The following is a 111,570-nucleotide window of genomic DNA, read 5'->3' on the forward strand; positions in this document are numbered from 1 at the left end:
GGCCTCTCCCGGAGTTGGTTCGCCACCGCCGAACGCCTCGGCATCGAGGTGCGCTATGGCTCCGCCGCCGTGGAGCTGCTGGTGGGAGAGGATGGCCGCATCAGCGGAGTGAAGGTCAAGGACGACGAGGGCATCTCGACCTTGAATGCCCGAGCCGTCGTTCTCGGTTGCGGCGGTTTTGAAGCCAACGTTCAGATGCGCACGCAACATATCGGTCCGCTTGTGGGCGCGGCCAAAGTTCGCGGCACACCGCACAATCAAGGCGACGGTTTGCGCATGGCAATGAATATCGGCGCCATGCCGTGGGGTCAATGGAGCGGCTGCCACGCGACGCCGATCAGCGCGGATTGGGGCGATTTTGCGCCCCGCGAAATGACCGATCGCAGCAATCGCCTGAGTTACGTCTACGCCGTCATGCTCAACCGCAAGGGTCTCCGCTTCGTCGACGAGGGCGAGGACGGTGCGCTGTTCACCTATGCGAAATTTGGCCGGGCGATCCTCGCAGAACCGGGCGCCAAGGCATGGCAGATTTTTGACTCCAAGGTGGTGCACCTTCTGGAGCCACGATATCAGACCAGCAAGCCGATCGTCGCCGACACGCTGGAGGATCTCGTCGATCAACTCGATTTCGACAACAAGGTACAAGCCCTGAAGACGCTGCGGGAATACAACGCCGCGGCGCGGGCACCGGAAGACGGTTACGATCCGACCGTAAAGGACGGCCTTTCCACCCAGGGGCTGGCGCTGGAGAAAACCAACTGGGGCCTCCGGATCGATAAGGCGCCTTACTACGCCTACAGCGCCACAGGCGGGATTACATTTACGTTCGGCGGACTGAAAGTGAATGAGAACGCACAGGTCGTCGGCACCGATTGGCGTCCGATCAAAGGGCTGTTCTGTTGCGGCGAGATGGTTGGCGGTTTGTTTTACGACAACTATCCGGCGGGAACGGGACTGGTATCGGGCGCCACGTTCGGCCGGATCGCAGGCCGCAATGCGGCCACGATGAATTGATCGTCAAAGATCTAGGAGAAGCGAGATGACCCTGTCATCGACGGCCGGCACCATCGTCCAGCTTTTGGCGGAAAAGATCTGCGCGTTCGACGCGCGCAGCCTCACGAAACGATCGATCGCGCAGGCGAGAACGTGCATACTTGATACGGTCGGCGTGACGCTCGCGGGAATTCCCGAACCGTGCACGCAGATCCTGCTGAAAACGCCAGGGATTGCGGCGGCCCCTGGCTCGTCGCTGATCTTCGGAAGCGCGCGTCGCACAAGCGCCCTCGATGCGACGCTGATCAATGGGACCGCTTCGCACGCGCTTGATTTCGACGACTTCAGCGGCGCGCTTGGCGGCCATCACTCGGTGCCGCTTGTGGCCATGCTGTTTGCTCTCGCCGAAGAAAGAGGGTCCACGGGCGAGGCGTTCATCTGTGCCTACGTGGTCGGGGTCGAAACCGAGATCAGGCTAGCGCGGGCGGTGAACTTTCACCATTACGACAAGGGTTGGCACCCCACTGCGACGCTCGGCACATTCGGCGCCGCTGCGGCGGCCGCCCGACTGCTCGATCTCGATCCGAGCAAGACCGCCATGGCGCTGTCGATCGCAGCGTCTCTGGCTAGCGGCATCAAGGCCAATTTCGGCACCATGACAAAGCCGCTGCATATCGGCCACAGCGCGCGCAACGGATTGCTCGCCGCATTGTTGGCCGAGGGCGGCTTCGAAGCAGCTGATGACGTGTTCGAGCACCATCAAGGTTTCCTGAATGTGTTCAACGGTCCCGGCACGTTCGATATCGAGAAGCTCTTCACGAACTGGGGCGAACCGTGGGAGATCGAGGCGACCTCCATCGGGCTCAAGCAGTTCCCCTGCTGCGGAAGCACGCATCCGGCGATCATGATGGCTCTTCAACTCCGACGTGAGGAGACGATCAACACCGAACAGATTGCACGCATCGAAATCCTGCCGCATGGCCGGCGCCTGCGCCACACCGATACGCCTCAGCCGCAGACGTCGCTCGATGCCAAGTTCAGCGTTCAATACGTGGTCGCGCGCGCGCTCAAGGACGGCGCCGTCCGGCTCAAGGATTTCGAGGGAGACGCCCATTTCGATCCGGTGATCCGGCGCCTTCTCGACCTGACCGAGGCGAAACCTCATCCCGACATGGCGGACGATGCAGAAGAGCAATGGGGCGCCGAAGTCATCGTGACGCTCACGGACGGCCGCCGCGTCTCTCGACGTGTCGACAATCTTGTCGGGCGTGGCGGCGACAATCCAATGACCACCGACGAATTGTGGGAGAAGTTCAGCGATTGCGCGTCCCGTTCGCTTCCGCGGGAACAGATTGCCCCGCTGTTCGAACGTCTCGAGACCCTTGAATCCGTCAGTTCGATCGCGCAGGTAACCCGATTGCTTGAGGTCAGCGTATTGCACGAGGCGCCGGCAAAAAAAGTCGTGTTCGCGCCGCGAGGCGAACAGGAAGCGCCTGAAACAACCTGGGTTCCTTAAGGCCGGTGCGGATCGACGAAAAGATCGCGTGCGAGGATGTAACCCCGCCGCCACAGCACCTGGAGGAATGGAAATGCGTCTCGCCGTGCTCGACGACTATCAGGCCGCCACGACACAGATTGTCGATTGGTCGCCACTCGGTGACGTGACGGTGGTTCCGTTCACGGATCACGTTCATGATGAGGACGGACTTGTCGCGCGCCTGAGCGATTTCGACGTCGTCATGCGAATTCGCGAACGCACCGAATTTCCCCGCTCTGTTCTTGAACGATTGCCGCGGCTGAAGCTCCTTCTCGCCACCGGCATGCGCAATGCCAGATCGATCGACATGGCGGCAGCGAAGGAACTCGGCATCACCGTGTGCGGGACCGAGGTGCACCCGCATACGACGGTGGAGCTTGTCTGGGGGATGATCCTTTCGCTTTTCCGGCGCATTCCACAGGAGGCTGGCTCCTTGCGCGCCGGCGGATGGCAGGTCGGTCTGGGAACCGGTCTTCAGGGCAAGAGGCTGGGAATCGTCGGTCTTGGTTCGATGGGAGTGCCGGTCTCTCGGGTCGGGCACGCGCTTGGCATGAAGGTCGCGGCGTGGAGCCCCAATCTCACACCAGAGCGGACCGCCGGACACCAGGTCGCATGCGTGTCGAAGGCGGATCTCTTCGCAGGGTCCGATGTGGTGACGCTCCACATGCCGGACACGGATGCAACCCAGGGGATCGTCGGCGCGACCGAGATCGCCGCCATGCGAAGCTCCGCCTATTTCATCAACACGTCGCGGCCGAACCTCGTCGATCAGAATGCGTTGATCGACGCATTGCTTCACGGCCGCATTGCCGGCGCCGGGGTCGATGTGTTCGATATTGAGCCGCTGCCGCAGAACCACCCGTACCGCTGGCTGCCGAACGTCCTCGCGACGCCGCATATAGGTTTCGTCACAAGCGAGAATTATCGCGTCTTTTTCGAGCAATCGCTGGAGAACGCTGCCGCGTACCTGCGAGGAGCGCCCATTCGGGTGATCGGGTAGAACGTCTCGTCCCCGCGTGCGCAAGTGGCATGAGCAAGTGCCAGAAAGGCTCTAGTCTCCCGAGATAAAATCGGTAGGATCCGGCCATGAACGCTCATACCGCCTCACTTCGCGCTTATGCGCGGCTTGCGCCTGTCATTCCTGTCGTCACGATCGAGGATGCCCGTCTGAGCATCGACCTCGCCCACACCCTTGTGGCGGCCGGGCTGCCTGTAATCGAAATCACGCTTCGGACCCCGGCGGCACTTGACGCGATCGCTGCCATCGCCAAAGCTGTGCCCGATGCGGTGGTGGCCGCCGGGACGGTGTTGCACAAGAGCCAGATCACTGAAGTCATCGACGCGGGGGCGAAGTTCATTGTGACGCCGGGCACGCCGGTGCAACTGGCCGAAGATCTTGCGGCTGCGTCGATTCCGGTGATGCCCGGGTGCTCGACAGTGTCGGAAGCCCTGACGCTTGCGGCGATGGGGTTCGAGATCCTCAAGTTCTTTCCGGCCGCGATATCCGGCGGCGCAGCTTGGCTGAAATCCGTCCATGGGCCGCTGCAGACAATTTCATTCTGTCCGACGGGCGGGATCGATCTGGCGAGCGCCCCATCCTATCTGACGCTCGCGAATGTTGTTTGCGTCGGCGGAACCTGGATCACGCCGATGGATGCGTTACGCGCGGCGGACTTTGTGCGGATCGGAAAGCTCGCCTCCGAAGCAGCGACCCTGCGCCCTCAAAGCTGAACCATTCGCCGTTCCTCTCGTTGTGTTCAGGAAGCCGCGCACGGGTCTGAACGGGAGGGCAGGATGGTCAATTATAAGAAACTTCTGGATGCGGTGCTGGGCTCGATCGGCCGGACCGATCCTTCCGGATCCATCGGCGATGCGGCAGCCGGCTTTGGCAAACAGGTCGATCAGGCGGTTGATCGCGTCAAGGGACAGTCTCCCGACCAGCTTCTCCAGAAGGCCAAGAACCTCGTCGCGCAGCACCCGGGCTTGACGCAGGCGGCTCTTGTGGGTCTCGCGGGCCTCATGTTCAAGAACCGCAAGGGCGGTTTGTCGAGCGGGCTTGTGAAGCTCGGCGGTCTCGCGGTGATTGGTGCGCTTGCTTACAAGGCGATCCAGAGCCGCACGGCGCCGGTGACAGCCGGTGGTGCGCCATCCCAAGGGTTGGACGCCGACGATTTCGAGGCCGCCGCCGGCACGCGTTTCCATCCGGTGTCGCAGACCGAGGATGATGCGCTTCTTCTCCTGCGCACAATGATCGCGGCCGCCTCGGCGGACGGCAAGATTGACGAACTGGAGCGCGCACGGATCGTCAAGGGAATGGCCGAGGCGGGAATCGATCCTCAGTCGAGTCAGTGGCTTGAGGACGAGATGGCATCCCCGGCCGATGTCGACACCCTTGCGGAACCGGTAAACGATCGCGAGACAGCCTCGCAGGTCTATGCGGCGGCGCGCATTACCATCGATCCGGACACGCTCCAGGAACGTGAATTCCTACGGCGGCTGGCGGAGGCGCTCGACCTCGACGAGCCTCTGCTGAGGGAGATCGATGCCGCGGTGGCGGCACTTCGAAAGCATTGACGACGCGCTCCGCCGATTGACCAGCAGAGCGAGGCGCTTCGTCGCGCACGAATTAACGGGCCTCGTCGCCGCCCATCGATTTGATCCTCTCGTAGAGGATGGTGGTCTGTCCCCCGTCGCGCTCATCGTATCGCTTTCCGAGCAGGAACCCAAGCTCGGGGGAGTAGAGGTCGGTGTCCTGATCGGTGACGCGCCCTTCCGCATTCATGAAGCGATTGCGAATGACCAGAACCTCATACGAACACGATCCGATCCGGATGTGCTCCTGCCCCGTGACGGTGAGCTCGAGGGAAACGGAAGCGCCCACCCTTTCCGGGTTGAGAGGGAGCGTAGGTCAGCGCCCGACGCGTTTTGACGGCGAGCGGGAAGATCGTGCGAAGGTCCGACAGCGGGATATTGATGCTTCGTGCGCTGTCGTCGAACCGGCTGACGGGAAAGAGGCCGCGAAAATAGATCACATCCTGCTTTTTCCCGCCCGGATAGACATTTGTCACGTGCACGAAATGGTCAGAAGCCGGTCGGACCTCCGCCTTGGTGCCTTTCCGTTCCAGCACGAAACCGGCCCTGGCTGCCCGTGCGTCGGGGCAATCGGCGGCAAGCGCGGGCTGCAGGATGCCGCAGCTGACAGATAGGAGAAGAGAAAAGCGGAGCATTCTGCGAGGCCGTTCATCAAAGTTTTTATCTAAGCGTTCATCATAATCGAACTGAATTACAAAAGCAACTTTATTGCCTTTGCGATCGGCACGCCTCTATCTTCCAGCAACACGGTTGATTTACGCGGCCTGAGCGAGTGAAATCGACAGGACTCCACGAGCGGCGAATTGAAAGGAACGACGAATGGCTGACAGGCTCCTCAAACGTACGCCAGATCAGCTTCGTTCCCGACTCTGGTTCGACAACCCGGACAATCCGGGCATGACGGCCCTCTACCTTGAGCGCTATCTGAATTACGGCCTCACCAGCAAGGAACTGCAGGGCAAGAAGCCGATCATCGGCATCGCTCAAACCGGCTCCGACCTTGCCCCTTGCAATCGTCACCATCTCGAACTGGCCAAGCGCGTTCGGGAGGGAATTACGGCTGCGGGTGGTGTGGCGTTCGAGTTCCCGTGCCATCCGATCCAGGAAACCGGAAAGCGGCCGACGGCAGCGCTCGACCGGAACCTCGCCTATCTGTCTCTGGTGGAGGTCCTCTACGGTTATCCGCTCGATGGCGTGGTCCTTCTGACCGGTTGCGACAAGACCATGCCGGCGTGTCTGATGGCCGCCGCGACCGTGAACATTCCGGCGATCTCCCTCAATGTCGGGCCGATGCTGAACGGATGGCATCACGGGGAACGCACGGGCTCGGGCACAGTCGTCTGGAAAGCGCGCGAGCGGCACGCGGCGGGCGATATCGACTATCAGCAATTCATCGATATCGTCGGATCCTCCGCCCCGTCCGTCGGGCATTGCAATACCATGGGCACCGCATCGACCATGAACGCGCTGGCGGAGGCGCTCGGGATGGCTTTGACGGGTTCCGCGGCCATTCCAGCGCCTTACCGCGAACGTGGACAGATGGCCTATGAGACAGGCAAGCGCATCGTCGATATGGTGTGGGAGGACCTGAAGCCCTCCGACCTTCTCACGCGGGAGGCCTTCGAGAACGCCATCGTGGTGAATGCGGCCATCGGCGGATCGACCAACGCACCGGTCCACATCAATGCCATCGCCAAGCATGTCGGCGTCGAACTGGATTGCGACGATTGGGAGCGGATCGGTTTCGAGATCCCGCTGCTTGTGAATATGCAGCCAGCCGGTGCCTATCTCGGCGAGGAATATTTCAGGGCGGGTGGTCTGCCGGCCGTGCTTGCCGAACTGATTGGCGCCGGCAAGATCCACGAAGATGCGTTGACCTGCACGGGCCGCACGATCGGCGAGGATTGCCGCGGCAAGTTCACGTGGGATCACGATGTGATTCGATCCTACGACAACCCGTTGAAGGAGAAAGCCGGCTTCCTGAATCTGAAGGGCACGCTGTTCGATTCCGCGATCATGAAGACAAGTGTGATCAGCCCGGAATTTCAGGAGCGCTATCTCAACAACCCGAAAGATCCCAATGCTTTCGAGGGTCGCGTCGTGGTGTTCGATGGGCCCGAGGATTACCACCACCGCATCGACGACCCGTCCCTTGAGATCGACGACCAGACGGTCCTGATCATGCGCGGAGCAGGACCCATCGGCTATCCGGGCGCGGCGGAGGTCGTCAACATGCAGCCCCCAGCCGCCCTGATCCGCAAGGGCGTGCTCTCGCTTCCCTGCATCGGCGACGGACGGCAATCCGGCACCTCGGCAACGCCCTCTATTCTCAACGCATCGCCGGAGGCCGCTCTCGGTGGAGGTCTCGCCCTGTTGCAGACAGGCGACCGCATCCGCGTCGATCTCAATAAGCGGCGAGCCGATATCCTGCTGCCCGAAGAGGAATTGCAGCGCAGGCGCGAGGAGCTCAAGGCGAAGGGCGGATATCCCTATCCGGCAAGCCAGACTCCCTGGCAGGAGATCCAGCGCAGCATGGTCGATCAGCTTTCCGAAGGCATGGTTTTGAAGCCGGCGGTCAAATACCAGAAAGTCGCGCAAGGCTCCATGCCCCGCGACAACCATTAGAGTCGGATTCAGTTTCTTCGAATCTGATCCGGCTCTATCTCTTTGTTTTGGCGCATGATCTTTCGGCGAACCGATATCCACTTCGCCGGATCAGGCGCTAGAGGACGTGAACGGACAGGCCCCGTTGCGACATGGCGTGGATCTTGAGATCGGCGGCTCTCGCCGCCTGATCGGAATATGGAATCCGATCAGGACGAATGTGCAAAGAAATGGAATCGGGATTTTTTTGTGAGGCGCTCGCGGGCGGCTTCCGCGCGGCCGATCCAGATCGTGGCTTCCTCGTCACGCCAGTTCAAACGCAAGGCTGTCCGAAAATCGGCTAGCGCCTTGTGATAATGACCGAGTTCAAAAAACGCGATACCGCGCTCCAGATAGAACGGAAAGAGATCAGGCGAGGCGGCAATCATTGGCTGGACACCGGAGACAGCGCGGTCAGCGCTCCGTCCCGGGAAGATGCGTGACAGGATTTGCGAGACAATAGAAAGGGTTGGACGTTGAGCCGGTCCACCAGCACCCAGTGGCGCAAAGCCGGGCTCCCGGCTGCCGCGCCGGCGGATGTCGCTCTGGGAGAGGGTTTGCGGCATGAATGTCATACGTCATTTGACATCGAGCGCCCTGTTGCCGAAATCGGAATACCGCAAGACTTGTCGAAATTGCGCAGGAATAGCGCAACCGCCCAGCTTACAGAGAAGTCCCTGGCGCCGTACCAGTCAGTCGGCGCGACATTGAGTTCGACCTCGCAGGCCCAAACTCCCGCTCCTTCAGGTTTCCCCGGCGGGGCGCCACGGTGTTTCCGCGACGGGTGAGAGCGGGCCTTTGCCGTCGAACCATGCGATGAGGTTGTCGACCAGAAGCTGCCCCATCGCCTTGCGCGTGTGAACCGACGCGGAGGCGATGTGTGGCAGGAGCACCGCGTTGTCGAGTTCGATAAGCTCCTGTGGAACCCGGGGTTCGTCCTCGAAGACGTCGAGGCCGGCGGCGAGAATCGTCCCGTTCCGCAGAGCCTCGATCAGCGCCTGCTCGTCGACCACGCTGCCGCGGGCCACATTGATCAATACGCCATCGGGTCCCAATGCTTTCATGACGGCCGCATCGATCAGGTGCTTCGTTCCGGCGCCGCCGGGAGTGATGGCGATCAGGACGTCGGATGCCTCCGCCAAGCCGATAAGCGTCGGGTAATAGGGGTAGGCGACGTCATGCTGCCGGCTTCGCCCATGATAGGCGATATCCACGCCGAAGCCTTCGAGACGTTTGGCGATCGCCTTGCCGATGCGTCCGAGACCGACGATGCCGATACGCCTTCCGCGCAAAGTCGGGGAAAGCGGGAAAGGGGCCGCAGGCCAACGGCCTTCCCGGAGATACCGATCCGCCTGCGGGATTTGGCGCAACGTCGCAATGAGAAGCCCGAGGGTGAGGTCCGCGACCTCGTCGTTCAGCACGCCGGGCGTGTTGGTTACGACGATGCCGCGGCGTGCCGCATCGGTGACGTCGACATTGTCGTAGCCCACGCCGTATGTGGCGATGATCTCCATATTCGGCAGGCGATCGAGCAGCGCCGCTCCGGTTCCACCATGGCTCGCACCGGTCGCAAGGCCGCGGATGCGCGGGCCGATTTCACGAAGGTAGGCGTCCGGATCTTTAGCCTCCCACAGGCGATGCAGCGTGAAATGGGCGTCGAGCGCGTCCGCGATGCTCGGCAGCATCGGCTTCGTCATGAGGATGTCAGTCATGGAAATTCGTACCTGTTCGTTATCCTACGCACCGCCTGTTCACGCGACGCGCTTCGGTTCCTGCCGTGCGACTTGTCCACGATAGAGCAGATAAAGACCGGATGCGATCACCACCGCGGCGCCGATGAAGGTCAAGGTGTCCGGCCAGTCGCCGAACAGGACATAGCCGAGGGCGAGCATCCAGATAATCTGCGAATACATGAATGGCGACAGAGTGGCGGCGGGAACGCGCGCATGCGCGATTACCAGGAGCCAGTGGCCCAGCGCCGCGAACGTCCCCATCAGGAGGAGCAGAGCCACAGTCGTCAGCGACGGAGTCTCGGTCCAGATCCAGGGCAGGATCGCCGTCATCCCGACAAGGCCCACGAGGCCCGAATAGAAGGTGGTGGTTGCGGATGAATCGTGCCCGGCCAGGAGGCGCGTGATGATGCCGAAGAACGAGTAGCCGATGGTGCCCGCCAGCGTCAGCAGGGCTGCCGGGTGCATGATGCCGAGACCCGGGCGGGTGATGATCAGAACGCCCACGAGACCGATCCCGATGGCAATCAGCCGTCGCGGCCCCACCCACTCACCGAGCATCGGGCCGGCGAGCAGCGCCACGATCAGAGGCGTGGCGAATTGAATCGACATGTTCTCGACGAGCTGAAGGTATTTCAGCGCGGTGAACGAACAGATCGTGGTGAAGAGCATGAGGGCGGAACGGACGAGTTGCAGCCCCGGACGTTGGGTGCGCATGACGCCGGACTGCGTCCACGGGTTGATGATCAGAAACGTGAGAGACACGCTGACCACATAGCGCGCCCAGACGGCGACGAGCGGGTCGACGGATTGGCTTACATATTTGGCTGTGGCGTCAAGGCAGGAGAAGCAGGCGACCGCCAGGAACATCAATCCGATGCCGATGGCGCGCTCGCGCTGAGGGTTGGATGCGATCGCAATGGTGGGTTCGGAGAGAGCCATGCACCGACGTTACAAGGCCACCGGGCGGAAGACGACCGCCGATCGCGCACAGCCCTCGTGCGTGAGAGGCAGGGGTCGCCTCACGCGAGGATCAGGCGCTTGCCGCCAGAGGCTCTTCGAGCGCGCTTGCTTCTTCGAGATCGTCATCGGCAAAGCCCGATTGATCGGCGCCGGTCAGGCCGGCCAGGTTCTTGGCGGCCTTCCGCAGCAATTTCCGGAGCCGCTTGCGGTCCTTGTTGTCGAAGTCGGCGAGCAATTCGGCCTCGACCTCGTCCCAAAGCGCATTGATGGCCTCCGCCTTGCGCTTCCCTTCTTTGGTCAGCTTCACGCGCACGATCCGGGCATCGCCGGGTTCGGTGTGCCGCTCGACCAGTTTGAGCGTGGAGAGGCGGGAGATTGTCTTCGAGGCGGTGGGAGGGCGAACGCGGAGCATCGTCGCAAGGTCGCCCATCGTCATGGGGCCGGAAGTCGCCAGTGCTTGCAGCACCTGCTCCTGGCCGGCGAACAGACCGAGATCAGACAGCTTGTCGCCGGTGCGGCTGCGATGGAGGCGGGCCGCCTGAACCAGCGCCCAACCGACGCTCTTGGTGCCCGGGTGCCTGATCTCGTTGTCCATCGCGTCCCCACCTTTGCTATTCTTCGTGCAGACACCATCAGCACGGACTCATGACGGTTCGATGACAGAGCGACATAAACTGGTCGGCAGTTACCTCTCGCGGCCGGATTCGCTTTCGTGCCAGCGCCTCAATGCCAGATGCGAGATAGCGGCCATGACCAGGAACAATATAACGCCGACGATGGCCAGCAGGACCAGCGCCGCAAACAGACGCGGGATGTTGAGGCGATATTGGCTCTCGATCATGCGATAGGCGAGTCCCGACCCGGCGCCGGCAGAACCCGCCGCCATTTCAGCCACGACCGCGCCGATCAACGAAAGGCCGGTAGCGATCCTGAGACCTGCCATGAAAGCGGGCAGCGCCGCCGGACGGCGCAGAATCCAGAGTGCCCGCGCGCGGGAGCGCAGCTGGGCGAAAGCGCCGGGCGCGGGAGTGGTTCCATAGAGCTCGAAGAGTCCGAGCAAGTTCCGGTCGACGGATTGCAACCCCAGCATCGTGTTCGACAAGACAGGAAAAAACGCGACGATCCAGGCGCAGGCGAGCACTGCCACATCCTGCGGCAGGTAGATCAGCAACAGAGGCGCAATGGCGATCACCGGCGTAACCTGCAGGACGACCGCAAGCGGATAGAGCGAGTACTCGACCACGCGCGACAGGCTGAAAAGGATCGCGAGCGCAACCCCTCCGATGACCGCGAGGCAGAGGCCGAGGATCGTGGTCTCCAATGTGACGAGCAAGGAGGCCCAAAGGAGCGGCCAATCCGCCATCATGGTTCGGGCGACCAGGACCGGTGCCGGGAGAATGTAGGGCGGCACGGCTGCTATCTGCACATAGGCTTCCCAGCCCGCGATAGCGAGCAACAGGATGCCGAGCGGCATGGCAATCCGAAGCACCGTCTGGCCACGCGAGCGCGACGACGCGAGCTTGCTCGGCTGCGCGCTCATCATCACAACGGTTCCATTGCGTCGCTGCCCGCCAGAAGGCGGGAGACGTCGCGGCACAATTGAGCATAGAGCGCGCTGGTGCGAAAATTGACGTCCCGGTCGCCGGTCTCCTCGATCCTGACTTCCGCGACGATGCAGCCGGGGCGTGCGGACATGACGGCGATCCGGTCGGACAAATAGACGCTTTCGAACACCGAATGGGTGACGAACACCACCGTGCAACCGAGCTGCCGCCGAAGTTTCTGCAGGTCGTCGTTGAGGCGGAAGCGCGTCAGTTCGTCGAGCGCCGCGAAGGGTTCGTCCATGAGAAGCAGTCTGGGTCGCAGGGTCAGCGCACGCGCGATCGAGACGCGCATTTTCATCCCGCCGGAGAGCTCATGCGGATAGGCGCGCGCGAAGTCGGACATGCCGACGAGGGCGAGGCTTTCGGCAATGCGATCCCGGGCGTCGCGTTTAGTCAGCCCGCGAAGCCGCAACGGCAGCCACACATTTTCGGCGACGGTGGCCCAGGGCATGAGCGTCGGCTCCTGAAACACGAAGCCGATCTGGCTGCGGTGATCGGCATCCGTTGAATCCGCCCATGTGACCCGGCCCGCCGTGGGCTCGATCAATCCCGCGATGATGCGCAGGGCTGTCGACTTGCCGCATCCGGAAGGCCCGAGCAGGGACAGGAATTCACCGCTGGCTATTCCGATCGACACGTTCGCAAGCGCCGTCACGCCATTGGCGAAAGTCTTGCCGACGCTGTCGAGCGCCACGAGGATGGGAGAGGGCGTGAAGGGTGTCACGATCTGCAACCCCGCATGAGACGCCGCCATCCGCTATTTTTTGAGGTTGAGCCCAACGCCCTTGTTCACGAACCGGAGCGTATAGGCCTTGCGATAATCGAGATCCGTCTTGAACAACCCCGACTTCACCATCTTGTCGAAGAAGTCCTTCATGCGAGCATCCGTCATGGCGCCGATGCCAAGCGTTGCGGCGTCGCCGGAATCGACGATGCCGTATTGCTTCATCTTGACCACCGAATAAGCGAGCAACTCGTCGGTCATCTCAGGATTATCGCGTTTGATCAACACGTTGGCCGCGGCATTGTCGCCATAGAGATAATTGTGCCAGCCGACGGTCGATGCATCGACGAAGCGCTGCACAAGATCGGGCGTCTTCTCGACGACGTCGCGACGCGTCTCGACCGTGGTGGAATAAGTGCTGAATCCGTAATCCGCGAGAAGGAACACATTCGGCTTGAAGCCCGCGGCTTTCTCGATCGTCAGAGGCTCCGCGGTCACGTATCCCTGCTGAACGGACTTCTTGTTGGCGATGAACGGCGCCGGGTTGAACCCGAACGGTTTCACCTGCTCGTCGCGAAACCCGTACTCAGCCTTCATCCACTGGAAGAAGGTCGCCACGCCATCTTTCGACAGCAGAATGTCGTTGGATTTCTTGAGATCCTCGAAACGATCCAGTCCCTGGCCCGGATGGCTCATCAGGATCTGCGGTTCTTTCTGGAAATGGGCTGCCACGACGATCGTCGGAATGTCCTTTTCAACCGCCGAGAACGCCTGAATCATGCTGCCGCCCATATAGAAGTCGAGCTTTCCGACCGTCATCAGCATGCGGTTGGCGGCTCGCGGCCCCCCTGGGACGATGGTGACCTTGAGCCCGTATTTCTCGAACGTCCCGTCGGCGACGGCCTGGTAGTAGCCGCCGTGTTCGGCCTGCGCGATCCAATTGGTGCCGAACGTGACCTCCGTCAGAGGCGCGGCTGAAGCCATGCCTCCGATGCCGGTGCCAATGCCGGCCAGCAGCCAGATCAGACGTGCGTATCGCTTCATCGGCAGGTCCTCCGTCACCGATGCGCCACGCTCCGGATCAAACCCGCTTCTGAGGGTTCCGGCCCAGCTTGGCAAGCTCCAGCGTGAGACCTCATGGCATCATTCCACGGACCAGGGATATGTCCATGTCTCGGTCAGCGTGCGATTGCCCGCGCGCAAAAACGCCCGCAAGTCCGTCGATTGCCCGGGTTCGAGCTTGACGTCCATAGCGACGCGAAAGCCGTCCGTGTGCTCGTTCGGCATGATGAAGCTGTGGGTGATCTTGCCGTTCGAGAGACTGGGGACAAGCTGAACCTGATCGGGGTCGGCCTGGTAATAGCCAAGATCGCCGCCTGCGAAATCGATGATGAAGCGGCGATGGGTGGGGTCGCTCGGCGCGTTCGAGCCACTGGCCCGGGGAGGCGCCTGATACGTGTTGATGACCTTGCCGCCCGGGTGCATGCCGCTGATCGCCGCGACGGAGCGCAGCCGGTACGAGACGTTGATCTCCTGACCCGCCTCGAAGGCGCGGTTGGGCTCCCAATAGGCCACGATGTTGTCGTGGGTCTCGTCCTTGGTGGGGATTTCCGCAAGCTCGATCCGCCCCTCGCCCCAATCGCCGATTGGCTCGACCCAATAGCCGGGCCGCTGGTGATAATGGGCCTCCAAATCCTGGTAGTTCTCGAAAACCCGGTCCCGCTGCATCAGCCCGAAGCCGCGCGGATTGTTGTCGCTGAAGGACGAGATCGTCTTCTTCGTCGGGTTGCGCAAGGGCCGCCAGATCCACTCGCCCGCGCCCGAATGCATGAGCAGGCCGTCCGAATCGTGCAATTCGGGCCTGAAGTCGTCGGTCCGCTTCTGATCGTTCTCGCCCTGGTAGAACATGGATGTGAGCGGGGCGAGGCCCAGACTGGCGATGGTCTGGCGCGGAAACAACGTGGCGGTCACCTCCAGGGTGGTCTCCCTGGAGGGATAGAGGACGAACCGGTAGGCGCCCGCCACCGAAGGACTGTCCAGCAAGGCGTAGATGGTGACCCGGTCCGCTCCTGCGGTGGGCATCTGGATCCAGAATTCCCGGAAATTGGGAAATTCCTCGGCATCGCCGCCTTCCACGTTGATCGCGAGGCCCCGCGCCGAGAGGCCGTATTTCTGATCGGAGCCAAGGAACCGGAAATAGCTCGCGCCGAGAAAAGCGATGATCTCGTCGAAGACCTTGGGCGAATTGATCGGGTAGTGCAGGCGGAAGCCCGCGAAACCGAGATTGACCGGCAGGGGCCTCTCGATCTTGTTGCGACCGTAATTGAACAATTCGCGCTGATACGGCACCGGGGTCGGCACCCCGTCGCGCAGGATGTTCACCGTTACGGGGCGCTGATAGAGAAAGCCGAGGTGGAACAACTGCATCCGGTACTGGCCTCCGCCGGACCCGAGAAGGGCTCGTTCGGGGCGGAACCGGATGTCCCGGTAATCGTCGAAGCTCAGTGTGTTGAGCGGCTCGGGGAGCTGACCGGGTGCTACCTCATAGGGGGCGCCTGCCAATTCCCGTGCGCGGCGAACCACCTCCTCGAATCGAAAGGGATTTGGCGCAGGAACTCCGTTCTGCGACGGCTGCGCCCAAGCGGTGGTGGCGACGCTGGCCAGCAGGCCTTGCAGGATGATTCGGCGGGACAGGGTCATCATGGAGGCGGAGTTGCTCTTTTCACGGCTGAAACAAGGAATCGGGCGATCTCAGGAAATGGGATCAGCCTGCTTCTCCGTCTACCGGTCCCGCTTAATAAAGGCTGAATAGGCGGCCTTGCGGCGACAGGCGGGGACAATCCGCAAAAAATTCTCCCGGAGGGTCAAAAAAGGCTTGTGATCTGAGGGCGAGGCGCCTATCTCCCGTTCTGCCCAATTTCGCACGTGCCCGTGGTCGCGTGCCGGTTGGTGGGCATCCGGACAAGAGGCCGGACAGCCGCCCGAGAGCGTCCTAGTTCTCGATACCCCTAACCGGCAGCCGGAGGCGAAACCGGCGTACCTCGTTCTCAACGGGGGACGTGACTTAAAGCAACGACGAACGGGCTTTTTTGGTCTCGTTGGCCCTCCAAAGGTCAACACCGAAGAGGCTTGTTTATCATTGCCGCGCGTGCGGACAGGGAATTTCCCTCTCCAAACCAAGGCAGCATCGTCGGGTGAAGAGCCCATTGCACCCTCGTGTCTCCATCGCACGATCGCGCAATGCCATCTTTTCCCGCTGACGCCGGACGTCCAGGGCTCTTCAAGCCCCGCGCCGTCTGAACTTCAATCCGGAGGCTGCGAGCCTCCATTGAGCCTTTGTGGGGAGAACGCCGGTGACACAGCGTATTCGCGAATTTTTGCGCAACCGACGCGAGGACGGACCTTGCGTCGTCGTCGACCTCGATGTCGTGCGCGACAACTACTCCAAATTTTCCCGTGCTCTCCCCGACACGCGCGTGTTCTACGCCGTGAAGGCGAACCCGGATCCGGCGGTCCTCAAGCTGCTGGCCGATCTCGGCTCGTGCTTCGACACCGCTTCGGTGGTGGAGATCGAGCTGGCACTGGCCGCTGGCGCGACGCCTGAGCGGATCTCGTTCGGCAACACGATCAAGAAGGAACGCGACATCGTCCGCGGCCTTGCGCTGGGCGTGCGCCTCTTCGCGGTCGATTGCGAAGCCGAGGTCGAGAAGGTCTCGCGCGCTGCGGCTGTCGTCGGCGTGGCTGCTTCCGACGTGAAGGTGTTCTGCCGCATCCTGTGCGACGGCGCCGGCGCGGAATGGCCTTTGTCGCGCAAGTTCGGCTGCGTGCCCGAAATGGCAGTCGATGTGCTCGAGCACGCCTTCCGTCAGGGACTTGAGGCCTATGGCGTCTCGTTCCACGTGGGTTCGCAGCAGCGCAACACGGAAGCCTGGGACCAGGCGCTTGCCTCGGCCTCCGCGATCTTCCGCGAATGCGCCACGCGCGGCATCCACCTGTCGATGGTCAATCTCGGCGGCGGGTTCCCGACCAAGTACCTGAAGTCGGTTCCGGCCGTGAAGCTCTACGGCGAGTCGATCTTCCGGGCGCTCTCGAAGCATTTCGGCAACCGGCTTCCCGAGACGATCATCGAGCCGGGTCGCGGCATGGTCGGCAATGCGGGCATCATCGAGGCCGAGGTCGTTCTCGTCTCGAAGAAGAGCCAGGACGAGGACGAGGTGCGTTGGGTCTATCTCGACATCGGCAAATTCGGCGGTCTCGCCGAGACGATGGACGAGTCGATCCGCTACCCGATCCGGACCGAGCACGATCACGACCGCAAGGTGCCGTGCGTGCTTGCCGGCCCGACCTGCGATTCGGCGGACGTTCTCTACGAGAAGGAGCCTTATCCGCTCCCCGTCTCGCTGGAGATCGGCGACAAGGTGCTGATCGAAGGCACGGGCGCCTACACGACCACCTACTCGGCGGTCGCGTTCAACGGCTTCCCGCCCTTGAAGTCCTACGTGATCTAGATCACGTCCCGCCTGCCTCAGGACATGAGGCAGGCACCAACTTCACCAAGTTTGTCCCGGACGGCCTGCTCGAATCGAGCAGGTGCGAGGGCTGTCGCTCACCCCAACCCGGGAGGCCACGGCCATGATCAAGATCCGCCACGAAACGATGCGCGATGTCGAGGCGCGCGAGGCATTGCTCGATTCATGCTTCGGTGCAGGCAGGTTCCAGAAGACCTGCGAACGCCTGCGCGAGGGTCGCGTTCCGGCGCGAGATTTGTCGCTCCTGATCGAGCGCGACGGTGCGGTTCTCGGAACCGTGCGCCTGTGGCATGTCTCCGCCGGTGCAAACCGCCCCGCGCTGATGCTGGGCCCGATCGCCATTGATCCGTCATGTCAGGGCCTCGGCCTCGGCGCGAAGCTGATGCGCGAGGCGCTCGCCCGCAGCGAGGCGCTTGGTCATCAGGCGGTCGTGCTGGTGGGGGATGCTCCATATTACGAGCGCTTCGGTTTCTCGGCGGAAAGCACCCGCGGATTGTGGATGCCGGGTCCGTTCGAGCGCGAGCGTTTTCTCGGCCTGGCACTCAAGGCTGGTGCGCTCGACGGCGCACGGGGCCTTGTGTCGGCGACCGGCGAAATCGAACCGAAGCCTGATCTGGCAGCCCTTGTTGCGGCGGCCTCGCAGGGCAAGCTTGGCGCATTTTCACGCGCGGCCTGATAATTTTTCGACAATTGACGCGGGCCGCACCGGAACCGATGGTGCGGCCCGTATGCGTTTTAAGACCCCGAAGCCATACGAAGGAGACTTGACGATGACCAACCCGCCCATCCATGGCCGCATCACCGGCCCGATCGTCATGATCGGATTTGGTTCGATCGGCAAAGGCATGCTGCCGTTGATCGAGCGTCACTTCGAGTTCGACCGGAGCCGGCTCGTGGTCATCGATCCTGACGACAAGGATCGCCGTCTTCTCGACGAGCGCGGCATTCGTTTCATTCACAAAGGCCTGACGCCGGACAATTATCGCGAGATCCTGAAGCCGCTGCTCACCGAGGGCGGCGGGCAGGGCTTCTGCGTGAACCTGTCGGTCGATACGTCCTCGCGCGACATCCTCGAATTGTCACGCGAACTCGGCGCGCTGTACATCGACACGGTGGCGGAGCCCTGGCTCGGATTCTATTTCGACAAGAATGCCGGCCCGGAAGCGCGCACCAATTATGCATTGCGTGAAATCATTCTCGACGCACGCCGGCGCAATCCCGGCGGCCCGACGGCGGTCAATTGCTGCGGCGCCAATCCCGGCATGGTGTCGTGGCTCGTCAAGCAGGCCCTGCTCAACCTGGCGAAGGATATCGGCATCAAGCATGACGAGCCGAAATCCCGCGAGGATTGGGCCGCCCTGATGAGCCGTGTGGGTGTGAAGGGAATTCATGTTGCCGAGCGCGACACGCAGCGCGCCACATCCGAGAAGCCGATGGGCGTGTTCGTCAACACGTGGTCGGTCGAAGGCTTCGTGTCCGAGGGCATGCAGCCGGCCGAACTGGGCTGGGGGACGCACGAAAAGTGGATGCCCGACAACGGGCGCACGCACACGACCGGCAACCAGTCGGCGATTTATCTGCTCCAGCCCGGAGCCGACACCCGGGTGCGTTCCTGGACCCCGATCGCCGGGTCGCAGCGTGCGTTTCTGGTAACCCACAACGAGGCGATTTCGATCGCTGATTATTTCACCATGCGCGAGGGCGAGAAGGTCGTCTTCAGGCCGACATGCCACTACGCGTATCATCCCTGCAACGAGGCCGTGCTCTCGCTGCACGAGATGTTCGGCAATGCGGGCAAGCCGCAGGAGACGTTCCACATCCTTACTGAGGACGAGATCGTCGACGGCATCGACGAACTCGGCGTGCTTCTCTACGGCCACGCCAAAAACGCGTATTGGTACGGCTCGCAACTTTCCATCGAGGAGACGCGTAAGCTTGCGCCGTATCAGAACGCCACCGGACTCCAGGTGACGTCGGCGGTGCTCGCCGGAATGGTGTGGGCGCTGGAAAATCCGCAAGCCGGGATCGTCGAGGCAGACGACATCGACTTCCGTCGGTGCCTCGAGGTGCAACGGCCCTATCTCGGCCCGGTCGTTGGCGTCTACACGGATTGGACGCCGCTGGAAGGCCGGCCCGGCTTCTTCGCCGAGGATATCGACACCTCCGACCCGTGGCAGTTCCGGAACGTGCTGGTGCGATAAGAATTTCTCTCGTGGCCGGCTGCGTGCCGGCCACGACGACGAAAGGAAATATATGCCGCATTTCGAAGATTTCTACGCGGACAAGCTTCGGGGCGCCTTGGGCGTCGCAGATGCCGATGCGGTGCTGGATCTGCGCGAGACTTCCCGAGAGGGCGCCGCCGCAGCCATTCAGGACATGCTGGAGCGCAGCCGGTTCGGGGACGCCAAGACGGTCGCGATCCGCCTTTCGCCGCCGCCGCAAGGTGGGGGTGAGACGCTGTTCCAGCCGATCGGCAAGGCCCTTCTCGAAGCGAAGAAGCGCGGCTGGATCGAGCGCCTCCAGACCCTGCCGGCGCAGGACGGTTTGGGGTTCTACGTGGCGCTTTCCGGGAAGCCCGCCGGCGCCTGATTACGCCCGGTTGGCAGAAGCGGGCGCACGCCGCCGGAAAAGGCTGCGGACAAATCCGGCGAGCACCAGAATGCCACCCCAGACCACCACAAAGCCGAAGGCTGTGGAGAGCAGGCCTTCCTGCGTGACCGGGACCGCCGGTTCGAAATCGCCGTAGGCCGCGTTCATGATGTCCACATCGCCGTCGCGAACCATCAGCGCGACGCGGCCGAATGGGCCGGCATCGACCATCTGTTGCCGATGCGTTTCAAGCCTGGCGAGGCGGTCGAGATTGCCCTGCATCGCCGCCCCTTGCCGGCCTGCGAGATCGTCGGCGTTGCTGCGCAGCCGCGCGATGGCGCTCTGCGGCGTCTCTCCATGGGCGCGGGCATCCGCGTCGAAGCGGGCCAAGACCTGTTTCAACTCATCGATGCCGCCACCGAGGCGCTGGCGATATTGCTGCGAGAACTCCGGCCCCTGCGAAGCGACGACTCCGCCGATGAGGCCGCAGCCGACGGCAACGATACGGACAATGCGGGACATCGTTTCTCCTCAGGTTCCAAGCGCCGCGACGATGTCCTGTTCGGTCACGTCCGAGAGGCCTTTGGCGACCTTGCACGCGCGGGTCTTGATGCCCGGCTCCATGACGAGGATCACCGTTTCGAGCCCGGGGCAGGCAGGGTCGGTGCAGACAATCTCGTTGACGGCGAACGCGGTATCGTCGCTTGCCCGAAGAGCCGCCCGCGCCCAAGCCTTCACGCGCCGGGTCGCGTCCGGGTCGGCCTTGGGCGCACCGAGCGCGTTCCTGATGAAAGCTCCGAAACGCGCCATGTGGGCCTCACGTTGGAAGTGTGAGAATGCCGGCCTGGCCGTCTTCGCAGCCGAATGCAAGGCGTTTGCCGCCCTGATCCCAGGCCAGCGCCGTGACGCCGCTGTCCTTGAGGGCGGGACGCACCAGCAATTCGGCGGCGTCCGTGAGCCGGATCAGCAGAATGCAGCCGTCCTCATAGGCAACGGCGAGCACGAAGGTGTTGGGATGGAAAGCGACGCGGCTGACTTTGGCCGGCCGCACCCCGCACTCCCGCGGCTGCTTGCCCATCGGGCCTTCCTTCGAGTCGAAGGGCCACAGGATGGCGGCCTCTGCCCCCGACGTAGCGAGCCACTTGCCGTCGCTCGACCATGACAGGGAGCGGGTTTTGGACGGGTAGCCGCTCATGCGCATGTTGCCCTTGTCGGGAACGAGCCGCCAGCCGTGAAGGGCGTTCTCCTGCATCGAGGTCACGATGAAGCGCGCATCCGGCGCCCAGGTAATATCGAGATGCGAACCCTTCCATTCGAGAAGTTCGGGCTTTGCCTCGGTGTTGGGAAACCAGAGCGTCGCGCCGTTGTAATGGGCGATCGCGAGCCGGTAACCCTTCGGCGCGAACGCGATGCCTCGCGCGGTCGAGGCGAGTTCGAGAACCTTCTCGCGGCCCTTCTCGTCGTGCGCGATCACGCGCTTGCCGGCCCCATAGGCAAAGGCGCCGCCCTTGCTGACCGCAATCGAATCGATCCACGCACCCTTGGTTTCGGCAAGCGTGACGGTCGAGCCATCGGCGAGCGTCGCGGCGACCCGGCCGTCGTCGCCGCCGGTGACGAACCGTTCGCCGTCGCTGATGCCCGTGAGGACGCCCGCGCCCGGATGCCCCTCGATCCGGTGCCTCTCCCCGTCCTTTGCCAGCAACACCGCGCCGTCCCCGAGACCGAGGGCGAGCGTGCCCTTCAGCCAGCCGATGGCCGTCACGTGAGCTCCCGCATCGAGCGCGGCGACGTTTTGCGAAAGAGACGGAGCAGGTCCAGCGGTCATTCAGGCACTTCCATTGTCGGGGAAGCCAATAGCATGGCGTTCCGTGAACCTCACCCGGAAATGATCGGGGGCGTCATCCTGAGGTCTGGCTACTTCCCAACCTCATGCTGAGGAAGGCCGCAGGCCTGTCTCGAAGCACGAAGCGTCTCAAGAGACCACTGGAGGATCCTTCGAGACGCCGCTACGCGGCTCCTCAGGATGAGGCGAAGATACACCTAAGTCGCCACGAGTTTTCTTCGGCCAGACTCTCAAGATGAGGCTCGCAGCGCAAGGCAGCTCCGACCCTGCGTGCCCCGCTCACACCGCGCAGGCGAGAAATTCTTCGCGGATCGCCTTCTCGTTCAGGTCGCGGCCGATGAACACGACCTTCGAACTGCGCTTCTGGCCCGGTTTCCAATCGCCCTGCACGTCGCCGTCGAGGATCATATGGATGCCCTGGAAGACGAAGCGTTTCGGCTCGTCCGGGAAGGCCACGATGCCCTTGCAGCGCAGGATGTTCGCGCCCTGAACTTGAGTCAGGTTCGAGATCCAGGGCATGAAGCGCTCGGGATCCACTTCACCGTCTACCTGCATGGCGATGGATTGCATGTCCTCGTCGTGATGATGGTGATGTCCCTGCTCGAGAAAGTCCGGCTCGATCTCCATGATGCGGTCGAGATCGAACGCGTTGCGATCGAGCACTTCGCTGATCGGGAGCGCGCAATTCTGCGTGCGGTGGAGTTTCGCGTAAGGATTGATGGCGCGAATGCGGGCTTCGACCTCGTCCAGTTCCTCGGCCGACACCAGATCGATCTTGTTGAGGATGATCACATCGGCAAACGCGATCTGGTTCTTCGCCTCGGGCGCGTCCTTCAGCCGATCGGAGAGCCATTTCGCGTCCGCCACCGTGACGACGGCATCGAGGCGCGCGGTGTCAGAGACGTCCTGATCCATGAAGAACGTCTGGGCGACGGGCGCCGGATCGGCGAGGCCTGTGGTCTCGACGATGATGGCGTCGAACTTGCCCTTGCGTTTCATCAGGCCGTCGAGAATGCGGATGAGATCGCCGCGCACGGTGCAGCAGATGCAGCCGTTATTCATCTCGAACACTTCCTCGTCGGCACCGACGACGAGTTCGTTATCGATGCCGATCTCGCCGAATTCATTGACGATCACGGCGTACTTCTTGCCGTGCGGCTCGGTCAGGATTCGGTTGAGGAGGGTGGTTTTGCCGGCGCCGAGATAGCCGGTGAGGACCGTGATGGGGATCTTGTCGGACATCGGAGGTTCCAGAGCCTGATTGCAAGAAATCGTCCCCGAACCATGTCGGGGACGATGGAAAGACGGTTCAGCTCGACAGGGCCGTGCTGAACGCCCTTATATTGTGTCTCATCATGTCAATGTAAGTGCCGGCAGGGCCGGTCGGCTCGGACAGCGCGTCCGAATAGACCCGGTCGCCAAGGGCTGCCCCGGTCTCGCTGACGATGCGCTGCATGAGGCGCGGATCGGAGACGTTCTCGACGAAGATCGCCTTGATCTTCTCGCGCCTGATCTGCTGGATGATTCTGGCCACGTCCTTGGCCGAGGCCTCGGCGTCGGTGGAGACCCCCTGCGGTGCCACGAATTCCACGCCGTAAGCCGCCTCGAAATACCGGAACGCGTCATGCGACGTGATGATTCGGCGGCGATCCTTCGGGATGCTGGCGACGAGCGCCTTGATATCCGCATCCAATCGGTCGAGCTTTGCAAGATACGCGGTGGCATTGGCCTCGTACGCAGACTTACCCTCCGGGTCGGCCGCAATCAGCCCATCGCGGATCGCCGCGACGTAGCCCTTGGCGTTGGCAACGTTCTGCCAGGCGTGCGGATCCATGTCGTCGTGGTTATGCGCACGGCCATGATCATCCTCGCCTTTCAGCGCGGTCACGGCCTTGGCGGCCTCGATCACGGGTGCCTTCGTTCCGGAGGACTTCACCAGCCGGTTGATCCAGCCTTCGAGCTTCAATCCGTTGGTAAAGACGACTTTCGCCTCGCCCAGGCGGCGGGCATCAGCCGGGCTCGGCGAGTAGACGTGCGCGTCCCCATTGGGCCCGACAAGCGTCGCGACTTCGATGCGTTCGCCGCCCACATTCGCCACCATGTCGCCCAGGATCGAGAACGTCGCGACGGCCTTGAGCTTCGCCGGCGACTGCGCAAGCGCCGCAAACGACGTGCCCGCCAACGCAACGCAACCGGCTATCAGGAAAACGGCACTTCTTCTCGTCAGCATACGGGGTTCCTTCGGAAATCAGGCTTCCAGATGCTTGCCGGGCCACATCAGCCACAGCAAACCGCCCTCACGACCGAACATGAGGGAAAACACGTAGGCCCCGCCGGCGGTCAGGATGACGGCCGGACCGGCAGGCAATTCGAGATGAAAGGACAAAAGCAGGCCGCCGAGGCCCGACAGCATCCCGATCACGATCGAGCCGATCATCATCGCGGTGATGTCGCTCGCCCAGAAGCGCGCGGCAGCCGCGGGCAGCATCATCATGCCCACGGCGAGCAAAGTGCCGAGCGCATGAAAGCCCCCGACCAGATTGAGAACCACGAGACCAAGGAACGCGAGATGCGTCGGCGTTCCGGCGCGGCTGACGGAGCGCAGGAAGATCGGATCGACGCATTCAAGCACCAGCGGCCGATAGAGCACCGCCAGCGCCATCACGGTGATGGTGGAAATGGCGGCCAGCAGCAGCAGCGTGTTGTCGTCGAGGGCGAGCACCGTGCCGAACAGGACATGGAGCAGATCCACATTGGATCCGCGCAAGGACACGATGGTGACGCCGAGCGCTAGCGACAGGAGATAAAACGCTGCCAGGGACGCATCCTCCTTCAGGGCGGTGAACCGGGAGACGAGGCCCGCGGCCACCGCCACGATGACGCCCGCTGCAAGGCCGCCGATGGTCATGGCGGGGAGGGACAAGCCGGCGAAGAGATAGCCGATGGCGGCGCCGGGCAGGATGGCGTGGGCCATGGCATCGCCAGTCAGGCTCATGCGCCGCAGCATGAGGAACACGCCGACGGGCCCGCCGCCGAGCGCGATGGCGATGACGCCCACGAGGGCGCGCTGCATGAACTCGAATTCGGCAAACGGGCCGATGAGGGATGCGTACATGCTAGTGCCTGCGCCCCGAGGTTGAAATGACGATCACGCGGCGCTCCGATGGCATGCGCTCGCATGAGGGTCGTAGGCCTCGACCATCTGGCGGGCCTTCAGCAGGTTCTCAGCGCTCAGCACCTGCGCGGTCGTGCCCCAAGCCACCGACTCGCGGGCAATCAGGAGCGTTTCTGGGAAAACGCGCCTGACCACGTCGATGTCGTGCAGAACCGCCACCACCGTGCGGGATTCCGTATGCCAGCGGCGAACCAGATCGAGCAGGTCGGCGGTGGTCTTGGCGTCGATGGCGGTGAAGGGCTCGTCGAGAAGGATGAGGGCTGCGTCCTGCAGCAACAGCCGCGCGAACAGCGTCCGTTGCATCTGGCCACCGGAGAGGGTGCCGATCGGGCGCCGCTCGAACCCGGTCAGGCCGACAGCGGCGAGCGCGTCCTCAATGCGGGTCCTGTCCCCCCGGCCGATGCCGCCAAGCACGCCGGACCGGGACCAGAGGCCCATGGAGACGAGATCGTAGACGGAAAGCGGAAATGTCCGGTCGATCTCGGCGGCCTGCGGCAGGTAGGCCACCGACGCCTGTGCCGGGAGGTGGAGGCGGATATGTCCCTCGAGCGGGCGCAAGGTCCCGACGATCCCCTTGAGCAGGGTCGATTTTCCGGCCCCATTGGGGCCGACCACAGCCGTCAGGCTCCCGGCCGGGAATTCGCCACTGAGGTGATGGACGGCCGGATGGCGGCCATATCCCAATGTCACCTCGTCGAACCGAATCGCGGAGGGTGCAGCGTTCATCTCGACCCTCACGCCAGAACCAGGAAAACGAGCAGCCACAGGCCGCCCAGAAGCATCGCGGAGCCCGCCAACCGCTCCCAGGCCGAAAGGCGCAGAAGCGAGAATGTCGGCTGCCCCGCAACCGCGTGATGCGTGTTCGAGCCTGCGTCATGATGTGGGTGATGGCTGTGCGGCATAAGTTAGTATTAGCGTGCCGCGGCCCCACTTTCTAGGGGGGTACAGTATTTTATACGCCCCGATTTTTCACGGCCCTCGCGGCGCCTCGGTCAGGCGACCGGATGGTACTGGTAGAGCCAGGTTTCGCTCAGAACTTCATCGCCTTGCCGCAGATAGCAGCGCAGCTCCACGGGATCCGAACCGGGAGCGTTGAGGTCGAACTGGGTGCGCCAGTGGCCCGGCACATCATCCGGCACGGCCTCGGTGAGAATATTGGCGAAGCTTCCTCGCGAGGCCGTGAGCACGGGCTGCGGAATGACGCCCTTTGGCAGGCGGGTGAGGGGCTCGCCCATGAATTCCACCAGGAATTTCCGGACGCCTTTTGGGCGCGCCGTGCCAGCCTGCCCGCCATTGCCGAAGCGGGTCGCGACCACGCGCGCGAGCGGGGTCGGATACGGCTCGCCGGCGGCCCAATACATCCGATATTTGAACTCAAAGGATTTTCCCGCGAGTGCCGGCTCGGCCGGGACCCACATGACCACGATGTTGTCGTGGATCTCGTCGTCGGTCGGAATTTCGACGAGCTGGATCGACCCGTTGTTCCATCCGCCCTGTGGTTCGATCCAGAGGGAGGGGCGGCGGTCGTAGTAGACGCCGTCGAGATAGTGGTCGAAGTTCCGGTCGCGCTGAAGCAGTCCGAAGCCCTTCGGGTTTGCGTCGCTGAACGACGACGTCATGATGCGTGGCGGATTGTTGAGGGGACGCCAGATGCGCTCCCCCGTTCCGGTCCACATGGCGAGGCCGTCGGAATCGTGGATTTCCGGCCGCCAATCGATCGCCGTGTTCTTGGATTTTTCGGAATACCAGTACATCGAGGTGAGCGGCGCGACGCCGAGGCGGCTGACCTCCTGGCGCAGGAAGACCGCACATTCGATGTCCATGATCACAGCCTTGGAGCGCTGCATCACGAAGCGGTAGGCGCCGGAGACGCTCGGGCCATCAAGAAGCGCATACACGGTGACGGTGTCCGAGCCCGGCTCCGGCGTCTCGAAATAAACGTGCGTGAAGTCCGGGAATTCCTCGTTCTTGCCGAACACCGCGACATCGACCGCAAGCCCGCGCGCCGACAGGCCATATTGATAGAGTTCGCCGATGGCGCGGAAATAGGACGCACCGAGAAACGCCACCCAATCGTTCTTGCGCCAGTCGAGCTTGCCGTTGCGCGCCTCTTGGAAGCGGAACCCCGCAAAACCCGAGTTATCGGGCAGTTTGTGAGCGGGCGAGTCCTCCGGCATCTCGAAATAGGCGTTGTCGTAAATGATCTCCCGCGTCTGGCCCTTGTCAGTGGCATGCATCCGCACGGGCTTCTGGAAATAGCGCCCAAGATGAAAGAACGTAACGGGAAATTCGCTCGGCCCGGTGGCCCAGAGCGCCAGATCCGTCTTGAACTTGATCTTGCCGTGAGCATCGTAATCGATTTGCTCCAGCACCTCGGGTGAGGGGCGCGACGGCGGGATATAGGCCATGGCGGCCAAATCGCGCGCCCGCTTTTTCAGCGCCTCATAGGAAAAAGGGGCGGCCGGGCCCATCTTGAGGCCCTGCTGGGCGAGCGCTGCGCTCGAAAAACCCGTAGCGGCAAGGCCTGCTGTGGCGGCGGCGAACTGGAAGAATTGACGACGATCGAACATGAAAACTGGCATCTGCTTTTTTTGATGGGGAAAGCCCCACCCGACCAAGGTGGCAGGATTAAGTCACTCATATCCTCTTGAGAATTCCGCGTCAGCCGTCAAACTGGCGCCACACACAGGCGCCGTCGAAGGGCGCCGTCATTCTGGGAGCCGACATATGCCATCACGTATCACCCGCCGCCTTCTGGGCGCAGCGGCAGCTTTTGCCCTGGGAGGGGCCAGCATCCCGGCTCAGGCGCAGGATTTCGTCAATATCCTCACCGGGGGCACCTCGGGCGTGTATTATCCGCTTGGCGTTGCTCTCTCGAAGGTTTTTTCGGACAAGGTGCCCGGAAGCCGCCCCTCGGTACAGGCCACCAAGGCCTCGGTCGAGAATCTCAACCTGCTGCAGCAGGGCAAGGGTGAAATCGGCTTTACGCTCGGCGACAGCCTCGCGCTCGGCTGGGCCGGCGACGAGGAGGCCGGATTCAAGGGCAAGCTCGACAAGCTGCGCGGCATCACGGCGATCTACCCCAACTATATCCAGATCGTCGCCTCCAAGGATTCGGGCATCAAGACCCTGGCAGATCTCAAGGGCAAGCGCCTGTCGGTGGGCGCGCCCAAATCCGGCACGGAACTCAACGCACGGGCCATTCTCTCGGGCGCAGGGCTGACCTACAAGGACCTCGGCAAGGTCGAGTACCTGCCCTTCGGCGAGTCGGTCGAACTGATGAAGAACCGCCAACTCGATGCGACCCTGCAATCGGCCGGCCTCGGCGTGTCATCGATCCGCGATCTGGCAAGCTCCGTGCCGATCGTCGTCGTGGAGATCCCGGCAGCGGTGGTCGACAAGGTCGGCTCCCCTTACGTGAAGGTCACGATCCCGGCCAACACTTATGAGGGCCAGACGACGCCCGTGCCGGCGGCCGCCGTCGTGAACTATCTGGTGACCCATTCGGGCATGTCCGACGAGAAGGTCTACCAGATGACCAAGGCGATCTATGAGAGCCTGCCGGATCTGACGGCCGCCCATGCGGCGGCGCGCGATATCAAGCTCGAGAGCGCGCTGACCGGGATGCCGGTCCCGATGCATCCCGGTGCGCAGAAGTATTTCGACGAGAAGGGTGTCAAGAAACAGGGTTCCTAAACCCTTCGACTCATTTGACATTCAAGCCGGGGCAGGTGAACTGCTCCGGCTTTTTCAGTTTTAGACCAGAACAATAATCGTCAGGAGATGGCGCATATGAGCCAGGGCGTGAACGCACCCGAAATCGCGCAGATGGAAGCGCCCGCTGTCGTGATCAATCCGGAGCATGGCCTGCCCGAAAGCTTCGGCGAGGGGCTTACCGGACGCATCCTGTTCTGGATCGCGGTCTCGTTCTCGACCTTTCAGGTCGTCACCTCCTTCGGCATTCCGCTCGATGCCCCCTTCATGTCCACCATCACCCTCAACCATTTCCTGGCAGTCGCCATGGCGGCTTGGGCCGCATGGCTCGTCCTGCAGGTGATGCGCGGATACCGAGTTCTTGACGGTGCGCTGGCGTGGGTCGCCATCGCGGTTGCGTTCGGGCTCATCATCAGGTTTGGCGGGTCGCTGCCGAGCCAGGTGGTTCGGGCCATGCACGTGGGCTTCCTGTGCCTCGTGTCAGGCGCAATGGTCGCCAACCACCGCGCCACCTCGTCGCCGACCCGGGTTCTTGGCTGGGGCATCGGTATCGCCGGCTTTGCGGTCGGTCTCTATCAATGGGCGCTCTATAACGATCTCGTCGTGCGCGCCGGCGAACTGACCCACCTCGATATGGTGGTGGGCATCGCCGCTCTGATGATCCTGATCTATCTCGTCTGGCAGGTGATGGGCATCGCGCTGCCGATCGTCGCGACGGTCTTCCTCGCCTATTGCCTCATCGGCAACTGGCTGCCGGCCCCGCTCGATCATCGTGGCTACACGCTGGAGCAGGTGATCGAGCACATGTCGTTCGGAACGGAGGGGATCTATGCCGTCCCGACCCTTGTTTCGGCCACTTACATCTTCCTGTTCATTCTCTTCGGCGCCTTCATGGAGAAGGCCGGGGTCATTGACTTCTTCAACGATATTTCGATGGCGGCCTTCGGAAGCAAGCAGGGTGGCCCCGGCAAGGTCTGTGTCGCCTCATCGGCCCTGATGGGCACCGTATCGGGATCGGGCGTCGCCAATGTGGTGGCGTCGGGCCAGTTCACCATCCCGTTGATGAAGCGGTTCGGCTTCCCTTCGGCCTTTGCCGGCGGCGTCGAGGCGACTTCGTCGATGGGCGGCCAGATCATGCCGCCGGTCATGGGCGCGGTCGCGTTCATCATGGCCGAGACGATCGACGTTCCTTACGCGAAGATCGTCGAGGCGGCCATCGTCCCGGCCGTCCTCTACTTCACCGCCTGCTATCTGGCGGTGCATCTGGAAGCCGGCAAGCGGGGCCTCAAAGGCCTGCCAAGGGATGAATTGCCGAAAGCCTGGACGGAGATCAAGAAGAGCTGGTACCTGATCACCCCGCTCGGCGTGCTCGTCTATCTGCTGTTTGCAGGCTACACGCCGCTTTTCGCCGGCGCGGTGGGTCTTTCCCTGACGGTTGCGCTCATCATGGGGATCGCCATCGTGGCGGGGTTGGCGGTGCCGGCCTTGCGCGTCGCGTTCTGGATCGGCCTTGCCCTGGTGTCGGCGTATTCGCTCGCCTCCAGCGTCTCCCTCGTGGTCGCAGTCGTTGCGGTGCTGGCGATCTGGAACTCGTTCTCCGGGCGGGGACGCCTGACCCTCCAAGCCTGCGTCGATGCCATGGCGGATGGTGCGCGCCAGGCGCTTCCGGTCGGCCTCGCCTGCGCGGTCGTCGGCATCGTCATCGGCACCATGACGCTCACCGGGCTCGGCACCATCATCGGCACCTGGATGATTTCGATCGGCAAGGACAACATGTTCTTAGCCCTCGTATTGACGATGATCTTCAGCCTGATCCTCGGCATGGGGATTCCCACGATCCCCAACTACATCATTACCTCGTCGCTCGCGGCGCCGATCCTGCTCAATCTCGACGTGCCGCTCATCGTCTCGCACATGTTCGTGTTCTATTTCGGCATCATGGCGGATCTCACTCCCCCGGTGGCGCTGGCGGCTTTCGCGGCGGCCCCGATGGCGAAGGTGTCGGGCATGAAAATCGGCGTCCAGGCGATCAAGATCGCCCTGCCGGGCTTCATCGTGCCCTACATGGCGGTCTACGATCCGGCGCTCATGCTGCAGCCGGTGGCGGGACTTGAAGGTACGGGTTACTGGCTCGCTGTCGTCTATGTCGTGGTTAAAGCCTGCCTCGCACTCGGGCTTTGGGGCGTTGCTGCCGTCGGCTATTTCCGGGCGCCGCTGACTTGGTGGGAACGGCTCTGGGCGGCCGCTGCCGCCGCCTTGCTGGTCCTTGCCGTTCCCATCACCGACGAGGCCGGGTTCGTTCTCGCCATCGCGTTCATTGGTCTCCACGTCTGGCGGACGCGCGCGACTGTCACCACCGTGAGCGGATGATCTGCCTGCTTGCGGGTTCCAAGATCGCGCCCCTGCTGGCGGGCGCGATCACCCTCGCGTGGACCCATTCGGTCGAGAAAACCACCTGGGAAGAGGATTGGCGCGCCACCCCTGCGGGCCTCGAACTAGTGGAAGCGCGAGTCCAGGGCTCCGGCGCGGGCATGGACCCGCCGCCGGGGGCACGCCTGGTCGATGGGACGTGGCGGTGGCGGCCGGATCTTGCGCCCCAGTCGGAGATTGTCATGCGCCGGTCAGGCGCCACGGCGGATTGGCGGATTTGCATCGCCGGCCAGTGCCGCACCATGGACAGCTACGTGCCGGCCGATGCCGACCCGGTGGTCATGAAGGTCTGCGAAGGATAGCTCAGGCGCGCTGGGTGATGGGCTCCACCCGCGTGCAGACCCGCCAGACCATCGTCATCACGTAGGCTGCGAAGAGGCTGAAGAGGCCCATCAGAATGTAGCCGACGGTGCTGCCGAGTTCGAACAGGCCGGCAATCGCCCATCCACCCGCAAGGGCGACGCCGAACACTTCCGTGGCAATGAGAACCATGATGCTCAGGATGGTGATCAGATTGCGCCAGTTGACGCGCTTCGGCTGGGCCAAGGTCGAATTCTCCGTTCGCGAAGCACGAGGTAGCCTGAATGCACCCCCGCGTGCAAGTTCCACGATTCTCGCATAGGGTCGCCGGATGCCTGAAACTCCAGTCTTCTCCACAGCCGCGGTTGCGGCTCCCCATGCGCGTGCGGCCGAGATCGGCCAGACCATTCTGGCCTCCGGCGGCAATGCCATCGAGGCCGCCATCGCCATGGCGGCGACCTGCGCGGTCGTTCTGCCGCATCTCAACGGCGTTGGCGGCGACGGCTTCCTTCTCGTGCGGGAGCCGCGCGGGCGGGTTCACGCCATCGATGCCTCCGGCCCGGCCGGAGCCCTCGCGACAATCGATCGCTACCGCCAAAAGGAATACGACGCCGTCCCGCCGCATGGTCCGGACGCCGCCCTGACGGTGGCGGGGGTCGTCGCAGGCTGGTCGCTCGGCCTCGAGCTCGCAAAGGCGCTCGGCGGTCAATTGCCGCTCGACATGCTACTGGCGGATGCGATCCGCCTCGCTCGCGATGGATATGCGGTCTCCCCCTCGGAGGCGCATGCGGGGGTCGATTCCGGTCTGCTCGATGCGCCACATTTTTCCGGCACGTTCCTCGTGGAAGGCAAGCAGCCGGAGGCAGGCGCTCTCCGCCGGCAGCCGAAGCTCGCGGACACGCTCGAGCGCTTGTCGCATGCGGGACTGCTGGATTTTTACCGCGGTGACGTGGGGCGAGAGATCGCTCTCGACCTGGAGCGCATCGAAAGCCCGATCGTGCGGCGCGACCTCGAGTCCTACCGCGCCCGTGTCGCCAACCCTCTGACCGTGCGGCTCCGTCAGGCGGATGTTTACAGTTTACCTGCGCCGACCGAAGGGCTGGCGTCGCTGCTTGCGCTCGGAATTGCAGACCGTCCAGGCATTCGCCCGGGCGAGACCGCAGAATACCATCACGGGATGATCGAGGCGGCGAAACGCGCGCTTGCGTTGCGCGACCGGCTCATCACTGATCCACGGGAGGTCGAGGGCGAACTGGGCGATTATCTCACGGGTAGCGCTCTTGAGCGCGAGGCGCTGCAGATCGATCGCCGCCGTGCGGCTGCCTATTCGTTCCCGCGCCGCGTCGAAGGGAGCGGCGTGTGGATCGGCTGCATCGACAAGGGCGGACTGGCCGTCTCCTACGCGCAATCCGTGCACGGACCCTTCGGGTCTGGCTGCGTGCTGCCGACGACCGGCATCCACTGGCACAATCGTGGCGCGGCCTTCTCGCTTGATTCGGCGAGCACAAATCCGTTGGTGCCGGGCCGCAAGCCGCCCCACACGCTCAATCCGGCGCTCGCGGTTTTCGCCGATCATCGTGTGCTCGCCTACGGCGCCCCCACACAGATTCAGGCGCAGATCTTCTCGCGCTACGCCGATCTCGGAATGAGCCTTGCCGGTGCGGTCGATGCGCCGCGCTGGACGCTGCGCGAAGCGGGGATGGCGGCACCGTGCTGCGGATCGAGGATGGTTTCGACCCAAGCCTGATGCGCGCCTTGGCACAGCTCGGGCATCCGGTCGAGGAAATCGGGCCGCCCTATCCCGATGCGGTCGGCCAAGCCGGAATGATCGTCCGGCATGCGCGCAACGGCCGGGTCGCGGCCATGCACGATCCGCGCGGTGAGGGCGGCGCGACGGGGCTCTGAATCAGCTTGCCGGACCTGACGCCCACAGGCCGAACAGCAGGCTGGAACCCAGCACCAGCACGAAGGCAGCTGCCAGAAGTTCAAGACCCGCAACCGCCACTGCGCCCGAAGCCCCACGGCCTCCGGCGATCCTGAGCGCGAGCACTTTGGCGAAAACCGCCAATGCGGCGATCGCACCCGTGGTCAGGGCGGTGCCGAGCGCCATGGCGAAGGTGGCGGCGATGCCGGCGGCGAACAGACCCTGCGAAAGCGCGAACACGAGAATCACGAGGGCGCCCGCGCAGGGGCGGATGCCGGCCGCGATGGCGACGCCCGCCATGTCGCGCCATTTCGTCATGCGGTTCAGCGCCTCCGGTGGCGGGATATGAACGTGGTCGCAATCCTCAGACTGGGATTTGGCTAGCGGATTGCGGGACAACGTCCAGGTTCCAAGGAACTTGCCGCTCTTACGCCATGTGAGCACGATGCCGAGCAGAACCACGACGGCAAAGCTCATGGTTTCGACGCCGATGGTGACCTGTCCCATGGTGGCGGCAGTGGCGCGGAACGCGATGGCGACGGCGCTGACCAGCAGAATGGCGACGAGCGCCTGCACCAGTGCGGCGGCAAGGCTCAAGGCGAACCCCTTTGCCAGCGCCCGTTCATCGGCGACCAGATAGGCGGCGATCACCCCCTTGCCATGGCCCGGCCCGGCGGCGTGGAAGACACCGTACGCAAAGCCGATGGCGAGCAGCGACCAGATTGCGGTCCCGTGCTCCTTCACGGCGGAGAGAGCCTGCTGCAGGCTCTTATAAAAACCGCTCTGGACCGCAAGAATGTAGGAGCCGAGATCGCCGCTCGGTGCGGCTTCGCGCAGACCCATACCGAACGGATTGCGGACCGGAGGCGCTGTCGCAGGCGCCAGCCACCAGACGAGAAGCGCAACGCCTGCCGCCACCAGTGCCACCGCGACAGCCGCGAGGCCGAGGCGCTGCCAGAGGCGCGCTCGCGAGGGCAACAGAAGGCCGACGGGATCAGCGCTTACGGACATGCGACGATGGCTTTGTTGGCAAACTGCGTGCCGAAGTTCGAGGCTGCGGTCAGGGTCTCGAAAAACGATTCGGACATATCCTTTTGCTGATTGGCCTCAAGCGGTTTCGGGCGCGAGATATTGGTGGCGCAGCCCTGCGGTGCGCCGGCGAGCTTCACCGCATCGTCGCCATCCGCCAGGCTGAAGGAGATAAAAAAGGTCGGATCGTAGACTTCGAGCGACATGGTTCTCGTGGGGGACGGGCTCTTGAGTGGCAGGAAATACGACAACGTCGCCGCCTCGGCCTCGTAGACCATGCGGTAGTCGCGCGGCGAGCCGAATTCCTGTTTCTTGCCGTTCGCCTTGAGCACGGTGAAAAAATCGAACTCTGCCAGCGACTCCGTATTCTCCTTGGCCAGATCCTGCAGCTCGTCGGACGAAAATTTCCCATCGCCGTTCGTGTCGAGACCCTGGATGACATAGGCCGAATAGCCCTTGTCGAACGTCCAGGCGTGGCGAATGCCGGCGATCCTGCCATCCGCCTCATAGACCATCTCCGCCCGCGCGGTCACCCACACATGGGGATGTGCCATGGCGGTGGAAACGCAACCCGTGAAGAGGGCGGCAAGAAGCCATTGGAGACGAGGGCGAGATATCATGCATCGATCTCTAAATTGCAGCGGCGGTCGCGAACTGGAGGCGACGGTAAGGCATCGTGGTTAATGGAGGCAAAACGGTGGCGCCACTTCGTTGACGTCGCATGGTAGATATGTCAGCATTGCTGACTTAAAATCATCAAAACGAGACCGGTTCAGCCGGCGATGAGGCATCCCCGGGAGAAAACGGACAATGGCCGCAGGTCAGGCGACTTTCCGCGATGTATCGCTGGACGACAAATACGATCTGACCCGTGACCGTGTGTTTATCACCGGGACCCAGGCGGTGATCCGCATGCTGCTGATGCAGCGCGAGCGGGACCGGCTCGCCGGCCTGGACACTGCCGGGTTCGTCTCCGGTTACCGCGGCTCTCCCATCGGCGGGCTCGACCAGAACCTCTGGCGCGCCAGGAAATGGCTCGAACAGTCCCAGCTTGTGTTTCAGCCCGGTCTTAACGAGGAACTGGCCGCCACAGCGGTGTGGGGCTCGCAGCAGGCGGAAATGCGTCGTGACGGCAAGCACGATGGCGTGTTCGGCCTGTGGTATGGCAAGGGCCCGGGCGTCGACCGGTCGGGCGACGTCTTCCGCCATGCCAATATGGCCGGCTCTTCACCCCATGGCGGCGTGCTGGCGCTGATGGGCGATGACCACACGGCGGAATCCTCCACCGTCGCGCACCAATCGGAATTCCATTTCGTCGATGTGATGATCCCGATCCTGAACCCTGCGGGCGTGCAGGAGATCATCGATTACGGCCTTTACGGTTACGCGATGAGCCGCTTCTGCGGCTCTTGGGTGGCGTTCAAATGCGTGAAGGAGAATATCGAGTCGACGGCCTCGATCGACGGATCCCTCGACCGGGTGAAGATCGTCCTGCCGGATGATTTCGCCATGCCGCCGGGCGGTCTCAACATCCGCCCGCGCGACGGCGTGCTCGACCAGGAGGCACGGCTTCAGGATTACAAGCGCGACGCCATGATGGCGTTCGTGCGCGCCAACAATCTCAACCGCATGATCCTGTCAGGCGGCCGGCAGCCGAAGATCGGTGTGATCACGGTCGGGAAATCCTATCTCGACGTGCGGCAGGCGCTGGATGAACTCGGTCTCGACGAAGTCAAGGCCAACGACATGGGCCTTCGCCTCTACAAGATCGCCTGCCCATGGCCCATCTCACAGGCGGAATTGATCGATTTCGCGCGCGGCCTCGATCTTGTCATCGTCGTCGAGGAGAAACGCTCGCTGATCGAGGTGCAGTTGCGCGAGGAGCTCTACGGCACCGCCAACCAGCCGGTCTGCATCGGCAAGAAAGATGAGAGCGGCCACTGGCTGTTCCCGGTGAAAGGCGCGCTCGATCCGAACGACATCGCCATCACGCTCGGCGAACGTCTTCTCAAGTATCACAACAACGACGACCTGCGCGGACGCGTCGCGCGGCTGCGGCAGGCCCAAGATGTGCTGGCGGTCACTATGGACGTGGCGACGCGCACTCCGCATTTCTGCTCCGGCTGCCCGCACAACACCTCCACCAAGGTGCCGGACGGCATGCGCGCCTATGCGGGTATCGGCTGCCACTACATGGTCCAATGGATGGATCGCGAAACCGACGGCTTCACACAGATGGGTGGCGAAGGCGCGAACTGGATCGGCGAAGCGCCGTTCTCCACGCGTAACCACGTGTTTCAGAATCTCGGCGACGGCACGTACAATCATTCGGGCGTTCTCGCCCTGCGCTGGGCGGTCGATACGAAGACCAACGTCACCTACAAGATTCTCTTCAACGACGCGGTTGCGATGACCGGAGGGCAGAAGCACGAAGGCGGTTTGACCGTCGATATGATCGCCCGCCAGGTCCGCGAAGAAGGCGTCGAGCGCATCGCGCTGGTGACCGACGAGCCCCACAAATACTCAAAGACGATCCGTTGGCCGTCGGGCATGACGATCCATCACCGCGACGCGCTCGAATCGGTGCAGCGCGAACTTGCGGCGATCCCCGGCACGACCGTCCTGATCTACGATCAGACCTGCGCGTCGGAGAAGCGCCGCCGCCGCAAGCGCGGCGAATATCCGGACCCGGACAAGCGCGTCATCATCAACGACCTCGTCTGCGAGGCGTGCGGCGATTGTTCGGTGCAATCGAACTGCGTCGCCGTGCAGCCCGTCGAGACCGAGTTCGGACGCAAGCGGCAGATCGATCAATCCAATTGCAACAAGGACTTTTCTTGTGTGAACGGCTTCTGCCCGTCTTTCGTGACAGTGCATGGAGCAAAAATCAGGAAGGCTGTTCCGGAGACCGCATCGAGCGACGGCATGACGTTCAAACCGCTGCCGGACCCTGTCATTCCCGCCATTGAGCGCACCTTCAACGTGATCGTGACCGGCGTCGGCGGGACCGGCGTCGTCACTATCGGGGCGATCCTCGGCATGGCGGCGCATCTCGAAGGCAAGGGGCTCGGCATGATCGACATGGCGGGCCTCGCGCAGAAGGGCGGCGCCGTCTACAGCCACGTGCGGCTCGCCAACTCCCAGGACGATATCCACGCGATTCGGGTGACCGCGGAAGCCGCCCACCTGGTTCTCGGCTGCGATCTCGTGGTGACCGGGACCAAGAAGGTTCTGAGCGCGGTGAAGCAAGGCCAGACCGCACTGATCGTCAACACGGCCGAAGTGATGCCGGGTGATTTCACCCGCAATGCGGATTTCTCCCTGCCGGTCGAGCGCCTGAAACGCACCATCGGCAAAAAGGGCGGAACCGATGCGGTGTCCTTTGTGGACGCCACCAGCATTGCGACCGCCCTTCTCGGGAATGCGATCGCCGCTAACATGTTCATGCTCGGCTACGCCTATCAGATTGGCAAGGTCCCGCTCTCCGGCGCCGCGCTCGAAAAGGCCATCGCGCTCAATGGCGAAGCGGTGGCGATGAACCTTGCGGCGTTCACCTGGGGTCGTCGCGCGGCAGCGGAGCCGGGCGTGATCGCCGCGACGATGAGCGACCTGAAAGCACCGACGCCGTCACGCGTTCTCTCCGAAAACCTCGATCAGCTCGTCGCGCGCCGCGTGGAATTTCTCACCGCTTACCAGAACGCCCGATATGCGGGACGTTATCGCGCGCTGGTGGAGAAAGTCCGCGCGCGGGAGGCCGAGATCGTGCCTGGCGCGGATTCTTTGGCCGATGCGGTTGCGCGCTCGCTGTTCAAGCTCATGGCTTACAAGGATGAGTACGAGATCGCGCGACTCTATACCGATGGCAGTTTCGCCAGGCAGGTGGAAACCACATTCGAGGGCGAGGATCTGCGCTACGAATTTCACCTCGCGCCACCGCTTCTGGCACGCAAGGATCCGACCACCGGTGTGCCGCGCAAGATGAGCTTCGGGCCGTGGATGCTGAAAGCCTTCGGCGTGCTGCGCCGCATGAAGGGGCTGCGCGGGACGCCCCTCGACATCTTCGGCTACACGCATGAGCGCCGCACGGAACGCCGGTCGATCCGGGATTTCGAGGTGCTGGTCGGCGAGATCATCGAGCAGCTGTCACCGGCCAATCACGCGACCGCCATTGGTCTTGCGGCTATCCCGCAGAAGATCCGCGGCTTCGGGCATATCAAGGAGCGCAACTTCACAGCCGCCAAGCTCGAAGAGGCGAAGCTGCTGGCACGTTTCCGAGGCCCTGACTTGTCGCTGCCGGTCGCCGCGGAATAGCATCGTCTATTCCAGCCGCCAATCAATCGGCTTCAGGCCGCGCGCTTCCAGCCAGTCATTCGCGCGGCTGAAGGGGCGCGTACCGCGGAAATCGCGCAGGCGGTTGAGCGGCGAGGGGTGTCCGGATTCGATCACTAGGTGCCTCGTGCGATCGACAAGCGTCGCGCGCTGCCGCGCTGGGCCACCCCATAGAAGAAAGACCACCGCGGATTGTCGGTCCGAGACAGCCGCGACGGCCTGATCGACCAGCGCCGACCACCCGAATTTAAGGTGCGCGCCGGCCTGTCCGGCCTCCACCGTCAACGCCGTGTTGAGCAGGAGCACCCCCTGCCGCGCCCAATCGCTGAGATCGCCGGCCCGGGGCATCGGAAGCTCCAGGTCGTCCGCCATCTCTGCCAGAATGGTACGCAACGAGGCCGGCAGACGGCGGTTGCCGCGATACGAGAAGGCCAGGCCGTGGGCGTCGCCCGGGGTGGGGTAGGGGTCCTGCCCGAGAATTACGACTTTGACCGTGTCGAGGGGGGTGAGCCGAAGCGCGTTGAAGATCTGCGCCGGGCCGGGAAGGACCTGCGCGCCAGTGGCGACCATCGCGTCGACTTTGGCCGCGACAGCCTCGGCGCTGCCGTCCTTGAAAAAGGCGAGATCCTGCCAATCGCCGACCCGCCCACCGGCCTTGAATTCGGCGAGCGCCTGCGAGACGAGGCCATTCATGGCGTCATAACCTTTCGGGCGGGGAAGCAGCTTCGTTTCTCCCGGCAAGACCATCGTTTTTCGAACGAACCATCGATTTGCGGGACGGGCAACGAGCGGTCCGATGGGCGGGCAAAACCTGCCACAAGCATGTGCGCGGTTCCGCTAGCGAACCCGTCGACAGATTGTTGCATGTGTGACACGCTAGCGCCCTAGGTTCCACAGCATTGCCTGTGAATCAACCCTATGAAGGACTCGCCAACATGCGCCCAAGCCGTCCCCTTTCCGCCATCCGCGCCGGCCTTTTCGGATTGTCGCTCCTCATGTCCGGCTCGGTGCTGGCACAGGAGGCGGTGACCCTTCGTTTCGTCCAGACCAACGACATCGATCGGATGGGTGCCGAGAAGGGACGCGGGGGCTTTGCCCGGCTCGCGACGGTCGTCAAGGAGGAGCGCGCCAAGGGAAACGCTTTCTTCGTGCATGCGGGCGACACCATCTCGCCCTCGCTGCTTTCGGGCTTCGACAAGGGCGCGCATATCATCGACATCCTGAACAAGATCGGGGTCGACGCGATGGCGCCTGGCAACCATGAATTCGACCTCGGACCGGAGGCGTTCCGCGCCCGCATGGCCGAGGCGAAATTCGACGTGCTGGCCACCAACATCATCGACGGCAACGGTCTCCCGGCCAACACGAAGCCCGATAAGGTCGTCGACGTTCAGGGCATCAAGGTCGCGTTTTTCGGCCTGACCACGGAAGACACGCCGATTGCGTCGAGCCCGGGCGACATCAAGTTCAGCTCGACGATCAACACCGCCCGCGCCAAGGCAAAAGAGCTCCGCGAAAAGGGTGCCGACATCGTGGTCGCCATTGCCCATACGCCGCTGGAAGTCGACATGATCATCGCGCGTTCGGCGGGCGTCGATGTCATCATCGGCGGCCACGACGAGCACCTCTTGGCCTTCTATGACGGCAAGGTCGTCCTCACCGAATCGGAATCGCAAGGAAACTACGTCGTCATCACCGACCTGTCGGTCATGAAGGCGCAGAAAGACGGAAAGACGACGGTGACGTGGACGCCCGGCTTTCGCATCATCGACAGCGCCAATGTCAAACCGGATCCGGAAATCGAGGCGGTGGTGAAGGGCTATGAGGATAAGTTGTCCAAGGAGCTCGACATTGAAATCGGCCTCACCGAAACCCCGCTCGACAGCCGCCGCGCGACCGTCCGCGGAGGCGAAGCCGCCATCGGAAACCTTGTCGCTGATGCCCTGAAAGCGGCCGTGGGCGCGGACGTGGCGGTCACCAATGGCGGGGGGCTGCGCGCCGACAAGCAATATGAGGCGGGCCAGAAGCTGACCCGCCGCGATATTCTCTCCGAATTGCCGTTCGGCAACACCACCGTGCTGATGGAATTGAGCGGCGAGAAGCTCAAGGCGGCTCTCGAGAACGGGGTCAGTCAGGTGCGCGAACTCGGCGGCCGCTTCCCGCAGGTCTCCGGCCTGATGATCGAGGTGGACCTCAAGGAGCCGGTGGGCAGCCGCATCAAGTCGGTCAAGGTCAACGGCGAGCCGCTCGATCCGGCAAGGACCTACAAGCTCGCCACCAACGACTTCATGGCGCGCGGAGGCGACGGCTATCGGGCCTTCATCGACGGAAAGCCGCTGGTCGACGTCGCCGCGAGCCAACTCATGGCGACGCAGGTCATCAATTACGTCGCCAAGGCGGGCAAGGTCGCGCCGAAGGTCGAGGGCCGCGTCGTCCTGCGCTGATTGCCTATGAATGAACCCGGGATTGGCATCCGCCCCCGGGTTCGTTCGCCGTCCGACCGCCAAGAGGATGAAAAGGCTTTATGAATCCTCGCGCCCGCATTATCGATGTGACGATTGCCGAGGCCGCATCGCCTCGCCCACACCGAACGATCAGCAAAGCGGAGCGATCTCCCCCTTGAAGGCCTACCCGCGCACGGCAACCTCGAGTTTTCTCCGCAAGGCGCTGCGCCGGTCTTTCACCCGGGGCCGGGTGGCGTTCATCATGGGATTGTTCGGGGTGGCCTTCATTGTCACCACCTTCGGCTACATCGCTCTCGAACAACGCGGCCGCCTCATTCAGCGCAACGCTGAGGAAATCGCCAGCAACGCCTTCTTTATGGCGGATCATGCCGCGCGGCTTTTCGAGGTGACCGATCTCACCTTGCGGCAGACCGCCGCGCTCGTCGAGGATGAGAGCTGGTACACGATCGAGCCGTCGCGGCGTTTGTGGGAACAGATCAACGCCATCAAGGAAGCGCTCCCCTATATCGAGGATATCTGGCTCAATGATTCGAGCGGCCGGCTTCGTCTGACCTCGGCGAAGTTTCCCACCCCCGCTTCCGACGCATCGGACCGGGACGCGTTCCGCGAGCAGTCCAAATCGGACAAGGGCCTGTTTGTCGGGGAACCCATCACCGGACGGGTCACACGGCAGCCGACCTTCATGGTGAGCCGGCGGCTCGAATATCCGAACGCCACGTTTCGCGGCATTGTCTCGGTGACGGTGGCGCTGAGCTATTTCGACGCTTACTGGGCCAAGTTGCGACTTCCCAAGCGAAGCCGCGTCACGCTGATGCGCGGTGGCGACGGGACCATTCTGGCGCAATATCCTCCACCTGCCGACAGGATATCGTTCGCCGCAAACGACAAGGCAGCATTTCAAAGAGCGGTCGCGGCGAATCCACAGTCGGGGACGTTCTTGTACGACGACAGCGGAATCGCGCGGGAAGCCGCCTATCACAAGGTATCCGAGTTGCCGCTCTATATCGGCATCAGCATTCCGCAGGATTCATACTGGAATCCCTGGATCGCGCAGACGCGCCTTTATGGCGTCTTTGCGCTCATTGCATTTATTGCGCTCGTGGCACTGACGACCCTTGCGGGATGGCAGTTTCGCGAGCAGGCCGCAAATACCAGATTGCTGTCGGACGAGGTCGCATTGCGCACGGGCGAGTTGCAGTCCGAGACGGCCGCGCTCGAAGTTCTCAACCGGACCGGGACGACGCTCGCGGGGGAGCTCGAGATCGACCACATCATGCGCAACGTCGTCGATGCAGCGGTGGAGCTGACGGGCGCGCAGGTCGGCGCATTCTTCTACCGGGCGAGCGCAATCGACGATACGGACGGCAGCGACGATGGTTTTGAATTGTATGCGCTGTCGGGGACCGCTCAGGAGGCGTTCCGCGAAACCTCGAGTTTGCGCGATACCAACGTGTTTTCGCCATCGCTTTCCATGGGAAAGATCGTACGCTCCAATGACATTCTGGCGGAAGCCGATGAGAACCAGGCATCGCCCTTCCGGCCCATGCCCGCAGGACGTTCCCCCATGCGCAGCTACATGGCGGTGCCGGTTGTCTCGCGAACGGGCAATATCAATGGCGTGCTGGTGTTCGGGCATGAAAGGACGCGCGTTTTCACCGAGCGCAGCGAGCGACTGATGCAGGGGCTGGCCGCGCAGGCCGCCATCGCGCTCGAGAATGGTCGGCTCTATCAGGCGGCGCAGTACGAGATCGAGGAACGCAAGCAATCCCAGGCCCAGCAATCGCTGCTCATCCGCGAGCTCCATCACCGGGTGAAGAACACGCTGGCCACCGTTCAAGCCGTTGTGGGGGCGACAGCGCGCTCGACCACCAACATCGATGATTTCTACGAGGCCTTCGTCGGCCGCATCATATCACTCGCCAACACCCATTCGCTCCTGACCGAAGCCGTGTGGCAGACCGCGTCCCTTCGCGAGATTCTCGAGAAGGAACTGACACCTTATTACGACGACAGCGGCGAGCGCATCAAAATCGAAGGACCGATGGTGGAATTGCCATCCGAGGCCGCGGTGCCAATCGGAATGGCGGTCCATGAGCTGACCACCAACGCCGCCAAGTATGGCGCATTGTCGGTCGATACGGGGCGGGTCTCGGTCCATTGGACGTCAGAACCCGAAGGGGACAGCATACGCCTCAAGCTGACCTGGATCGAGCGCAACGGCCCCCCGGTCACCGCGCCCACCCGGCAGGGCTTCGGGTCGCGGCTGCTGCACCGGGTGCTGACGACCCAGCTCAATGCCCATGTGGAGATGGATTTCGATGAGACCGGCCTGCGTGTGTCCCTCGCCATGGTGCTGAGACAGGGCGGATTCCTGAACCCGGTCGCCTGATCGGGATCCTTTTCTCACGCAGGTGCCGGTTTTTGGAGACGCGACACGCCATCGCGTTGCTCTCGAGCCCGGATCCCTTATTTAAAGCGACATCAAAGCGCGCGACCACTCGCAGGTTCGCTGCCGAGGGGCCCCGTCGATGAATGAAAGTGTCAAGTTGAGCGGCATGCGCCAGGGTGTCTGCCCGGTGGATCACCCGACCGTCAAGGCGGGCCGGGTCGGCGTGCTGCTGGTCAATCTCGGAACGCCCGAGGGGACCGATTACTGGTCCATGCGGCGCTACCTGAAGGAGTTTCTATCCGACAAGCGCGTCATCGAAACCTCGCGCCTGCTGTGGTGGCCGATCCTCAATCTGATCATTTTGACCAAGCGCCCGGGTCCCAAGGGCCGTGATTACGCGTCGATCTGGAACAACGAGCGCAACGAGGGGCCGCTCAAGACCATCACCCGCGCGCAGGCCGAAGATCTCGCCGGTCACCTCCAAGCTGTGGCAGGCGACAAGGTGTCGGTCGACTGGGCGATGCGGTACGGCAAACCGGCGATGCGCGAGCGCATCCAGGCGCTGATGGACGAGGGCTGCGATCGCATCCTGCTCGTGCCGCTTTATCCGCAATACGCCGCCGCCACCTCGGCGACCGTTTGCGATCATGCGTTCCGAGCCTTGATGGACATGCGCTGGCAACCATCGATCCGCGTGTCGCCGCCTTATCATGACGACCCGGTCTATATCGATGCCCTTGTCACGTCCATGAAGCGCGATCTCGCGAAACTACCGTTCGAGCCCGAAGTGGTGCTCGTGTCGTTTCACGGGGTGCCGAAGGAATATCTGTTGAAGGGCGATCCCTATCATTGCCAATGCGTCAAGACATGGCGGTTGATGCGGGAAGCGTTTGGCTGGCCGGCCGATCGATTCCGCATGAGCTTTCAATCCCGCTTCGGGAAAGCCGAATGGCTGCAGCCCTACACCGACAAGACCGTGCAGGCGCTGGCCGAAAGCGGCGTCAAGCGCATGGCGATCGTCGCGCCCGGGTTCACCGCGGATTGCCTCGAAACCCTGGAAGAACTCGACGTGGAAAATCGCGAGATCTTCATGCATCACGGTGGTGAGCAATTCGCGTATCTTCCCTGCCTCAACGACAGCGAGGAGGGCATGCGTGTGATCCGGCACGTTGCGGAACGCGAGCTTCAGGGCTGGATCTAGAGCCTGATCCGGCGAAGTGGATTCCGGTTCGCCGAAAGATCATGCGCCCAACAAGGCGATAGAGCCGGATCAGATTCTGAATCCGACTCTAGCGCATGATGCTCCAAGCCGTGGCGATCTAGGCGGATCCAGCGCTTTCGGATATTGCTTTGAGGCTCGCGCAACGAGCGGTTGCCAGGAGGCCTCATGCCGTTTCTGATGGGTTTCGATATCTTCGTCGTGGCGTTCGTCATCCTGATCGTGCTGACGATCGCCATGGGCGTGCGCACGGTGCCCCAAGGTTATGCCTACACGGTTGAACGCTTCGGGCGTTATTCCCGTACGCTCGGCCCCGGTCTCGGCCTCATCGTTCCTTACGTGGAGAAGATCGGCAAGCGCGTGAATGTCATGGAGCAGGTGCTCGATGTTCCGAGCCAGGAGGCCTTCACGCGAGACAATGCGGGCGTCACCATCGATGCCGCGGCCTTCTACCAGATCCTCGATGCGGCGCGCGCGTCCTATGAGGTCTCCAACCTCAATCAGGCGCTTCTGGTCCTCACAATGACCAATATCCGCACGGTGGTCGGCTCCATGGATCTCGACCAGTTGCTGTCTCACCGCGACGAGATCAACGAGAAGCTCCTGCGCGTCCTCGATGCTGCGGCCTCGCCGTGGGGCGCCAAGGTCACCCGCGTCGAGATCAAGGATATCCTGCCGCCAGCCGATCTTGCCGGTGCCATGGCGCGCCAGATGAAGGCCGAACGGGAGAAGCGCGCTGCCGTGCTCGAAGCCGAGGGTTTGCGGCAGGCCGAGATCCTGCGCGCTGAGGGCGACAAGCAGGCGCAAATCCTCTCCGCCGAAGGCCGGAAGGAAGCAGCCTTCCGCGATGCGGAGGCGCGCGAGCGACAGGCGGAAGCTGAAGCGAAGGCGACCACCATGGTCAGCGATGCGATCACGCGCGGCGATCTGTCGGCCGCGAACTTCATCGTCGCCGAGAAATACATCGAAGCTTTGCGCGCCATGGCGACGGCGCCGAACCAGAAGGTGGTGATCGTGCCGATCGAGGCCGCCGGTCTGGCGGGCACGCTCGGCGGCATCGCCGAATTGACGAGAGCCGTCTTCGGCGAAGGCGGCGCCAGCTCCCGTCCGGCTCGCACCGTGCCAGCCGTCGGCGGGCAGGCGCGCTCATGATCGCGAACGCCATCGTCAGTCTCGGCCCGTGGGCGTGGATCATCGTCGGGATCGTACTCATCGGCATCGAGCTTCTCGCGCCCGGCGTGTTCTTTATCTGGCTCGGCCTTGCGGCGATCGCGACGGGTGTGCTCGACGCGGCATTCGACCTGTCATGGCAGCTTGCGGCGCTGATTTTCGCGGTGTTGGCGGTGGCGGCGGTCGGTTTCGGCCGCACCCTTGCGCGGCCAAGCGCGCAGCACGACACGGAAGCGGCGTCTCTCAATCATCGCGGCGAGTCGCTCGTGGGACGCGTATTCACGCTCGAAACCGGCATCGTCGACGGAGCCGGGCGTATTCGCGTGGATGACAGTTCGTGGCGGGTGACCGGACCGGAAAGACCAGTCGGTGCGCAAGTCCGCGTCGTGCGGATCGAAGGCACGACTTTGGTGGTGGATGACGCGTAGCTCGACGTCTTATGCGGCGCCGACGCGCAGCAGATCGAGGTAGTGAACGAGGCCGACGGGCCGCTCGTTCTCGACCACGATCAAGGCCGTGATCTTCGACGTTTCCTGAATTTCGAGCGCTGTCGCCAGCAGATCATCGGGCGCGATGGTGCGCGGTTTGCGGGTCATGATGGATGCGACGCTGAGCGAGCCGAGATCGGGCCTCAGATTGCGGCGCAGATCGCCGTCGGTGACGATCCCCGCGAGCACGCCGTCCGGATGAACGACGATCACCGAGCCGAAGCCCTTGCGGCCGATTTCCTCGATCGCTTCGCTCATCAACGCATCGAGCGAAACGATCGGCAGGCGTTCGTTCTTGTGCATCACGTCGCGCACGAGCTTGAGTCGCGCCCCCAGCTTGCCGCCCGGGTGGAAGACGCGGAAATGTTCGGCGGTGAAGCCCCGTTTTTCCAGAAGCGCGATCGCCAGCGCATCGCCAAGGGCGAGCTGCATGGTGGTCGAGGTGGTGGGAGCAAGGCCGTTGGGGCAGGCCTCGTCGGCCTTGGGTAGCGCGAGACAGAGATCGGCGGCACGTCCGAGGGTCGATTCAGCGTTCGATGTCAGCGCAATCAGCGGTACGCGGAAGCGTTTGGAATAGCCGATCAGGTCCGCCAACTCGCTCGTTTCGCCGGACCACGACAGAGCGATGATCACGTCGTCCTGCTGGATCATGCCGAGATCGCCGTGGCTTGCCTCGGCCGGGTGCACGTAATGCGAGGGCGTGCCGGTGGACGCCAAGGTCGCGGCGATCTTGCGGGCCACATGGCCGGATTTGCCCATGCCGCTGACAATGACCCGCCCGGACGACCCGGCGATGGTCTCGACCGCCGCCGTGAAGATCGGACCGAGGCCGTTCCCGATGGCATCCATGAGCGCAATCAGGCCGTCGCGCTCGGTCCCGAGCGTACGCAGGGCCGAGGAGACAGCCTGTTCGGAGGGAGGGGAGACCGTTTTTGCGTTTGCCATGGCGGCCCCTCTAGCACGGAGCGACCGCTCGGCGGAACCCTTTTGGCCGAGCGCCTATTTCTGGCGCAGGAAGTCCTCGAGCTCCTTGCGGAATGCGGGGCCGAGCTCTTCGCGCTCGAGGGCATAGGCCACGTTCGCCATCAGGAAGCCGATCTTGGACCCCGTATCGTAGGTCCGCCCCTCATACTTCATGCCGAAGAAAGCCTGATCCTTCATGAGCCGGATCATCGAATCCGTCAGCTGGATCTCGTTTCCGGCGCCGCGCTCTTGGTTGGACAGCAGGTCGAACACCTGGGGCTGCAGGATGTAGCGGCCGGAAATGATGTAATTCGAGGGTGCGGTGCCCTGCGGCGGCTTTTCCACCATGCCGGTGATTTCAAACGTCTGGCCGAATTCCTGCCCGACCGACACGATGCCGTATTGGTGGGTCTGGTCGGCCGGCACTTCCTCGACGGCGATGATGTTGCCGCCATGCTTGTCATAAGCCGCGATCATCTGCTCCATCGAGCCTCGGCTCAGCATGTCGGGCAGAATGACCGCGAAGGGCTCGTCGCCCACCAGTTCCCGCGCGCACCACACGGCATGCCCCAGCCCGAGAGGCTCCTGCTGACGGGTGAAACTGGTCTCGCCCGCTTTCGGCTGGTCCTTCGCGAGCGCCTCCAACTCCTTGGTCTTTCCGCGCTCGGCCAATGTCCGGTTCAGCTCGTAGGCAATGTCGAAATGGTCCTCGATCACCGCCTTGTTGCGGCCTGTCACGAAAATGAACTGCTCGATGCCGGCCGCGCGCGCCTCGTCCACTACGTGCTGCACGACGGGGCGATCCACCACGCACATCATCTCCTTGGGCACCGCCTTCGTGGCGGGCAGGAAACGGGTGCCGAGACCGGCAACGGGGAGGACGGCTTTGCGGATACGCTTCATTATCGGACCATGGTGAGCAGTGAACGGAGGAGAAAACAAGGCGATGCGGGCAAACTGTCAAGTTTCGATCACCAGACAACGCCGGCCCACCCGCCTTGTTTCATCGGAGTCCCCCCATTCTTGAGGGGGCGAACCTGAAGCGTACCTGAAGCATTCTGGTTAAAGCGCTGCTACAAGATCGCAAAAGCAAGGAGACGCCGAATGGCTGTTTTGGTCACCGGGGGCGCTGGATATATCGGCAGCCACATGGTCCTGGAGCTTGTGGATGCGGGCGAGACGGTCGTCGTGCTCGACGACCTGTCGACTGGCTTCTCGTGGGCTGTTCCTCAGGAGAACGCGATCCTGGTCACCGGAGATGTGGGAGATTCCAAGCTTCTGCACCAGCTGATCTCCCGCCATAAGATCGACAGTATCCTGCATTGTGCCGCCAAGGCGATCGTGCCGGAATCGGTCGCCGACCCCTTGGCTTATTACCTCAACAATACCGTCAAGTCGCGCGCGCTCATCGAGGCGGCGATTGCCGGAGGCGTTCCGAATTTCGTCTTTTCCTCAACCGCGACAGTCTACGGCAATGTGAACGATGATGTCCTCTCCGAGGATCTTCCGGTCGCACCCATCAACCCTTACGGCCGCACCAAGGTCACCACGGAGTGGATGCTGGAGGACGCTCACCACGCCTACGGCCTGCGCTACGGCGTGCTGCGCTACTTCAACGTGGCGGGCGCCGATCCGAAGGGCCGGGCCGGGCAATCCTCCCCGCAAGCGACCCACATCATCAAGGTGGCCGCACAGGTGGCGCTCGGTCTCCGGCCACATCTCGACGTGTTCGGCACGGATTACGAGACCCCCGACGGAACCTGCATCCGCGACTATGTCCAGGTCACGGATGTGGCGCGTGCTCATCTGGTGGTGCTGGAGCACCTGCGCAAAGGCGGCGACAGCGCGATCATGAATTGCGGCTACGGCCACGGTGCCTCGGTGCTCGAGGTGGCCGAGGTGGTGAAGAAGGTGTCGGGCGTCGATTTCGAGATCAGGCCTGGCCAACGGCGGAGCGGAGATCCTGCGCGTCTTGTCGCCAAGGTCGACCGTCTGCGGGCGCTCGGATGGACGCCGCGATACGACGATCTTGAGAAAATCGTGTCTCAGGCTCTCCGTTGGGAGAGGCTTCTGACGGAGCGTAAAGCCGCATAGGCGGCCTCTTTCAACCGATTGTTAACCCCCTTAATGTCGGTATGGCGGGACGGAGAAGCCTGCTTGAGGGGGAGCCACGTTCATGAACGCGCTGATTCGATGGGCTCGCCGGTTCGGCGGGATCGGCATTGTCTGTGTGAGTCTCGTCATCGGCTTGGCGGCGACCCCGTCACAGGCGCAGGACGGCCAACAAGCCGACTTCCGCGCCTTCGTGCAGAACCTCTGGCCGGCCGCTAAGGCGCGGGGGGTCTCGCGCGCCACCTTCGACGACGCCTTCCGGGGCGTCGAACCCGATGCGAAGATCATCGCGCTCACCCGCAAGCAGTCGGAATTCGTGCGCCCCATCTGGGACTACATCAACGGCGCGATTTCAGCTCAGCGCCTCGATCGCGGCCGCAAGATGGTTGGCGAATGGTCACACACGCTCGCCGCGGTCGAGCGGACCTATGGAGTCCCGAAGGAGGTCGTCCTCGGCGTTTGGGGCATGGAGACCAATTTCGGCAGTTTCACCGGGTCGATCTATGTGGTGCGCGCGCTCTCCACACTGGCTTACACGGGGTATCGCGGGGAGTTCTTCAAAGAGGAACTGCTCACGGCGCTGCAGATCCTCGAGGCCGATCATATCGACCGGGACAAGATGCTGGGCTCCTGGGCGGGCGCCATGGGGCAGACCCAGTTCATGCCCTCGAGCTTCATGAAATTTGCCGTCGACGGCAACCGGGACGGGGTGCGCGATATCTGGGCCTCGGTTCCCGACGCGTTGGCCTCCACGGCAAATTATCTGCGCCAGAATGGCTGGAAGCCGGGCCTTCCGTGGGGGTTCGAGGTCAAGCTGCCGCCAGGCTTCGACTACCGGCACCTGCGCCGTGGCTTTAGCCAGTGGGCGTCGCTCGGGTTCAGCCGCGTGGACGGCAAGGGAATGCCGCGCGCCGGCGAGGCGACGCTGTTTCTGCCCGGCGGCGCACGCGGGCCGGCCTTCCTCGTCACCGACAATTTCGACGTGATCAAGAGCTACAACTCCTCGGACGCCTACGCCATGGGCGTGGCCCATCTGGGCGACCGTCTCGTGGGCGGCCCGGCGATTGCCGGCGCCTGGCCGAAGCACGAGCCGATGCTGGACAAGGACGAGCGCGAAGAGCTGCAGAAGCGCCTCGCGGGGCTTGGGCTCTATACCGGCGATGCCGATGGCAAACTCGGCTCGAAAACCCGTGATGCCCTCCGGAACTTCCAGATGCGGCGCGGCTTGATTCCCGACGGCTACGCGGATGTTGCCGCGTTGCGTGAATTGCGCACGGCCCGCTGACGGAGCCCCGTTGGGGCGCTATAACGGGTGCGGGCTCGGAAGGAACGGAACCACCCATGCGTCCAAGGTCGCTTCTGCGCGTGCTGCTGACGGGTTTGCCGCTGATTGTCGGCAGCGGGCCCTCGGCTTATGCGCAATATTACGGCTACGCTCCGAATGCCCCCTATCCGCAGCAAAGACGGCCGCCGCCCCGCAACGCCTATCCGCCCGGCTACTATCCCGGCAAACTGGTGCAGCCGGCACCTGGTTTCAGCCTGCGGCGCTTGTTCGGCGTCCAGGAAGCGCCGCCGCCGATGACCCCGCCTGTCGTTCGCCCCCGCCGTGCGCCGGCGCCGCGTTCCACCGTAGTGCGGCAGGAAAAACCCAAGGCCGACCCGACCACTCAAGTCATCGTTTTCGGCGATGCTCTGGCGGAGTTCGCCGGACAGGGCCTTGGCGAACTCTTCTCCGATTCCGAGGATGTGGCCGTCATCCGCAAGGCCAAGGCGGATGGCGGACTCGTTGAGATGGACGGAGCGGACTGGACCAAGGCGATCGATGAGGCGCTCGGACCCGGCAAGAAAACCAATGTCGCAGTCATCATGCTCGGCACGCAGGATCGGCAGTCTCTGAAGCAGGATGCCGCAAGCTACGAGCCGTTGACGGATAAATGGCGCGAAATCTATCGTGGACGCGTGGATGCCGCGATGCGCGCGTTCAATGAGCGAGGCCTGCCGGTCGTCTGGATCGGCCTTCCGCCAGCCCGAAACGCCAAGACATCCGAAGACTTCCTCGCCATGAACGAGATCTATCGCGAAAGCGTGCAGCGCAATGGCGGCACCTATGTGGACGTCTGGCCGGGTTTCGTGGACGAGGAAAACCGCTATGCGATGACCGGCCCCGATGTCGACGGCCAGCCCGCCAAGCTCCGTACCAATGACGGCGCGTTTTTCACCAAAGCCGGCTCCCGCAAGATCGCCCATTTCGCCGACACCGAGATCAAGCGGCTGATCGAATCGGGGCAACCCGCCGCCATCGGGTCCGCACCGCCAGCCGATGCGGGAACAGCGCCCGATTCACTCGAGGCAGCGCTTCCCGCGCTTCCGGACGACGTGGCACCGGTGTCGCTGCCAACGAAGCCCTTGATCGGGCCGGTGTTGCCGCTCAATCAGCCCGTGGTAGCCCCGGGCGGGACGCTCGTGACCGGGGCGCCGAAATTGAATGGCGACCACGCCTATTCGCTCCGCCGCGCGCTCCGGAACGGCATCGCACCCGCCTCACGTCCGGGGCGAGCCGACGATTTCCGCTGGCCGCCCTCGTAGGCTCTTTCTAGAATCTGGCGAGTGCCAGATTGCTGCTAGCGCGGCAGGTCGCTTGATCCCATCAGGAATTTGTCGATGGAATGCGCCGCCTGCCGTCCCTCGCGAATGGCCCAGACCACCAGCGATTGGCCGCGCCGCATGTCGCCGGCGGCAAAGACCTTCTCGCCTGACGTCCTGTAATCCACGTCGTTGGCGAGTACGTTTCCGCGCCGATCGAGTTCGATTGCCGATTCCGCCAGAAGATCTGTCTTGGCGGTGCCCGCAAAACCAATGGCGAGGAACACGAGATCGGCCTTCAGGATGAACTCGCTGCCGGCGATCGGCTGGCGCTTCTCGTCCACGCGCGCGCATTTCACGCCGGTAACGCGGCCGTTCTTTCCTTCGATGCTCAATGTCGCGGCCTGAAACTCCCGGTCGGCGCCCTCCGCCTGACTTGACGAGGTTCGCATCTTGGTCGGCCAGTACGGCCAGACGGTGAGCTTGTCCTCGCGCTCCGGCGGCCGCGGGCGGATGTCGAGCTGGGTAACCGAGAGGGCACCTTGGCGGAACGATGTTCCGACGCAATCCGACGCCGTATCGCCGCCGCCGATCACCACCACATGCTTGCCCGACGCGACGACCGGCTCGCCGTCGACGCTCTCGCCGTTCACGCGCTTGTTGGATTGCGTCAGGAACGGCATCGCGAAATGCACGCCGGCGAAATCCTGCCCCGGCAGTTTCGGATCGCGCGGATCCTCGGCGCCGGCTGCAAACAGCACGCAATCGAACTCGTTGTGCAGCGACGCGAAAGTTTTCGTCACGCCCACATTGACGCCGCAATGGAACACGACGCCCTCGGCTTCCATCTGCTTTACCCGACGGTCGATATGGTGCTTTTCCATCTTGAAGTCGGGAATGCCGTAGCGCAGCAATCCGCCGGGCTTCGCCTCGCGCTCGAACACGTGAACCTCATGACCTGCGCGGCCGAGTTGCTGGGCGGCGGCAAGTCCCGCTGGTCCCGATCCGATGATCGCGATGCGCTTGCCGGTCGTGACCGATGGAACCTCCGGTTTGACCCAACCCATCTCCCAAGCCTTGTCGGCGATGGCCTGCTCGATGGTCTTGATGGCGACGGGCTGGTTCTCGAGGTTGAGCGTGCAGGCTTCCTCGCACGGCGCCGGGCAGATGCGGCCGGTGAATTCGGGGAAGTTGTTGGTGGAATGCAGGTTGCGCGCGGCTTCCTCCCAGTCGTTCTGGAACACGAGATCGTTCCAGTCCGGGATCTCGTTATGCACCGGGCAGCCTGTGGGCCCGTGGCAGAACGGAATGCCGCAATCCATGCAGCGTGCGGCCTGCTTCTTCAGATCGCCTTCGTCCAGCGGCAGCGTGAATTCGCGGAAGTGGCGAATGCGTTCGCCGGCGAGCTGATATTTCTGCTCCTGCCTGTCGTATTCGAGAAAGCCCGTGACCTTGCCCATGGATCTGCCCCTTCGTCCTTATTCTGCCGCCTGCAGATTGCGCAGCCGATCCATTTCCTGCAGTGCCCTGCGGTATTCCACCGGCATGACCTTCACAAATTTCGTGCGGTAGGTCGCCCATTCGTCAAGGATGTGTTTGGCACGCTCCGAACCCGTATAGGTGGCGTGGTTCGAGATGAGTTGCATCAGGCGCTCCTCATCGGAACCCGACATGTTGCCGAGGATGTCGATGCGGCCCTTGGTTTCGAGATCGCCGCCGTGGTGGTGGATCCGCCGCATCAGTTCCTCTTCTTCCTCGACGGGTTCGAGATCGACCATCGAGAGATTGCAGCGCTTGGCAAAGCTGCCATCCTCGTCGAGCACATAGGCGATGCCGCCGGACATGCCCGCCGCGAAGTTGCGGCCGGTCTGGCCGAGCACGACGACGAGGCCGCCCGTCATGTATTCGCAACCGTGGTCGCCGGTTCCCTCGACCACCGCGATGGCGCCGGAATTGCGGACCGCGAAGCGCTCGCCCGCGATGCCGCGGAAATATGCCTCGCCCGCGATCGCGCCATACATCACCGTATTGCCGACAACGATGGAATGCTCCGGAACGGCCCGGCTCTGGGCGGATGGCCGGATGATCAGTTTGCCGCCCGATAACCCCTTGCCCACATAGTCGTTGGCCTCGCCCGTCAGCGACAGGGTGACGCCCGCCGCAAGCCAGGCGCCGAAGCTCTGTCCGGCCGTGCCTTCGAGGTTCACCGTGATGGTGTCGTCGGGAAGGCCCTCATGGCCGTAGCGCATGGCGACTTCTCCCGACAGCATCGCGCCGATTGTCCGGTCGGAACTGCGGACCTTCGCGTCGATCACGACAGCCTCGCCGGTCTCAAGCGCTGCATGCGCTTTGGCGATCAGGTCGCGGTCGAGCACGTTTGCGATCGGGTGAGCCTGCTGCTCGCTGTGCCGGATCGCAACATGCGGACCGGCATCGGGCTTGTGGAAGATGCGCGAGAAGTCGAGACCCTTCGCCTTCCAGTGGTGGATCGCCTCGTTCTTGTCGAGAAGATCCGACTGGCCGATCATCTCGTCGAGCGAGGTGAATCCCATCGCGGCCATCATCTCGCGCACTTCTTCGGCGACGAAAAAGAAGTAGTTGACGACGTGTTCGGGCAGGCCCTTGAAGCGCTTGCGCAGCACGGGATCCTGCGTGGCGACGCCGACCGGGCAGGTGTTGAGATGGCACTTGCGCATCATGATGCAGCCGGCGGCGATCAGAGGCGCGGTCGAGAAACCGAACTCGTCGGCACCGAGCAAGGCCGCAATCACCACGTCGCGCCCGGTGCGCAAGCCGCCATCGGCCTGAATGGCGACGCGGCCGCGCAGGCGGTTCAGCACCAGCGTCTGCTGGGTCTCGGCGAGGCCGAGCTCCCACGGCGAGCCCGCGTGCTTCAGCGAAGTGAGGGGAGAAGCGCCCGTGCCGCCCTCAAAACCTGAGATCGTGATGTGGTCGGCGCGGGCCTTGGCGACACCGGCCGCCACCGTGCCGACGCCCACTTCCGACACCAGCTTCACCGACACGTCGGCAGCCGGGTTGACGTTCTTCAGGTCGAAGATCAGCTGCGCCAGATCCTCGATCGAATAGATGTCGTGATGCGGCGGCGGCGAAATCAGCCCGACGCCAGGCGTGGAGTGACGTACGCGTGCGATCTTGGCGTCGACCTTGTGGCCGGGCAATTGTCCGCCTTCGCCGGGTTTGGCGCCCTGCGCAACCTTGATCTGCATCATGTCGGCATTGACCAGATACTCGGTCGTGACGCCGAAGCGGCCGGACGCCACCTGCTTGATGGCCGACCGCTTGGAACGGCCGTCGCTGAGCACCCGGAACCGGTCCGGTTCCTCGCCGCCCTCGCCGGTATTGGACTTGCCGCCGATCGAGTTCATGGCGAGCGCCAGCGTCTCGTGCGCCTCGCGCGAGATCGAGCCGAACGACATGGCGCCGGTGGCGAAGCGCTTCACGATCTCCTTGGCGGGCTCGACGGATTCGAGCGGAACGGGTTTGCGTCCGCTCTCCTCTGCGAGCTTGATCTTGAACATGCCGCGGATCGTCTTGAGATGGTTCTCCTGCTCGTTCACCAGACGGGCGAATTCGCGATAGTGATCCTGCGCGTTGAGACGAACGGCGTGTTGCAGGGTCGCGACCGTGTCGGGATTCCACGCATGCTCCTCGCCGCGCAGGCGGTAGGCGTATTCGCCGCCCACATCGAGCGCGTGGCGATAGATCGGCGCGTCGCCGAAAGCATCGCGATGGCGCTGCACATTCTCGACCGCCACCTCGTCCATCCCGATGCCTTCGATCATCGTCGCGGTGCCGAAGAAGTCCCGGTTGACGAAGTCCGATTTCAGGCCGACCGCATCGAAGATCTGCGCGCCGCAATAGGATTGATAAGTGGAGATGCCCATCTTGGACATCACTTTTAGCAAACCCTTGTCGATCGCCTTGATGTAGCGCGAAACGATTTCGTCCTCGTCCACTTCCTTCGGCATCTCGTCCTTCATGCCGAGGAGCGTGTCGAAGGCGAGATACGGGTTGATGGCCTCGGCGCCGTAGCCGGCAAGGCACGCAAAGTGGTGGATCTCGCGCGGCTCGCCCGATTCCACCACAAGCCCGACCGAGGTCCGCAAGCCCTTGCGGATGAGATAGTTGTGCACGGCAGCGGTGGCGAGCAGTGCCGGGATCGGAATGCGGTCCGGCCCGACCATGCGGTCCGACAGGATGATGATGTTGTAGCCGCCGTGGACAGCCGCCTCGGCGCGGTCGCAAAGCCGGTCGAGCGCACCGTCGAGCGCTTCTGCGCCGAGTTCGGACGGGTAGGTGATGTCCAGGGTCTTGGTGTCGAAACGATCTTCGAAATGCCCGATGCAGCGGATCTTCTCGAGATCCTCGTTAGTGAGGATTGGCTGGCGCACCTCCAGCCGCTTGCGGCGCGAAGTGCCTTCGAGATCGAGGATGTTCGGGCGCGGGCCGATGAACGACACGAGGCTCATGACGAGCTCCTCGCGGATCGGATCAATCGGCGGATTGGTGACCTGGGCGAAGTTCTGCTTGAAATAGGTGTAGAGCAGCTTCGGCTTGTCCGACAGCGCAGAGATCGGCGTGTCGGAACCCATGGAGCCAACCGCTTCCTGGCCGGTCACGGCCATCGGCTGCATCAGCAACTTGAGATCTTCCTGTGTGTAGCCGAAGGCCTGCTGGCGATCGAGCAGAGACACGTCCGTGCGCGATTCGCGCGCCTGCACGGGCTTGAGATCTTCCAGCACGATCTGCGTGCGCTTCAACCACTCCTTGTAAGGGTGGGCGGTGGAAAGCTGCTGCTTGATTTCGTCGTCAGAGACGATGCGGCCTTCCTCGAGATCGATGAGCAGCATCTTGCCCGGCTGCAGCCGCCACTTCTCGACGATCTTCTCCTCGGGAATCGGCAGCACGCCCATCTCGGACGCAAGCACCACGAGGCCGTCATCGGTCACGAGATAGCGCGCCGGACGAAGGCCGTTGCGGTCGAGCGTCGCGCCGATCTGCTTGCCGTCGGTGAAGCACACGGCGGCGGGGCCGTCCCACGGTTCCATCAGGGCGGCGTGATATTCATAGAAAGCACGCCGGTCATCGCCCATGAGCGGATTGCCGGCCCACGCTTCGGGGATCAGCATCATCATGGCGTGGGTCAGCGAGTAGCCGCCGCGCACCAGGAATTCGAGCGCGTTGTCGAAGCAGGCCGTGTCGGACTGACCCTCATAGGAGATCGGCCAGATTTTCGAGATGTCGTTGGCGAAGAGATCCGAATCGACGGATGCCTGTCTTGCCGCCATCCAGTTCACGTTGCCGCGCAGCGTGTTGATCTCGCCGTTATGGGCGACCATGCGGTAGGGATGCGCGAGCTGCCAGGTCGGGAAGGTGTTGGTGGCGAAACGCTGGTGGACGAGCGCGATCGCGCTCTCGAAACGCGGGTCCTGCAGATCGAGGTAGTATTTGCCGAGCTGATGCACCAGCACCATGCCCTTGTAGACGATGGTGCGGGACGACAGGCTGACGGGATAGTAACCGGAGGTGCGCGCGTCCTTCATGTCGTAGACGGCGTTCGAAATCACCTTGCGGGCGAGGAACAGCTTGCGCTCGAATGCATCCTCGTCGTCGGGCGCCTTGCCCTTGCCGACGAAGATCTGCCGGTGCAGCGGCTCGCCCGCCTTGATGCTCTCACCGAGATCGCGCGAATCGACCGGCACGTCGCGCCATCCCAGAACCTGCAATCCCTCGGCGACGATGGCCTTGGCGACGATCTCCTCGACGAGCGCGATGCCTTCGAGGTCGCGCGGCATGAAGAGATGCCCGACGCCGTACTGCCCTTCCTCCGGCAGCCAGATGCCGAGCTTGGCGCATTCGGCGGCGAAGAAACGGTGGGGGATCTGGACGAGAATGCCGCAGCCGTCGCCGCTCTTCGGGTCGGCACCGACGGCGCCGCGATGGTCCATGTTCTCGAGGATGGCGAGGCCCTGTTCGACGATGGTGTGCGTCCGGCGGTTTTTCATGTCGGCGATGAAGCCGACGCCGCAGGCATCCTTTTCGCGGGCGGGATCGTAGAGTCCCTGAGCGGGCGGAAACGCGGGGTCGCGGCCAAACGGGGCGGTGCTGGCGGCATCGGCTGTCCGCGACGGGACGGCGGCTTCCAGGCTCTTCATCGATGGTTCGCTCATTCCGGGGCCTCGCTCATACCAGATCTACATATCCGCTCAGGCACGTCATAGAAGTCTTGAGGCGGCTGGGGTCTGGGGAGGATTGGATCGCCCTTCGCCCGCCGTCTTCTTCGTCTTTGGAGGGCCGGGTCCTGTCGCGTGGTGCCCGCTCCTCGCGGGCTCACCGGGCTGATGTCAGCCGAGATTCGCCCGTTCCGCCCACGTTTTGCGGGCGGCATTGGTGGTGTCTCGTTTCGTTCGCGTCTGGCGAAGCATTAACAATATCCCAAGGGCGAGAGCGCAAGCGCTCCAGATGGGACAGCATGGCTGTCCTAATACAGGCAAATTGGCAGACTTCACCACGCCGCACAAGAGGCGGTGGAAAAGTTTTAGACAAAAATTTCAAGCCGGGGCTGAGGATTGCAACAAAGCCACTTTTTTCCGAGTCCCAGCGAAAGACTGCACCGATAGGTCAAGGTTCTTGACATGAGGTCGCCGGTCGGCAGTCTGCTCCGCCGAAGGAGACCATTCGATGAATTTCGCCAGCGACAACATCGTGGGCGCCAGCGCCCCGGTCATGCAGGCCCTCGTGCAGGCCAATGCAGGGGCAATGCCCGCCTATGGCAACGACGAACTCACCGCGGGCATCAAGCGACGCTTCGCCGAAATTTTCGACCATGAGGTTGCGGTGTTTCTGGTCACGACCGGCACGGCCGCCAACGCGCTGGCCCTCTCGTCTGCCGTGCCGCCGTGGGGATTGTGCATCTGCCACGAGGAGGCGCACGTGATCGACGACGAATGCGGCGCACCCGAGTTCTTCATGCATGGCGCGAAGCTCAAGGGGCTGCCGGGCGTCGGCGGCAAACTCGCGCCCGCAGCCGTGTCGTCCTATCTCGACAGCCTCCCGAAGGCCGTCAAGCAGATGCCGCCCAAGGCGCTTTCGATCTCGCAGGTGACCGAGTGCGGCATCGTCTATTCGCCGGCCGAGATCGCGGCGCTGGGCGCGGTGTGCCGGGAGCGCGGCCTTTTCTTCCACATGGATGGGGCGCGCTTCGCCAACGCACTCGTGTCGCTCGGCTGCACCCCCGCCGAGATGACGTGGAAGCAGGGTATAGACATTCTGTCCTTCGGCGCGACCAAGAATGGCTGCCTGATGGCGGAAGCGATCGTGGTGTTCAACAGAGATCTCGCCGAGGCCATGGATTACCGCGCCAAGCGTGCCGGACAGATCATCTCGAAGGGCCGCCTGATCGCAGCTCAGCTGCAAGGGTATTTTGACGACGACCATTGGCTCGCCAATGCCCGTCACGCCAATCTGATGGCCAGGCGCCTCGCGGAAGGGCTGACGCAATTGCCGGGGGTGCGGCTCGCCTGGCCGACCGAGGCGAACGAGGTCTTCCCTGTCGTGCCGAAGCGCGTCCATAAAGCGCTGCAGGAGGCGGGCGCCCGCTATCTCACATGGACGGAGATCAGCCTTCCGCAGGGTGAGCAGATCAGCGCGGACGAGGAGCTGATCCGTCTCGTCCTGTCATTTGCCACGACTGAGAATGAAATTGCGTCCTTTCTCGACCTAGCGCGCGCCGGATCGGCCAGACAGGCAGCCGAATAGGCCGCAAAAAAAGCGCCCCGGACCGGCCGGGACGCTTCAAAACAGCTCGTCGATTGGCGATTAGGCCGCCTGCTTCGCCTCGATGGTGGGCGTGGCGGTGCGCGTCGCAATCGGGATCCGCTTCGGCTTCTTCGATTCCGGGATTTCGCGGACGAGATCCAGGTGAAGCAAGCCGTTCTCAAGGCTGGCGCCGGTCACCTGCACACCGTCGGCGATCTGGAAGCGCCGCTCGAAGGTGCGGGCCGCGATGCCCTGGTAGAGCACTTCGGCCTTTCGGCCTTCAGAGGCCTTCTGCTCGCCGCGCACCGAGAGGGTGTTTTCCTTCACTTCGATCGAGAGATCCTGATCGGTGAAGCCGGCGACCGCGACGGTGATGCGGTACGCATTCTCGCCGGTGCGCTCGATGTTATAAGGCGGATAGGTCGGGGCCGCGTCGAGGCCGACCGACTGGTCGAGCAGCGCGAACAAGCGGTCGAAACCGACCGTATTACGGTAGAGGGGAGCAAGATCAAACTGTCGCATGGCATATCCTCCATTAGAAGCAACATGCAGAAATCCGGACCACCACAACGGGCTGGGCCGAGGGACGTGCCGCCTGGATGGCCAGCACGATTGTGATCTGGGAATCGCCATGTCGGCTGTCAAGAGGCGGATAGGCAAAGCAAAAAATCCTCCTATAAAGGCGACAGTTCCCGCTTGAGAATGCGCGCCGTGCTTCAGCTCCTGGCCACCCCCGACAATCCGGTTCCGCACAATCCGCACCTCGTCGAGGTGACGACGAGCGATGGTCTCCGGCTGCGCGCCGCCTATTGGATGCCGGAGGGCGATGCCGTGAAAGGCACCGTCTGCCTGATGCAGGGCAGGGCGGAGTTCATCGAAAAATACTACGAGGTTATCGGTGACTTACGGCAGCGGGGTTTTGCTGTCGTCGCCTTCGATTGGCGCGGACAGGGCATGTCTGGCCGGCAGGTCAAGAATGCCCGCAAGGGTCATGTGAGGCGCTTCGCTGATTTCCGCCGCGATATCGAGGCGGTCCGCGATCAGGTTCTGGTGCCGTTCATGCCGGAGCCGCATTTCGCGCTCGCTCACTCGATGGGTGGTGCGATTGCGCTCGCCGCCGCCCATGACAGTTGGCTGCCCTTCCGCCGCCTGGTGACGACGACCCCGATGATCGCGCTCTCGATGGTCAAGTATTCGCGCCTCGCGGCGATCCTGGTCCGGGTGCTGAACTGGCTCGGCTTCGGCAAGGCGTTCGTGCCGGGCGGCGGTGCCACCTCCATCTCGACCAAGCCGTTCACGGGCAACCGGCTGACGAGCGATCCGGTCCGGTATGGCCGCAACGCCCAAGCGGCGCAGGCGATCGGCGACGGCGCCATCGGGGCGCCGACCGTCTCGTGGCTCGATTCGGCCTACCGCTTCATGAAGCGTTTCATCGATCCGCGTTACGCGCCAAAGATCCGCCTGCCCACGCTGATCATCGCCGCGGGAGCCGACCCGGTTTGCGCGACGCCAGCCACCGAACGCTTCGCTGCCCGGCTCAAAGCGGGACACGCCATCGTGATTCCCGGCGCCCGCCATGAAATCCTGATGGAACGCGACGAGATCCGCGAGCAATTTTGGGCCGCGTTCGATGCCTTCATTCCGGGCACGCCGGAAGCGATCGCAATTGCGTCGAGCGCCCCCGTGAGGCTAGCGGCTCAGCAACTCGATGGCGGCGGCATGGACCCGGCTGTCGCCGGCAGCCACGATACGGCCGCCCTGAGCGGCTGAGCCTCCATCCCAGGAGGTCACGATGCCGCCGGCGCCCTCGATGATGGGGATCAGCGCGACGATGTCATAGGGCTTGAGGCCCGATTCGACCACGAGGTCGATATGCCCTGCAGCGAGCATGCAATAGGCATAACAATCGCAGCCGTAACGGGCGAGCTTGGCGACGCTCTCGACCCGGTCATAGGCGCGCAGATCGTCGCCGGCAAAGAGCTTCGGGTTGGTGGTGGAGATGATGGCGTCCTTCAGGGACGAGCAGCGGCGGGTCCTGAGCTTGCGCTCGCCGCCCGGCCCCTGATAGGTCGTCCGGCCGCAATCGCCGAAGAAGCGCTCACCGGTGAACGGCTGGTGCATCATCCCGAAAGCCGGGCTCCCGTTGCGGGTGAGGCCAATCAGGGTGCCCCAGGTGGGCAATCCGGCAACGAAGGCGCGGGTGCCGTCGATCGGGTCGAGGACCCATACGTATTCGGCCTCTTCCCGCTCGGTCCCGAATTCCTCGCCCACGATGCCGTGGGTCGGAAACGACCGCTTGATGATCTGGCGCAAAGTCGACTCGCCGGCCCGGTCGGCCTCGGTCACCGGGTCGAAATCGCCACCGCGGGATTTGTCGTCCATCGTGATGGCGGTTCGGAAGAACGGCAGGATTGCCTGGCCCGAGACGGTCGCAAGCTCATTGACGAACTGCGTGAAGTCGATGAGCGCCATGATGCGTTGAAATCCTCTGTGCGGGCCATTTTAAACGGGAACAGGCTTGTTTAAACAGGAACCGGCTTGGCGTGCCGTTCGCCTTCCGGTTTTATCAAGCGCTTCTCCCGGGGCAAGAGACCCTGGCACCTTACCGGACAATAACGAGAATGAATTACGCCTCTCCGACGGTCCCGCGGCACCGGGAAACCGCTTTCTTCCTCATTGCGTCGCTGGTGGCGATTTATTCGATCAGTCAGTTCCTGCGCAATTCCGTCGGCGTGATCGCCAACGATCTCGCGCGGGAGCTCAGCCTTTCGGCGACCCAGATCGCGATGTTGTCCAGCACGTTCTTTCTTTCGTTTGCGGCTGCCCAGATCCCTGTCGGCATTGCAATCGACCGTTACGGGCCGAAAAAGGTCATGCTGACGATGGCCGTTCTGACCATGGTGGGCACCCTGCTGTTCTCGATTGCACCTTCGGCCGGCATGTTGATCGCCGCGCGGGCGCTCATGGGTCTCGGCTGCTCGACCTTCCTGATGGCGCCGCTCGTGATCTATGCCCGGCGCTTTCCGCCCGAGCGCTTCGCCGCGCTGGCGAGCCTGCAATTGGGATTTGCCAATTTCGGCACATTGGCCGCGACCGCGCCTTTGGCCGCGTCGGCGGCTGCGGTCGGCTGGCGCGGAACGTTCCTCGGAGTGGTCGCCCTGACCGCTATCCTGTCGGTGGCTCTGATCTTCGCGGTGCCCCGGGACGCGCGGGTGGAATCGGGGCGCGAAAGCTGGGTTTCGGCCTTTCGGGGCGTTGGGGCCGCGCTCAGGGTGCGGTCGTTCTGGCGGGTTTTCTTCGTTCACCTGACGGCCTATTCGTGTTTCGCCTCGACCATCGGCCTCTGGGGCGGCCCGTTTCTCAGCGACGTGCACGGAGCCGATCTCAGCGCCCGCGGCAACATCCTGCTGGTGGGTGCCGCCGCCCAGACGGTCGGGTTGTTCGGCTGGGGCGCCATGGATCGCTTCTGGGGCAGCTACAAGCGCCCGGTTATGGCGGGCGGACTGATGACGGCGCTGCTCCTTATCTTTCTGGCGGTATTCCCCATCGACCGAACGTCCGCGACCGTCTGGTTCGCCCTCTTCGGCCTTGCGGTCGCGTTCACGCCCATCCTGACGGCTCACGGAAAGTCGCTTTTTCCACCGGAAATCACCGGGCGGGGGATCACGCTCATGAATATCGGCACCATGGGCGGCGCGTTTCTATCCCAAAGTGTCACCGGGGTGCTGATGGATGCGGTGGGGCGGTCATCGGCGGGCATCTATCTGCCGGAAGGCTACCGGCTGGTCTTTGCCGCGCTGGCCGGCTGGATGCTCCTGAGCTTGGTATTTTATGCAGGTGCGGTCGATCCGCATCCTAGCAGGCATGCGCCATGCGCATAGAAAACAACGAAAATTGTGTTGCGTTTTGTGCGCCGCACATTAAATTGTGCATTGCGGTATGGCGATTGGCGTCGCCTTATCGTGCCCTTCTTGGGCGTTTCCTCCCTAAACTTCGGGCCGCTCGCAAGGGCGGCCTTTTTTCTTGCCCAAACCGCTATTCGGCGGCGATGCTGCGAGGCGTGATCTCGCCGCCGAGGTCGTCCATCACCTGACGGAATGCATGCCTGAGGTCGGCCGCGAGGGTCGCGAAGGCGGGCTTTTTTTCGAGCGTGCGCTCCTCCATGTAGAGCGCGCGGTTGATCTCGATCTGCAATGCGTGTCGGCCGAGGGCCGGTTCGCCGTAATGCTCGGTGATGAAACCGCCCGCATAGGGCTTGTTGCGGATCACCGTATAGCCACGCTCCCGAAGTGCCGCCTCCATCAATTCGGTGAGCACTGGCGCGCAGCTGGTGCCATAGCGATCGCCCAACACCATATCCGCCTTCGCGCCGTCATCGCGATTGACGCTGCTCGACGGCATCGAATGCCCGTCGATGAGAATGGCCTCGCCGAAGGTCTGCGCCGTGCGCCTGACCAGCTGTCGCAGCGTCCGATGGTAGGGCTTGTAGAGCCACTCGATGCGCCGCAGCGCCTCCTCCACCGGGAGGCGGCCGGCATAGATTTCCTGCCCATCGGACACGATCCGCGGGATTGTGCCGAGTCCTCCTGCGACGCGCATGGACCGGGTATTGGCGAAAGTCGGGATCCTGCCGTCGAACATCCGCGAGTCGAGCTCGTAGGGCTCCCGGTTGAGATCCAGATAGGCGCGCGGAAAATGCGCCGTCATGAGCGGAGCACCGAGTTCCGCCGCTGGCGTGAACAACGCATCCACATAGGCGTCCTCGGACCGGCGCAGGGCCAGCGCATCGAGGCGAGACTGAGCGAGGAAGGAGGCCGGATAGACCGCGCCCGCATGGGGGATGTTGAACACGAGGGGCAAAATTTGCGCCGGAGGTTCGACGACAACGAAAGCGGGGTCGAACTCGTCGGTCAGGGTTGAACGCATTCCGGACACTGGCTTTGCTGGCTTCACAAACGTAGCGTCAACCAGTTTACGGCAGCGGCCTGATCTGTCCACGGCTATATGATTTGGAAAGGTCGCCATTTTTCACGGGTTATTTACCCGCACGCGTCATGAAGAGGCGATACATCGAGACGATTTGGGGCTGGCGGCTGATGAAGATCCTTCTTGCCGAAGACGACAACGACATGCGGCGCTTTCTCGTGAAGGCCCTGCAGAACGCCGGCTACGACGTAGCTTCGTTCGATAACGGTCTTTCGGCCTATAACCGGCTGCGGGAAGAGCCCTTCGAACTCCTCCTGACGGACATCGTGATGCCCGAAATGGACGGCATCGAGCTCGCGCGCCGCGCGACCGAACTCGATCCCGAGATCAAGGTCATGTTCATTACGGGTTTTGCGGCCGTCGCCCTGAACCCGGATTCGCAGGCCCCGCGCGACGCGAAGGTGCTGTCGAAGCCGTTCCACCTGCGCGATTTGGTGGACGAGGTCGACAAAATGATGGCCGCCTGAAAAAGGTTCGCCGCCACGGCTTGCGTCCCCGCGCGCGAGCCGGTATATCGCGCTCCACACCCGAAACGGGGCGCAAGATCGCCGTTTCTCGGGCGCGTAGCTCAGCGGGAGAGCACTACGTTGACATCGTAGGGGTCACAGGTTCAATCCCTGTCGCGCCCACCATTTGCTTATTGTCGGCCTTCCCGAGAGGCTGCTGGAGACCGGACATGAAGATCCGCAACTCGTTGAAGTCGCTCCGCGGCCGTCACCGTGACAACCAGTTGGTTCGTCGCAAGGGTCGCGTCTACATCATCAACAAGACCCAGAAGCGCTACAAGGCCCGCCAGGGTTAAGTCGCGCCGCGGCCAGGCGACTTTCGGCCGCACGGTTTTATGAATTGACGGCGCATGCCGGGATCCCCAAAGATCCCGGCATGCGCCTTTTTGTGCTCGCCGTCATCGCATCCTTGGGCCTCGCAGCGCCGGCCGCCTGGGCGCAGGATGCGGGTCGGCCTGAGCCCGGGCGAAACCAATCCCGTCCGGCTTCCAAGCCGGACGCGTCTCGCGCCGTCACCCTCGACAGCCTGTTCGACCGGTTGGCCAAGGCGGAAAACGAGCGCGAGGCGGAAGGCATCTCGAACCTGATCGAGCGGCGCTGGGCGCGCTCCGGGTCCGACACCGCCGATCTCCTGTTGAGCCGGGCCTCCGAGGCCGCCGAAAAGAAAAATCTCGACCTCGCCGTCGAGCTTCTCGACCGGGTCGTCACCCTGCAGCCGGGCTGGGCTTCAGCCTGGTACACCCGCGCGACGGTCTTCTACCAGCTCGACGACCCCGTGGGCGCGATGGCGGACCTCCACCGCGCCTTGACGATCGAGCCCCGTCACTACGCCGCCTGGGCGGGCCTAGGCCAGATCTTCATGGCCTCCGACGACAAAGGACGCGCGCTCGAGGCTTTTCGCCGGGCGCTGAAGATCAATCCGCAGATCCCGAACCTGCAGCCGATCGTCGAGAAGCTGGGGCAGGAGATCGACGGGCAGGATCTCTAGAACAGCATTCCCAAGACGTGATCGATTCGAATCGTTGGAGCACGATGGCAGCCGAAACCCGCTTCCCACTCTTCGGAATCGTGCTCCAGATCGAAGCATGAAGGTCCTCGTGATCATCGTCGGCGCCGTGGCAATGCTTCTTGCCGGGAGCGCGCTCTTCACGGCGGTTTATGCCCGCGTCATGGAAGCCCGCTATCCTCCGACCGGACGCTTTCTTGAGGTCGACGGTCGTCGCCTGCACTACGTCGATCGTTCGCTTGGCGCAGGCGTGCCGCGCGCCACCATCGTGCTCCTGCACGGCGCCTCATCCAATCTCGTCGAAGCCATGCTGGGCCTCGGCGATGCGCTCTCCGCGCGCTACCGAGTCATCGCCTTCGATCGCCCTGGCCATGGCTGGAGCGAGCGGGGTCCGGGAATCGGCGCCGCGGAACCCGCCGACCAGGCGCGGGTGATCGCCGAAGGCCTGCGCCAGCTGGGAGTCCAGCATGCGCTGGTCATCGGTCATTCGTGGGCGGGCGCGATCCTGCCTCACCTCGCCCTCGATCATAAGGACGTGACCGGCGGCATCCTGGTTCTCTCCGGCGCGACCTATCCGTGGCCGGGCGGGGAGATCTCCTGGTATCATCGTCTTGCGGGCTCGCCTGCCGGGCGTGCGGTTGCGGCGACGATCGCCACCCCCTTGGCGCTCCTGATCTTCCGGGCCGTCGCCGAGCAAAGCTTCGCTCCCCAGATCATGCCGTCGGATTTCATCGAGCGCGCCCATCTGGGCCTTCTGCTGCGGCCGGAGACCATGCTGGCGAACGGCCGCGACGTGGCGGTGCTGCATGAGGCGGTCGAGCGGCAGAGCCGACGTTACGGGGAGATCGACGTTCCGGCGACGGTCATCGGCGGCGATGCGGATGATGTGGTCTGGACGGATCTCCACAGCCGTTCGTTTGCGCGGGATGTGCCGGGCACCGAACTGGTGATTTTGCCCGGGATCGGCCACATGCCCCATTACGCCAGGGGCGACCTGGTCCGCGCCCGGGTCGATGCCCTGACGGCACGGATGGCCGGGCCGCGGCTGGTCAAATGAGGATCACGCCTGGGCGGCGTGTTCCGGGCTGATGAAGGCGATGCGCACCATGTTGGTGGCGCCCGGCGTTCCGAACGGCATGCCCGCCACGATGATGATGCGGTCGCCGACCTGCGAAAAGCCCTCGCGAACGGCAAATTTGCAGGCGCGGAACGCCATATCGTCGACGTCGCTCGCATCCTTGGTGCGGATCGGATGCACGCCCCAGACCAGCGACAGGCGGCGGGCGGTGTTGTCGTTCGGCGTGAGCGCGACCACCGTCGAGTTGGGGCGCTCGCGGGCGATGCGGAACGCGGTCGAGCCGGAGGAGGTCCAGGCCGCGATGGTCTTGAGCGCGAGCGTGTCGGCGATCTGGTGCGCGCCCGCCGCGATCGCGTCCGATCCCGTCTGTTCGGGCGGCGTGGACTGACTTCTCATGATCGTCCAGTAGCTCTGGTCCTGCTCCACCTCCTCGGCGATCCGGCTCATGGTGGCGACCGCCTCGACCGGATACTGGCCGGAGGCGCTTTCGGCCGACAACATGACCGCGTCCGCGCCGTCATAGACGGCCGTCGCCACGTCCGACACTTCGGCGCGCGTGGGAACGGGGGCGACGATCATCGATTCCAGCATCTGGGTCGCCACCACGACCGGCTTGCCGAGCCGGCGCGCGGTGCGGACGATGAGCTTCTGGATGCCCGGCACCTTCTCCAGCGGCATCTCGACCCCGAGATCGCCGCGGGCGACCATCACGGCGTCGGAAATTTCCATGATCTCGTCGAGGCGGGTGATGGCCTGTGGCTTTTCCAGCTTCGACATGACGAGAGCGCGGCCCTGCGCGACCTTTTTCACTTCGGCGACATCTTCGGGACGCTGCACGAAGGAGAGCGCGATCCAGTCGACGCCCGCATCGAGCGCCGCCTCGAGATCGGAGCGGTCCTTCTCGGTCATCGCCGCGACCGGGATGACCGTGTCGGGGAGGCTGACGCCCTTGCGGTTCGAGATGCGACCGGCGACCTCGACCTCGGTCACGGCTGAGCCTTCCTCGACGCTCTTTACCCGCAGGCGAAGCTTGCCGTCGTCGATCAGGATCGTGTGGCCGGGCTCGAGCGAGGACAGGATTTCCGGATGCGGCAGGTGCACGCGCTTCGAGGTCCCAAGCGTCTTGTCGGCATCGAGGGTAAACGCCTGGCCCTTGACCAGCGTCGCGCCATCATTCTCGAACATGTCGACGCGCAGCTTCGGCCCCTGGAGATCGGCCAGGATGGCGATCGGGCGCTTGAATTGCGTCTCCACCGCACGGATCATCGCCACGCGCTCGCGCAGCTTTTCGCGCGGCAGGTGGCTCATGTTGAGGCGGAAGACGTCGGCGCCTGCCTCGAACAATTTTGCGACCATTTCCGGATTTTCGGAAGCGGGTCCCAAAGTGGCCAGAATTTTCGTGCGCCGTCCGCGTCTCATCTTATTGCCCCCCTGGGCGGTTCGTTTCCGTGAGCTGGATCGTCCAGCTTTTCTGTTCACCCGTGTCGACTTCAAAAAAGCCGCTGCGATCAAAGCCCCGGGCAAGGCAATCTTCCGTTCCGCGCACGGTGAATTCGCGTTCCCGCGTGCACATGAAGGATCGCCCGCTCCACTCGCCGCCACGGTCGTAATCGAGGGCGTACACATAGTAGAAGCGGCCGGACAACTGGCCCTTGAGAAGGGTCTCGCAGCCGCGCGAATTCAGGTTCCACCAGCCCTCCGTGACCCAGCCCTGCGCATCGCGATAACCAAGCGCGATTCCAACCCGGCTCGAGGTCATGTTGCAGAGACGCAGATCCGCCCGCGCAGGCGTTGCGGCGAGAAGCGATCCGGCTGCGAGGAAGAATGCGAAGCCCAGAGCGGCGCCGCGAGAATGGGCAACGCCAAGACTTCGCCGCCAGCGAGGAGCCGATAGGAAAAATGCGGCGGTCATGGATATATGTTCAGTCGCTTCGGATGAAGAAATCGCACAATGCTTCGGAAAGTATGTCGAATCGTTGTCGGGCAGAAGCGGTGCCGCATCAAGGCCCCCGCCGCAAATCATCCCGACCGGATCCGCGAAAAGTGAGATTTTTGCCGGTCCGCCGAGACAAAACCCCTTGTTTGAAGAGGATGGCGATGCCCTGCTTTACCCGGCATCATCCGACCGGCGCATGCGATCGTGGCCGTGCCGCCCAGATGCCGATGAGAATCAACGCGCCGCCGAGGCTTTGAATCAGCGTCAGCGCCTCGTTCAGGATCAGCCAGCCGAAGACCGCAGCCGCAATGGCTTCAAGGAAAATCACCAGCGACGAGAATACCGGCGGAAGCCGGCCGAGCGCGATCGCCAGGAGGCCCTGGCCGCCCGCCTGGCTGATGAACGCCATGGCGGTGAGGGCGGCGGTCCCCTGCCAGGTGTGCGGGATCACCCGCGTGTCGAACAGGAGGGCGATGACCAGCAGGACCGCCGATGTGACCATTCCGGCCTCGAACGTCACCCGAGCGGCGCCCGCGTTGTCGCGCGCCCGCCCGACCGCCAGAAAATAGAGGCCGAAGAAGAACGCGGTGGCGACGCCGAAGAGATCGCCGCGAATGCGGGCGGGATCGACCTGAAGGCTCTGACCGATCAGCGCGCCGCCGCCGAGAAGGCAGAACAGGAGCCCCACGATGGTGCCCCGTGAGATTCGTTGCTTCAGCACGAACCAGACGATCAGGATCACGAAGAGGGGGGCGGTCGTCGCAAAAAAGGTGGCGTTGGCGACCGTCGTGTTGAGGATCGAAAGGTGCCAGAAGAACAGGTCGCCCGAGAATGCAAGGCCCGCCAGCACCGTCGCGCGGGTATAGGAGCGCCGGGGCGCATCAACCGGCGCCCGCTTCTCCTCGATCACCATCCAGGCGTAGACCACGGGAAGAGAAAGCGCGACACGCCAGAACGCGCTGGCGAAGGGTCCGACATCGGCCGCGGCGAAGCGCACGAAAATCGGCGAGATCCCCATGGCGACGGCGCCCACGCACAAAGCCACAAAGGCCGGCGCGAGGCTCGATTCCAGTCGATCGGTCGTCGGTGTGGCGGACATCGGGTTTTTTCGAAATGCCAAGATTCGGGCTGCCAGGAGCGGCCGGGTCCGAAGGCGCGGCCGGCAAAGGAAATGCGGTCGCGCTGTCAGTTGTCCTAGGTCAGGTTAAGGCCCTTCCACAACCCCTTCCACCGGCTTCATCCCTGATCATGTCCGCACCTCGTGCGCGCGCATTCCGATATTTCGCTCGAAGGCTCGTCGTCGGCGACAACGAGCCGTATGATGGCGCGCTTGCGGGCGATACGATCCACCGTCACGCCACCGGCCGGGGCCTAGCCAAAGCGCTTATCGAGATCCGGCAGGACCTGATCGCCCCGGGTGAGGGCGCGGAAGTGTGGGTGGAACGATTCGCGCGGATGCTCGGGCTCCCGCGGAGCGCCAGGAACTGCGAATGCCGGCGCTTCAGCCCACCCGAACGGGCGCTCGGTTGCGCCGTCGCTGAGGATTACGGGGATAAGTGCCATGGATGACGAGACCCGAACCGCGCTGGAGGCCGCCGCCTTTCGAAAGCTGCTGGCCCATTTGAACGCGCGCCCGGACGTGCAGAACATCGATTTGATGAATCTGGCCGGTTTCTGCCGCAACTGTCTGGCGAACTGGCTCAAAGAGGCCGCGGACGAGCGCGGCGTGCCGCTGTCCAAGGAGGAAAGCCGGACGCAGATCTACGGCATGCCCTACGAGACATGGAAAGAGCGCCATCAGGCGGAGGCCAGCGCTGCGCAACTTAAGGGCTTTGAGGAATCGAAGCCGAGGCATTAAACGTGGCCCCAACCCGTTTCCCGATCCCGGCCGAAGCGCCATCAATCAAAGGCTATTTTTATGGACGACGCAGCATTTCAAACCGAATCGGTTGCCGGCGATCAGCTCAAGGCCTTCATCGAGCGCCTCGAGCGCCTCGAGGAAGAGAAGGCGGGCATCGCGGGTGACATCAAGGACGTGTACGCCGAGGCCAAGGGCAATGGCTTCGACACCAAGGTGATCCGCAAGATCATTTCGATCCGCAAGCGCGACTACGCGGAGCGGCAGGAGGAAGAGGCGATCCTCGAACTCTACATGCAGGCGCTCGGAATGGCCGGCTAAGGCATTTTCGACACTGACAATGCAAGAAGGCGGGGCATCGACCCCGCCTTTTTCATTTTGAACGATGCTCGGCCTCGGGGCTTCAGCGCACCACCGCCAGGGGTTTGACGGCGGGTCCGGTGAACCGGTTCGTCGCCAGATCGCCCATGGGCTTTGCCGAGAATCCCATGTCGAGGCTCGGGCCCGCCGTCATGAGAGCCCGCGCCGTCGCAGGCGGGGCCTTGGCTTTCGCCGGGACCGCAATCGCTGGGACGGGGGCTGGCGGCGGAGCTTTCTCGTCCTTCGAAGCCACCCGTCCGGGCGCCGTCGAGCCTGTGACCGGCATGTCGAGGACCGCTGCCGACGCCACGGCGATCGACGCGGCGGGCCGCCGCGGCGGCAGGGGATGTTCGACCGCCTCAAGGCTTGCCACGACGCCGGTGAGGCCGCGCAATTCAGGCGCGCTTGCGGCTGGGATCGGATTGGATTGCGCCAACGCGCTGGGGCGCGCCGGCGGCACGGGCGCATAGGCGATCACCGGGCCGGACGTCACCGAAACATCATCCGGGCGGCGCGGCGGCATCGGCGCGAATGCCACATCTCGCGACGATCCCGTCTCTCCGCCGGCGGGCCCCTGCTGCCAGGCCAGCGAGGGCCCGGTGGCGGTCTCGACCGTCTGTGGCAGGCCGGCGATCCTCGTCGGAGGCAGGGGTGGTGGGGAGGCGATGTCCTCGCGCAGGGCCGGCGCGACGGCGGCGACGACGGCCGGAGCCGGCGGCTGCTCGACACGCGGCTGCGGGATCGCGGCGGTGCGGGTCAACTGGCGCGAAGGCGGCGGCGAGTTGGTCTGCTGCAGAGCCGCATAGACGCTCGAGTTGGAATCGCTGGCGTAATATTCCTGCGGCGACGTATCGCGGCGACCGGCGAGAAGGTTGCGGCCGGGCCGGGAGGCGGCGCGGATTTCCTCCGCATCCTCGTCCTCGTCGCTGCCGCCGAACAGGGTCGCCCAGAAGCTCTTGCGCCGTGTCGGCACGACTTCGCCCGCATCCGCGAACGCCGAGTAGCCCGCGACCGTGCCCCCCTTGGCGAGCACTTCCGCGCGCGCTTCCTCGTAGCGCGCCAGCGGGGTGCCGTCGGCGGGCACGTGCACGGTCTTGCCATCCGGGAAGATGCGCGCGAGCTGGCCGCGCGTCATGCGCGGCCACGCGCGCACGCTGCCCACATCGAGATGAACAAACGGCGTATAGGCATTGGGATAGTAGCCGACGCCGCCATTCTGCAGGCGCATGCCGATGGCGCGCAGCCGCTCGGTCGGAACGTCCGGCAGATAGAAATCGAGCGCCTTTCCGAGCATGTGCTGGCTGTTCTTGGCGACGGCGCTCGAGCGGCGGCGCAACATCGAATTGGTGTTCGGCGAGCGATAGGCGGAATTCACGTGCACGGGCGCCTCGGAGCCGACTTCGCGATAGACCTCCCACACAGTGTCGAACAGGCGCGGGTCCATGCGGGTTTTTTCCTCGCGCCGCCAATCGCGCAGGAACCAGTTGAGCTGCTCGAGGGCGCGCGGATCGTACTGGCCATTGCGGCGGAAGGTGACGGTCAGCGTCTCCTTGGTGTTGTTGTGGTAGAAACTCAACGTCCGCGTATCGCCATTGGCGATGGCGTCCTGCGTCGCGCGTGTGCCGCCGACAAACACAGCTGCGATGGCCGCGAGACAGAGCCCCGTGCGACGGAGGATGTTCGACGCGACCGCAGCGCGGCCCGAACGCAATACTCTCACTGTGATACTCGTTTATGCGTGCCGCTGTGGGGCGGCATCCCTTATGGTTGAGGGATATTTGCCGAAGACGGTTACTTCCCGGTTAAGTGAAAAGCGGAAAGCTGAAACTTTCCCCATTCCTCCAGGATGCCGGCTGGAAATTCAGGAAGGGAGACCCAAGGCCGCCCGAACCTTGCGGTCGAAGCCGTAGAGATCGTCGAAGGATTTGAGCGCGCCGTTCTCGTCGACGGAAAGCGTGAAGTAAGTGAGATGAACCGGCAGGGGGCGCTTCAGATGCACGTACCGCTCGCCCTTGCCCACCAGTCCTCTCAGTGTCTTCTCGGACCATTTGTCATCCTGGCCGAGAATCTCTTCGGCCAGCTGGAACGGTTGATCGACGCGCACGCATCCGTGGCTGAATGCGCGCTTGCCGGCCGAGAACAGATTGCGGTTGGGCGTGTCGTGCAGATACACCGCGTGATCGTTCGGGAACATGAACTTGATCAGGCCGAGCGCATTGCGTGCGCCGGGCGGCTGTTGCACGGAAATGCGATTGCCTTTGCGGATCACCCGATAGCCCTTGCGCGCCGCGTAATCCGGATCGGCGGCAAGCGCCGGCAGGAACTCCTTCTTGATGATCGAGGGCGGCAGCGTCCACGACGGATTGACCACCAGATATTTCATGTTCTCGGAGAAAATCGGCGTCTGCGTCTGCTCCTTGCCGACAATCACGCGCGTCTCGTGCACCACGTCGCCGCGCTCGACGAGCCGCAGGCGATATTCCGGCACGTTGACCATGATGTGCCGCGCGCCGAGATCAGCCGGGAGCCAGCGCCAGCGCTCCATATTGGAGATCAGTTCGCTCTCCAGCACCGCGCGCGGCTGGCTCGACAGGGCCGCAATGGTGCGGGCGTTGAGCACGCCGTTGGTCGGCAGGCCCTTGGCCTTCTGGAACTCCGCCACCGCCGTCGCGACGCGCTCGTCGTAAAGATTCTGATCCTTGCCGTTCTGTTTGATTTTGAAGTGCGCACGGATCAACGGCACGCGCGGATCCTGCATGCCGACGCGAAGGATCGGGCCCTTGGGAACGCGCACCGTCGGTTGCGAAGGCTGGTTGGATCGCAACTTCGCCAATTCGGCGCGCAGCGCTTGGTAGGTGGGATGCGGGGGGTTGTAGGCCACGAGCACCGCCCCCGCATCCTTGGCGGCGGAAAGGCGAGCCAGTACGTCACCCGCCTGCGGCAGGTCGAGTTTGGCGGTGATCAGCGGTGAGATGCGCGACAGTTCGATGCGACCGCCACGTGCGTCGCGGGCGTAGAGGATGGCCGATGCGCTGAGGCGCAAATCCGCATGGGCCCATTGCGCCGGGGCGGCATCCTTCGCAAGGCCCGGATCGGGAAGGGTGTAATCGGTGCTGACGAGTCCGTCCTCGTTGGCCGCCTTCAGGCGCGCCACAATCGCTTTCGCGGCCGGCGTCCAGACACCGTCGCGAACCCAGACAAGCGGCTGCTCACTCGCCGCGTAGAACGCCGATAGTGATTCCCGATCCGCTCCGGTGAGGCGCAATTCACGCATCGCCGCGTCGTCTGCAAGCCGGTCCTCCACCGCGAGGCGCAGCCAGTCGGCCTTGATGGCGGCGAGCGCCGAATCGCTGTCGGGGAGGGGAATCTCGATAGGCGGCGCAGGCGCCGACAGGTCGTCGGCATTGATCATCACCGGTGCGGGCGGCTCCGGTTCGGGCAGGATCGCGACGTCTTGCGGGGCCGGCAATGGCATCGACGCGATGTCGTCGAATGAGGGCTGGGCGGGCTCAACGAGGATCGGCAGCTGATCGGGCAGCACGGGATACTCGTCCGCCACGACGGCCGTCAGTGAAAAGAGCGAAACGGATCCGATCAGCCCCAGCACGGGAACGGTTTTGCGAAGGCTGCGAATCATCGTCATTCCTTAAAATCTACGCGACCCGTCAAGCTAACGCACGAACCGGCGATACGGCTCGCTTGCTCTAGCCCGACTCCATCAATTTACGGTAAAGACGGGAGGAGGGAGCGTCGGACAAGGCGAAGTGAACCGCGATGCTCCGTCGAAAGAGTAAACCGGCGCTTAACAAAGTCCGGAGCTGTCCTCGCGACAGCGATCGGGTTGATCCGGTGGGCCCGACGGCCAATATGGTGATCTGACCGCTCTTGCTTTTCGAAATTGCCCTCCAGGCTCCTGAAAGACAGACCCTTGCACCAAGCTTCCGCAACTGTATCCCAGCAAGTCGAACTCGGCTCGTTGCCCGAATGGAACCTCGCGGATCTTTATCCGGGCCTCGACAGCGAGGCTCTCAAAGCCGATCTCGCCAGGGCGGAAGCCGAATGCAAGGCGTTCGCCGATACCTATCGCGGGACGCTCGACGCGATGGCGCGCAGCGACGCCGGAGCGGATGCGATGTTCGCCGCTCTCAAACGCTACGAGGCCGTGGAGGATCTTCTCGGCCGGCTCATGTCCTATGCGGGCCTCGTTTATGCGGGCGACACCACCGACCCGGTTAGGGCGAAATTCTACGGCGACGTTCAGGAACGCCTCACCGCCGCCTCCAGCGAATTGCTGTTCTTCGGCCTCGAGATGAACCGCATCGATGACGCGGTTCTCGATGCCACTGTCGCGCGGGAGCCGCTTCATTATTACCGGCCGTGGATCGAGGATCTGCGCAAGGACAAGCCGTATCAGCTCGACGACAAGATCGAGCAGCTTTTTCACGAAAAATCGGTGACCGGGCGCGGCGCGTGGAACCGGCTGTTCGACGAGACCATCGCGTCGCTCAAATTCGATGTCCGCGGCGAGGAACTCGCCATCGAGCCGACCCTGAACAAGCTGCAGGACACGGACGAGACCGTGCGCAAGGACGCGTCCAACGCGCTTGCCAAGACCCTGAAGGCCAATCTGCGCGGCTTCACGCTCATCACCAACACGCTGGCGAAGGACAAGGAAATCTCCGATCGGTGGCGTGGTTTCGAGGATGTGGCGGATTCGCGCCACCTCGCCAACCGCGTCGAGCGCGAGGTGGTCGAGGCGCTCGTGACAGCCGTACAGGAGGCCTATCCGCGCCTGTCGCACCGCTATTACAAGCTGAAGGCCCGCTGGTTCGGCAAGGATCAGCTCGATCATTGGGATCGCAACGCGCCCCTGCCGAAGGTGGATCAGCGCAGCATCCCCTGGGACGAGGCGAAACAGACGGTCCTATTGGCCTATGCGGCCTTCTCTCCGCGTTTGGCCGACATTGCGCAGCGCTTTTTCGACGAACGCTGGATCGATGCGCCCACAAGGCCGGGAAAATCGCCTGGCGCCTTCGCGCATCCGACCGTGCCGTCGGCGCATCCCTATGTGCTGCTGAACTATCAGGGCAAGCCGCGCGACGTGATGACGTTGGCGCACGAACTCGGGCACGGCGTTCATCAGGTGTTGGCGGCGCCCAACGGCGCGCTGATGGCGCCGACACCGCTGACTTTGGCTGAAACCGCAAGTGTCTTCGGCGAGATGCTGACCTTCCGCCGTCTCCTCGACCAGACCACCGACCCCATCCAGCGCAAGGCGATGCTGGCGGCGAAAGTGGAGGACATGATCAATACGGTGGTGCGCCAGATCGCCTTCTATGCGTTCGAGCGCAAGGTCCATCTCGAGCGGCGCAACGGCGAATTGACCGCCGATAAGCTCTGCGAATTGTGGATGTCGGTGCAGGATGAGAGCCTCGGTCCGGCGATCCGCCTTGGGCCGGGCTACGAATCCTTCTGGACCTACATCCCGCACTTCGTCCATTCGCCGTTCTATGTCTATGCGTACGCGTTCGGCGATTGCCTGGTGAACTCGCTCTATGGCGTTTACGAGCGCTCCAACGAGGGTTTCGTCGACAAGTATTTTGCGCTGCTGTCAGCCGGCGGCACGAAGCATTATTCGGAACTGCTGGCGCCTTTCGGACTCGATGCGAGCGATCCGAAATTCTGGCAGATCGGCCTGTCGATGATCGAGGGATTGATCATCGAACTCGAATCGATGGAGCAGACGTCCTAGATGGCCGGCCCCGATCGCGAGGCGAACCGTTTTTCGGCGCGAGCGGCGCGCTACGCCCGCGTCGGCGCCAATATGGGCGGCGTCGCGGCGCGGATGGCAGGTGCGCGGCTGTTCAATCGGGATGGACAGGATGCCTCCAATGCGATGGCGCTCGCCCAGGCGCTCGGCGGCCTGAAGGGGCCGATCATGAAGGTGGCACAGCTTCTTGCCACCATTCCCGATCTGGTGCCCCCCGAATACGCGGCCGAGTTGCAGAAACTTCAGAGCGAGGCGCCGCCGATGGGGGCGGCTTTCGTGAAGCGACGGATGCAGGCCGAACTCGGCGCCGATTGGCGCGGCCGGTTTGGCTCCTTCGATCTCAGCCCGGCCGCCGCCGCATCGCTCGGCCAGGTCCACCGGGCGACGACGAAGGACGGCGCGGCGCTTGCCTGCAAGCTGCAATATCCCGACATGCAATCGGCCGTGGAGGCCGATCTCCAGCAGCTCGAATTCGTGTTCTCGCTGCATCGCCGGATGAACCCGGCCATCGATACGCGCGAGATCGCCAAGGAGATCGGCGAGCGGGTGCGCGAGGAGCTGGATTACGGCCGCGAGGCGAAGCATGCGGCCCTCTACGCGCACGCTCTCGGCGATGTGGCGGAAGTCCGCGTGCCGCGCATTCACCTCGACCTGTCGACGCAGCGCCTGTTGTGTCTCGAATGGCTCGATGGCGAGAAAATTCTGAGTTTCGCCGACGCCGATATCGCCATCCGAAACCGGCTCGCCGTCGCCATGTTCAGGGCGTGGTGGCATCCTTTCAGCCATGCGGCGGTGATCCATGGCGATCCGCATCTCGGCAACTACACGGTGTTCTCCGAGCACGGCGAGGCGCAGGGAATCAACCTGCTCGATTACGGCTGCGTGCGCATCTTTCATCCGCGCTTCGTCGGCGGCGTAGTCGATCTCTATCGCGGTCTTCAGACCGGCGATCGGGACCGCGTCGTCCACGCCTACGAGACCTGGGGGTTCAAGAATCTTTCGGCCGAGTTGATCGACATTCTCAATATCTGGGCGCGCTTCATCTACGCGCCGTTGCTCGATGACCGCGTCCGTACGGTGGCGGATGGGGTGGAGCCGGCGGCCTATGGAAGGCGGCAGGCGTTCGAGGTCCACAAGGCCCTGAAGGAAAAGGGACCCGTGACGGTTCCGCGCGAATTCGTCTTCATGGACCGCGCCGCGATCGGGCTCGGTGCGGTGTTCCTGCACCTCAGGGCCGAGTTGAACTATCACCAGCTCTTCGAGGCGGAGATCGAGCGCTTCTCGCTCGATGCGCTGGCGCGCCAGCAGCAGATCGTGTTGGCGGCAGCGGGATTGCCGTCGCCGACGTAATCAGGTTGCACGATCGGCGGTCTCACCGTAAACGGCGTTGGGTGGGGCACAGGCATTCCAATGAAATTCGTCTTCGTTCACCAGAACTTTCCGGGCCAGTTCGGCCGGCTGGCAACCGCGCTGCTGAAGGACGGCCATGAGGTGGTCGGCCTCGGAACGCTGAAGCAATGCTCCGTTCCGGGCGTGAAGTATTTCTCCTATACGCCGGTCGCCGGGCCGGAGGACGAGCCGTTTCATAACCGCTATTCGCCCGTCATCCCGCGGCTGCGCCGCGCCTACGGGGCGGCGCATTGCGCACGCCAGATGGCCGAGCAGGGATTTCACCCCGACGTGGTGGTGGTGAATACCGGCTGGGGCGAAAACCTCTTCCTCAAGGATGTCTGGCCCGATGCCCGTCATGTGGCATATTTCGAGTATTACTATGCGGCCAAAGGGCAGGACCTCGATTTCGATCCGGAATATCCGGTCGAAAATCTCGAGACGGTCTGGCGCCTTCGGGCCAAGAACGCCATGCAGCTGGGAGCCTTCGACGCGGCCGACGTGTCGGTCGCCCCGACCCGCTTCCAGCGCGATACCTTTCCGCCCTATCTGCGCGAGCAGATCGCGGTCATTCACGACGGCATCGACGCAAAACGGCTGAAGCCGAACCCCGCCATGTCCATCCGGATCGGCAAGAACGGGCCCAGCCTCAGCCGGGACGTCCCGGTGGTCACCTATGTGAGCCGCAACATCGAGCCCATGCGTGGCTCCCACATCATGCTGCGCAGCCTGCCGGACATCCTCGATATCGATCCGAAGCTCCAGGTCGTCATCATTGGCGGGAAAGGCAAAAGCTATTCGGGCAATGCGCCGGGCGGGAAAACGTGGTTCGACGTGTTCCGCGAGAAGATCGAGCGCCCGGTCGACTGGTCGCGGGTGCACCTCGTCGGCCACTTGCCGTATGAGCAATTCGTCAAGGTGCTGCAGATCTCGTCGGCCCACGTCTATCTGACCTACCCGTTCGTGCTGTCCTGGTCGCTGATCGAGTCGATGGCGCTCGAATGCCGGATCGTGGCGTCGGATACCGCCCCCGTTCGGGAGGTCATCCAGGATGGCGTGAACGGCCGGCTCTTTCCCTTCTTCGACCATAGGGCGCTGGCTGGAAAAGTCCGCGAGGCGATTGAGAACAAAGATCAATCGGCCACGATGGCGAAGGCCGCGCGCCAGGCGGCGCTGGAAAAATACGACTTCGAGACGGTCTGCCTGCCGCAATGGCGCAGCTTCCTGAACGTAAGGTAGGGCAGCCTTGGCCATAATTTGCCGGAAAAGCAGCCGATAAGATTGCGGCCCCTTACTGCATGCGGTAAACGCAGCACAAATACGTCTTGCTGAACGGGGCATCGATCATGGCCGATACCAAACACGCGCCATATGCGGGCTACAGCCCGGATATGGACGCTCGCTCGCACGAAGCGACTTATCACGGTTTCCTCCGGTTCGTGGAAATCGGCAGCGTCGTGGTGATCTGCCATGTGTTGGCACTTGCAGTGGGCGGCGTCAGGCATGCCTGGCTCACGGCCATCTTCGGCGTCATCCTGTCTCTCGCCGCCGGCGCAGTGGGGGCGATGTCGCCTTCGATCGGCGTCAAGGCGCCCGCCGGCGTCGCGATCTTGCTGCTTCTGGCGCTGGTCCTCTACTAAAAAGACTAGGAGCCGGGCTTCCCGCCCGGCTCACGCAGACTTCTATGGGCGCCGCCTGGTTGCCCGGCACGGGGGTGTTGTATGCGGGTCGCCGTTCTGTCCGAGACCGACAAGGTGGAGACGCGCGTCGCGGCCACCCCCGAAACCGTCAAGAAATACATCGCTCTGGGCGCCGACGCGGTGGTCCAATCCGGCGCCGGCCAGGGAGCCGGCATCTCCGATGCGGATTATGAGGCGGCGGGCGCGGTCATCGCGCCGACCGCCACCGATGCGGTGAAGGACGCCGATATCGTCCTCAAGGTGCGCCGACCGGCCAAGACCGAGCTGTTGGGCTACAAGCCCGGCGCCATCCTCATCGGCATCATGGACCCTTATGGGCAGGACGCCGCGCTCAAGGCGCTGGCTGCGGCGAAAGTTTCGGCCTTCTCGATGGAATTGATGCCGCGCATCACCCGCGCGCAGGTCATGGACGTGCTGTCCTCGCAGGCGAACCTCGCCGGCTACCGCGCGGTGATTGACGCCACCGGCGAATATGGCCGTGCGATGCCGATGATGATGACCGCCGCCGGCACGGTGCCGGCTGCGCGCGTTTTCATTATGGGCGCGGGCGTTGCCGGCCTTCAGGCGATCGCGACCGCGCGCCGCCTCGGCGCGGTGGTGACCGCGACCGACGTGCGGCCGGCCGCCAAGGAGCAGGTCGAGAGCCTCGGGGCCAAGTTCGTGGCGGTCGAGGACGAGGAATTCAAGCAGGCCGAGACCGCCGGCGGCTACGCCAAGGAGATGTCGGCCGAATATCAGGCCAAGCAGGCGGCGCTCGTCGCCGCCCATATCGCCAAGCAGGACATTGTCATCACCACGGCGCTGATCCCCGGCCGTCCGGCGCCGAAGCTGGTGAGCCGCGCGATGGTCGAATCCATGAAGCCGGGTTCGGTGGTGATCGATCTGGCGGTCGAGCGGGGCGGCAATTGCGAAATCGCCGTGCCCGGACAGGTGGTGGATCATCACGGCGTGAAGATCGTCGGGCACCTCAACGTGCCGGGCCGCCTCGCGGCCAGCGCCTCGGCGCTCTACGCCCGCAACCTCTATGCCTTCGTCGAGACGCTGATCGACCGGGAGACGAAGAGCGTCGCGGTGAAATGGGATGACGAACTCGTCCGGGCCACCTGCCTCACCCGCGACGGCGCGATCGTTCACACCGCCTTTCAGCCGACCGCTTAGAAAACCAGGGGGACGTCATGGCGACACTCACGCCCGAACAGGCCGTCGAGCAATCTCGCGCCGCAGCCGAACTGGCGCAGCGCGCGGCCGACGCGGCGCAGGCGATTGCCGATCAGGTCGCGGTTGCGGCCGCGGTGGCGACGCACGGTGCGGTCGACCCGACGGTCTTTCGCCTCGCCATCTTCGTGCTGGCGATCTTCGTCGGCTATTACGTGGTCTGGCAGGTGACGCCGGCCTTGCACACGCCGCTCATGTCGGTCACCAACGCGATCTCGTCGGTGATCGTCGTCGGCGCGCTGCTGGCGGTGGGCGTCAATGTGGCCCCGGCCTTGGGCGAAGGCCCGATCTGGGCGCGCGCGCTCGGGTTCATCGGCATCATTCTCGCTTCGATCAACATCTTTGGCGGCTTCCTGGTGACCCAGCGCATGCTTGCCATGTACCGCCGGAAGGGTTGAGGCGATGTCGGTAAACCTTGCCTCCCTGCTCTATCTGGTCTCGGGCGTTCTCTTCATTCTGGCCTTGCGCGGCCTGTCGCATCCGACCACCTCGCGCAAGGGCAATCTCTACGGCATGGTCGGCATGGGGATCGCGATCCTCACCACCATCCTGGTGCAGCCGCCGGCCGATTTCGGCGGCTGGGCGCTGATGATCGCCGGCCTCGCCATCGGCGGCACAATCGGCGCGGTGGTGGCCAAGCGTGTGCCCATGACGGCGATGCCGCAGCTTGTGGCCGCCTTCCACTCGCTCGTCGGGCTGGCGGCGGTGCTGGTGGCGGCGGGCGCGCTCTATGCGCCGCAGGCCTTCGGCATCGGCACGATCGGCACCATCCATGGCGGGTCCCTGTTCGAGATGGCGCTCGGCGCCGCCATCGGCGCCATCACGTTCACGGGCTCGGTCATCGCGTTCCTGAAGCTCGATGGCCGGATGTCGGGCAAGCCGATCCTGCTGCCGCAGCGGCACCTTCTCAATATCGGCCTCGGCGCGCTCATGCTGGTGCTGCTGGTGCTCTTCATCACCACCGAGGGCCACGCGGCGTTCTGGCTCATCGTGCTGGTGGCGTTCGTGCTCGGCGTCACCCTCATCGTGCCCATCGGCGGCGCCGACATGCCGGTGGTGGTATCGATGCTCAACTCCTATTCGGGATGGGCGGCAGCCGGCATCGGCTTCACCCTGGGCAACCTCGCGCTGATCATCACCGGCGCGCTCGTCGGCTCCTCGGGTGCGATCCTGTCCTACATCATGTGCAAGGGCATGAACCGCTCGTTCATCTCGGTCATCCTCGGCGGCTTTGGGGGCGAAACCACGGGTGCCGCAGCGGGTGCGGTCGAAACGCGACCCGTCAAGCAAGGCTCGGCGGATGATGCCGCCTTCATCATGAAGAACGCCGAGCGGGTCATCATCGTGCCCGGTTACGGCATGGCAGTGGCGCAGGCGCAGCACGCCCTGCGCGAGATGTCCGACATGCTCAAAAGCCACGGCGTCGACGTGAAATACGCCATCCATCCGGTGGCGGGCCGCATGCCGGGCCACATGAACGTGCTGCTGGCCGAAGCGAGCGTGCCTTATGACGAGGTCTTCGAGCTCGACGACATCAACAGCGAGTTCGCCCAAGCCGACGTCGCCTTCGTGATCGGCGCCAACGACGTCACCAATCCGTCGGCCAAGACCGACCCGTCCTCGCCGATCTTCGGCATGCCGATCCTCGACGTGGAAAAGGCCAAGACCGTGCTGTTCATCAAGCGCGGCATGGGCTCGGGCTATGCCGGCGTCGAGAACGAGCTGTTCTTCCGCGACAACACCATGATGCTCTTCGGCGACGCCAAGAAGATGGTCGACCAGATCCTCAAGAACCTCGGCTGAGGCGATGGCTGCCTGACGCTTTCGCATTCAAGAAGGTCGGGTCGAACCGGCCTTTTTCTTTTTTCGGGAGTTCATGATGTCCATCACCCTTCGGACGGCTTTACCCGAGGATCGCGACGCGGTCGTGGCGCTGATCCTGCAGCTCAACGTGTTCGAGGCCGAGTTGACCGGCGATCGCCTGTGCGACCACGCGGCGGCGCTCGCCTATCACGGCGAACTCAGCCAGCGCGTCGCCAAGCGCAATGGACGGATCGTCGTGGCGGTCGAGGCCGGCGAGGTGATCGCCGCGATGGGTTTCGTCGTCCAGACCGACGCCGCCTACATGGTCGAGGATGTGCGCGACTACGCCGTCGTCACGGATCTGGTGGTGGATGCCCGTATGCGTGGCCGCGGCATCGGCCAGATGCTGCTCACCGAGGCCGAGCGCCTGACCCGCGAGGCAGGCCTGAAGCGATTGAGCATCGGGGCGCTGGTGGCGAATGAGAGGGCCGAGCGGACCTATCGGGAGTTCGGGTTCGAGCCTTATGTGACGATCTTGGTGAAGTCGGTGTGAGGCCGTTTGGCCTGTTCGACACTCCAAGGATGAGGCAGCCGGTGGCTTGCGGCTGAGCATTCCTCATGCTGACGAGCGAAGCGTCTCGAAGCACGCAGAGGCAGAAATCAACCCTCGTTAAAGCCGCGAATTCCCCTGCCGCGCGACTGTATTGCCGCTATCGACGGCAAGTGCGCGCTGGTAGCTCTCCTGCGCCATCTGGCGGTTGCCCATGCGCTCATAGGCGACGCCGCGCCAGGCCCACGAATCGGCATCGCGGTTGTTGACGTTGAGCGCAGCGTTGAAGTCCTCGATCGCCTTGTCGTATTGCTGCGTGGCGACGAGACTCTGGCCCCGCGCCGCATAAGGCGCGGCCACAAAGGCGTTGCGGTCGATGGTGGAGTCGAAATCGAGGATCGCCTGGGGGTGCATGCCCTGCTTCTGGTAGAGCAATCCGCGCGCGTGGAGAGCCTCGGCCGATTCGGGCACGAGGCGGATGGCGATGGTCAGGTCGCTCAGGGCTTCCTCGTATTGCCCCTGGGTGCGGAGCAGGTTGCCGCGCCCGATATAGGCCGGTCCATAATTCGGGTCGGATTGAATGGCGCGGGAAAAATCAGCCAGAGCCTGGTCGTTGCGGTTGGTCTGGCGGAAGGCCAGCGCCCGGTTGGTATAGGCGGGCGCATAGTTCGGGTCGATCTGGACGGCCCGGTTGAAGTCCGAGATGGCGTCGCTATAGCGGCCGACCCGTGCATAGGCGGCGCCGCGGGTGTTGTAGGCGCCCGGGTCGCTCGGATTGCGCTGGATCACGTCCGACAGGGACGCGATGTTGACGCTGCTGGTCCCTTGCGTGTCCTCCTCGACCACGGCAATGCGCCGAACCGAACCTCCGCTGGTGGCATCGCAGCCTGCGAGACCAAGTGCGAGGGCGGTGAGGGTCAAGGGTGCGAAACGGCGAATCGATGAGGCGAACACCTTCGTCTCCAACATGAACGGGGAAGGGACACTCTGCGGGACAAATCTTAACGGGGGCAAAACGCCGGGAGGGAACTGGCGCCAAAAACGCAAACAGCGCCCCGCTTGCGCAGACGGGCGCCGATTCACTATCAGATCAATCGATCACTCAGCTGCTGGAGCAGCTTAGCGCGGTCCGCCCGGACGACCTGCACCCGCCGTCACCGGACGGGGCTTCGAGGGCAGAAGGCCTTCGCGCTGCATGCGCTTGCGGATGAGCTTGCGGGCGCGGCGGACGGCTTCAGCCTTCTCGCGAGCCTTCTTCTCAGAGGGCTTCTCGTAGTGGCCGCGGAGCTTCATCTCGCGGAAGATGCCTTCGCGCTGCATCTTCTTCTTGAGCGCGCGGAGCGCCTGATCGACATTGTTATCCCGGACAAGAACCTGCACGCGATTTCCTCGTTTTGTGCCGTAATCGATGGTGGCAAAAATAAATGAGGCGCGTCTTGCGCACCTCTCTCTGGCCGGCGTGACTATCAGACGAAGGCCGGACTGTCCAGACTTCGTCCCAACAAAAGCGCCGGTCAGGAGGGTTAACGGCGCGCGTCCGGAAAAGTTTCAGGGCGCCTCGGGGAAAACGCGCGTCACGTGCCCCATCTTCCGCCCGGCCCGGGCCTGAGCCTTGCCATAAAGATGAAGCTGGGCGTCGGGTTCCGCAAGGATACGCTCCCAGGTGTTCGCCTCCTCGCCGATCAGGTTGTGCATCTCGACCCGGCCGAGACGGGCCGGCGAGCCGAGCGGCCAGCCGCAGACGGCACGCACATGCTGCTCGAACTGGGAGGTGCGGGCGCCGCCCAGGGTCCAATGGCCGGAATTGTGCACCCTCGGCGCGATCTCGTTGACCACTAGGCTCTCGCCCTCTTCGGTCTGCACGAGAAACAGCTCGACCGCCAGAACGCCCACATAATCAAGCGCATCCGCAATGGCGCGGGCGATCATCACCGCTCGCTTGCCTGTTGCGTCGGAGACGCCCGCCGGCACGCGGGTGACGTCCAGAATGTGGTCGCGATGCTCGTTGGCGCAAAGATCATAGGCGGCGAAATCCCCCGCGGCGGTCCGAGCGGCGACGACCGAGAGCTCCCGCTCGAACGGCACGAATCCCTCGAGGATCGAGGCCGCTTCGCCGACCGCCTTGAAGGCCGCGCCGAGGTCGCTATCGGGACGGATCATCGCCTGGCCCTTGCCGTCATAGCCAAAACGGCGGGTCTTGAGCACCGCAGGGCGGCCGATCCGGTCGACCGCCTCCGCCAGTTCGGCTTCAGTGGCGACCGCGGCGTAAGGCGCGGTCGGAATGCCGAGCTTGGCGATAAAATTCTTTTCTTCGAGCCGGTCCTGCGTGACGGCGAGGGCCCGCGCGTTGGGCGCGAGAGGCGCGTGCGCGCCCAGGATGGCGGCGGTCGCGCCCGGCACGTTCTCGAATTCGTAGGTGATCACATCGACCGATCGGGCGAAGCGGGCGAGGGCCTCTTCGTCCTCATAGGAGGCGACGGTGTATTCCGCGCTGACGTCGAATGCCGGGCTGTTGGCCTCCGGCGCGTAGATATGCGTGCGAAGCCCGAGTTGGGCCGCCGCCATGGCGATCATCCGGCCGAGCTGGCCGCCGCCGAGAATGCCGAGGGTGTTGCCCGGAACGATCATCGGCCTCACGCCTCCTGTGCCGGGCGCTCGGTGACGCTGTCGGTCTGGCGCTGACGCCACGCGTCGAGGCGCTCGGCCAGTTTTTCGTCGTGGAGGGCGAGGACCGCTGCCGCAAGAAGCGCCGCATTGACCGCCCCGGCGCGGCCGATGGCGAGCGTTCCGACCGGAATGCCGGCCGGCATCTGCACGATGGACAGCAAACTGTCCTGACCGGACAGGGATTTCGACTCGACCGGGACGCCGAAGACCGGCAGGGGGGTCATGGCCGCCGTCATGCCCGGCAGGTGGGCCGCGCCTCCGGCGCCCGCGATCACGACCTGAAATCCTGCCGCCTTGGCGCCTTTGGCGAATGCGACCAGCCGGTCCGGCGTGCGATGGGCGGAGACGATGCGGGCATCGTAGGGGATGCCGAGCGCATCCAGAGCCTCGGCGGCGTGCCGCATGGTCGCCCAATCGGATTGACTGCCCATGATGATGGCGACGGGAATTCCTGCCATGGAGACGGCTCCGGCTTGAGGCTTCGGCACGAGGCCTCTCAAGGCTGAGGCAATAACGAAGCGGGTAGGGCCTCGCAAGGCCGGGGCCGGGAAAGCGCTAAATTTCTAGGCGCTGATGTCAGGGGTCAGCTGGTCCTCGATCCGGATGATCTGGTCCTTGAGGGCAAGCTTGCGCTTCTTCAGCCGCTGCACCTGAAGCTGATCTCCGGTGATGATCTGCTCCAGTGCGTCGATGGCCATGTCGAGATCGCGATGCTCCTGCTTCAAACGGGCAAGATCCGCTTCCAGTTCAGCCACATCGATCATTAAGACGTTCCAGATTGCCCATTCGCCTCCGGCAACCGGCGCGCCTGAAAAGTATGCGCTTGACCGCCATCTTCGGCAAGACCGTTCCGGTCGCCGCGGAGGCTAGAGGACTGAGCGGAACCTTGGCAACGATAAGCCCGCCTGCTTCGCAATGCAGCACGTTTTGCCTTCGACTCGCCACTTTGTGTATGTCACATTCGTGACGTTAGAGGATCGAACAGGAGGTACAGAAATGCCGCTGCAGAACCATCTCACGGAACTCGAACGCAAACATCAGGCGCTCGAGAGAGAGCTGCAAAGTGCCATTCACCACCCATCCATGGACGATACGCGACTGGCGGAACTCAAGCGTAAGAAGCTCCACCTGAAAGACGAGATCAACAGGCTGCGAAACAGCCATTCGGCGGTTCACTAAGCCGCCCTATCCATTTATCGCATCCAAGAATCCCGAGTTTCGACAGGCGCGGCTCCGAAGGGGCGGCGCCTGTTTTGTCGTCTGGCCTTACAGAAGCCCGCTGACGCCGTCGAACACGAGTTTCGCGCCGACGAGAACCAGCAGCGCGTAGACGCTCGTATAAAAGACTCGCCCTGAAATGCGGCGCACCAGCCATACGCCCGCATAGGTCGCGGCGATCCCGACCGGGAAGAGGGCCGCGGCGGTTGTCAGGTTTTCCGCGCTGATTTGGCCGAGCGCGATGTAGGGCGGCACCTTCATCCAGTTGATGATTCCGAAGACGACCGCGCCCGTTCCCACGAAGATGGTCTGCGGCAGACGCTGCGGCATCACGTAGATCTGAAAGGGTGGACCGCCCGCATGGGCGATCATGCTGGTGAAGCCGCAGACGGCGCCCCAGAACAGGCCTCGCGGGAGATCCGCCTTTGTCGGCGCGACCTCGTTTGACCCGCGCTCCAGCACGAGCCGCCGGACGGCGAACGTCACCGATATGATGCCGAGCGAGAGCCGCACCGCCGCGTCCGAAACCTCGGCCGCCCAGAGGTAGCCGATAAGGATGCCCACGACGGCAGCCGGCAGGATGATGAGCACGTTTCGCCGGTCCCAGGTGTGGCGATAGACCCAGACCGTGACCACGTCCTGCACCATCAGGATCGGCAGCATGATGGCGGCTGCCTGCACGGGCGAGACCACAAGGGCCATCAGCGGAAGCGACAACAGGCTGAGACCGGACAATCCGCCCTTTGCAAGGCCCATCAGGATGACCGCCGGAACGGCTCCGAGGTAGAAAATTGGGTCGGTGATCATCGCACGCTCGCCGAAAGTCGCCGCTGACCACGGCCTTGCTGCCTGCTAACACGACAGGGTTGCCAAGTCCGGCTGAAAAGCACGCCAGCGATACCGACGAAAGGGAACGCCATGACCACGACCATGACCTCGACCCCGAGCCGCTATCCGCAGGTTTACGCAGATTGGCGCGTCGACCCGGAAGGTTTTTGGCGCGAGGCCGCGCGGGAAATCGATTGGGTGAAGCCCGCCGTTAAGGTGCTCGACGCCGATGTCGGCGTCTTCGGGAGTTGGTTCGTCGGCGGGGAATGCAATGCTTGCTATAACGCTGTCGACCGCCATGTGGAACGCGGCCGGGCGGACCAGGCGGCGCTCATCTACGACAGCCCCGTCACCGGCGCCAAGCGCACCTATACCTACGCCGAATTGCAGGACGAAATCGCAACGCTTGCCGCAGTGCTGCAGGATCTCGGCGTTGAAAAGGGCGACCGCGTCGTTCTGTACATGCCAATGATCCCGCAGGCGGTGTTCGGCATGCTCGCCTGCGCGCGTATCGGCGCGGTGCATTCGGTGGTGTTCGGCGGATTTGCCGCGACCGAACTGGCCACACGGCTCGAGGATGCGACGCCCAAGGTCATTCTCTCGGCCTCATGCGGCATCGAGACGACGCGGGTCGTTGCCTATAAACCGCTGCTCGACGAGGCGATCGGATTGAGCCGTCACAAGCCGCAGGCCTGCCTGGTTTTTCAGCGCCCGCAATATCGCGCCGCGCTTGTCGATGGCCGCGACCGCGACTGGGATGAGGCCGTGTCGGAGGCGCGCGCGACCGGTCGTCGCGCGCCCTGCGTGCCGGTTGCGGCGACCGACCCGCTCTACATTCTCTACACCTCCGGCACGACCGGCCGGCCGAAAGGCGTCGTGCGCGATACCGGCGGCTATCTGGTGGCGCTGAAATGGTCGATGGGCAACCTCTATGGCGTCGCGCCGGGCGAGGTCTATTGGTGTGCCTCCGATGTGGGCTGGGTGGTGGGCCATTCGTACATCGTCTACGGGCCGCTCCTGCATGGCTGCACGACGGTGCTCTACGAGGGCAAGCCGGTCGGGACACCCGATGCCGGCGCGTTCTGGCGCGTGGTGGCCGAGCACAAGGCGGTGGTGCTGTTCACGGCGCCCACCGCCTTCCGGGCGATCAAGAAGGAGGATCCGGAGGCGGCGCATCTGAAGCATCACGATCTTGCGGGCTTCCGCGCCCTTTTCCTGGCGGGCGAACGCGCGGACCCCGACACGGTGCAATGGGCGGAGCGGATTCTCGGGGTCCCGATCATCGACCATTGGTGGCAGACGGAAACCGGCTGGCCGATCGCCGGAAATCCCCTCGGCCTCGGGGCGCTGCCGATCAAATATGGTTCGCCCACGGTGCCGATGCCCGGCTACGAGGTGCAGGTTCTCGATGAGGCCGGAAAGCCGCTCCCGGCGGACACGATGGGCTCCATCGCCATCAAGCTGCCGCTCCCGCCCGGCTGCCTGCCGACGCTCTGGCACGCGGACGACCGCTTCCGCGAGGCCTATCTCACCACCTATCCGGGTTACTACAACACGTCCGATGCCGGCTTCATCGACGGGGACGGATACCTCTACATCATGGGCCGCACCGACGACATCATCAACGTCGCGGGGCACCGGCTCTCCACCGGTGGCATGGAGGAGGTGCTGGCCTCCCATCCGGCGGTCGCCGAATGCGCGGTGATCGGCGTCAGGGATTCGCTCAAGGGCGAAGTCCCGTGCGGCCTGGTGGTGCTGAAATCCGGCATTGCGCGTGCGCCGACCGAGATCGAGGCGGAACTGGTCGGGCTGGTGCGCGAGAAGATCGGCCCGGTGGCCGCTTTCAAGCTCGCCATCACGGTCGGCCGCCTCCCGAAAACCCGCTCCGGCAAGATCCTCCGGGGAACCATGAAGAAGATCGCCGACGGCGACACTTGGTCGGTGCCGGCCACCATCGACGATCCGGCGATCCTGGACGAAATCGGCGATGCGCTGAAAGGGCGGGGGCTCGGAGGGTAGGTACAGAGCCCCTCACCCTCGCTTCGCTCGACCTCTCCCCGTTGGGGAGAGGTAAGGGTCGGTGTCCATCTTCACCTCTCCCTGGAGGGGAGAGGTCGGACCTTAGGTCCGGGTGAGAGTGCTGCGCTCTGCCCGGAAACGCCTAAAGCCCTCACCCTCGCTTCGCTCGACCTCTCCCCGCTGGGGAGAGGTAAGGGTCGGCGCCCATCTTCACCTCTCCCTGGAGGGAGAGGTCGGACCGCAGGTCCGGGTGAGGGGGCGCCTCAACAAAAAGGCCCGGAACGCTCCGGGCCTTTTTGCTGAAATCCTTACTCTTCGCCTTCGTCGTTCTCTTGCTTGAGCTGCTTGAGCTTCGCAAAGACCGAATTGACGTCGATGGCGTCTTCCTGGACTGGCTTCGGCCGGCTCATGTCGGCGAAGGGTTCGTCGCGCGCGGGCTGGGCGGTCGAGACCTCGGCCGGCATCAGGGTTCCGCCGGCATCGGGTGCTTCCACGTGCGGGCGATCCTTGGCGGCGCGCTGGACCTCGAAATCGAGGTCGATCTGCGAGGCGAGGCCCAGGGTCACGGGATCCATGGGCGAAAGACTGGCCGAATTCCAGTGGGTGCGCTCGCGAACCTGCTGGATCGTGGTCTTGGTGGTGCCGACGAGGCGCATGATCTGCGCGTCCTTCAACTCGGGATGGTTGCGCACCAGCCACAGGATCGCATTCGGACGGTCGTGGCGGCGCGACACCGGCGTGTAGCGCGGGCCCTTCTTGGTACGCTTGGGCTCGGGCAGTTTGACGCGGGATTCCGCCATGCGCAGGTGGTGCGTGCTGTCGGCCTGCGCGGTCTCGATTTCCTCGCGAGTGAGCTGACCGGAGGTGATCGGGTCGAGCCCCTTGATGCCGGCGGCGACCTCGCCATCGGCGATACCCTTGACCTCGAGCGGGTGCAGTTTGCAGAAATCAGCGATCTGTTCGAACGACAAAGACGTATTCTCGACGAGCCACACGGCTGTCGCCTTCGGCATCAGCGGTCCTTGGGACATGGGCTTTTCTCCTCAAAGCCGGGTGCCGATATGTCGGCGCCGCACGGCAAAAACTCTCCTGCGCTCCGACCCGGTCGGACCGGAGCATCTCGTCTCACGATGTGAGGGAAACGGGGTTATTATACGGATCGCGCCCCGATGTTGCAATTCCAGATGCGTTTTGCCCAGTTTGAATCTGGACGGGCCCTGCTTTTCCTGCCTCGCCTGACTGGCGCCTACGGGCGCAGGACGATCTTGCCGATATGCTCGCCCCCGTCCATGCGGGCATGCGCACGGGCGACCTCCTCGAGGGAAAACTCCGAATCGATCAGTGGCTTGACCCGGCCCTGCGCCAGAAGCGGCAGCACCCGGTCAGCCAGCGCCCGGGCAATGGCGGCCTTTTCCGAAACGGCACGCGAACGCAGGGTCGATCCCGTGTGGGTCAGGCGCTTGACCATCAGGCGGCCGAAATCCATCTCGATCCTGCTGCCGTGCAGGAACGCGATTTGCACGATGCGGCCATCCTGGGCGGCGGCCTCGTAGTTTCGCGGAATGTAGTCGCCGCCGACCATGTCGAGGATCAGGTTGGCGCCGCGACCATCCGTGAACGCTTTCACGGCCGCGACGAAATCCTCTTCGCGGTAATTGATCGCCAGATCGGCGCCGAGCGCGAGGCAGGCGGCGCATTTCTCCTCGCTGCCGGCGGTTGCGATGACCGTGGCGCCGAAAGCCTTTGCGAGCTGGATCGCCGTGGTGCCGATGCCGGACGTACCGCCATGGACCAGGAAAGTTTCGCCAGTTTTTAGGGCGCCACGCTCGAAAACGTTGGTCCAGACGGTGAAATACGTCTCGGGGACGGCCCCGGCCTCCACCATGGAGAGGCCCTCCGGAATACGGAGCGCATTGGTCTCGTGCACCACGGCGAAATCCGCATAACCGCCGCCGGGGACCAGGGCCATCACCGGCTCACCGACGGCAAAGCGCGAGACACGAGGGCCGACGGCAACGACCGTGCCGGCAATTTCCAGCCCCAGGGTCGTGGGCGCGCCGGGCGGCGGCGGGTAGCGTCCTTCGCGCTGGGCGACATCCGGCCGATTGACGCCCGCGGCCTCGACCTTGACCAGAATTTCGCCCTCGGCCGGGCGGGGGACCGGAATTTGCACGACCTTCAGGACCTCGGGCCCGCCTTTCCCATCGGCGATGACTGCCCTCATGCTGTCCGAAATTGCCGCCATTCTGTCCTCCTTCGGCCAAGGCCGATTCATATAGGCGATGTTGGCAATGCGCGCAGCACGTCCTAACCTAATGCGGGAAAACCTTTGGCGGAAAAACCTTTGGCGGAAAAAACCTTTGGAAGGAGAACGATATGGCTTTCGATCCCTTTGCCGAGGAACCGGCGCCCCGTCGCGGCGGGCACGAGATCGGTCAGGATCTCTCCTTGCTGTCGATCGACGAGATCGATGAGCGAGTTGGATTGCTCGAGAGGGAGATCGCACGCCTGAGGGAGGCAAAGTCCGGCAAGCAAAGATCACTGGATGCCGCCAGCGCCTTCTTCAATCTTGGCTCGGCCTGAAGAGGCATTTGCGACCATGGGTTGGTGCGATTAACCAATCTTTAAGGTTTAGGGATTTTAATGACGCTATCCAGTTCTCTCTCTCGCTGGATATCGAGTGGCTCCTGTTCACTCTGTTGACGCCTCCCTGTTATCACTTCGAGCCGCTGCAAGGCGGCTCTCCTTTTGCGACCGGGAGCGCGCTGCTTAACCTTAAGAAACGGTTAGCGCAGCATCTGGCGCCGAGGCGCTCTATACTGATCTCCTGACATCCAAGAAAAAACCTTGCCCGGGACACCGGAGCAGGCGGCAAAGCTTCGGGAGACGGTCGGTGAGAGAACCGGACGTGATCAAACTAAAAGACGGGCCTGTGCGGTTCGGCCACAGCTTCGTGCATTCGGAAGCGTTCAAGGCGCTTTTTCAGGAGGGCATGGAGCTTGTGGAAGAGACTGCCGCCTATCTCGACGGGCCGGGCCGAGAGGATTCGCGGATGCTGCCCCGCCACATCACCGTTGCGTATGCGAGCGAAAGCATGCGCCTGACGACGCGATTGATGCAGATCGCGTCCTGGCTCCTGGTTCAGCGTGCGGTCGCCGAAGGCGAAATGACGGCCGGTCAGGGCCAGGTTGAAAAAAACCGCGTCCGGCTCGCATCCCCCGGCGCCACCGCGACAATCTCGGAATTCGAGGCCCTGCCGGCGCGCCTGCGGCAACTCGTCGGGCTCGCGGCGCGGCTTCACGCGCGGATCATGCATCTCGAACAGATCATCGCGGAGGCCGAAGAGGGCCCGCCCGCCACAGGCCTCAATCCCGTCGCCACCCAGAGGGGGATGATCGAGCGGGCATTCGGCACGGCCCCCCGCCTACCCAGCCTCGTCGACTGAAACAAAAAAGCCCCGCTCGAGCGGGGCTTTTCGTCAGGGTGCGACAACCCCGGTTCTTGCGAAGATTGCTTCTTGCGAAGATTACTTCTTGAAAGCCATGTTGCCGAACTTCGAGTTGAAGCGCGACAGGCGACCACCACGGTCGAGCAGTTGCTGCGTACCGCCGGTCCAGGCCGGATGGGTGCTCGGGTCGATATCGAGGTTGATGCTGTCGCCCTCTTTGCCGTAGGTCGACCGGGTGGTGAACTCGGTGCCGTTGGTCATCACGACCTTGATGAAATGATAGTCCGGGTGTTCGGTTGATGTGCGCGCCATTGCCATATCCTCGTGCGGCTAACCGATGGGCCAGCCTGCAGCCTGAAAAGTCGAGCCTGTCTTGAAAGGTTGCCGGCCTATACCGTACTTGAAGACCCGAAACAAGACTTGTGACCTTGAAACAGGACATGTGGTCCTCGAAACCCGCCGGGCAGCGCAAGGTCGTCGTCGACCGTGCCGGCTCCGTCGCGAAAGCTGACAGACAGAATGGCCTCCATACCTGCCGGATCTCCTCGCCCGAAAGCCGCCTTGAGCGCATTGCGGCCCCTGGTGCCCTATGCGATCGCCTACAAGGGACGGATCGCGGCCGCGTTGCTGGCGCTGATCGTGGCGTCCGCCGCGACGCTGGTCATGCCGATCGCCCTGCGCCGGGTGGTGGATTTCGGCTTCTCGGCCGACGACCGCACGCTCATCAACGCCTATTTCGCCATGCTGCTGCTGGTGGTGGGTATCCTGTCGGCCGCCAGCGCCGCCCGCTTCTATCTGGTCATTACACTGGGCGAGCGGGTGGTGGCGGATCTGCGCTCGGCGGTGTTCGGCCATCTCACGTCGCTCGATCCCGCCTTTTTCGACCAGACCAAAAGCGGCGAGATCGTTTCCCGGTTGACCGCCGATACCACCCAGGTGAAGGCGGCCTTCGGGGTCAGCATCTCGATTGCCCTGCGCAATGCGTTCCTGTTTGCCGGCGCCGTCGTGCTGATGATCGTGACCAGCCCGAAGCTCTCGGCCCTGGTGCTATTAGCCATCCCCGCCATCGTGCTGCCGTTGGTGATTTCCGGGCGCGCCGTCCAGCGCCGCTCGCGCGCCGCGCAGGACCGGCTCGCGGATGCCTCCGCCTATGCGGCCGAAGCCGTCGGCGCGGTTCGCACCATGCAGGCCTTCGGGATGGAAGCGGCCACGGCCTCGCGGTTTGCCGCGGCCGCCGAACATGCCTTCGATGCGGCGCGCCTGTCGACGACCATGCGGGCGTTCCTGACCGGCATCGGCATCTTCATGGTCTCGGCCAGCGTGGTGGGCGTGCTGTGGTACGGCGCGCAGGATGTCATGAACGGCACCATGACACCCGGGCAATTGTCGCAATTCGTCCTCTACGCGGTTTTTGCCGCGAGCTCGCTGGGCCAGCTGTCGGAAGTCTACGGTGAATTGGCGCAAGCCGCGGGGGCGGCCGAGCGGCTCGGTGAAATCCTTGCGGCGGAGCCCGCCATCCGGGCGCCGAAAAATCCGGTGTCTCTGCCGGAGCCCTCGCCGGGTACGGTGGCGTTCAACGACGTCTGGTTCGCCTATCCGATGCGCAGCGAGCAGCCTTCGCTCAAGGGCTTCGACGTGCGGCTGGCTTCGGGCGAACGGGTGGCGCTCGTCGGCCCGTCGGGAGCAGGCAAAAGCACGGTTCTGCAATTGCTCCTGCGGTTTTACGATCCGCAGGAGGGCGAGATCCTCGTTGATGGCGTGCCGATCTCGAAGGCGGACCCGGTTGCACTTCGCGCCCGCATGGCGCTGGTGCCGCAGGACCCGACGGTGTTCGGGGCCAGCGTCAACGACAACATCCGCTATGGCCGCCCTGATGCGACCGACGAAGAGGTCCGTCGCGCGGCGACGCTGGCGGCGGCCGACGGCTTCATCCGCGCGATGCCGCAGGGCTACGACACTCTCATCGGCGAGCGCGGCGTTACCCTCTCGGGCGGCCAGCGCCAGCGCCTTGCCATCGCCCGGGCCATCCTGAAGGATGCCCCGATCCTGCTTCTCGACGAGGCTACGTCCGCCCTCGACGCCGAGAGCGAGCGCAAGGTCCAGACCGCCCTCGACCGATTGATGCAGGGCCGGACCACCCTCGTCATCGCGCACCGGCTCGCAACCGTGCGCTCGGCCGACCGGATCCTCGTGATGGACCAGGGCCGCATCGTCGAGGAGGGCACGCATGAGGCGCTGCTTGCCGAAGGGGGTCTGTATGCGAGACTGGCCCGGCTGCAATTCACCGATCCCGACGGCCACGTGGAAGCGGCCGAGTAACCGATCCGAACCGATTCCCACTCTGGCGGTTAAGTCACAGCCGGCCCTTGCGCCCGGTTTGAGCCTCGTCAGGGAGAGCGAGCATGATCGAGACGTGCAGTAGACGGCACCCGCAGGATTCTCCCCGCATCAACCTCCATGAGGAATGGGAGGTTCGTTACTGGGCCGGGCGGTGGCGGGTATCACGGGATCAACTCATGGACACCGTCAAGCGTGTCGGCGTGCAGGTCTCGGACGTGGCGCGCGCCTTGGGAAAGTCGGCGTGAGAGCGGGTTCCAGCCAGATGATTATCGGCCCGAAGCCATGGAACGTGGCCAGATCCATCGTCTGGATTGAAAGCTCACTGGGCTTTCGCGGCCGCCTCCTCGAGGAGGCGCTGGAGTGCTGCCTTCACGTCCGGATTGCCCTCGAAATCGGTGACTTGTTGCGGCTTTCCGCTTCTGTTCGCCACAAGTGTCGCGGCGGCGGATACGGTCGTCTTTCCGCCTGTTTCGTCAAACACATAGGTGATGCGGGCCCGCGCCGTCGGATCCCAGCGATGCTTGAGGACAACGCTGTACAGGAAATCGTTCGAGCGCATGTCCACCACGAGGATTTTGGGCGTATCCGAAACCACAAGATTGTTCTTGTTCACCGCCTGATAGACGAGGACGTTCCTGATCGTCGAAGCTGGCGCGGAGGTGGTGATCATCGCCTGCGCAGTGGTGTCGATCGGCCCGATATCGGCCGTCTGGCAGCCCGAGAGGATGACCGTCAGTCCAATGACGGCGGCACAGAAGGCTGGTTTCGCAGCGCGAATGGTCAAGTTTGTTCCTCCGGAAAACGCATGGGCTAAAATTCCGAACGTTAGGTTTAGATAGGCGATGGCGTTAGGGCAACAGCATTCCGGCAGCGGCTGGAATGAGTTCGCCGTGTTAGCGTTCGGTGAGTTTCAGCTCGATGCGCCGGTTGCGCGAATAGGCTTCTTCCGACGTGCCCACGTCGATGGGCTGATATTCGCCGAAGCCCGCCGCGAGCAGATGCTGCGGCGACACCCCGCGGGCAGCGAAAGCCTGGACCACCGCGATCGCGCGAGCCGCCGACAAGGCCCAGTTCGACGGGAACTGTGCGGTGGCGATCGGTCGGGCATCCGTATGGCCGTCGACCCGGATCACCCATGGGATATCGGGCGGGATCTGCTTTTCCAATTCCACCAGCGCGCTCGCGATACGGTCCAGCTCGCCCGAGGCCTCGGGACGCAACGTTGCCTGACCGACGGGAAACAGCACTTCAGACTGGAAGACGAAGCGGTCGCCGACGATCCGGACATCCTGCCGATTGCCGAGGATCTGGCGCAAGCGGCCGAAGAAATCGGACCGGAAGCGGGCGAGTTCCTGCACCCTTTGGGCGAGCGCCACATTGAGCCTGCTACCCAGATCCGCGATCCGCGCCTGACTGTCCTTGTCGCGCGTTTCGGACGCGTCGAGAGCCTCTTCGAGGGCCGCCAGCTGGCGCCGCATGGCGGCGATCTGCTGGTTGAGGATCTCGATCTGGCTGAGGGCGCGGCCTGTGGCCTGTTTCTCGCTTTCGAGAGCGGTATTCAGCTCGCTGGCGCGGCTCTGCGCTTCGCCGCCGCTCTCGACCATGCTCTGCAGCCGCTCCCGATCGGCTTCGGCCGATTGCAGGGTCGTCTGAAGCGAGTTGAGATTTTCCTCGAGCGTCCGGCGGTTTGAGCGTTCGAGCGACAGGAGATCGGTGAGTTCCGAGATCTGACGGTTAAGGCGGTCCAGCACCGTGTCGCGGGTCGAGAGTTCGCGGGACAGGAAGAACTGCCCGACCATGAACACCGAGATGAGAAACACGATCGCGAGCAACAGCGTCGACAGGGCGTCCACGAAGGCCGGCCAGTAATTGAGTTCTCCCCGGGGACCGCGCCGCCGCCTGCCCGAACTTGCAACCGGCATCAGGGCAGTCTTTCTTGCGACAGGCGATCGAGCACCTGCTTCAGTTCCTTCTCGCGGGCAGCCTGCGCCTCGACCCAGTCGCGGATCATCTGCTGCTCGGCGCGCATATGCTGCACCAACCCCTGAACGCCTTCGGCAAGATTGGCCATGGCCTGAGTCGAGGCCCGTCCGCCGGCGCCGTCATTGACGGCGGCGGTCAGCCGATGGAGCGCAATGGCGAGATCGTTCGAGGTGCCGGGGCGGGCACCCAGTTCCGGACCGACCGTATCCATGGTCGACATGGCAAGCCAGTCCTCGAGCTCGGTGTAGAATCGGCTTTGCGCCTGCCCGGCCTGCAGATCGAGGAAGCTCAGCACAAGCGAGCCGGCAAGACCGAAGAGCGAGGCCGAGAAGGACAGGCCCATGCCCTGCAGCGGGCCCGCCAGCGAGTTCTTCAATTCGTCGAACAGGACCGCCGAATCCTGCCCGGTCCGCAACGACGAGATGATGCGGCCGACCGAGCCGACCGTGTCGATGAGGCCCCAGAACGTCCCGAGCAATCCGAGAAACACCAGGAGGCCGGCGAGATAGCGAACGATCTCCCGGCTTTCATCGAGGCGCGCGCCGACGGAATCGAGGAGCGAGCGAGTCGCGGCGACGGAGAGGGTCGATTGCGCCGAGCGGCCGCTGATGAAGGACGCCATCGGTGCGAGCAGGATCGGCGGATTGGGGGGCAGGACGCCTTCCTCGTTGTGCCGGAAGGTGTTGACCCAGCGGACCTCCGGGAACAGGCGCATGACCTGCCGGATAGCCAGCACGATGCCGATCATCATGACGCCGATGATGAGGCCGTTCAGGCCTGGATTCGCCATGAACGCGTCGACGATCTGCTTGTAGAGGATGAACGCGACAAACCCTGCCAGAATCAGGAAGACCGCCATCCGGATCAGGTAGATCCGCGGTGGGGTAAGGGGTTGTTCGTCCATCGTTATCCTGCTCTCTGGTGCCTTCGAAGCCGTATCAATGTGACCGGCTGGCCGCGCGGGATCAAGCGTAGCGGAGGCGTGCGAAGGCTGGACGAACAGAAATCTCGGCTCGGATCAGCGCTTCGCGGTCTTCAAAAGCTTGAGCAACTCACGGTGCAAGGTCTCGTTTCCGCACGCGATCGTGCCGGTGACGAGGGGGTCGCTGCCGCCATCGGCATCGGACAGGTAGCCGCCGGCCTCGCGGATCAGCAACATGCCGGCCGAAATATCCCAGCTGTTGAGGCCGCGTTCCCAATAGGCATCGAGACGGCCGCAGGCCACATAGGCAAGGTCGAGTGCCGCCGCGCCGAAGCGCCGCATGCCGCCCACATGGCCCATCACTGCGGAGAGCTCCTTCAGGAACACCCCGTGGTCACCCTTGGCGATGTGCGGCAGGCCGCAGGCAACGACCGCGTCGGCCATCTCGGTGCGAGCCGCCACGCGGATGCGGCGGTTGTTGAGATAGGCGCCCTTGCCCTTCTCGGCGATGAACAATTCGTCCTTCACCGGATCGTAGATGATGCCCGCAACGATCTGTCCATCGCGCTCGAGGCCGACGGAGATCGCGAATTGCGGCAGGCCGTGAAGGAAGTTGGTGGTGCCGTCGAGCGGATCGATGTGCCAGCGATGGTTTGGGTCGGTGCCTTTTACGACGCCGCTTTCCTCCATGACGAACCCATAACCGGGCCGTGCTTTCTCAAGCGCATCGCGCAGGATCTGCTCGGCCTTGCGGTCGGCCGCGGAAACGAAGTCGCCGGGGCCCTTGCGCGAGACCTGCAGGTTTTCCACCTCGCCGAAATCCCGTTTCAGGGAGCGCGAGGCCTTCATCACGGCATCGGTCATGACGGTCATGAGGGGCGAGCGGATCATCGGCGGGCAGTCCTGAACAAGGGGCGGGAAATGGGATGAGGCCGGGTGGACCACGGCGGGCAGCGAAGGTCAAGCGATAGCTCGGGTTCGTAATTGTCCAGGGCGACCGGAACCGCCCCGGCAGACTAACGCATGCCGAGACGCTCGCCCGCCAGTTTCTCCGACTTTTTCTTCTCGTCCGGAGTCAGGTCCTTGAGCGCATCGTCAAGCCACGGATCGGCAAGGCCTTGGCCGACCGCCAGGATGTGCCATGCGGCGGCGTCGATCTTGTTGACAGGCACGCCGCGCCCGGCGGCGAGGAGGCGCGCGAGGCGGTTCTGCGCGATGGCGTTGCCCTTGGCGGCGGCGCGGCGAAAATATTGCGCCGCCTTGCTCTCGTTCTTCACCACGCCGTCGCCGTTGAAGAGCAGAATGGCGTATTCCACATCCCCGACCGAAGACCCGTTCTGCGCCGCCCGCTCGAACAGGGCGGCGGCCTCGGTGGGATTGCGTGTGAGGCCGCGTCCCTTGAGATACAGCACCCCGAGCGCGTGTTGCGCATCGGGCAGTTCGGCGTTGGCTGCGACACGCAACAATTCGATGGTGCGTCGGACATCGGCATCGGCGCTGCTCGGGAGCAGGATGAGCGCCAGATTGTAGCTCGCGACCGGATGGCCCTTTGCGGCGGCCTCTTCGAGCCAGGCGCGCCCTTGGGCGGGGTTCTTGGCCATCCCCCGGCCTTCCAGCGCCATCAGGCCGAGTGAGGCGAGGGCCTGCGCGTCGCCGCGCTGTGCGGCCAGCCGATACCATTCGGCGGCCTTGACGGGGCTCACCGGCACGCCGAGGCCTTGGTTGTACAATTCGCCCAGAAGCGTCATGGCGGCCGAATCCGACTGGTTTTTCTCCAGCCGCATGGTCGCTTCGCGGAAGGCCTCGTTATAGTGGCCGCGCTGATAGGCCCCGAAGGCGAGGTCGGTCGCGGCGTAAGCCGTCCCGATGGACAGCACGCATGCGAAAGCGGCGGCGAACAGGCGGGTCCGGTGCATCAATCGAGTGCCTCGCGCTCGCCGATCAGCGCGATGGCGGCGGGGATCGCCTTGGCGGGGCCGTCCGCATGGGACCAGACCGCATCGCCGAGCGCGATGAACTCGGCGCGGGTCGCCACCAGTTCCGGGATCACTTCAAGGCTCGGCGCATAGACGACGCAAGGGGTCTCGAAGATCTCGGCCCACCAGGTCGCTCGCTCCACGACGCTCTCGAGAGAGGGCAGGCTGTCGTCCGCGCGGGGCTCGCCGAAAAGGAGATAATCGGCCCCCGCTTCGCCGGCCGTCATCGCCTCGTCCTTCGAGCGGATGGCGCCCACACCCATGGCCCGCTCCGATTTGAGGTGCTGGCGCAGGTCTTTCAGGTCGGTCTGGCCGCTGGTGACATGAACCCCGTCCGCGCCGGCACGTCCGGCAACGAGCGCCAGATCGGCTTCGCCCGCCGAGGCGATGATGAGCGCCGTTCCATGGTCCTGCACGGGAGGCGCCAGGATCTTAATCTGGTTGACGAGGGTCCGCTCGTCGGCCTTCGGGAGCCGGAGCAGCAGGGCCGCGACATCACCGGTTGCGCAAGCCTCCGCAAGACGCGGCGCAAAAGCGGCGGCGTCTTCCACGACCGGGGTGATGAGATAGAGGCGGGCAGCAGGTTCAGCCATGATCCACGATCGACGAGAAAATTTCAGAGAGCTACGCCATAACGAAAACGGGGCCATCTTGCGAGGCCCCGTTATTCCGAAAATTAAGGCGAAAGCCCGGTCGGCCTCACTCGGCAGCCTTCCGGCCGGCGCCGTATGTCGGGTCGAGCTCGCCGGACGCATAGCGCTTGGCCATGGCGGCGGTGGACAGAATCTTGATCTTGCCCGCCTGGCCCGCCGTGCCGAATTCCTCGAAGCGCAGCTTGCAGAGCTTCGTCATGGCTTCCATGGCGGGCTTGAGATACTTGCGCGGGTCGAACTCGCCCGGATTCTCGGTGAGGATGCGGCGGATCTGGCCGGTCATCGCCATGCGGTTGTCGGTGTCGATGTTGATCTTGCGGACGCCGTGCTTGATGCCCCGCTGGATCTCCTCGACCGGCACGCCCCAGGTCTGGGGCATCTTGCCGCCGTACTGGTTGATGATGTCCTGCAGGTCCTGCGGCACCGAGGACGAGCCGTGCATGACCAGATGGGTGTTGGGCAGGCGGCGGTGGATTTCCTCGATGACATGCATCGCGAGGATCGCGCCATCCGGCTTGCGGGTGAACTTGTAGGCCCCGTGCGAGGTGCCCATGGCGATGGCGAGCGCGTCCACCCGGGTCTCGGCCACGAACTTCACGGCCTCGTCGGGATCGGTGAGCAGCTGATCGTGACTGAGCTTGCCCTCGGCCCCGTGGCCATCCTCCTTGTCGCCCATGCCGGTCTCGAGGGAACCGAGCACGCCGAGTTCGCCTTCCACCGAGATGCCGCCGAGATGCGCCATCTCGACCACCTTCCGGGTGACGCCGACATTGTAGTCCCAATCACCCGGGGTCTTGCCGTCGGCCTTGAGCGATCCGTCCATCATCACCGACGTGAAGCCGGACTGGATCGCCGTCATGCAGGTGGCTGGCTCGTTGCCGTGATCGAGATGCACGCAGACGGGGATATGCGGATAGATCTCGGTGACCGCGTCCATCATGTGCTTGAGCATGATGTCGTTTGCGTAGGATCGCGCGCCGCGGCTCGCCTGGATGATCACCGGCGCCTCGAGGGCGTTCGCCGCCTCCATGATGGCGAGCGCCTGTTCCATATTGTTGATGTTGAACGCCGGTACGCCGTAGCCGTGCTCGGCGGCGTGGTCGAGTAGCTGTCTCAAGGTGATGCGCGCCATCATGTTCCTCCTGATTTTATGTCTTAGAGCCTGACGAAGCTGAACTGCGCCTTAAGCCTTCAGTGCGTCGACGCCGGGGAGGGGCTTGCCTTCGAGCCATTCGAGGAAAGCGCCGCCCGCTGTCGACACATAGGAAAAGCCGTCCGCCGCGCCCGCATGGTTGAGCGCCGACACCGTATCGCCGCCGCCTGCCACCGAGACCAGCTTGCCGGCCCTGGTGCGTTCCGCTGCGTGGCGGGCCGTGGCAACCGTCCCCTGATCGAACGGCGTGATCTCGAAGGCACCGAGCGGGCCGTTCCAAACCAGCGTTTTCGCGTCGTTGATGGCCGCATTCACCCGTTCGACCGATTGCGAGCCCACATCGAGGATCATCTGGTCGTCAGGGATGGCATCGATGCCGAAGGTCTGGTTGTAGGCGCCGGCCTTGAAATCATAGGCGCAGACGCCGTCTACCGGCAGGATGATGGCGCAATTGGTCTCGCGCGCCCTGTCGAGGATGCGCAAGGCGGTATCGGCCAGATCCTTCTCGGCCAGTGATTTGCCGATGCCGAGGCCCATGGCGTGCAGAAACGTATTGGCCATGCCGCCGCCGATCACCAGCGCATCGACCTTCTGTACGAGATTTTCGAGCAGGTCGATTTTGGTCGAAACCTTCGCGCCGCCGACGATGGCGACGAGCGGCCGTTTGGGCGATTCCAGCCCCTTGGCCAGCGCATCGAGTTCCGCCTGCATGGTGCGGCCGGCGAAGGACGGGAGCACATGCGCCAGGCCTTCGGTCGAGGCGTGCGCCCGATGAGCCGTAGAGAAGGCATCGTTGACATAGAGATCGCCGAGCTTCGCCAGTTCCTGCACGAAAGCCGGGTCGTTCTTCTCCTCGCCCGCATGAAAGCGGGTGTTTTCAAGGAGAAGGACGCCGCCGTCCTTGAGAGCGCCGACGGCCGTGGCGGCCGCTTCGCCGATGCAGTCATCGGCGAAGGCCACACCCTTCTTGAGGTGCTGCGCGAGCGCTTCCGCGACCGGCTTGAGCGATTCTTTCGGATCACGTCCTTTCGGGCGGCCGAAATGAGCGAGGAGAATGACCTTTCCGCCCTTGTCGGAGATTTCCCGGAGGGTCGGCAGGATGCGCTCGATGCGGGTCGCATCGGTGATCCGGCCGTTCTCCATGGGAACGTTGAGGTCGACGCGGACGAGAACGCGCTTCCCTTTGACCTCAGCCTGATCGAGCGTTCGGAAAGCGGTCATCGACAAGCTCCGTCAGATCAGCTTCGCCATGGCGACGGCGGTGTCCGCCATGCGGTTGGAAAAGCCCCACTCGTTATCGTACCACGCCAGGACGCGAACGAGGTTGCCGTCCAGCACCTTGGTCTGGTCCATGTGGAAGGTGGACGAAGCCGGATCGTGGTTGAAGTCGATCGAGACCTTGGGCTCGTGCGTATAGGCAAGGATGCCCTTGAGCGGCCCATCAGCGGCCGCCGTGATGGCCTTGTTGATTTCCTCGACCGAAGTCGGCCGCTTGGAAACGAACTTGAAATCGACCACCGAGACATTCGGAGTCGGCACGCGGATCGAGGTTCCGTCGAGCTTGCCGTTGAGCTCGGGCAGCACGAGGCCGACGGCCTTGGCGGCGCCGGTCGAGGTCGGGATCATCGACACGGCCGCGGCGCGGGCGCGATAGAGATCCTTGTGCATCTGGTCGAGGGACGGCTGATCGTTGGTGTAGGAATGGATCGTCGTCATGAAGCCTTTTTCGATGCCGACTGCGTCATTCAACACCTTCGCCATAGGGGCGAGGCAGTTGGTGGTGCAGGAGGCATTCGAGATGACGATGTGATCCTTCGTCAGCTTGTCGTGATTGACGCCGTAGACGACGGTCAAATCGGCGCCGTCGGCCGGAGCCGACACGATGACGCGCTTGGCGCCGGCCTTGAGATGGGCCGAGGCCTTTTCCTTCGAGGTGAAGAAACCCGTGCATTCGAGCGCGATGTCGACGCCGAGCTCTTTGTGGGGCAGCTCGGCCGGGTCCTTAATCGCCGTGACCTTGATGCGCTGGCCGTTGACGACGATGAAGTCGCCCTCGACCTTCACTTCGGCCGGAAACTTGCCGTGCACCGAATCGTAGCGCAGCAGGTGAGCATTGGTCTCAACCGGACCGAGGTCGTTGATCGACACCACCTGAATGTCCGTACGACCACTCTCCACGATAGCGCGCAGGATGTTGCGCCCGATACGACCGAAGCCGTTGATCGCGACCTTCACCGTCATTTCTTAAGCTCCCTTTTGCGACGAGGCTCATCGCTCCAAAGCCTCATAGATTATGGGTCCTCAGGACCTTCTCGGCCACCGCTTCGGCAGTGATGCCGAAATGCTGGTAGAGATCCTTGTACGGCGCGCTGGCACCGAACCCGCTCATGCCGACGAAAATGCCATCGGATCCGATGACCGCGTCCCAGCCGAAACGCACAGCCGCCTCGATCGCGACCTTGACTGGTGCGTCGCTAATGATGCGGGCGCGCACCGACTCCGGCTGGGCCAGGAACAGGTCGAGCGAGGGTACCGACACAACGCGAACCGCGAAGCTCTGTTCGGCAAGAATTTTCTGGGCCGCCAGCGCAATCTCGACCTCGCTGCCTGACGCGAAGATCGTTGCCCGGGCCTTGCCGGGGGCGGGCGACAGCTCGTAGGCGCCGACCGCCGACGCATTCTTGTCGCCTGCTTCCTTGCGGACCTGCGGCAGGTTCTGGCGAGTCAGGGCGAGCAGGCTCGGCCCGTCGGTGCGCTCGACGGCGAGCTGCCAGCATTCGGCGGTCTCGATCGCATCAGCCGGGCGGTAGACGCGCATCTTCGGCATGGCGCGCAATGAGGCGAGATGCTCGACCGGCTGGTGCGTCGGGCCGTCCTCGCCAAGGCCGATGGAATCGTGCGTCATCACATAAACGACCGGGATGCCGGCGAGCGCCGCGATCCGCATGGCGGGACGGGCGTAATCGGCAAAGACCAGGAAGGTCGCGCCGGCGGGCAGGAAGCCCCCGTGCAGCGACATGCCGTTCATGGCCGCCGCCATCCCGTGCTCGCGGATGCCGTAATGGATATAGCGGCCCGCATATTCACCCGGCGAGATGGCGGTGAGGTTCTTGGTCTTGGTGTTGTTCGACGGCGTCAGATCGGCCGAGCCGAGGATCAGCTCGGGCACCGCCTCGGTGATGACCTCGAGGGCGATCTCGCTCGCCTTCCGCGTGGCCACGTTCTGCGGTTCGGCCAGCAGGCGCGCTTTCAGCTTGGCGACGGCCTCGGATAGGCCTTCGGGACGCACGCCCTTCATGCGGCGTTCGAATTCGCTGCGGGTTGCGGCGGGCGCCGCCTTGAGGCGGTCCGTCCAGGCCTTGCGCTGGCGGCGGCCCTTGCGGCCGGCTTTCGCCCAGGCATCGCGGATCGTGTCGGGCAGCTCGAACGGAGCCGAATTCCAGCCATAGGAGGTCTTGGCGCCGGCCAGTTCCTCAGGCCCCAGCGGCTCGCCGTGGGCTTTCGAGGTGCCGGCCTTCTTGGGTGCGCCGTAGCCGATGGTGGTCTTGCAGGCGATCATCGTCGGGCGGTCGGATTTCTGGGCGCGCGACAGGGCGCGGGCGATGGCCTGCGGATCGTGGCCGTCGACGCGAACCGCGCGCCAGCCGGCAGCCTCGAAGCGCTTTACCTGATCGCCCGATTCGGAGAGCGAGAGCGGGCCGTCGATGGAGATGCCGTTATCGTCGAAAAGCACGATGAGACGGTTGAGCTTCAGGTGGCCGGCGAGCGAAATCGCCTCGTGGCTGATGCCCTCCATGAGGTCGCCGTCGGAGGCGATCACATAGGTGCGGTGATCGACGAGATCGTCCCCATATTCGGCATTCAGCATCCGCTCGGCGATGGCCATGCCGACCGCGGTGGCGAGGCCCTGCCCGAGGGGGCCGGTGGTGGTCTCGACGCCGGGCGTCATGAAGTTTTCGGGATGGCCGGGCGTCTTCGAATCGAGTTTGCGGAAGCGCTTCAGCTCATCGATCGTCATGCCGCTCACGCCCGTCAGGTGAAGCAGCGCATAGAGCAGCATCGAGCCGTGGCCGGCCGAGAGCACGAAACGATCGCGGTCGGCCCAGGTCGGGTCGGTTGCGTCGTATTTCAGGAATTTCGTAAACAGAACCGTCGCCATGTCGGCGGCGCCCATCGGCAGGCCCGGATGGCCGGACTTGGCTTGTTCGACTGCGTCCATGGCTAGAACGCGCACGGCGTTCGCCAGATCGGAATGGGTGACGCGATCGGCGAGGACAGTATCTGACACGGCTCGTAATCCACAGGTCTTGGCGGGGTTCTCGCAAACAGGATTCTTGGCGAGGAAACCACTCTGGAGGGGCCGGGGCTCCTTAACACGGGGGCGAAGCGAGTCAAAGACTTCAGGCTCGAGGCGATTGCAGTGGAGCAAAGTCTCAGGCTTCGCCAAATCCTTGAAGGCCGTTGCCCCTCGGTAATGACCGGCCTAGTGTCGGGGACGATTCCCGGAGTTGCGATGACCCCCATTCTCGATGACGCATTGAAACGACTCGACGTTGCCCTCGGTCTTCTCGAGGCTTCGGTTTCACGGCGGCTGGAGGCGGAGAAGCGGCGCGGCGATCTGGAAACGGAACTCCAGCTCATGCAGGACGACCGCGCCCGGCTCGCTGGCGAGTTGGATGGCGCGCTGACGCGTCTCCAGCGTTATGAGGCGGCGACGGACGATGTCAGTCAGCGGGTCCGCGTCGCCATCGGCACGATCCAGAGCGTGCTCCATCAGGCCGGCGAACTCGAACCCGAGGAGGGCTGAGATGTCCCAGGTATCCGTCATCATTGCCGGCAAGACCTACCGCATCGCCTGTGCCGACGGCGAAGAGGAACATCTGGGCGGCCTCGCGGCCTCGCTCGACGCCAAGATCGAGGACATGCGCGTCGCCTTTGGCGAAATCGGCGAGATGCGCCTGCACGTCATGGCGGCGATCACCATGGCGGACGAATTGCACGAGACCAGAAAACGCATCGCCGCCATGGAGGCGGAGCTGAACGAATTGCGCTCCTTCGCCTCCACGGGCGACGAGCGCAGCCAGATGATCGAGGCCCGCCTTGCCGACGGCATCCAGAAAGCCGCCGACCGCATCGAGCGACTGGCGCGAGGGCTGAACGCACCGGCCTGATCGGAGCCGCTGAACGACGCTTTGCGTGCTTCGAGACGCTTCGCTCCTCAGCATGAGGGATCGTTGCGATCGTCGAAATGACACCCACCTCATGCTGAGGAGTGGCGCGCAGGGCAGCGTCACGAAGCACGCACCTCCTCAGATAGCTCCAATTTTCCCCTTTCCCCGCACCTCTATCGTCCCTACATACGGAAGGCGGGGCTGCGGGGCACGTTTGGAGATCATTTCCCCGGGGCCTTAACGATCCCAAGGGAGCTGTCCCTGACCCGGTCCCTGGACCGGGATACACGGCGCCCACCTACATAAGTAGGTTCCCGGGATCGCTTCTCTGACGACTTTCGCGGCTCCGCACTCCACATCAAAATTGATGACCTCACCCCCTCTCGCCGATCTCAAGGAAACACTCCGCCGGCAGGCGCTTTTTCGCCGCGACGGGCTCGATGAGGATTTTCGCCAGCAGGCCTCGCGTCGCATCTGCGAAAGAGCCCTCGAAATTCCTGAGCTTCGACAGCCGAACGTTGTCGGCAGCTACTGGCCGATCCGGAGCGAGGTCGATCCTCGGCCGCTGATGGAAGATCTCGTGGCCCGCGGCCAGGAGGTCGCGCTCTCCCAGGTTCTGCATCCGCATCTGAGTTTCCGGCTGTGGCAGCCGGGAGATCCGTTGATCAAGGGCGGCTTCGGCGTGCGGGAGCCGGGGCCTGACGCGCCGGAAGTCTTCCCGGCGGCGCTTCTCGTCCCTCTCGCGGCCTTCGACCGCCGCGGCGGGCGCATCGGCTATGGCAAAGGTCATTTCGACCGGGCGATCGCTGCGCTGGAAAAGCAGCATCCGATCCTGACCGTGGGATTGGCCTGGGCGGTTCAGGAGATCGAGCAGGTGCCGCTTGAACCGCACGATCGTTTGCTTGATATCGTCATCACCGAAACCGAGCTGATCAGAGCAAGGCCCTGAGGCCTCCAAGGAACCAGAACCATGCGTCTCCTCTTCCTCGGCGATATCGTCGGTCGGCCCGGCCGCAATGCGGTGGCCGAACGGCTTCCGGGATTGCGCGACAGATGGCGCCTCGATTGCGTGGTAATCAATGGGGAGAATTCGGCGGGCGGTTTCGGCATCACCGAGGCGCTCTGCGACGACCTGCTCAATGCCGGCGCCGATGCGGTGACCCTCGGAAACCACAGCTGGGACCAGCGTGAAACCCTCGTGTTCATCGAGCGCCAGACGCGGCTGCTGCGGCCGGTGAACTTCCCGCCCGGCACGCCGGGACGGGGCGCCAATCTCATTGACACCGCCTCGGGCAAGCGTGTGCTTGTCATCAACGTCATGGGCCGGCTCTATATGGACTCGCTCGATGACCCGTTCACGGCGGTGGACCGGGAACTCGATGCCTGCCCCCTCGGCCGGGTGGCTGACGCGGTGATCGTCGACATGCACGCCGAGGCGACCAGCGAGAAGGAGGCGATGGGGCACCATCTGGATGGCCGCGCCTCGCTGGTGGTGGGGACCCACACCCATGTGCCGACAGCCGACCACCGGGTCCTATCCGGCGGCACCGCCTACATGTCGGATGCCGGCATGTGCGGCGATTACGACACCGTGCTCGGCATGCAGAAGGAGGAATCGATCCGGCGGTTTCTCCAGAAGACGCCGGGTCCGCGCATGGAGCCCGGCCTCGGGGAGGGCACGCTCTCGGGGATCGCGGTCGAAACCGACGACCGCACCGGCCTGGCACTGCGGGTTGCGGCGCTGAGGCTCGGCCCGCACCTCGAGGAAAGCTGGCCGCGGTTCTGGGATTAGCCCAGCCTTTCCACAAACCCTCCCTTGGCTTGCCACAATGGATGCCCATCTGTCTCTCACGGAGGAACCAGGTGGACGCCAAACTTAGAACGGACCCCTACTCGGTGAGGGAAAACGGCACCGCCCCCGAGGCTCTGGAACACAAAAGCGCCTCCGCCGTCCTCCGCGGCGTCATCGACAACGCGCAGGGCGAGACGATTTCGATCGGCGCGATCATCGGCGCATTCGGCGAACGCGCCTTCGGCTTCATGCTGATCCTGTTCAGCCTCCCCAATTGTGTTCCCGCCCCTCCGGGCATTGCGGGCATCGTCGGCACGCCGGTGCTGATCTTCGGCATTCAGATGCTGCTCGGCCACAAACATCCCTGGCTGCCGGGCTTCATCCGGCGTCGGACGGTGTCGGTATCGAAATTCAAGCGCCTGATCGACCTGACCGAGCCGAAGCTTCAGAAGCTCGAGAGCTATTGCCGCCCGCGCTTGACGCAATTGTTCAGCGTTTTCGGCGACCGGATGATCGGCCTCTTTGCCGTTCTGGTCGCGCTATCGGTGCTGATCCCCTTTCCGGGCACCAACTTTCCGCCTTCCATCGCGCTCGTGGTCATCTCCATCGCGGTGATGGAGGAGGACGGCTATCTGCTGATCGGCGGCTATCTCATCGGCTTTGCGGGGCTTGCCTATACGATCACCATTCTTGGCGCCTCCTATCACTTGATCCACGCGGCGATCACCAACTGGTTCTAGCGCCTGATCCGGTCCCAGTCCTTTCGTCATCGAGAGGGGCTTTGCGTCGGAGCGTACGGCGTTTTATAAGCCCGCTATCGTCAACAGCCGCGGCCTGACGGGTTCCTTTAAGCGAGGGGAGCCTTCGGCCGTCTCTCCGGAGGCCCTATGGCCGGACATTCACAGTTCAAGAATATCATGCATCGCAAGGGGCGCGTGGATGCGGTGCGCTCCAAGGTGTTCTCGAAGCTCGCCCGCGAAATCACCGTGGCGGCCAAGATGGGCATGCCCGACCCCAACATGAACCCGCGCCTGCGGTCGGCAATTCTGGCGGCGCGGGCCGAGAACATGCCCAAGGACAATATCCAGCGCGCCATCAACAAGGCGGTCGGCGGCGAGGGCGATAATTACGACGAGATCCGCTACGAGGGCTACGGCCCTGGCGGCGTCGCGCTGATCATCGAGGCCATGACCGACAACCGCAACCGCACCGCCTCGGATATCCGCTCGTACTTCACCAAGAGCGGCGGCAATCTGGCCGAAACGGGCGCCGTTTCGTTCATGTTCGACCATGTGGGTCTCGTGGAATTCAAGCCCGAGGTGGCAGATGCCGACACGATGCTCGAAGCCGCGATCGATGCGGGCGCCGATGACGTAACGTCCTCCGAGGATGGCCACGAGATCTATTGCGACAGCACCTCGCTCAAC

General features: G+C 63.7%; 106 protein-coding genes, 1 tRNA gene, 1 other RNA gene and 1 pseudogene (2 of these 109 running past the window's edge). 56 read left to right on the plus strand and 53 right to left on the minus strand.

From position 1 onward, the window contains the following. The 5 genes from tcuA to FEZ63_RS01870 all read left to right on the plus strand — a co-directional run. A protein-coding gene (tcuA, locus tag FEZ63_RS01850) for an FAD-dependent tricarballylate dehydrogenase TcuA (protein WP_150941942.1) crosses the window boundary here: on the plus strand, nt 1–1,014 show its 3' portion. The gene continues 486 nt to the left of window position 1, outside the view; 1,014 of the gene's 1,500 nt are visible here — the last part of the coding sequence; its start codon lies off the left edge, out of view; its stop codon occupies nt 1,012–1,014. Between the two features lie 25 nt (nt 1,015–1,039). Then, nucleotides 1,040–2,509, plus strand: coding sequence for an MmgE/PrpD family protein (locus FEZ63_RS01855; protein WP_150941943.1), 1,470 nt, complete (start codon nt 1,040–1,042; stop codon nt 2,507–2,509). A 73-nt stretch (nt 2,510–2,582) separates the two neighbouring features. Next, on the plus strand, nt 2,583–3,530 hold the full coding sequence (locus FEZ63_RS01860; protein ID WP_150941944.1) for a D-2-hydroxyacid dehydrogenase family protein: 948 nt from the start codon (nt 2,583–2,585) through the stop codon (nt 3,528–3,530). An 86-nt stretch (nt 3,531–3,616) separates the two neighbouring features. After that, the gene (gene eda, locus FEZ63_RS01865) at nt 3,617–4,261 is read left to right on the plus strand and encodes a bifunctional 4-hydroxy-2-oxoglutarate aldolase/2-dehydro-3-deoxy-phosphogluconate aldolase (protein ID WP_150941945.1); all 645 of its coding nucleotides are present in this window, start codon (nt 3,617–3,619) and stop codon (nt 4,259–4,261) included. A gap of 63 nt (nt 4,262–4,324) precedes the next feature. Continuing rightward, the gene (locus FEZ63_RS01870; protein ID WP_150941946.1) at nt 4,325–5,104 is read left to right on the plus strand and encodes a tellurite resistance TerB family protein; all 780 of its coding nucleotides are present in this window, start codon (nt 4,325–4,327) and stop codon (nt 5,102–5,104) included. 52 nt (nt 5,105–5,156) lie between these two features. Here the strand turns inward: FEZ63_RS01870 and FEZ63_RS25080 are convergent, their stop codons facing one another. After that, entirely contained in the window at nt 5,157–5,411 is a 255-nt protein-coding gene (locus FEZ63_RS25080) for a hypothetical protein (RefSeq protein WP_150941947.1), read from the minus strand. A gap of 530 nt (nt 5,412–5,941) precedes the next feature. Between FEZ63_RS25080 and FEZ63_RS01880 the strand changes: the two genes are divergently transcribed. Further along, nucleotides 5,942–7,747, plus strand: a complete 1,806-nt coding sequence (locus tag FEZ63_RS01880) for an IlvD/Edd family dehydratase (RefSeq protein WP_150941948.1) — start codon at nt 5,942–5,944, stop codon at nt 7,745–7,747. Nucleotides 7,748–7,935: 188 nt separating this feature from the next. Here FEZ63_RS01880 and FEZ63_RS01885 read toward each other — a convergent pair whose 3' ends face one another. From FEZ63_RS01885 to FEZ63_RS01920, 8 genes are all read right to left on the minus strand, one after another. Further along, nucleotides 7,936–8,331 (minus strand): tetratricopeptide repeat protein, encoded by a 396-nt coding sequence (locus FEZ63_RS01885; protein ID WP_150941949.1) that lies wholly within the window; start codon nt 8,329–8,331, stop codon nt 7,936–7,938. A 177-nt stretch (nt 8,332–8,508) separates the two neighbouring features. Then, on the minus strand, nt 8,509–9,483 hold the full coding sequence (locus tag FEZ63_RS01890) for a 2-hydroxyacid dehydrogenase (RefSeq protein ID WP_244622617.1): 975 nt from the start codon (nt 9,481–9,483) through the stop codon (nt 8,509–8,511). 33 nt (nt 9,484–9,516) lie between these two features. Further along, entirely contained in the window at nt 9,517–10,437 is a 921-nt protein-coding gene (locus FEZ63_RS01895) for a DMT family transporter (RefSeq protein ID WP_150941950.1), read from the minus strand. A gap of 91 nt (nt 10,438–10,528) precedes the next feature. After that, the gene (locus FEZ63_RS01900) at nt 10,529–11,053 is read right to left on the minus strand and encodes a MarR family winged helix-turn-helix transcriptional regulator (RefSeq protein ID WP_150941951.1); all 525 of its coding nucleotides are present in this window, start codon (nt 11,051–11,053) and stop codon (nt 10,529–10,531) included. 90 nt (nt 11,054–11,143) lie between these two features. Further along, nucleotides 11,144–11,998 (minus strand): ABC transporter permease, encoded by an 855-nt coding sequence (locus FEZ63_RS01905; RefSeq protein WP_150942322.1) that lies wholly within the window; start codon nt 11,996–11,998, stop codon nt 11,144–11,146. 2 nt (nt 11,999–12,000) lie between these two features. Then, complete coding sequence (locus FEZ63_RS01910; protein WP_150941952.1) at nt 12,001–12,816, minus strand: ABC transporter ATP-binding protein; 816 nt, start codon at nt 12,814–12,816, stop codon at nt 12,001–12,003. Between the two features lie 3 nt (nt 12,817–12,819). Then, nucleotides 12,820–13,770, minus strand: coding sequence for an ABC transporter substrate-binding protein (locus FEZ63_RS01915; protein WP_150942323.1), 951 nt, complete (start codon nt 13,768–13,770; stop codon nt 12,820–12,822). A 159-nt stretch (nt 13,771–13,929) separates the two neighbouring features. Then, on the minus strand, nt 13,930–15,489 hold the full coding sequence (locus FEZ63_RS01920) for an OpgD/OpgG family glucan biosynthesis protein (RefSeq protein WP_150941953.1): 1,560 nt from the start codon (nt 15,487–15,489) through the stop codon (nt 13,930–13,932). Between the two features lie 650 nt (nt 15,490–16,139). Between FEZ63_RS01920 and FEZ63_RS01925 the strand changes: the two genes are divergently transcribed. The 4 genes from FEZ63_RS01925 (at nt 16,140) to FEZ63_RS01940 (ending at nt 19,904) form a co-directional block, all read left to right on the plus strand. After that, a complete protein-coding gene (locus FEZ63_RS01925; protein ID WP_150941954.1) occupies nt 16,140–17,294 on the plus strand; it encodes a type III PLP-dependent enzyme in 1,155 nt (384 codons plus the stop codon). 124 nt (nt 17,295–17,418) lie between these two features. Next, nucleotides 17,419–17,991 carry a GNAT family N-acetyltransferase gene (locus FEZ63_RS01930; protein ID WP_150941955.1) on the plus strand — a complete coding sequence of 191 codons (573 nt, stop codon included), beginning with the start codon at nt 17,419–17,421 and terminating at the stop codon, nt 17,989–17,991. A 94-nt stretch (nt 17,992–18,085) separates the two neighbouring features. Next, nucleotides 18,086–19,516: a homospermidine synthase gene (locus FEZ63_RS01935; RefSeq protein ID WP_150941956.1), complete on the plus strand. Its 1,431-nt coding sequence runs from the start codon at nt 18,086–18,088 to the stop codon at nt 19,514–19,516. A 52-nt stretch (nt 19,517–19,568) separates the two neighbouring features. Continuing rightward, the gene (locus FEZ63_RS01940) at nt 19,569–19,904 is read left to right on the plus strand and encodes a hypothetical protein (RefSeq protein ID WP_150941957.1); all 336 of its coding nucleotides are present in this window, start codon (nt 19,569–19,571) and stop codon (nt 19,902–19,904) included. Here FEZ63_RS01940 and FEZ63_RS01945 read toward each other — a convergent pair whose 3' ends face one another. The 9 genes from FEZ63_RS01945 to FEZ63_RS01980 form a co-directional block, all read right to left on the minus strand. After that, on the minus strand, nt 19,905–20,426 hold the full coding sequence (locus FEZ63_RS01945; RefSeq protein WP_150941958.1) for a DUF2937 family protein: 522 nt from the start codon (nt 20,424–20,426) through the stop codon (nt 19,905–19,907). A gap of 9 nt (nt 20,427–20,435) precedes the next feature. Then, entirely contained in the window at nt 20,436–20,714 is a 279-nt protein-coding gene (locus FEZ63_RS01950; RefSeq protein ID WP_150941959.1) for a hypothetical protein, read from the minus strand. Nucleotides 20,715–20,721: 7 nt separating this feature from the next. Beyond that, the gene (locus FEZ63_RS01955; protein WP_150941960.1) at nt 20,722–21,729 is read right to left on the minus strand and encodes a WD40 repeat domain-containing protein; all 1,008 of its coding nucleotides are present in this window, start codon (nt 21,727–21,729) and stop codon (nt 20,722–20,724) included. A gap of 297 nt (nt 21,730–22,026) precedes the next feature. Then, nucleotides 22,027–22,989 (minus strand): CobW family GTP-binding protein, encoded by a 963-nt coding sequence (locus FEZ63_RS01960; protein ID WP_150941961.1) that lies wholly within the window; start codon nt 22,987–22,989, stop codon nt 22,027–22,029. A 67-nt stretch (nt 22,990–23,056) separates the two neighbouring features. Continuing rightward, on the minus strand, nt 23,057–23,977 hold the full coding sequence (locus tag FEZ63_RS01965; protein ID WP_150941962.1) for a metal ABC transporter substrate-binding protein: 921 nt from the start codon (nt 23,975–23,977) through the stop codon (nt 23,057–23,059). 18 nt (nt 23,978–23,995) lie between these two features. Beyond that, nucleotides 23,996–24,862, minus strand: coding sequence for a metal ABC transporter permease (locus FEZ63_RS01970; RefSeq protein ID WP_150941963.1), 867 nt, complete (start codon nt 24,860–24,862; stop codon nt 23,996–23,998). 33 nt (nt 24,863–24,895) lie between these two features. After that, complete coding sequence (gene aztA / locus FEZ63_RS01975; protein WP_150941964.1) at nt 24,896–25,648, minus strand: zinc ABC transporter ATP-binding protein AztA; 753 nt, start codon at nt 25,646–25,648, stop codon at nt 24,896–24,898. A gap of 8 nt (nt 25,649–25,656) precedes the next feature. Beyond that, complete coding sequence (locus tag FEZ63_RS24770) at nt 25,657–25,824, minus strand: hypothetical protein (protein ID WP_153245847.1); 168 nt, start codon at nt 25,822–25,824, stop codon at nt 25,657–25,659. Between the two features lie 90 nt (nt 25,825–25,914). Then, nucleotides 25,915–27,492, minus strand: coding sequence for an OpgD/OpgG family glucan biosynthesis protein (locus tag FEZ63_RS01980; protein WP_150941965.1), 1,578 nt, complete (start codon nt 27,490–27,492; stop codon nt 25,915–25,917). Nucleotides 27,493–27,661: 169 nt separating this feature from the next. Between FEZ63_RS01980 and FEZ63_RS01985 the strand changes: the two genes are divergently transcribed. The 3 genes from FEZ63_RS01985 (at nt 27,662) to FEZ63_RS01995 (ending at nt 31,368) form a co-directional block, all read left to right on the plus strand. Next, the gene (locus FEZ63_RS01985; protein WP_162419661.1) at nt 27,662–28,618 is read left to right on the plus strand and encodes a TAXI family TRAP transporter solute-binding subunit; all 957 of its coding nucleotides are present in this window, start codon (nt 27,662–27,664) and stop codon (nt 28,616–28,618) included. Between the two features lie 96 nt (nt 28,619–28,714). After that, nucleotides 28,715–31,006 (plus strand): TRAP transporter permease, encoded by a 2,292-nt coding sequence (locus FEZ63_RS01990; protein ID WP_150941967.1) that lies wholly within the window; start codon nt 28,715–28,717, stop codon nt 31,004–31,006. After that, a complete protein-coding gene (locus FEZ63_RS01995) occupies nt 31,003–31,368 on the plus strand; it encodes a DUF1850 domain-containing protein (protein ID WP_150941968.1) in 366 nt (121 codons plus the stop codon). Before FEZ63_RS01990 ends, FEZ63_RS01995 begins: the two co-directional genes overlap by 4 nt. A gap of 1 nt (nt 31,369) precedes the next feature. On the opposite strand, the gene FEZ63_RS02000 is transcribed toward FEZ63_RS01995, so the two are convergent. Then, nucleotides 31,370–31,612 (minus strand): hypothetical protein, encoded by a 243-nt coding sequence (locus FEZ63_RS02000; protein WP_420846248.1) that lies wholly within the window; start codon nt 31,610–31,612, stop codon nt 31,370–31,372. Nucleotides 31,613–31,697: 85 nt separating this feature from the next. Between FEZ63_RS02000 and FEZ63_RS02005 the strand changes: the two genes are divergently transcribed. Both FEZ63_RS02005 and FEZ63_RS25400 read left to right on the plus strand, forming a co-directional pair. After that, complete coding sequence (locus FEZ63_RS02005) at nt 31,698–33,113, plus strand: gamma-glutamyltransferase family protein (RefSeq protein WP_244622597.1); 1,416 nt, start codon at nt 31,698–31,700, stop codon at nt 33,111–33,113. Beyond that, nucleotides 33,077–33,271 carry a hypothetical protein gene (locus FEZ63_RS25400; RefSeq protein WP_244622598.1) on the plus strand — a complete coding sequence of 65 codons (195 nt, stop codon included), beginning with the start codon at nt 33,077–33,079 and terminating at the stop codon, nt 33,269–33,271. The genes FEZ63_RS02005 and FEZ63_RS25400 overlap by 37 nt, the downstream gene beginning before the upstream one ends. Nucleotide 33,272: 1 nt before the next feature. On the opposite strand, the gene FEZ63_RS02010 is transcribed toward FEZ63_RS25400, so the two are convergent. Together FEZ63_RS02010 and FEZ63_RS02015 are read right to left on the minus strand one after the other, a co-directional pair. Next, nucleotides 33,273–34,301 (minus strand): nickel/cobalt transporter, encoded by a 1,029-nt coding sequence (locus FEZ63_RS02010; protein ID WP_150941969.1) that lies wholly within the window; start codon nt 34,299–34,301, stop codon nt 33,273–33,275. Beyond that, nucleotides 34,292–34,939, minus strand: a complete 648-nt coding sequence (locus FEZ63_RS02015; RefSeq protein ID WP_150941970.1) for a DUF1007 family protein — start codon at nt 34,937–34,939, stop codon at nt 34,292–34,294. The genes FEZ63_RS02010 and FEZ63_RS02015 overlap by 10 nt, the downstream gene beginning before the upstream one ends. Nucleotides 34,940–35,129: 190 nt before the next feature. Here FEZ63_RS02015 and FEZ63_RS02020 point away from each other — a divergent pair, with 190 nt between their 5' ends. Next, a complete protein-coding gene (locus FEZ63_RS02020) occupies nt 35,130–38,630 on the plus strand; it encodes an indolepyruvate ferredoxin oxidoreductase family protein (RefSeq protein ID WP_150941971.1) in 3,501 nt (1,166 codons plus the stop codon). 6 nt (nt 38,631–38,636) lie between these two features. On the opposite strand, the gene ung is transcribed toward FEZ63_RS02020, so the two are convergent. Next, nucleotides 38,637–39,341 (minus strand): uracil-DNA glycosylase, encoded by a 705-nt coding sequence (ung, locus tag FEZ63_RS02025; protein WP_150942325.1) that lies wholly within the window; start codon nt 39,339–39,341, stop codon nt 38,637–38,639. A gap of 242 nt (nt 39,342–39,583) precedes the next feature. On the opposite strand from ung, the gene FEZ63_RS02030 reads away from it, so the two are divergent. The 5 genes from FEZ63_RS02030 (at nt 39,584) to FEZ63_RS02050 (ending at nt 46,319) form a co-directional block, all read left to right on the plus strand. Next, nucleotides 39,584–41,092 (plus strand): bifunctional metallophosphatase/5'-nucleotidase, encoded by a 1,509-nt coding sequence (locus FEZ63_RS02030; protein ID WP_150941972.1) that lies wholly within the window; start codon nt 39,584–39,586, stop codon nt 41,090–41,092. A 67-nt stretch (nt 41,093–41,159) separates the two neighbouring features. After that, nucleotides 41,160–43,502, plus strand: coding sequence for an HWE histidine kinase domain-containing protein (locus FEZ63_RS02035; RefSeq protein WP_201274064.1), 2,343 nt, complete (start codon nt 41,160–41,162; stop codon nt 43,500–43,502). Nucleotides 43,503–43,641: 139 nt separating this feature from the next. Then, entirely contained in the window at nt 43,642–44,703 is a 1,062-nt protein-coding gene (gene hemH / locus FEZ63_RS02040) for a ferrochelatase (RefSeq protein ID WP_150941974.1), read from the plus strand. A 186-nt stretch (nt 44,704–44,889) separates the two neighbouring features. Beyond that, nucleotides 44,890–45,873, plus strand: coding sequence for an SPFH domain-containing protein (locus FEZ63_RS02045; protein ID WP_201274065.1), 984 nt, complete (start codon nt 44,890–44,892; stop codon nt 45,871–45,873). Beyond that, on the plus strand, nt 45,870–46,319 hold the full coding sequence (locus FEZ63_RS02050; RefSeq protein ID WP_201274066.1) for an NfeD family protein: 450 nt from the start codon (nt 45,870–45,872) through the stop codon (nt 46,317–46,319). Before FEZ63_RS02045 ends, FEZ63_RS02050 begins: the two co-directional genes overlap by 4 nt. A gap of 9 nt (nt 46,320–46,328) precedes the next feature. Here FEZ63_RS02050 and FEZ63_RS02055 read toward each other — a convergent pair whose 3' ends face one another. Together FEZ63_RS02055 and FEZ63_RS02060 are read right to left on the minus strand one after the other, a co-directional pair. Continuing rightward, on the minus strand, nt 46,329–47,324 hold the full coding sequence (locus FEZ63_RS02055) for a KpsF/GutQ family sugar-phosphate isomerase (RefSeq protein WP_150941975.1): 996 nt from the start codon (nt 47,322–47,324) through the stop codon (nt 46,329–46,331). Nucleotides 47,325–47,378: 54 nt separating this feature from the next. Beyond that, nucleotides 47,379–48,245 (minus strand): UTP--glucose-1-phosphate uridylyltransferase, encoded by an 867-nt coding sequence (locus FEZ63_RS02060; protein WP_150941976.1) that lies wholly within the window; start codon nt 48,243–48,245, stop codon nt 47,379–47,381. A gap of 201 nt (nt 48,246–48,446) precedes the next feature. Here FEZ63_RS02060 and galE point away from each other — a divergent pair, with 201 nt between their 5' ends. The 3 genes from galE (at nt 48,447) to FEZ63_RS02075 (ending at nt 52,040) form a co-directional block, all read left to right on the plus strand. Beyond that, entirely contained in the window at nt 48,447–49,436 is a 990-nt protein-coding gene (gene galE, locus FEZ63_RS02065; RefSeq protein WP_150941977.1) for a UDP-glucose 4-epimerase GalE, read from the plus strand. Between the two features lie 82 nt (nt 49,437–49,518). Further along, the gene (locus FEZ63_RS02070; protein WP_150941978.1) at nt 49,519–50,739 is read left to right on the plus strand and encodes a lytic murein transglycosylase; all 1,221 of its coding nucleotides are present in this window, start codon (nt 49,519–49,521) and stop codon (nt 50,737–50,739) included. Nucleotides 50,740–50,795: 56 nt separating this feature from the next. Next, complete coding sequence (locus tag FEZ63_RS02075) at nt 50,796–52,040, plus strand: SGNH/GDSL hydrolase family protein (RefSeq protein WP_150941979.1); 1,245 nt, start codon at nt 50,796–50,798, stop codon at nt 52,038–52,040. 35 nt (nt 52,041–52,075) lie between these two features. Here the strand turns inward: FEZ63_RS02075 and FEZ63_RS02080 are convergent, their stop codons facing one another. Together FEZ63_RS02080 and gltB are read right to left on the minus strand one after the other, a co-directional pair. Continuing rightward, nucleotides 52,076–53,497, minus strand: coding sequence for a glutamate synthase subunit beta (locus tag FEZ63_RS02080; RefSeq protein ID WP_150941980.1), 1,422 nt, complete (start codon nt 53,495–53,497; stop codon nt 52,076–52,078). An 18-nt stretch (nt 53,498–53,515) separates the two neighbouring features. Further along, on the minus strand, nt 53,516–58,228 hold the full coding sequence (gene gltB, locus FEZ63_RS02085) for a glutamate synthase large subunit (protein ID WP_201274067.1): 4,713 nt from the start codon (nt 58,226–58,228) through the stop codon (nt 53,516–53,518). A 511-nt stretch (nt 58,229–58,739) separates the two neighbouring features. Here gltB and FEZ63_RS02090 point away from each other — a divergent pair. Further along, nucleotides 58,740–59,816 carry a threonine aldolase family protein gene (locus tag FEZ63_RS02090; RefSeq protein ID WP_150941981.1) on the plus strand — a complete coding sequence of 359 codons (1,077 nt, stop codon included), beginning with the start codon at nt 58,740–58,742 and terminating at the stop codon, nt 59,814–59,816. A 60-nt stretch (nt 59,817–59,876) separates the two neighbouring features. On the opposite strand, the gene FEZ63_RS02095 is transcribed toward FEZ63_RS02090, so the two are convergent. After that, the gene (locus FEZ63_RS02095) at nt 59,877–60,338 is read right to left on the minus strand and encodes an Hsp20 family protein (protein WP_150941982.1); all 462 of its coding nucleotides are present in this window, start codon (nt 60,336–60,338) and stop codon (nt 59,877–59,879) included. Between the two features lie 189 nt (nt 60,339–60,527). Between FEZ63_RS02095 and FEZ63_RS02100 the strand changes: the two genes are divergently transcribed. Next, nucleotides 60,528–61,586, plus strand: coding sequence for an alpha/beta fold hydrolase (locus tag FEZ63_RS02100; protein ID WP_201274068.1), 1,059 nt, complete (start codon nt 60,528–60,530; stop codon nt 61,584–61,586). Here FEZ63_RS02100 and hisN read toward each other — a convergent pair. Then, the gene (hisN, locus tag FEZ63_RS02105) at nt 61,506–62,288 is read right to left on the minus strand and encodes a histidinol-phosphatase (protein WP_150941984.1); all 783 of its coding nucleotides are present in this window, start codon (nt 62,286–62,288) and stop codon (nt 61,506–61,508) included. The genes FEZ63_RS02100 and hisN overlap by 81 nt on opposite strands. Nucleotides 62,289–62,437: 149 nt before the next feature. Between hisN and FEZ63_RS02110 the strand changes: the two genes are divergently transcribed. Then, on the plus strand, nt 62,438–63,697 hold the full coding sequence (locus FEZ63_RS02110) for an MFS transporter (RefSeq protein WP_150941985.1): 1,260 nt from the start codon (nt 62,438–62,440) through the stop codon (nt 63,695–63,697). A gap of 154 nt (nt 63,698–63,851) precedes the next feature. Here FEZ63_RS02110 and FEZ63_RS02115 read toward each other — a convergent pair whose 3' ends face one another. Next, entirely contained in the window at nt 63,852–64,742 is an 891-nt protein-coding gene (locus tag FEZ63_RS02115) for an N-formylglutamate amidohydrolase (protein ID WP_150941986.1), read from the minus strand. A gap of 170 nt (nt 64,743–64,912) precedes the next feature. Between FEZ63_RS02115 and cpdR the strand changes: the two genes are divergently transcribed. The 5 genes from cpdR (at nt 64,913) to FEZ63_RS02140 (ending at nt 67,371) form a co-directional block, all read left to right on the plus strand. Next, nucleotides 64,913–65,269 (plus strand): cell cycle two-component system response regulator CpdR, encoded by a 357-nt coding sequence (gene cpdR / locus FEZ63_RS02120; protein ID WP_150942329.1) that lies wholly within the window; start codon nt 64,913–64,915, stop codon nt 65,267–65,269. Nucleotides 65,270–65,359: 90 nt separating this feature from the next. Next, nucleotides 65,360–65,434 (plus strand) — tRNA-Val (locus tag FEZ63_RS02125). A 44-nt stretch (nt 65,435–65,478) separates the two neighbouring features. After that, entirely contained in the window at nt 65,479–65,604 is a 126-nt protein-coding gene (gene ykgO / locus FEZ63_RS02130) for a type B 50S ribosomal protein L36 (RefSeq protein WP_150941987.1), read from the plus strand. Between the two features lie 80 nt (nt 65,605–65,684). Continuing rightward, nucleotides 65,685–66,296, plus strand: a complete 612-nt coding sequence (locus tag FEZ63_RS02135; protein ID WP_150941988.1) for a tetratricopeptide repeat protein — start codon at nt 65,685–65,687, stop codon at nt 66,294–66,296. 97 nt (nt 66,297–66,393) lie between these two features. Beyond that, on the plus strand, nt 66,394–67,371 hold the full coding sequence (locus FEZ63_RS02140) for an alpha/beta fold hydrolase (protein ID WP_150941989.1): 978 nt from the start codon (nt 66,394–66,396) through the stop codon (nt 67,369–67,371). 3 nt (nt 67,372–67,374) lie between these two features. Here the strand turns inward: FEZ63_RS02140 and pyk are convergent, their stop codons facing one another. The 3 genes from pyk to FEZ63_RS02155 form a co-directional block, all read right to left on the minus strand. After that, complete coding sequence (gene pyk, locus FEZ63_RS02145) at nt 67,375–68,811, minus strand: pyruvate kinase (RefSeq protein ID WP_150941990.1); 1,437 nt, start codon at nt 68,809–68,811, stop codon at nt 67,375–67,377. 1 nt (nt 68,812) lies between these two features. After that, a complete protein-coding gene (locus FEZ63_RS02150; RefSeq protein WP_150941991.1) occupies nt 68,813–69,304 on the minus strand; it encodes a DUF1036 domain-containing protein in 492 nt (163 codons plus the stop codon). Nucleotides 69,305–69,509: 205 nt separating this feature from the next. After that, nucleotides 69,510–70,427: a DMT family transporter gene (locus FEZ63_RS02155; protein WP_150941992.1), complete on the minus strand. Its 918-nt coding sequence runs from the start codon at nt 70,425–70,427 to the stop codon at nt 69,510–69,512. Nucleotides 70,428–70,621: 194 nt separating this feature from the next. Between FEZ63_RS02155 and FEZ63_RS25405 the strand changes: the two are divergent. The 3 genes and pseudogenes from FEZ63_RS25405 to FEZ63_RS02170 all read left to right on the plus strand — a co-directional run. After that, nucleotides 70,622–70,897: pseudogene (locus FEZ63_RS25405) on the plus strand (hypothetical protein); the annotation flags it as partial. Beyond that, nucleotides 70,890–71,186 carry a DUF1244 domain-containing protein gene (locus tag FEZ63_RS02165; RefSeq protein WP_150941993.1) on the plus strand — a complete coding sequence of 99 codons (297 nt, stop codon included), beginning with the start codon at nt 70,890–70,892 and terminating at the stop codon, nt 71,184–71,186. The pseudogene FEZ63_RS25405 and the gene FEZ63_RS02165, both read left to right, overlap by 8 nt. A 60-nt stretch (nt 71,187–71,246) precedes the next feature. After that, nucleotides 71,247–71,507, plus strand: a complete 261-nt coding sequence (locus tag FEZ63_RS02170; RefSeq protein ID WP_150941994.1) for a DUF2312 domain-containing protein — start codon at nt 71,247–71,249, stop codon at nt 71,505–71,507. Between the two features lie 82 nt (nt 71,508–71,589). On the opposite strand, the gene FEZ63_RS02175 is transcribed toward FEZ63_RS02170, so the two are convergent. Both FEZ63_RS02175 and FEZ63_RS02180 read right to left on the minus strand, forming a co-directional pair. Continuing rightward, nucleotides 71,590–73,266, minus strand: coding sequence for a peptidoglycan L,D-endopeptidase MepK (locus tag FEZ63_RS02175; protein WP_244622599.1), 1,677 nt, complete (start codon nt 73,264–73,266; stop codon nt 71,590–71,592). Nucleotides 73,267–73,407: 141 nt separating this feature from the next. Beyond that, the gene (locus tag FEZ63_RS02180) at nt 73,408–75,183 is read right to left on the minus strand and encodes a L,D-transpeptidase family protein (RefSeq protein WP_244622600.1); all 1,776 of its coding nucleotides are present in this window, start codon (nt 75,181–75,183) and stop codon (nt 73,408–73,410) included. Between the two features lie 291 nt (nt 75,184–75,474). On the opposite strand from FEZ63_RS02180, the gene FEZ63_RS02185 reads away from it, so the two are divergent. The 8 genes from FEZ63_RS02185 to FEZ63_RS02220 all read left to right on the plus strand — a co-directional run bounded on the left by FEZ63_RS02185 (nt 75,475) and on the right by FEZ63_RS02220 (nt 83,976). After that, nucleotides 75,475–77,298 carry a M3 family oligoendopeptidase gene (locus FEZ63_RS02185; RefSeq protein WP_150941995.1) on the plus strand — a complete coding sequence of 608 codons (1,824 nt, stop codon included), beginning with the start codon at nt 75,475–75,477 and terminating at the stop codon, nt 77,296–77,298. Next, nucleotides 77,299–78,666: an ABC1 kinase family protein gene (locus FEZ63_RS02190; protein ID WP_150941996.1), complete on the plus strand. Its 1,368-nt coding sequence runs from the start codon at nt 77,299–77,301 to the stop codon at nt 78,664–78,666. It begins immediately after the preceding gene. A 60-nt stretch (nt 78,667–78,726) separates the two neighbouring features. Then, the gene (locus FEZ63_RS02195) at nt 78,727–79,944 is read left to right on the plus strand and encodes a glycosyltransferase (RefSeq protein WP_150941997.1); all 1,218 of its coding nucleotides are present in this window, start codon (nt 78,727–78,729) and stop codon (nt 79,942–79,944) included. A 107-nt stretch (nt 79,945–80,051) separates the two neighbouring features. Then, a complete protein-coding gene (locus tag FEZ63_RS02200; RefSeq protein ID WP_150941998.1) occupies nt 80,052–80,345 on the plus strand; it encodes an aa3-type cytochrome c oxidase subunit IV in 294 nt (97 codons plus the stop codon). 81 nt (nt 80,346–80,426) lie between these two features. Then, nucleotides 80,427–81,563: a Re/Si-specific NAD(P)(+) transhydrogenase subunit alpha gene (locus tag FEZ63_RS02205; protein WP_150941999.1), complete on the plus strand. Its 1,137-nt coding sequence runs from the start codon at nt 80,427–80,429 to the stop codon at nt 81,561–81,563. A 17-nt stretch (nt 81,564–81,580) separates the two neighbouring features. Further along, a complete protein-coding gene (locus tag FEZ63_RS02210) occupies nt 81,581–82,018 on the plus strand; it encodes a proton-translocating transhydrogenase family protein (RefSeq protein WP_150942000.1) in 438 nt (145 codons plus the stop codon). Nucleotides 82,019–82,022: 4 nt separating this feature from the next. Then, a complete protein-coding gene (locus FEZ63_RS02215; RefSeq protein ID WP_150942001.1) occupies nt 82,023–83,423 on the plus strand; it encodes an NAD(P)(+) transhydrogenase (Re/Si-specific) subunit beta in 1,401 nt (466 codons plus the stop codon). A 73-nt stretch (nt 83,424–83,496) separates the two neighbouring features. Then, complete coding sequence (locus FEZ63_RS02220; RefSeq protein WP_150942002.1) at nt 83,497–83,976, plus strand: GNAT family N-acetyltransferase; 480 nt, start codon at nt 83,497–83,499, stop codon at nt 83,974–83,976. Nucleotides 83,977–84,093: 117 nt separating this feature from the next. On the opposite strand, the gene FEZ63_RS02225 is transcribed toward FEZ63_RS02220, so the two are convergent. The 5 genes from FEZ63_RS02225 to FEZ63_RS02245 all read right to left on the minus strand — a co-directional run bounded on the left by FEZ63_RS02225 (nt 84,094) and on the right by FEZ63_RS02245 (nt 87,404). After that, a complete protein-coding gene (locus FEZ63_RS02225; protein ID WP_150942003.1) occupies nt 84,094–84,942 on the minus strand; it encodes a tetratricopeptide repeat protein in 849 nt (282 codons plus the stop codon). Nucleotides 84,943–85,092: 150 nt separating this feature from the next. Then, the gene (gene rpsU / locus FEZ63_RS02230) at nt 85,093–85,353 is read right to left on the minus strand and encodes a 30S ribosomal protein S21 (protein ID WP_150942004.1); all 261 of its coding nucleotides are present in this window, start codon (nt 85,351–85,353) and stop codon (nt 85,093–85,095) included. Between the two features lie 168 nt (nt 85,354–85,521). Continuing rightward, entirely contained in the window at nt 85,522–86,601 is a 1,080-nt protein-coding gene (locus FEZ63_RS02235) for a 5-(carboxyamino)imidazole ribonucleotide synthase (protein WP_150942005.1), read from the minus strand. A 5-nt stretch (nt 86,602–86,606) separates the two neighbouring features. Then, nucleotides 86,607–87,098 carry a 5-(carboxyamino)imidazole ribonucleotide mutase gene (gene purE, locus FEZ63_RS02240; RefSeq protein WP_150942006.1) on the minus strand — a complete coding sequence of 164 codons (492 nt, stop codon included), beginning with the start codon at nt 87,096–87,098 and terminating at the stop codon, nt 86,607–86,609. 105 nt (nt 87,099–87,203) lie between these two features. Beyond that, nucleotides 87,204–87,404: a YdcH family protein gene (locus FEZ63_RS02245; RefSeq protein WP_150942007.1), complete on the minus strand. Its 201-nt coding sequence runs from the start codon at nt 87,402–87,404 to the stop codon at nt 87,204–87,206. Between the two features lie 232 nt (nt 87,405–87,636). On the opposite strand from FEZ63_RS02245, the gene FEZ63_RS02250 reads away from it, so the two are divergent. Continuing rightward, the gene (locus tag FEZ63_RS02250) at nt 87,637–87,819 is read left to right on the plus strand and encodes a YdcH family protein (RefSeq protein ID WP_150942008.1); all 183 of its coding nucleotides are present in this window, start codon (nt 87,637–87,639) and stop codon (nt 87,817–87,819) included. An 87-nt stretch (nt 87,820–87,906) separates the two neighbouring features. On the opposite strand, the gene FEZ63_RS02255 is transcribed toward FEZ63_RS02250, so the two are convergent. Beyond that, nucleotides 87,907–88,665, minus strand: coding sequence for a sulfite exporter TauE/SafE family protein (locus FEZ63_RS02255; RefSeq protein WP_150942009.1), 759 nt, complete (start codon nt 88,663–88,665; stop codon nt 87,907–87,909). Nucleotides 88,666–88,776: 111 nt separating this feature from the next. Here FEZ63_RS02255 and FEZ63_RS02260 point away from each other — a divergent pair, with 111 nt between their 5' ends. Next, a complete protein-coding gene (locus FEZ63_RS02260; RefSeq protein ID WP_150942010.1) occupies nt 88,777–90,705 on the plus strand; it encodes a propionyl-CoA synthetase in 1,929 nt (642 codons plus the stop codon). A gap of 308 nt (nt 90,706–91,013) precedes the next feature. Here the strand turns inward: FEZ63_RS02260 and FEZ63_RS02265 are convergent, their stop codons facing one another. Further along, nucleotides 91,014–91,736, minus strand: a complete 723-nt coding sequence (locus FEZ63_RS02265; RefSeq protein ID WP_150942011.1) for a DUF1013 domain-containing protein — start codon at nt 91,734–91,736, stop codon at nt 91,014–91,016. A 215-nt stretch (nt 91,737–91,951) separates the two neighbouring features. Beyond that, entirely contained in the window at nt 91,952–92,929 is a 978-nt protein-coding gene (locus FEZ63_RS02270) for an NAD(P)H-quinone oxidoreductase (RefSeq protein ID WP_420846255.1), read from the minus strand. A 152-nt stretch (nt 92,930–93,081) separates the two neighbouring features. Between FEZ63_RS02270 and FEZ63_RS02275 the strand changes: the two genes are divergently transcribed. Both FEZ63_RS02275 and rcdA read left to right on the plus strand, forming a co-directional pair. Beyond that, nucleotides 93,082–93,288 (plus strand): DUF1192 domain-containing protein, encoded by a 207-nt coding sequence (locus FEZ63_RS02275; protein ID WP_150942013.1) that lies wholly within the window; start codon nt 93,082–93,084, stop codon nt 93,286–93,288. Nucleotides 93,289–93,598: 310 nt separating this feature from the next. Beyond that, the gene (gene rcdA / locus FEZ63_RS02280; protein ID WP_150942014.1) at nt 93,599–94,150 is read left to right on the plus strand and encodes a protease adaptor protein RcdA; all 552 of its coding nucleotides are present in this window, start codon (nt 93,599–93,601) and stop codon (nt 94,148–94,150) included. Between the two features lie 81 nt (nt 94,151–94,231). On the opposite strand, the gene rpmE is transcribed toward rcdA, so the two are convergent. Then, nucleotides 94,232–94,465, minus strand: a complete 234-nt coding sequence (gene rpmE / locus FEZ63_RS02285; protein WP_150942015.1) for a 50S ribosomal protein L31 — start codon at nt 94,463–94,465, stop codon at nt 94,232–94,234. A 207-nt stretch (nt 94,466–94,672) separates the two neighbouring features. Here rpmE and FEZ63_RS02290 point away from each other — a divergent pair, with 207 nt between their 5' ends. Together FEZ63_RS02290 and FEZ63_RS02295 are read left to right on the plus strand one after the other, a co-directional pair. Beyond that, nucleotides 94,673–96,472: an ABC transporter transmembrane domain-containing protein gene (locus FEZ63_RS02290; RefSeq protein ID WP_150942016.1), complete on the plus strand. Its 1,800-nt coding sequence runs from the start codon at nt 94,673–94,675 to the stop codon at nt 96,470–96,472. Nucleotides 96,473–96,555: 83 nt separating this feature from the next. Next, on the plus strand, nt 96,556–96,738 hold the full coding sequence (locus FEZ63_RS02295) for a DUF3606 domain-containing protein (protein WP_150942017.1): 183 nt from the start codon (nt 96,556–96,558) through the stop codon (nt 96,736–96,738). A gap of 74 nt (nt 96,739–96,812) precedes the next feature. Here the strand turns inward: FEZ63_RS02295 and FEZ63_RS02300 are convergent, their stop codons facing one another. The 10 genes from FEZ63_RS02300 to tkt all read right to left on the minus strand — a co-directional run bounded on the left by FEZ63_RS02300 (nt 96,813) and on the right by tkt (nt 107,399). Continuing rightward, nucleotides 96,813–97,277: a hypothetical protein gene (locus FEZ63_RS02300; protein WP_150942018.1), complete on the minus strand. Its 465-nt coding sequence runs from the start codon at nt 97,275–97,277 to the stop codon at nt 96,813–96,815. Nucleotides 97,278–97,386: 109 nt separating this feature from the next. Then, nucleotides 97,387–98,415, minus strand: a complete 1,029-nt coding sequence (locus FEZ63_RS02305; RefSeq protein ID WP_150942019.1) for a peptidoglycan -binding protein — start codon at nt 98,413–98,415, stop codon at nt 97,387–97,389. Continuing rightward, nucleotides 98,415–99,380, minus strand: a complete 966-nt coding sequence (locus FEZ63_RS02310) for a flagellar motor protein MotA (RefSeq protein ID WP_150942020.1) — start codon at nt 99,378–99,380, stop codon at nt 98,415–98,417. Before FEZ63_RS02310 ends, FEZ63_RS02305 begins: the two co-directional genes overlap by 1 nt. 114 nt (nt 99,381–99,494) lie before the next feature. Beyond that, nucleotides 99,495–100,289 (minus strand): inositol monophosphatase family protein, encoded by a 795-nt coding sequence (locus FEZ63_RS02315; RefSeq protein WP_150942021.1) that lies wholly within the window; start codon nt 100,287–100,289, stop codon nt 99,495–99,497. A 125-nt stretch (nt 100,290–100,414) separates the two neighbouring features. Then, nucleotides 100,415–101,314, minus strand: a complete 900-nt coding sequence (locus tag FEZ63_RS02320) for a tetratricopeptide repeat protein (protein WP_150942022.1) — start codon at nt 101,312–101,314, stop codon at nt 100,415–100,417. After that, a complete protein-coding gene (locus FEZ63_RS02325; RefSeq protein ID WP_150942023.1) occupies nt 101,314–101,967 on the minus strand; it encodes a thiamine phosphate synthase in 654 nt (217 codons plus the stop codon). The genes FEZ63_RS02320 and FEZ63_RS02325 overlap by 1 nt, the downstream gene beginning before the upstream one ends. Before the next feature lie 106 nt (nt 101,968–102,073). Next, nucleotides 102,074–103,159: a class II fructose-bisphosphate aldolase gene (gene fba, locus FEZ63_RS02330; protein ID WP_150942332.1), complete on the minus strand. Its 1,086-nt coding sequence runs from the start codon at nt 103,157–103,159 to the stop codon at nt 102,074–102,076. 51 nt (nt 103,160–103,210) lie between these two features. Beyond that, a complete protein-coding gene (locus FEZ63_RS02335) occupies nt 103,211–104,401 on the minus strand; it encodes a phosphoglycerate kinase (RefSeq protein WP_150942024.1) in 1,191 nt (396 codons plus the stop codon). A gap of 12 nt (nt 104,402–104,413) precedes the next feature. Further along, complete coding sequence (gap, locus tag FEZ63_RS02340; protein WP_150942025.1) at nt 104,414–105,421, minus strand: type I glyceraldehyde-3-phosphate dehydrogenase; 1,008 nt, start codon at nt 105,419–105,421, stop codon at nt 104,414–104,416. A gap of 43 nt (nt 105,422–105,464) precedes the next feature. Further along, nucleotides 105,465–107,399 carry a transketolase gene (gene tkt, locus FEZ63_RS02345; protein WP_244622619.1) on the minus strand — a complete coding sequence of 645 codons (1,935 nt, stop codon included), beginning with the start codon at nt 107,397–107,399 and terminating at the stop codon, nt 105,465–105,467. A gap of 294 nt (nt 107,400–107,693) precedes the next feature. Here tkt and FEZ63_RS02350 point away from each other — a divergent pair, with 294 nt between their 5' ends. The 7 genes from FEZ63_RS02350 to FEZ63_RS02380 form a co-directional block, all read left to right on the plus strand. Continuing rightward, on the plus strand, nt 107,694–107,987 hold the full coding sequence (locus FEZ63_RS02350; protein WP_150942027.1) for a DUF4164 domain-containing protein: 294 nt from the start codon (nt 107,694–107,696) through the stop codon (nt 107,985–107,987). Between the two features lies 1 nt (nt 107,988). After that, nucleotides 107,989–108,351, plus strand: coding sequence for a cell division protein ZapA (locus FEZ63_RS02355; protein ID WP_150942028.1), 363 nt, complete (start codon nt 107,989–107,991; stop codon nt 108,349–108,351). Nucleotides 108,352–108,546: 195 nt separating this feature from the next. Next, nucleotides 108,547–108,702: non-coding RNA, 6S RNA (gene ssrS, locus FEZ63_RS02360), on the plus strand. 16 nt (nt 108,703–108,718) lie between these two features. Next, nucleotides 108,719–109,300 (plus strand): 5-formyltetrahydrofolate cyclo-ligase, encoded by a 582-nt coding sequence (locus tag FEZ63_RS02365; RefSeq protein WP_150942029.1) that lies wholly within the window; start codon nt 108,719–108,721, stop codon nt 109,298–109,300. 21 nt (nt 109,301–109,321) lie between these two features. Continuing rightward, entirely contained in the window at nt 109,322–110,143 is an 822-nt protein-coding gene (locus FEZ63_RS02370; RefSeq protein ID WP_150942030.1) for a TIGR00282 family metallophosphoesterase, read from the plus strand. Nucleotides 110,144–110,214: 71 nt separating this feature from the next. Beyond that, complete coding sequence (locus FEZ63_RS02375) at nt 110,215–110,883, plus strand: exopolysaccharide biosynthesis protein (RefSeq protein WP_162419647.1); 669 nt, start codon at nt 110,215–110,217, stop codon at nt 110,881–110,883. A 147-nt stretch (nt 110,884–111,030) separates the two neighbouring features. Then, nucleotides 111,031–111,570: the 5' portion of a YebC/PmpR family DNA-binding transcriptional regulator gene (locus tag FEZ63_RS02380; protein ID WP_150942032.1), read on the plus strand. Its footprint extends 207 nt past the window's final position; the window shows 540 of its 747 coding nt (coding positions 1–540); the start codon lies at nt 111,031–111,033; its stop codon lies off the right edge, out of view.

Origin of the sequence: Microvirga brassicacearum, from assembly GCF_008757455.1 — a bacterium.
In the GTDB taxonomy this organism is placed as follows: domain Bacteria; phylum Pseudomonadota; class Alphaproteobacteria; order Rhizobiales; family Beijerinckiaceae; genus Microvirga; species Microvirga brassicacearum.

What these genes read in the sequence shown, in the direction of transcription:
- FEZ63_RS01855 (WP_150941943.1), top strand. Translation starts at nt 1,040, where the DNA reads ATGACCCTGTCATCGACGGCCGGCACCATCGTCCAGCTTTTGGCGGAA.
- FEZ63_RS01860 (WP_150941944.1), top strand. Translation starts at nt 2,583, where the DNA reads ATGCGTCTCGCCGTGCTCGACGACTATCAGGCCGCCACGACACAGATT.
- eda (WP_150941945.1), top strand. Translation starts at nt 3,617, where the DNA reads ATGAACGCTCATACCGCCTCACTTCGCGCTTATGCGCGGCTTGCGCCT.
- FEZ63_RS01870 (WP_150941946.1), top strand. Translation starts at nt 4,325, where the DNA reads ATGGTCAATTATAAGAAACTTCTGGATGCGGTGCTGGGCTCGATCGGC.
- FEZ63_RS01880 (WP_150941948.1), top strand. Translation starts at nt 5,942, where the DNA reads ATGGCTGACAGGCTCCTCAAACGTACGCCAGATCAGCTTCGTTCCCGA.
- FEZ63_RS01885 (WP_150941949.1), bottom strand. Translation starts at nt 8,331, where the DNA reads ATGCCGCAAACCCTCTCCCAGAGCGACATCCGCCGGCGCGGCAGCCGG.
- FEZ63_RS01895 (WP_150941950.1), bottom strand. Translation starts at nt 10,437, where the DNA reads ATGGCTCTCTCCGAACCCACCATTGCGATCGCATCCAACCCTCAGCGC.
- FEZ63_RS01900 (WP_150941951.1), bottom strand. Translation starts at nt 11,053, where the DNA reads ATGGACAACGAGATCAGGCACCCGGGCACCAAGAGCGTCGGTTGGGCG.
- FEZ63_RS01905 (WP_150942322.1), bottom strand. Translation starts at nt 11,998, where the DNA reads ATGAGCGCGCAGCCGAGCAAGCTCGCGTCGTCGCGCTCGCGTGGCCAG.
- FEZ63_RS01910 (WP_150941952.1), bottom strand. Translation starts at nt 12,816, where the DNA reads ATGGCGGCGTCTCATGCGGGGTTGCAGATCGTGACACCCTTCACGCCC.
- FEZ63_RS01915 (WP_150942323.1), bottom strand. Translation starts at nt 13,770, where the DNA reads ATGGCTTCAGCCGCGCCTCTGACGGAGGTCACGTTCGGCACCAATTGG.
- FEZ63_RS01920 (WP_150941953.1), bottom strand. Translation starts at nt 15,489, where the DNA reads ATGATGACCCTGTCCCGCCGAATCATCCTGCAAGGCCTGCTGGCCAGC.
- FEZ63_RS01930 (WP_150941955.1), top strand. Translation starts at nt 17,419, where the DNA reads ATGATCAAGATCCGCCACGAAACGATGCGCGATGTCGAGGCGCGCGAG.
- FEZ63_RS01935 (WP_150941956.1), top strand. Translation starts at nt 18,086, where the DNA reads ATGACCAACCCGCCCATCCATGGCCGCATCACCGGCCCGATCGTCATG.
- FEZ63_RS01940 (WP_150941957.1), top strand. Translation starts at nt 19,569, where the DNA reads ATGCCGCATTTCGAAGATTTCTACGCGGACAAGCTTCGGGGCGCCTTG.
- FEZ63_RS01945 (WP_150941958.1), bottom strand. Translation starts at nt 20,426, where the DNA reads ATGTCCCGCATTGTCCGTATCGTTGCCGTCGGCTGCGGCCTCATCGGC.
- FEZ63_RS01950 (WP_150941959.1), bottom strand. Translation starts at nt 20,714, where the DNA reads ATGGCGCGTTTCGGAGCTTTCATCAGGAACGCGCTCGGTGCGCCCAAG.
- FEZ63_RS01955 (WP_150941960.1), bottom strand. Translation starts at nt 21,729, where the DNA reads ATGACCGCTGGACCTGCTCCGTCTCTTTCGCAAAACGTCGCCGCGCTC.
- FEZ63_RS01960 (WP_150941961.1), bottom strand. Translation starts at nt 22,989, where the DNA reads ATGTCCGACAAGATCCCCATCACGGTCCTCACCGGCTATCTCGGCGCC.
- FEZ63_RS01965 (WP_150941962.1), bottom strand. Translation starts at nt 23,977, where the DNA reads ATGCTGACGAGAAGAAGTGCCGTTTTCCTGATAGCCGGTTGCGTTGCG.
- FEZ63_RS01970 (WP_150941963.1), bottom strand. Translation starts at nt 24,862, where the DNA reads ATGTACGCATCCCTCATCGGCCCGTTTGCCGAATTCGAGTTCATGCAG.
- aztA (WP_150941964.1), bottom strand. Translation starts at nt 25,648, where the DNA reads ATGAACGCTGCACCCTCCGCGATTCGGTTCGACGAGGTGACATTGGGA.
- FEZ63_RS24770 (WP_153245847.1), bottom strand. Translation starts at nt 25,824, where the DNA reads ATGCCGCACAGCCATCACCCACATCATGACGCAGGCTCGAACACGCAT.
- FEZ63_RS01980 (WP_150941965.1), bottom strand. Translation starts at nt 27,492, where the DNA reads ATGTTCGATCGTCGTCAATTCTTCCAGTTCGCCGCCGCCACAGCAGGC.
- FEZ63_RS01990 (WP_150941967.1), top strand. Translation starts at nt 28,715, where the DNA reads ATGAGCCAGGGCGTGAACGCACCCGAAATCGCGCAGATGGAAGCGCCC.
- FEZ63_RS01995 (WP_150941968.1), top strand. Translation starts at nt 31,003, where the DNA reads ATGATCTGCCTGCTTGCGGGTTCCAAGATCGCGCCCCTGCTGGCGGGC.
- FEZ63_RS02005 (WP_244622597.1), top strand. Translation starts at nt 31,698, where the DNA reads ATGCCTGAAACTCCAGTCTTCTCCACAGCCGCGGTTGCGGCTCCCCAT.
- FEZ63_RS02010 (WP_150941969.1), bottom strand. Translation starts at nt 34,301, where the DNA reads ATGTCCGTAAGCGCTGATCCCGTCGGCCTTCTGTTGCCCTCGCGAGCG.
- FEZ63_RS02015 (WP_150941970.1), bottom strand. Translation starts at nt 34,939, where the DNA reads ATGATATCTCGCCCTCGTCTCCAATGGCTTCTTGCCGCCCTCTTCACG.
- FEZ63_RS02020 (WP_150941971.1), top strand. Translation starts at nt 35,130, where the DNA reads ATGGCCGCAGGTCAGGCGACTTTCCGCGATGTATCGCTGGACGACAAA.
- ung (WP_150942325.1), bottom strand. Translation starts at nt 39,341, where the DNA reads ATGAATGGCCTCGTCTCGCAGGCGCTCGCCGAATTCAAGGCCGGTGGG.
- FEZ63_RS02030 (WP_150941972.1), top strand. Translation starts at nt 39,584, where the DNA reads ATGCGCCCAAGCCGTCCCCTTTCCGCCATCCGCGCCGGCCTTTTCGGA.
- FEZ63_RS02035 (WP_201274064.1), top strand. Translation starts at nt 41,160, where the DNA reads ATGAAAAGGCTTTATGAATCCTCGCGCCCGCATTATCGATGTGACGAT.
- hemH (WP_150941974.1), top strand. Translation starts at nt 43,642, where the DNA reads ATGAATGAAAGTGTCAAGTTGAGCGGCATGCGCCAGGGTGTCTGCCCG.
- FEZ63_RS02045 (WP_201274065.1), top strand. Translation starts at nt 44,890, where the DNA reads ATGCCGTTTCTGATGGGTTTCGATATCTTCGTCGTGGCGTTCGTCATC.
- FEZ63_RS02050 (WP_201274066.1), top strand. Translation starts at nt 45,870, where the DNA reads ATGATCGCGAACGCCATCGTCAGTCTCGGCCCGTGGGCGTGGATCATC.
- FEZ63_RS02055 (WP_150941975.1), bottom strand. Translation starts at nt 47,324, where the DNA reads ATGGCAAACGCAAAAACGGTCTCCCCTCCCTCCGAACAGGCTGTCTCC.
- FEZ63_RS02060 (WP_150941976.1), bottom strand. Translation starts at nt 48,245, where the DNA reads ATGAAGCGTATCCGCAAAGCCGTCCTCCCCGTTGCCGGTCTCGGCACC.
- galE (WP_150941977.1), top strand. Translation starts at nt 48,447, where the DNA reads ATGGCTGTTTTGGTCACCGGGGGCGCTGGATATATCGGCAGCCACATG.
- FEZ63_RS02070 (WP_150941978.1), top strand. Translation starts at nt 49,519, where the DNA reads ATGAACGCGCTGATTCGATGGGCTCGCCGGTTCGGCGGGATCGGCATT.
- FEZ63_RS02075 (WP_150941979.1), top strand. Translation starts at nt 50,796, where the DNA reads ATGCGTCCAAGGTCGCTTCTGCGCGTGCTGCTGACGGGTTTGCCGCTG.
- FEZ63_RS02080 (WP_150941980.1), bottom strand. Translation starts at nt 53,497, where the DNA reads ATGGGCAAGGTCACGGGCTTTCTCGAATACGACAGGCAGGAGCAGAAA.
- gltB (WP_201274067.1), bottom strand. Translation starts at nt 58,228, where the DNA reads ATGAGCGAACCATCGATGAAGAGCCTGGAAGCCGCCGTCCCGTCGCGG.
- FEZ63_RS02090 (WP_150941981.1), top strand. Translation starts at nt 58,740, where the DNA reads ATGAATTTCGCCAGCGACAACATCGTGGGCGCCAGCGCCCCGGTCATG.
- FEZ63_RS02095 (WP_150941982.1), bottom strand. Translation starts at nt 60,338, where the DNA reads ATGCGACAGTTTGATCTTGCTCCCCTCTACCGTAATACGGTCGGTTTC.
- hisN (WP_150941984.1), bottom strand. Translation starts at nt 62,288, where the DNA reads ATGGCGCTCATCGACTTCACGCAGTTCGTCAATGAGCTTGCGACCGTC.
- FEZ63_RS02110 (WP_150941985.1), top strand. Translation starts at nt 62,438, where the DNA reads ATGAATTACGCCTCTCCGACGGTCCCGCGGCACCGGGAAACCGCTTTC.
- FEZ63_RS02115 (WP_150941986.1), bottom strand. Translation starts at nt 64,742, where the DNA reads ATGCGTTCAACCCTGACCGACGAGTTCGACCCCGCTTTCGTTGTCGTC.
- cpdR (WP_150942329.1), top strand. Translation starts at nt 64,913, where the DNA reads ATGAAGATCCTTCTTGCCGAAGACGACAACGACATGCGGCGCTTTCTC.
- ykgO (WP_150941987.1), top strand. Translation starts at nt 65,479, where the DNA reads ATGAAGATCCGCAACTCGTTGAAGTCGCTCCGCGGCCGTCACCGTGAC.
- FEZ63_RS02135 (WP_150941988.1), top strand. Translation starts at nt 65,685, where the DNA reads ATGCGCCTTTTTGTGCTCGCCGTCATCGCATCCTTGGGCCTCGCAGCG.
- FEZ63_RS02140 (WP_150941989.1), top strand. Translation starts at nt 66,394, where the DNA reads ATGAAGGTCCTCGTGATCATCGTCGGCGCCGTGGCAATGCTTCTTGCC.
- pyk (WP_150941990.1), bottom strand. Translation starts at nt 68,811, where the DNA reads ATGAGACGCGGACGGCGCACGAAAATTCTGGCCACTTTGGGACCCGCT.
- FEZ63_RS02150 (WP_150941991.1), bottom strand. Translation starts at nt 69,304, where the DNA reads ATGACCGCCGCATTTTTCCTATCGGCTCCTCGCTGGCGGCGAAGTCTT.
- FEZ63_RS02155 (WP_150941992.1), bottom strand. Translation starts at nt 70,427, where the DNA reads ATGTCCGCCACACCGACGACCGATCGACTGGAATCGAGCCTCGCGCCG.
- FEZ63_RS02165 (WP_150941993.1), top strand. Translation starts at nt 70,890, where the DNA reads ATGGATGACGAGACCCGAACCGCGCTGGAGGCCGCCGCCTTTCGAAAG.
- FEZ63_RS02170 (WP_150941994.1), top strand. Translation starts at nt 71,247, where the DNA reads ATGGACGACGCAGCATTTCAAACCGAATCGGTTGCCGGCGATCAGCTC.
- FEZ63_RS02180 (WP_244622600.1), bottom strand. Translation starts at nt 75,183, where the DNA reads ATGATTCGCAGCCTTCGCAAAACCGTTCCCGTGCTGGGGCTGATCGGA.
- FEZ63_RS02190 (WP_150941996.1), top strand. Translation starts at nt 77,299, where the DNA reads ATGGCCGGCCCCGATCGCGAGGCGAACCGTTTTTCGGCGCGAGCGGCG.
- FEZ63_RS02195 (WP_150941997.1), top strand. Translation starts at nt 78,727, where the DNA reads ATGAAATTCGTCTTCGTTCACCAGAACTTTCCGGGCCAGTTCGGCCGG.
- FEZ63_RS02200 (WP_150941998.1), top strand. Translation starts at nt 80,052, where the DNA reads ATGGCCGATACCAAACACGCGCCATATGCGGGCTACAGCCCGGATATG.
- FEZ63_RS02205 (WP_150941999.1), top strand. Translation starts at nt 80,427, where the DNA reads ATGCGGGTCGCCGTTCTGTCCGAGACCGACAAGGTGGAGACGCGCGTC.
- FEZ63_RS02210 (WP_150942000.1), top strand. Translation starts at nt 81,581, where the DNA reads ATGGCGACACTCACGCCCGAACAGGCCGTCGAGCAATCTCGCGCCGCA.
- FEZ63_RS02215 (WP_150942001.1), top strand. Translation starts at nt 82,023, where the DNA reads ATGTCGGTAAACCTTGCCTCCCTGCTCTATCTGGTCTCGGGCGTTCTC.
- FEZ63_RS02220 (WP_150942002.1), top strand. Translation starts at nt 83,497, where the DNA reads ATGATGTCCATCACCCTTCGGACGGCTTTACCCGAGGATCGCGACGCG.
- FEZ63_RS02225 (WP_150942003.1), bottom strand. Translation starts at nt 84,942, where the DNA reads ATGTTGGAGACGAAGGTGTTCGCCTCATCGATTCGCCGTTTCGCACCC.
- FEZ63_RS02235 (WP_150942005.1), bottom strand. Translation starts at nt 86,601, where the DNA reads ATGATCGTTCCGGGCAACACCCTCGGCATTCTCGGCGGCGGCCAGCTC.
- purE (WP_150942006.1), bottom strand. Translation starts at nt 87,098, where the DNA reads ATGGCAGGAATTCCCGTCGCCATCATCATGGGCAGTCAATCCGATTGG.
- FEZ63_RS02245 (WP_150942007.1), bottom strand. Translation starts at nt 87,404, where the DNA reads ATGATCGATGTGGCTGAACTGGAAGCGGATCTTGCCCGTTTGAAGCAG.
- FEZ63_RS02250 (WP_150942008.1), top strand. Translation starts at nt 87,637, where the DNA reads ATGCCGCTGCAGAACCATCTCACGGAACTCGAACGCAAACATCAGGCG.
- FEZ63_RS02255 (WP_150942009.1), bottom strand. Translation starts at nt 88,665, where the DNA reads ATGATCACCGACCCAATTTTCTACCTCGGAGCCGTTCCGGCGGTCATC.
- FEZ63_RS02260 (WP_150942010.1), top strand. Translation starts at nt 88,777, where the DNA reads ATGACCACGACCATGACCTCGACCCCGAGCCGCTATCCGCAGGTTTAC.
- FEZ63_RS02265 (WP_150942011.1), bottom strand. Translation starts at nt 91,736, where the DNA reads ATGTCCCAAGGACCGCTGATGCCGAAGGCGACAGCCGTGTGGCTCGTC.
- FEZ63_RS02270 (WP_420846255.1), bottom strand. Translation starts at nt 92,929, where the DNA reads ATGAGGGCAGTCATCGCCGATGGGAAAGGCGGGCCCGAGGTCCTGAAG.
- FEZ63_RS02275 (WP_150942013.1), top strand. Translation starts at nt 93,082, where the DNA reads ATGGCTTTCGATCCCTTTGCCGAGGAACCGGCGCCCCGTCGCGGCGGG.
- rpmE (WP_150942015.1), bottom strand. Translation starts at nt 94,465, where the DNA reads ATGGCGCGCACATCAACCGAACACCCGGACTATCATTTCATCAAGGTC.
- FEZ63_RS02290 (WP_150942016.1), top strand. Translation starts at nt 94,673, where the DNA reads ATGGCCTCCATACCTGCCGGATCTCCTCGCCCGAAAGCCGCCTTGAGC.
- FEZ63_RS02295 (WP_150942017.1), top strand. Translation starts at nt 96,556, where the DNA reads ATGATCGAGACGTGCAGTAGACGGCACCCGCAGGATTCTCCCCGCATC.
- FEZ63_RS02305 (WP_150942019.1), bottom strand. Translation starts at nt 98,415, where the DNA reads ATGCCGGTTGCAAGTTCGGGCAGGCGGCGGCGCGGTCCCCGGGGAGAA.
- FEZ63_RS02310 (WP_150942020.1), bottom strand. Translation starts at nt 99,380, where the DNA reads ATGGACGAACAACCCCTTACCCCACCGCGGATCTACCTGATCCGGATG.
- FEZ63_RS02315 (WP_150942021.1), bottom strand. Translation starts at nt 100,289, where the DNA reads ATGATCCGCTCGCCCCTCATGACCGTCATGACCGATGCCGTGATGAAG.
- FEZ63_RS02320 (WP_150942022.1), bottom strand. Translation starts at nt 101,314, where the DNA reads ATGCACCGGACCCGCCTGTTCGCCGCCGCTTTCGCATGCGTGCTGTCC.
- FEZ63_RS02325 (WP_150942023.1), bottom strand. Translation starts at nt 101,967, where the DNA reads ATGGCTGAACCTGCTGCCCGCCTCTATCTCATCACCCCGGTCGTGGAA.
- fba (WP_150942332.1), bottom strand. Translation starts at nt 103,159, where the DNA reads ATGGCGCGCATCACCTTGAGACAGCTACTCGACCACGCCGCCGAGCAC.
- FEZ63_RS02335 (WP_150942024.1), bottom strand. Translation starts at nt 104,401, where the DNA reads ATGACCGCTTTCCGAACGCTCGATCAGGCTGAGGTCAAAGGGAAGCGC.
- gap (WP_150942025.1), bottom strand. Translation starts at nt 105,421, where the DNA reads ATGACGGTGAAGGTCGCGATCAACGGCTTCGGTCGTATCGGGCGCAAC.
- tkt (WP_244622619.1), bottom strand. Translation starts at nt 107,399, where the DNA reads ATGGACGCAGTCGAACAAGCCAAGTCCGGCCATCCGGGCCTGCCGATG.
- FEZ63_RS02350 (WP_150942027.1), top strand. Translation starts at nt 107,694, where the DNA reads ATGACCCCCATTCTCGATGACGCATTGAAACGACTCGACGTTGCCCTC.
- FEZ63_RS02355 (WP_150942028.1), top strand. Translation starts at nt 107,989, where the DNA reads ATGTCCCAGGTATCCGTCATCATTGCCGGCAAGACCTACCGCATCGCC.
- FEZ63_RS02365 (WP_150942029.1), top strand. Translation starts at nt 108,719, where the DNA reads ATGACCTCACCCCCTCTCGCCGATCTCAAGGAAACACTCCGCCGGCAG.
- FEZ63_RS02370 (WP_150942030.1), top strand. Translation starts at nt 109,322, where the DNA reads ATGCGTCTCCTCTTCCTCGGCGATATCGTCGGTCGGCCCGGCCGCAAT.